This is a genomic window from Lacicoccus kunmingensis DSM 17847 (assembly GCF_059568765.1).
Window position 1 is genome coordinate 1 of the sequence record NZ_JCANUC010000008.1, and the last position, 115,343, is coordinate 115,343.

Genomic DNA, 115,343 nt, shown 5'->3' on the forward strand with positions numbered 1-115,343 from the left:
GTAACCCCTGGTATCATAAGGTTTTAAGCAGTTTCTTTTATCGCCCGGTGGACCGGACGATGATCCCAAATAGCTCTATGTCTTCTCTACACTACAGCATTTTATACTCAGTCCCTTTAACACTAGTAACTGGATTTAAACCCATCAAAAGGTGATAGGATACGTATCATCTGGTATGCTCCCTTCAAAATTTTCACTTTCCTAGGTGTCTACTTTGAAGAGATCTTTTCTATACCACAAAAAAGAAATGTATCAGTCGAGGATCTGCTCAAAGTATTTGAACGGTATGATTCCGGTGAGTCGTTCCCGTCTATCGTAGAGAAACTCCACAAATATGCACATATATTTCACTAATTTATAAAAAAATCGATGTGTAACTCATAAGTCGTGAATTGTTTTATAGTTCGCTTTAATTACTTTCTTTTCTTTTTATGACATCACTTAAATTAACGATGTTATCTTTGTGATGGATCTCTGTTGTTCCTAGATATCCCTTGTCTAATCCTATGAGGTTTTCGATTTCAAAGCTAAATAAACTCAGTCCATATTTCTGAGATAGATGTGAAATCAAATCGTTACTAGTTATATAGTTATTTTCAATTAATAACTCCACTGCCTGCTTCATTCCGATTGGAGCATTTAACTCTTTTATATCGTCTAAAGGCTCTTTTTTTCTCCAACCCTTACTGCTAATAACTCGTTGTAAATAATGATATGAACCCTCGTTAATAACACCTAGTTTATATGCTCTCATTACCATTGCTCCAATAGAAACGTTCCACTTTTTTTTCAAAATTTTATAGTATTCTAAATTAGACGGGTACATTGAAACATCTTTAATAAATTCTTCTTTTGGTAATAAGAACGCGGCTGCAAAATCATTTGCTTCTTGTTCCATCGTTTTAAACTCTTCTTTACTTAAATCGTTTAAATTTATATATGGATCATGTAATATCTTATGACCTAATTCGTGTGCTAAATCAAATTGCCTTCTATAATAAGATTTTTTATTATTACCCAAAATGATAGAATAATATTCTTTTCCATTAACCTCATGATGGGTACCAAAAGCATCAATTAAGTTATTCTCTAGTGTTAATGATGACAGCACAAAACCTTTTTGTTCGAGTAATAATACAATATTTTTAATTGGTTTATTTCCTATGTTCCATTCATTTCTTAATTTTCTACTTAACACATCCATATCTTCCAAATCGTTCTCAGTAAACTCAGGAACATCCAAATGAGGAAAGTCCACATACTCTTCTAGCAATGTTCTTATCGTGGTTAAATATTTTACTCTGTCATATTGCATTTCTCTAGTTTTTTTGCCAACACTTAATAACGAACGGAAATAAGTATTACCGACTTGTATATCTACAGGTTTTTCATAAAAATATTCTCTGGGAAATTTTAATACTTTTGTTAATTTTACCAACGACTCAAAAGAAGGTGTAGACTTACCATTTTCATATTTAGAAATCATTTGTTTGCTTACATTTAGACACTCAGCCAACTCTGTAATTGTATAACCTCGATAAATCCTTCCTTCTTTTAATCTTAATCCATTAAATTCTCTATTCAACACGTTCTGTTCCTCCTTAATATTCAAAGAGGTAATTAACTATCTTTATCCTCTATTTCATTATCTTCTTCGTTTTCTGGTGTTTTTTTGTCAGCTACTTTTGGATCTGTATCTTTCTTTTTTATATTTTCTTTAATTTTTGGTATAACTAATTCTTCTGTCTCATCATCAATATAGTTAAGAATTGCAATGCTTTCATATTCTCCTTCTTCTTTACTAACATGACTAGACCAATCAGTAGATTCTATGATATTAAAATATTTATCATATAACCTAGCTTCGGCTCCTACAATTCTATTTCCACTTTCTTTTGAAACGATAAACACTACTCGTTGGATATCAAAATAACTCTCACCCAGAACTTTTTGTGCTACTTCTAATCTTTTCATTTCATATTCCTCTGTAGTCGTGGGGAATAGTTTCATTTGATAGTTATTTAATTCTTGTGGTATATCATTTTTAGTAATGAGAGCATGGAAATAATGAATACTTTTTTTGCCAAAGTTCTTAACAATATTTTCAATATTTTTTTCTCTTGTAAACACATATAAATCTTCAGTTTCATCATTTAAAACAGCTACAAAATCCCATGCCCCTCGATTTTTTACTAGTACAATCAATCCACTTTGAAGTGCAGTTACACCAACTCTTTTGAAAATTATATCCCACCCACCAAATTTAGCAAAATTCTTAGTAATGAACTCATGTTCTTGAGCAATTTCATTCGTTATGCTTTTAGTTTCACCCGTAAATGCAGTAATCAAATCTTTTATAGCCGGATTTTCAGTACATAGCTTGCCTACCATCCCATAAATACCCCTTCCTTTTATAAAACTATAACTACATATTACAATAAAAAGTCAACCAAAACAACATATATAGTTAAATTAAGTCATGAATGTCTACTATTCAAATTTGATTACTAAGTGCTACCTTTGATGGCATACTCAGGATATAATAAAGCTAAGTTATTATATATTTATAAGTATTTATAAAGTACGCATTGATTAGTACATTACATTTTGTGTAAAGATATAAAGTAGTAAACGAAAGAAGTGATATAGTGAATCTCCCAACAGAATATTTATCACCTGATGACTTTGAGAAATTTGCCAATGAAATTGCGCGTATTAAATTTGGGAAAGAGATACATGACTTTGGAGAAGGACCAGACGATGGTATAGATGGACTTGATGATACGATAAACCCAACTATTGTAATTCAATCTAAAAGACTTAATCAAAGAACAAGACCATCAAATGTATTAAATAAAATTAAAGAAGAGATTTCTAAAATTAACAGAACTAGTGAAAAATATAACTGGCAATCTATATTTCAATATGTGTTTATAACTAGCACTTCCTTGAATCCTAATACCAGGAAAGAAATTAGAGATTTAAATGTAAATTATATTATATCTGAAGACAATATAATTGATGGGGAAGACTTAAAGTACTTATCTACTCAAGAACAGTATATAGATATATTTAAGAATTATGGATTGGTAAAGAAAGACTTAATAGACCAAATCAGATTTAATAATAGGAAGACTATTCACTCTGAATCACATCAGTATATTAAAGACTTTGATTTAACATATTATGCGGAAACATTTAACCTTAAGAGAGCTTATGAGACTCTAGAATCAAATAGAATAGTCTTCTTAATAGGAGAGCCTGGGGTGGGTAAAAGTACTACTTGTAATGTATTGGGAAAATTATTTTCAAACAGAAAAGATGCTCGGTTCAATGTAATAGAGAGAGACATAGGGGAAATACAAAGCATAATAGATTTATATCATAATAATTTCAAAGATAGCGAAGAAAAACTATTGGTTATTTTTGATGACTTTTTAGGTAGAAACACTTTCGATCGTAATGATTCAGAGTTAAATAAGTTAAAAAGATTTTTACCATTAACTGAAACTACTGAGAATATTTATTTAATTTTTAATACAAGAACTCAAATTATTAATAAAGCTACAGCTAGTAATATTGATTTCGAATCGATAATTAATAAAAGATCAGAACAAAAAGTAACTATCAATATGTCGAATTATAGTAATGAAGATAAAGCACTTATTCTTAGAAAACGTTTCGAAGAACACTATAATCGGTTTAACGACAAGGATAAGGCAATTCTTAAGAATAAATATTCAGAGCTACAAATTAGAAGAAAATATAACGATATTATCAATCATAATAATTTTAACCCAAGGTTAGTAGACCATATTATCTCTAATACGTTAACTAGTAATAACGACTATTTAGAAGATTTTGTTAACACACTAAATAGTCCGAGATCATTATATGATGAATTATTTGAAAAACTTACGAATGAAGCAAAATATTTTTTAATCAGTCTTACCATGTTTGATAACCAACCAGTAGATTTATCAGAAAGTAAGAGAGCTTATGATTTCTTGAATTTAGATAGCACTTCAGACATTAATTTCATACTAAAAGAACTTGATGATTCTTGGGTGAAATTTATTATTACAGATGATAATCTCGAAAATAAATATATTGATTTCTCCAATCCATCTGTGCATGATTACATGAATAATAAGATAGAGAATCTCGGCTATATGAGAAAAAAAGTGGTTAATCATACCCTATACTTAAAACAGCTAGTAATGTATCCAGGTGTAGATTTTATATATAAAAAATTAAATAGTAATTACGAGTGTTTCGAAGATTATAAGGAGTTTACTGGAGAAAAATTAATGTCTATTATACTAAAAGATACAATAACTGAAGATGATAAAACTATATTTTCGAACATATTATTGGATTTCAAAGGTTATTTTTATCAATTTGAAGACAAAGAAAAACCAACTGGTAACTGGCTTCGTATTATAAATCAAATAGCTTTACACAGTAATGAGTATTTTAAAAAAACTTTCATTACAGAGTTAGTTTTTGGTAATAATAATGAACTGCTATTATCAAATATACTGAATAATATAGAAAGAGACATTGACGAGATTACTGAATTAATAAATGAATTGATGTATGACATATTTGGAAATTATTTAGAGCAAAACGAGTTAATTGACATGGGAGAAGAACAAACAGGCGTAAATATATTTCAAAGTATATTATCTTACAAAATTGATTTAGTACAATCACAAATAGATAACTTAGAAGACATTGATTTTTATATTGATGATACGTTGGAAAGCCCGGGTTATTTAGAAAATCCTCTTCACATACCGGAGGAAGATATTGATACCATTTCTTATGAGATAGTTGATGAATTAAAAGATGAGATTTATAAAGATATCGATATCTCAGCTTATTTTAGCAAAGTAAGTATAGAATTTGATATACTCGATTTTAGTAATATGGAAAACTATGTATATGACTATATCTTAAATTATCAAGAAAACCATAGAGATGAGTACGAAAATGGATCAACAAAAATAGAAGAAATACATCCAATAAATCAAATTGATGAAATATTAAACAAACCTTTAGAATAAATATTTAGTCTAGAATAATTATTTAATTTTTCTGATAGGATATGGATTATAGATATTTAATCAAATAAGTACAAATAATGAAATACAACCTATAAAGATTTAGCAAGCCGGTCCCCATTATCGAATCCAACAACCTGAATGCAAGGGAATCAATATTTACTCTTCCAACAATAATTTGTACTCTCCCTTACATACTCGATAGAAAAGATGCTGTTCTATGGGAGCGTAAAATATCTTGTGTAAATGAGCAAATAGGAAAAGGGAGCCCTTTTCTTGTAGAATCAAGTCACCACAACAAATCCCAAGAAAAGAGGTCTCCCCTTATGGATCATTTTACATCAGATATTATAACATCAAAAGGAATAAAATATTTACCTCCGGGGATTTCTTTGGGAAACCCTTTAAGTTTATAAAAATCAAATGTTTATGATGCGCGTGCAATTCCATTGACTCCTGATAAATTGAATCGATTACAGCAACTACATAGCAACTCTGCCCTAGTACGGGGAAAATACTATATGAAATGAGTTTTAAATATGCCCGATCATCATCTATTAGTCGATAACCTTACCTCAGTATGGTGGATAGTGCTGATGGCAGCACTCGCACCGATATTTGCACTCATCTCGCGTAAATATGTGCCTGATGTGGTGTGGCTGCTTGCATTCGGAGTCATCATCGGTCCCAACATGCTCGGGCTAGCTGAGCAGACTGAGGCCGTGGCGTTTCTTCGTGAACTCGGTATGGGTTTTCTGTTTTTACTGGCAGGTTTTGAAGTCAGCACCTCCGATATGCGTGCGCGCCAAGGCAAGCATGCCGCCCTCACATGGATAATTTGCGCCGTATTGGGCGTTGGTGCCGGTCTTTTACTTACCGATTTTGATATCCGTGTAGCTATAGTGCTCGCTATCGCTTCCACTTCAACGGCTTTGGGAACATTATTGCCTATTCTGAAGGACTCAGGCGGGATGGATACCCCACTGGGCAGGGCGGCGATGACGCACGGCGCATACGGAGAGCTGCTGCCAATCGTGGCCATGTCATTGTTGCTTTCCGCATTTGCACCGTGGCAGGCCTCCTTGGTCCTGATTTTCTTCGCCATGATTGCTGTTTTCGTAGTCGGCATTCCAATACGATTCATTCGAAGGGTCCCACTGCTTGGAAAAGCTGTTGTATCGGCATCCAATACAACAATGCAAACGACGCTGAGGATGACTGTCTTTGCATTGGTTACTCTAATGTTAGTCACAGCAATATTTGAACTTGATATCGCCTTGGGCGCATTCTCTGCAGGGCTCCTGCTCAACGTTGTATTCCAGACTTTTGATCCGGAGCACGGGGAGGAAATTGCACACAAAGTTGAGATTGTAGGATTTAGCTTCCTGATTCCGATTTTCTTTGTCACCAGCGGAATGGCAATTAACCTCGGTCAGGTACTCGGAGAATGGCAACTTCTGCTGGGATTCGTCGCATTGATTGCGATTGTTCGCGGTTTGGTGGTATTCCTTAGAGAACGTTGGAGCAACACATATTCGGGTATCGAATCATCGAGAGAACAGATTGCTTTAGGCTTATATTCCGCTACCGGACTGCCGATTATCGTAGCGGTAACACAAGTTGCTGCGTCTTCGGAGATCATTGATCAGGTAACAGCTGCTACTATGGTGACCGGCGGGGCAGTGACGGTGCTCATCTTCCCCCTTATCGCAAAACTCATTCTGCCGAAGAGTAGCTGAATATGCATAAAAAGTGGTGAGGGATGTAGTATTTGAGCACGTAGTTCTAGGGATTTTAGACATTGAAAAACACTGAAAAGCGGAGATTGGTATCAATCTCCGCTTTTCTATTTCATTACAATTGTGATTTAATTTATCCCTTACACCCACTACTCGTGATACGCTTCAGCGTCTCACTCTATGATGCAGTTTATTTTCATCTTCTGGTAAACTCTTTTGCAAAACTACTCTTCTGCAGGTTTCAATCTAAATCGATTATAAGTTTGCTTTTTAAATCTGCTAATTGTTCATGTCCTATTAAGTATTTACCAGTTCTTTAAACGAAGCCACAATGAGGACAGGTGACTAAGGGGTCTCTAAAATACTCATAAGCTACTTCCTCGGTCATACTAAAATCTTGAGAGCAATAATCACAATTAAATGTTATATGCTCTGGTAATGTTTCTTCAAAAAAATCTCTCAATTCTAAAATAGGCATATCAAAACCCTCGTGCCGTTTGAGAATCCGGATTAAAAAATTTATATAACTTAACGATCTTGGCATATTTAAAATATCTTCATATAATTTCACACACACCTCCAAACAAAAATCTAACAGAGCAGGCATCTTTTGAAAATAAGATTCCATGAACTCTAACAAATTTTCCTCGTGAGAAAATAGGAAGTTAATATTACCTGGTGTCGTTTTATAGTGTTTGTTCGATGTAACTAGATGAATAGATTGATCCCACATACTCGACATGCTTGATGGAGAAGATTTTTCATATATCAAGTCATAAAGTATCTCTGGATTATAATGACCAGGATCAATATCGTGTTGAGTAGATAATATATTACAAGCTTCTCTTAGTACTTTTAAAATTTCTTCTTTATTGCTTCTTTTCAATTTACTTATATCATAAATAGATGAGTCTTCTCCTTTGAGTAGCTTATAAATTATATCTTCGGGTTTTGTTAATAACCAGCATAGATAGAAAAGGTTATCTTGTAATGGTTTTCTGCTAAGTGAAAATGCAACAACAACTTTCCCTTTTTCAATACATCTAAGAGATTCAAGCATAAAATCTGTTAAATCCACTAGTATCGAGAAAAAGAAATGTGGTTTAAATATTTTTATAACTTCTGCCTTTTTTTGTTTATTTAATAAAAATTCTATGATATCTTCATCTGCTTTTACTTCTTTTAAAAGTTCTCCGTGTAACTGAACTTCCGATAAGTTATATTCATTTGCTTTAAATAATATATCTACTAAAATATCATATTGATAGTACATTAAAATTTGTTTTTTATGATATTCTTTTGGTAGATTTTCATGAATATCAGGTTGAGCCATCTAATCTTTCCTTTCTTTTAAGAAGAGCTATATATTACACAGATTAAATTGTTTTTCATAGCTCCACAGAATAAAATACACTTTTGCATTCTCCAATTTCACAAATTAATGTGGTATCTTTCTCACCGAAATAAGCTACTTCTTATACGATAATTAATTAAAGCATGAGATGTTATAGTTATAGTATAGAGAGTTTTAATAAGATTCATAATGTAAACTGCTAAATACAAAATAAATATATATAATAATTATACTCTGACATACAGGAGAGAAGAATACTATGGAAGTGATATATAATAACGAGAGCCCTTTAATACTGATATGTGAATTCATCAATAAGCATAAATCCATAAACATTTTACATGAACTCATCGACAAACCTGAAAATATAACAATATCTTTTTCAGATAAAAATGCCGTCTCACTTAATACCATCTATTATAATGCCAATGACGTTACTCATGTTTTATGTATTGATGATGATACTCCCACCTTAAAGGACCAACAGAAAGTAGAAGCTGTTCAATTTTTGTGTAATAGATATATTAATTTAATAAAAAAATTTATTTTTAATGAACTCGAAAATAGTGGTAAATTTCTTGATCAAACATTCAAATCATATTCATCCATGCTGATCGGTAGATTCCGTGAACAAATTCTAGAATCCGCAGCCGAAAATTCCAATGATCTATATGAGCCTTTAACAATTGGAGACCAAAATATTACTAAGGAGAAAATCAAGCTTTTCAAAATGGAAAATGTAATGGGTAAGCAAGATAACTCATCAGAAGAAAAAGACTTGCTACATTTAATATGTAAACCATACTTTAAAGAAAAGAATCATACTGATATTGAGGATGATGAAGGGGTTAAAGGGAATAAAAACAGTGATACATTAAAATCATTGACCATCCCAAAGATGTCAGCTATTCAAAGTTTGGAAGATTACAAATGGGACGACCAGATAACTGTAGACAATGATATAAACTACATCGATGCATCCGGATTAAATAATTATTTAGAAAGTTTATTAGACACTCATTTAAAACACCATATTGATAAACTTGGGAGAAAAGGGAAAATTCCCAAACGAAAAATTTATAGTAAGTATGGAGTGACACCTTATCTTATTGGAAGTTCTAACAAATCATCAGAACAGGTTAGACAGTATGATGAAGATATCAAACAAATCGAAGATGAGTTAAATATTTCTCAAGTAATTGTAATTTCATTCTTGATGAATCTCAGATATATGAGTTCGGAAAATAGTTCTAATACTAAAACTAGTCCAGCAGCACGAATACACCAGATTATCACTTCACCTAGTTCAAATATCACTGTCCCACCCGATTTTATAAAGACTCTTCAAGAACTTATTCACACTTATGCCAAGGAAACTTCACTATCTGATGACCCAACTGGTAATAAAGATTCGTCGTCAATAAAATTAATAGAGTCATTTTTGCTTTCACGTTTCGGACTTTCAACATTGAATGAACACAACAATCTTTTAATGTTTATAGATGACCTTCAATACTATGTTAAAGAGTTTATGACACATGGATCTGATTATATTACTTTATTAAATATAGATGCATTAACTTATAAACTAACTTCCGCATACAACGAATGGCTACAGTCAATATGCATAAATGATAAATCAATTGACTATGGAAAACTTTACTATGCTGACATAAAACAACTTCACATTTTATTGAATATCCCGAATCATAAATTAAAACCACTTCAAGACACATTTTTAAATGTATCATATATAAAAGAAAGATTTGATGCTATACATTAACAGAATTTCCCCTACCTTGTACCTCAAGGTAGGGGATTTTTTTACGCTCTAATGAATTAGCATAAGAGTCACATCAAAGAAGAACATCCTTCCAAGCCTTAACTATGAACATTGACAACTGAATAATAAAAGTAAAGAAAGGAATGATAACTTTGAGAAAATTACTACAAGAACATGAAAGTAACGCGTACCGAAGAATGATTGCAAGTGCTTATTCTCAACCACAAGATATATGGTATACCACCGCAGATTTGATATCCCTGATCTCTCATAACTTGGACGGTAATCAGCAGAAATATCTAGGTACCAAGTTTGCATATTATGCGAAGAAGAATTCGCATAAATTTGAAATCATGTTGACAAAAGGCAACAACAAGTATCGAACACGCGGAAAAGATGAATAAAAGTATTGGTCATGCGACTCAAGGGTCGCATGCCAATATTAAATTGATAATGGAGGTTTTTATATGGACCAGCTGAATATTATACAAATTGACAATGCTCATAGCATTTCTGATTTCGATTTTAGAAAAAGTGATTTGATGAGTGGCTACATTATGGATGAACTGATGGAAATGAGTCCAAATATCTTATATACATTTAATACACAAGACTTCCAAGAAAGATACATGGCAGTAGATTATAGTGACGCTGACGATGATCCACACGAGCAAGCGCATAATCTAGATGCATGCTTTCCATTTACAGAAGACTACAAAGAAGATAAGTCATGCTTGTATTTTGGAAATTTCGTACAGGATAAAATTCTTTATACATTTTTCGATTTAATGGATTTAGCTCTTGACCATATTGATCTGTACAACACATTTGTTTTAGTTGATCGGTACTATATACCTTTGAATGAATGGTACCGACACCTGGAAGACCTGGAAAGATTCTTTACCAATACATCGAAACTCTTTAGAGGAGAAACATCTGAAGATCTATTTGGCAGAATTTTTAATGGGAAATCTCTCCAATGGCTTGACACTTTTGCTGAATTAAATCAGTCAGCTAACTTTTATCCAAATCAAGAAGTCTCAAAGTTCGAAGACACTTCCTGTATTTATATCTCTGCTTACAGAGGAGATACTAAGATATCATTGAAAAGCAGACGTTTATCTCAGCTTATAGAAGACCATCCTCATCAAAATAATTTTAAAATATTTTTTGATAACTATTTGTCTTCATCTTCATTTGAAGACGAGATGGTCCAAGAGTTTACTATATTAAAAATAGAAAAAGAAATTGGTAAGGAATTTTTATCCCATGCATTGAAGCCTGGTGTTTTTAAGCTTATGAGAGCTGTCGAAGAAAAAGAAATTACTCACGTTGTGATTGTAGATAAAAATGATTTAGCCGATAAACTCGAGGATCAAAATACTATCCTCGATTACTTATCATCATGTAAAGCTAAAGTTGACATCATGAACGTATGAAAGAATAACTTTTAAAAAATAACGGAGGCACAAAATGCTATTAAAAGAAGACGGATGGTATACAACCGATAAAAACGGCAACCATTATAAAGTTGCACCGCCGATTCAGATTGTTAAAAAGAAAATCAATATGGAAACAAAGGAAAATTTCATCATTATCAATGATGGATATGGAAATGAACATGAAATCACTATGGAAACTTTGAACAGTAAAAATTTCGAGTCTTTAACAAAGTATGGCTTTGCAATCACTCCCGCCAATAAAAATAGTTTATTGAATGAATTAGTGGCACAAACCACTTTTTGTGTTCCAGAATATTTATACAACAGCGTTGGACTGGTTAAAAATTCTAATCAATTATCATTTCACGGTCATGAAATGATTTCTGATAATAAATCGTTAACGGGGAAGTTAGATCCAGAATCCAATTATGACTTAACGCCAAAAGGCACTGTCCAAGAATGGCTTCGAATGTATGAATCTCATGTTAAAGGAACACCGAAGCTAGAACTAGCAGTAACATTAGGTGTATCAGGTATTGTAGTTAGATACCTCGCTCATCAAAGCCTTGATGTCCTTAACCCTATTGTTCATTTTTCAGGTGATTCCAGCACTGGGAAAACTACAGCTGCACAACTAGCTTTATCAATTGCGGGAAACCCTCGTAAAGGTAAAGGTCAATTCAAAAACTGGAATAATACTGACAATGCTTTTTTAGCAACTATCCAAGACAACTTTGGTATTCCAATGTTGTTCGATGAAATTTCGACATACCGTGGTCATAATATCGCACAGTTGATTTATCAATTGGCGGAAGGAAATCCTAGAGGTAGGGCAGGTATTGACGGCAAATTAAGGAAGCAACCAGATGCAGCCACAGTCATTTTCTCAACTGGTGAAACGAATGTTACTGAACACACTACGAACTCCCAGAATACTGGGGTTGGTGTACGTATACTCGAACTGGATGGCGTTGTCACAGAATCTGCTAAACAAGCCACAGCAATCAAAAAATGTATTCTAAAAAACTACGGACATATATTACCGATAGTATCATCAGTGTTACTTAAGAGTGATACTGATGAAGTGGTTGGTATTTTTGAAGACCATCATGAGTATTTTACGGAAACACTTAATGACACTAGCTCAGTCGTTGAAAGAATATCGAATTTTTATGCTGCTATTGTCACCGCCGCAGATATTTTTAACCAAGCAATAATTGAAAAAAAATTGAGTACATCTGACTTGGTAAATCTAGATACTATTAAAAATTTATTGATACAGCATGAAAAGCAGACAGCTGCAAAACGAGATATTGCAGATCAATTTTATGACACACTCATTATGCACTTAATAAAAAATCAACATTTAATCTCTGATCAAAAAGAGGGGTATGCACGTGGACGAGAGACGATTGGTTTTTATGAATATACAGAAACACGTGCCCGTATAAAAGGTAGCTCGGAAGAAGTTAAATACTTCAACATTAAATTACTAAAAAGTGTCTTCGATGATATCATCACAATGCATAATTTTGAAGGACATAAAAAAATACAAACTTCACTCGTGGATAAAGGCTATATTATAAAAAAACTTGACGATCGAATCGCAAGCCAAGAATCCATCCCTACAGATGGAAAGTCGAAACGAGAATCCTTTTATACTATAACGATTCCAGAAGAACACCAAGATTTATTCAATATCGCTGAAACTGTTACTGACAATCCGAATATGAGACTTGTAGATGAAGGGGCACATAAAGATAACCTCACAGAGAATCCTTTCATGAGTATAAAAGAGGATAATGATGACATGGATGCTATTGATGAAGCTCTTTCAGATATAAATTTATAAAAAGAAGAGCTAAGGATCCGCCTTATGTTATGCAAAAATAACCAGCATTATACAAACTAAAATAATAGAAGGAGGAGAAAAGGTCATGATGCACAAAGACATGGATGACTTCATCACTTCATTAGTCAACATTCTCGAATCAGAGATTAAAATTGACGAGGAAGACACAGATTAACTATGATCCAGGAAGGTCTGAATGACCTTCCTTTTAATATACAAAATAAGGTGATGTGAATGAAAAAAGAAGTTATTGCCTACACTAGACAATCATTACACAAACAGGAGCGCGAGTCTTCTACAGTCGCACAAAGAGAGGCGATTGAACAATATAGTCAGCATAAAGGTATAGAAATCAATCAGTATTTCACTGATACTGGGTCGGGAAAAAACATGAACCGAAAAGGCATGAAAGATTTGATAAATAACATCAGATCTAATCAAGTGGAAAAAGTCATCGTTTGGCGAATAGATCGTATTTCAAGGAAGACAGTTGACTTACTGAACTTTTTAAATCTCTGCGAAACGAATGATGTCATCATCGAAAGTGTCAACGACAATATCCTCAGCAGTCATAATGCTATGGATAAGTTTAAAATACAGACTCTAACGATCATAGCAGAATTGCAACGTAACATCATCAGTGAAAATAAACAAAGCGGTCTACGCACCAAGTTCCTACAAGGTCAACCGGTCAGTACGTCTGCACCCTTTGGTTATCGTTACCAGGATGAGCAATTTCATATCGTTCCAGAAGAAGCAGAGACCATCAGAACAGTTTTCAACTTGTATTTAGATGGTCATGGGTACAAGAAAATTTCACAGATGACAAAGCGACGGAACGATTTGATATTTCGCTCGCCACAACAAGTAAGCTATATATTAAAAAATGAAAAATGCACCGGACAATATGTCGGAAAGTATGGACGAATATCAGATATCATACCATCGATTATTTCCCAGGAAACTTTCAAGAAGGCACAAGACATCAGACAGTCCAAGAAAATTCGAACTAAAGCAAAACCGGTGCAAGCCAAGCTTCGTCGAAAAATCAAATGTCCCATTTGTAGTCTCACTATGACAACATTTCATAACCGGAAACAGATAAATTCGACACCATTTTATGTATGCTCCGCCCGTATGAAAGATCAATATGATGATTGTTCGATGCCAGCGATACCAATTAAAAAAATTGAGCACCAAGTCTTACAGTCAATCTTCCAGTTTATTACCTCTAAAGAACAGTTGAAAGAAATACATGCTGAGATTTTAAAGCGTTTAAAGGAAAAGCAGTTGATACAGCGACAACAATCTAATCAACTCCAACAACAACGGGAGAGGCTCATAACCGATCTGGCGAATGGGCGAATCAATATGGACGAATTCAAAACACAGATGGCTACTTTAAATATGAATAATGATGACGATAATGAAACGTTGAACTTAAATGCAGTGACACTAGAAAAAATAATACAGTTAATCAAAACCCAACCAGATGTCAAAGCAGCAATCTGGCCGTTTATAAAGAGTGTCGAAGTGACACGAGATGGGGCACTTGAAGGTGTTTATATCAAAGGTTTTAAGAAGAATATATTAAAATATTCAATGAAGGAGCAGATAATGGATGAACACAGTAACAAACAAGCAGCCGATTAAAGTTGCTATTTATGCACGTGTCTCTACTGAGATGCAATCAAAAGATGGGTTTTCAATCGATGCTCAAGTGGAAACGCTGACCCAACACTGTAAAAAGCTCGGTTACGAAATATATAATGTATATATCGACAAGGGACTCAGTGGCAGTGATATGACAAAACGCCCAAGCTTACAAGCTATGCTAGAAGACAGCAGGCTACAGCGATTTGATAAACTTTACGTCTGGAAACTTTCCCGACTCGCAAGGAATTTACGGGATCTAATTTCAATGGTAGAAACTCTACAGGAACATTCCGTTGATTTTCATAGTTTTTCAGAGCAATTTGAAGTAACCACATCTACAGGCATGTTTATGATGCAGTTGCTGGCGGCAGTGGGAGAGTATGAAAGAAACATCATTATAGACAATGTGAAACTGGGCCAGGAACAGCGCGCCTATGATGGTTATACCAATGGTGCAAGGGTGCTTGGATATGATAAGCCAGAGTCGCCGAGAGAACCTGTTCAGATTAATATCTATGAAGCAGAAATCATACGACAGATATTTGACCTTTATCAAAGTGGCAAAGGATTCCGGGCCATCGCCAATCATCTTAATAAACAAGGATTTAAAACGAAAAAAGAGAAACCATTCAGTATATCAGCCGTTAAATATATTTTAAACAATCCCATTTATGCCGGCAAGGTCCGATTTAATCTGTATTTAGATTACGAAAAAAGAGGCCGAAAAAATAAAAATGAAGACTATATATTAGTTGAAGGCAAACATAAACCCATCATTACCAAAGAACAATGGACATTAGTTCAAAAGCAATTGAAAGAGAGAAGTTATCTACCAAGAGTGCTTGGAAGTGGATCCAACGTAGTTACCGGCCTTTTGAAGTGCCCAAAATGTGGCTCAGCGATGATTGCTGCTAATACCACCAATACTTTAAAAGATGGCACTAAGAAGCGAATCAGATATTACTCATGTCAAAGATTCAGAGCTCAAGGAGCCAGTGTCTGCAGTGCCAATAGTATCCGAGCCGATGATATTGAAGCCGCTGTACAAAAACAAATCTTACTGCTGCTCAATCAACCGCTTGTATTAAAACAAGTCATTAGAGAAGCAAATGAGAGAGCACACCAGCGACAAGTTTCAATCAATAATCAATCACCTCAGCTGGAATCAGATATCGTGGAACTTGGAGCTCAAATCACCAGGCTGCAAGAAGCTTCTAAAGCGGACAACGAATTAAAACTGATTCTCAGTGAACGCGTGGAGCAATTAACAGACGAACTCAATCTTAAAAAAGAGCAGCTAAAAAAAGTGACAAATCAAAAAGTAGATTCCATTGTACCAGATATATATACTGAGAACGATATGGAGAAAGTACTCAAGCGATTAGCGGATTCCTTCAAACAAGAAAACAAAATGCAAATCAAGCAAATGTACTTAGCCATCATTGATAAAATCACCTTCAAAAAAGAAAAAGGGAAACGAAAAATTGACGATTTTACAATATATCTAAAGAAAGATATCGGCACCACTTTACTGGAAAACACAATGGAAGGCGAAGCCCATCAAAATGGGGCTTCGCCTTTATTATATTCAAAAGGTATTATTATAAATAATAAAAATTCAAACTCGTAAACTCGTAAATATTTATGAATATATATAAATAAAAGGCACATATAAATATCCCTATAACTATTCAGTTATATCCTTGAAAAATTGTGAGTTTACGAGTTTATAATTCCAACTCTGAATACCATAGAAATTATTCCTTCTCGCAACATCAGCAATTTCAAATATATATTATTATCTTGATGAATCATAAGAAAGGAGGATAGAAGAAAACAAAAAAACTTTAGCAAAACTCGTAAATATATATGTATATATATTTAATAAAGGGACATTTACACCTTTGAAATATTCAGACGCATCCCTTAAATTTCACGAGTTTGCGAGTTCAAAAAGGAGGAGTAAAAATCATGAAGCAACAATTGAAAGAGTATATGAAGAAGTACTATGATAAGCAGCCTGATCTGTGGTTGTCTGAAGCATTCACACTCTCGTGCGAAGAAACGTTCCATAAGAACGAGCATCAGCAATTATTTGATGGCAAGGAGTTAACGCACGAACTGTACTATTATAGTGCAGATGATGAGCCGATATTCCCCTTTGAAGTCTATGACGAGCAAACGCTCATCGCTTTCGGTTACATGATTGAGGATCAGCAGAACATTTTGTACTTACAGCATAATAACGACATAATTATCAATCAATTATAGTCTCAACTTCACATTCTGAGGTTGAGATTATTTTTATCTAAAAAATAAATGGAGGCATATATATGCAAGAAACATTACGTATACCAATGAATCGGTTATATCAAAAATTTGTGCAAGACGTTGAAGTAAAAAACGATGTCATTAAGAGCCCTGAAGATGGATTAAATATTGTTAAAGACTTAATTGGCAATGCTGATAGAGAAAACTTTGTTGCGCTAAGTTTAAATACTAAAAATAAGGTAATCAGCCTCGACATTTCGCATGTTGGGAGTTTGAATCAATGTACAGTACACCCCAGAGAAATTTTCAAAAATTCAGTGCTATCCAATGCTGCATCTATATTTCTCGCACACAACCATCCCTCGGGCGATACGATGCCTTCTAATGAAGATATTGAGTTCACTAAAAGATTAGTCGATGCAGGAGAAATTTTGGGAATTGAAGTGCTCGACCACATCATCGTCAATCATCAGGAGGAATATTGCTCAATGAAAGAGATCAACATCATTAATTAGGGGAGGATGATTATGAAATGGATGCAGTATACGCAACTCGCAATCATAATTGCGACTGAAATACTAAAATTTGTCGAAGAAAGAGACTCGTTTAAAAGAAAATAATTATCAGGAGGAGCATTTATATGACTCAAATTGTAAAACATACAATCAAAACAGAAGCAGTATTTAGTGAAGATAGGAACCATCGTTTGTTACTGAAAAAAGTGTGGAATTCAAAACAACCCCTCGTTACAGTGATTACTAAATATCCAAACCTGGATGGTGATATAAAAAGTGACCTTACTACCATGCTTATCACAAATAACGTGTATGAACAGTCATTCGGTCAACTTTGCCTCGTCAATCTATTCAGTAATGTCAATATCAATAAAGGTATTGATGAAGTAGAAGATTTAGTTCATGAAGAGACAGATAAGTATATTACTCAAGCAGCAGAAAGCAGCGATACAGTGATTTTAGCTTGGGGATCGACAAATTCTAAAAATTTTACTGAACGTATCAAAGAAGTGAACCAGTTACTTGAAGAATACAAAGACAAATTACGTGTGTTAGTCAATCCTGATTCAAAAGAAATATGTCACCCGTTAAATCCAAAATCCAGAAATTTTTGGATGGTCGAGAAATTAGCAATACGAACCGATGATAAAAATAAAAAGGCAGGAGTGAAATAAAATGGGATTAGATATGTATTTATATGTTGAAGATAAGGACACTAAAGAGGTGAGTGAATTCAGTTATTATAGAAAGTTTAATGCGTTACAGGGTTACTTTGCACAACAGCATGACCTCCAAAACTGTGGCAAAGTACTAATAACAGAATCCATTCGAGAAGAAATATATCAGATATTAAACGAAATCCGATTCAACCGCGAAAAAGGACCGGAGTTGTTACCGACATTTCCAGGTCCATTTTTTGGCACCTATGACTATGATCGTATGTATCATAACTATGTCGATCAGGCAGCGGTAGACTTCTATCATGCACAGTTTATTGACTATGGTAGATATGATCTTTACTTCAGTTCAAACTGGTAAAGTGACGATTTTATAAACAGGTTAGACATTATGTGTCTAACCAGTTCTTATTATCATTTAAAAGCTTATACGACCAACATCTACGAGAATAATGAGATTGTAAAACACTGGAAAAAATAAATCTTAATATAGACATAATATGACTAATGCATCATCTAAAATGAATGTAAAGCAACCAATGGAGGTGAGAAGGTGAATCGTGCGGACCGTATTTTGTCTATCTATCTCCGTCTGATGAAGAGGCAACGTCTAAACAAACATTTGTTAAGTCATGAAATGCAAGTGGATAAACGTACCATCCAAAGAGATATTGATGATATCCGTTCTCATTTTTTTGACTCTGAAGAGTATGGCGGTCAACGGCTCGAAGTCACTTATTCTCATCAGGATAACAGCTATTTTTTAGACGGTGAAGACACCAGACAAAACAATCACACATTTAAAATGCTGCTTTTACTCATACGATCGAGCACACCAGTAATAAATCAGGACATTCATCAACTATTGGAAACAATGATACTGACACAATACGAACAAGACAACAAAGATTTACTGAAAGTCTTAAATTCATTCAATATTAACAAAAGCCCCTTACCGATTGAAAATATCCAACACGTCAACAACGCAATGGAACAGTCGCATTCACTTTATCATCATGATCACCAAACAGAAGTCGATCCTCATGCTTTAGGTCTTCAATTTGGTGACTTCACACCTCAAGTCAGTCAAAAAAATAAAATTTATGATTACAAACTGAATGAACATACTTTCACTTCAACTGACACACCGTCAAAAGATAAAATCCAAACTGTCACCTTTGAAATAGAAAAATCCTTGTGGCAATCGCTTAAAGATACGGTATCTGTAACTTCTGTTGAAACTGTTACTAATCAGTCTGTAGTGGCCACACTTAAAATGAATGTAAATGATGCATTGATACTAAGCTATACCCACGCTCCATTAGTTCGACTGACTGATCCGACACCTGTTAAAGATATGATTACCAATAAATTAATAGCAATGATTGATATATATGTTAACCAATCTATAAATACAAAGGAGCATAAATAAATGAGCATATTTAAGAAAGTTGTTGATGTCCCGGTTGGTGCTGGAAAGAAGGCTTTCAATTTTGTAGATAGGAAGATGGCAGAAAGTAATTTACGATCAGATGCACGCTACCAGTATTATGATCAATTTCCATCCGAGAGTATAGAAAGAAAAAGAAACGAGCTAAGCAATAAATCTGGCTCAACAAAACACAAGGTGTCAATGGATAGTGTGATGAAAAAACGTGGATACAAGTATGATGACCATCTAGAAACATATTATATGTACAGTGAATACAGACTTGAAAAAGAACTCGATAGAGATATTAAATTACAATCGACCGCTAAAAGAAGTTATAGAGAAATTGAAGCGGAATTAAGAGTAAAAACATTTCCAAAAAATAATTCTATCTAGAAAAGAGGATTAATTTAATGAAATTTAATTATTTTAAGGCAGCAGATTTAGAAGATTTCGAGTCGGAAATTAAATATTTAGCATTAGAAAAAAACTATAAATATAACAAATCAGAGGAAACTTTAGATAAAGATAAAATAATAAAGGGACCATCTTCATCTACTGCAAGAACACTTTTAAAAGAATTTAATGACAAAGCCAAAATAATCATCTATTCATTGAGTCATCGTAAAAGTAACTACATCATCGCTGTTGGTATTCCTTTAAATGCTGATGTGATTGGAGTACGGGTGGTTTTTGATAGAAAACCATTTAAGCAAGTAGCCAAAGGATTAATCGGTTTGCCCCTTGTGATATTTACTGGCCCTATAGGTGTCTTAGTTGGCATCACTACTGTTGCTTCTTCTGCAAGAAGAATGTATGCAATTAGAGGCCCTCTAGGAAAATCAATTAGTAACATCATAACAGATGTGCTCGGTGAACCAATACAGCACGATAAATCATGAAGCACAAACAGAGGAGTTATAGGGCAAAAACATGAGCCACTCAGGTAAAAAAGCATAAAGAGATCATGGATGAATTAAGGAAATGGGAACATCAAGTTTAAGATTTGATTTAACTGAAGATACTAGTTGGAATGCTGTTGGTAGATACATCAACAGCATTTCTTTGTTATCTTGGTATATCGATTAATTGAAGTAATTAAATGTAAGTAGAAAAATTTGGTGAAAAATTCACAATTTTATAATCAATCTGCTGTTAAAATTTACTAAATATAGATTATAATATGTATAACAATAATATTTTAAAGGGAGAATGTTATGAAAAAATCCTGGTTTTATTTACTGAGTCTGTCCATCCTCATTTTAACCGCATGTGGCAATGCCGAAAATACTTCAACAGATGAACAGACTGCGGCTGAGGAAGAGTCTAATGAGATGACCGAGTTAGAAGAAGAAAATGAAGAACTGAGAAAACAACTAGAAGAACAAGATGATGAAAGTGAATCAGCTATGGAAGAAACTGATGAAGTAGATGAAGATAATCTTAATAGTGAACCTGAAGAGTCAGATGACACAGAGAATTCGAATAAGACGGATACTCAAGATGATAACTCTAAAGGAAACCAATCTGATTTGGCCTTTGACATTCATTCATCTGAAGTTCAATCTCAACTCATAGGGACGAGCAATACAAGTCCTGATGGTAGTTTTCAACAAGATGCCATTACGGTTGGTATGAGCCAAACTGAGGTGGAAGAATTATATGGACCATATGATTTCTCATTCTACTACCAAGGTTCTGCACCTGCGTTTTATGGAAACTTAGCTGTCGTATACAGTAATCTTGCTCCATACGGAGAAGGTGATGATGGCTCTGAATCCAGTATCGATCCTGATGAGAATACAGTCGAATCTGTATATTACTATGCAGGCATCACAGAAGACTCAATGATTGATGCACTTGGAGAGCCGTATGAGCGGGATGACGGCTCACAATCTATGAATGGCTTGCCTTATTACGTTTATCAAGGAACCGGTGATGACGGTAGATATTACATTACCGGAGCCAGTACTATTAATACTCCTGATGGTGAGACAATCGGTCTGGTCATGCGTGAAATTTTTGATGAAAATCCAAATGATAATATTGATGAGGATAATCAAACAGCAGTCAATGAAGAAGATATACCTGTGACTGAAGCACCGAATCCAGATGTTGAAATTAAAGATGAATATGACTACGAATATCTCTTAGCAGAATATTTGCAACGCTTAGCTGCTCACTACAATATGGTTGAATACGATGATGTATACTACTATATTAAAAGAGGCAGTGTAGCATATGATAAAATCGCAGAAAACAAAGAATCCGGTCACTTTACAGGCCATGAAACAATTGATGTTGAGTTGATTGAAATGACTGATTTAGGTGATGGTACTGTTGAATTGAATGCGGATAGAGTATATTCTCATGATAATTCTGAAGGACAGAGAATTGCGAATGTAAATTATATTGTGAATGCTGAAACACATGAGATCTTAGACTTTGAACCAGTATCAGATGAGGCATATTAAAAGAGTCGAGCTGCTGAAACTCTCAGTAGCTTGATTTTTTTTGGTAATTATCATCTCTAAAGAAACTTAGTTTCTATACTGTGGAATAGAGTGAGTGTGTATAGCTATTATAATGGTGAACATCAAATAGCTTACTGATAATTTATTAATCCTCAGAGAAATAGATACGAGTTTCACTCTCACTAGATACTTTTGAACCATCACTGCCCTCAACTGAAGGCAGTGTAAGATCTACATATTCAATGGTTTCTAAAGTCTCCCCAGGCAATTTAACCCGAAAATCTCCAGTAGTAGTCGTGTCACCATTAATTTCTGTATCTATATTCAAAGGGAAGCCATCTTGCCCAACCTTTATCTCATGACCATTATTGGTTATTACACTAACATCATATATGGGGATTGTCCTTATATCTCTGCCCGTATTTTCAATTTCTAATTCAATCACCATAAAAAGAGAATACTCATCGTTCTCGAAATTGGTAACTGTAGCAATTCCATCAGTAAGATTTATATTAATAGTTTCCATAGTTGTTTCATAACTTTCTTCCATAAGTTTATACTCACCGCTATCTGCCTCGGCCTCTAACTCATTTTGAATGTCTATATTTGATTCGACCTCTGTAGTTCCACAGGCGTTTAAGATAAAAATTAATAATAAAACATGAGTTAATAAATATTTCTGCATTTAACTATCTCTCCTAGGTACTGTTAACTATATTCTACTATATTGGAGATTATGATGAATACTGTTCTCATACAAATTATATTTAGTACAAAAGATGGCAATGAATATCCAAAGAAAGGTATTCGCTTCATTGACTCAAACTATTTAGGTTAGCAGTCATAGCTATATATTAAACGGTTACAAAATCCTCAGAAGTGTATTAGAATTAGGGATAATACATATTTTAGGAGTGACTGCAATGGCAGCATTGGGATTTGAAGAAAAGTTATGGCAATCTGCGGATAAATTAAGGGGCAGTATGGATGCCTCAGATTATAAAAGTGTTGTACTCGGGCTGATATTCTTAAAGTATGTTTCTGACGCCTTTGAAGAGAAGTATGAGGAACTTGGACAGGATGAATATGCCGATCAAGAGGATAAAGATGAGTACACAGCGGAAAATATATTCTGGGTACCGAAAGAAGCCCGTTGGACTTACATAAACGAAAATTCAAAGAAACCGGAAATTGGTCAGATTATCGATAAAGCTATGCTGGCGATTGAAAAAGAAAATGAATCTTTGAAAGGTGTGCTGCCTAAAGATTATGCCCGACCAGGATTGGATAAAGCTAAGCTCGGCGGTATCATCGACATCTTTACTTTCAAAGTGGGCGACAAGGAAAGCAGGAGACAAGATGTATTGGGCCGTGTATATGAGTACTTTATCGCGAAATTTGCAAGTGCTGAAGGTAAAAATGCTGGAGAGTTCTATACGCCATCCTCCATCGTTAAACTGCTTGTTGAGATGGTTGAACCATACGAAGGCCGAATTTATGACCCTTGCTGTGGTTCAGGTGGTATGTTCGTCCAGAGTGAACGATTTGTGGAGCAACATCAAGGGAGCATTGGGGACATTGCCATCTATGGTCAGGAGTACAATCTCACCACATGGAAGTTGGCGAAGATGAACCTTGCCATCCGGGGCATTGATAATGACCTCGGAGAGCAACATGCAGATACTTTCCATAACGATCAGCATAAAGGATTGAAAGCTGATTTTATATTAGCCAATCCACCGTTTAACTCCAATGAGTGGGGGCAAGAGCGTGTACTGGATGATTACCGTTGGAAGTATGGTATTCCACCGGCAGGCAATGCCAACTATGCTTGGATCCAGCATATGGTTTCTAAACTTGCTCCGACAGGTACAGCCGGTTTCGTACTTGCGAACGGTTCCATGTCCACCAGTACGAAAGGTGAGCTTGAAATTCGTAAAAACCTCATCGAAGAAGATTTGGTGGAATGCATAGTAACACTACCTGGTCAGCTATTTTATTCAACCCAAATCCCAGTATGCCTGTGGTTCGTAACTAGAAATAAAGAGAAGAATGGCAAAAGGGCAAGAAATAATGAGATTTTATTTATCGATGGACGAAATCTCGGTCAAATGGTGAACCGTACACTGAAAGAATTATCTGATGGTGACATTTTAAAAATTGCCGATACTTTCAGATCATGGAAAGGGACAGTCGATACAGAGTATCAAGATGAACAAGGTTTCTGTAAGGCTGCGAGTACAGAAGAAGTAAAAGAGAATGAATATATTTTAACACCAGGCAGGTATGTTGGACTCAGTGCAGTCGAAGAAGATGATGAACCATTCGAGCAAAAGATGGAGCGGATCACCGCCGATCTTGGAGAACAATTTGCGAAATCAAAAGAACTTGAAGACCAAATCCGCAAGTCTCTGGAGGGTTTAGGTTATGGAGTTTAAAGAGGTTAAACTTAGTGAAATATGTGAGATTGTGATGGGTCAATCACCAAAATCTGAATTTTATAATGATTCTAAAGGCACACCATTTCTCCAAGGGAATAGAACCTTTGGTCATCTTTATCCAATCATTGATACTTACACAACAAAAGTGACTAAAAGTGCCTCTAAAGGGGATTTACTTATGTCAGTAAGGGCTCCAGTAGGTGAACTTAATCTGGCCCCAGTCGATTTATGTATCGGTCGAGGACTATGTGCGATTAAACCAAGAATTAACAAATATTATGTGTATTATTTGTTAAAAGAAGAGATTGATAATCTTGAGAGTCAATCAACAGGTACAATATTCAGTTCAGTTAATAAAACGACTCTGAATAATTTAAAAGTGAAAATACCAAAGGATACCAGTTTACAAGATAAAATTGGTGATTTTCTTTGGGCGATAGATAATAAAATACAAATTAATAACAATATTACTGCAAACCTCGAAAAATTCTCACAAACACTTTTTAAGCGTTGGTTTATTGATTTTGAATTTCCAGATGAAGATGGAAATCCTTATAAGTTAAGTGGTGGCGAAATGATTTCATCAAAAGTTGGGCAAATACCATCTAACTTTTCTTTGGGGGAACTTGAATCATTAATTGATATATATAATACAAAAAGAAAACCTTTATCGAGGATAGAGAGAGACAAACAAGAAAAAATTTATCCATATTATGGCGCTACTAAAATTATTGATTATGTTGATGATTACAAATTCAACGGTAAATATGTATTAGTCGGTGAAGATGGCACAGTAAAAACAGATAATGGTGCCCCCTTCACTCAATACGTGTATGGCAAGTTTTGGGTGAGCAACCATGCTCATATATTAAAGGGTAAAAATATTTCTGATGAAATTTTATTATTAATTTTAAATAACATAGACATTGATCCCTACATCACTGGCGCTGTACAACCTAAATTAAATAAAAAAAATTTGCTAAATATCGAAACAATAATTGCTCCCATAGAATTATATACAAGATTTAATAAAATAATCGAGCCATATTTTAAAAAAATCATAGAAATTGAAGAAGAGTCCCTATTATTACGTGAACTAAGGGATACTCTATTACCAAAACTCATGTCTGGAGAAATTGAATTACCTGAGGAATTGGAGGTGTAACAATGGCTTTCTTCACAGAAGATGATTTAGAACATCTATCAATGGAATGGTTCACACAAATCGGATATGAAGTGAAAACCGGTAATGAAATCAGTCATTCCAACTTATACGCTGAAAGGGATAATTTCAATGATGTTATTCTCGATCATCGTTTAGAAACTGCCTTACGCAAAAACAATCCAGAACTGAACTCCAATGCTATTGAACAAGCCGTTCATAAAATAACCATCGAACAGTCACCCAGCTTAATTGAAAATAACCTTATTTTTCATGAATATATGACGAATGGGATTGAGGTAGAATACCATAACGACGAGGGTAAGCGGTTCAATGCACTGGTCAAAGTCATTGATTTCGAAGCACCCGAAAATAATGATTTCCTAGCTGTGAACCAACTCGAAGTCGATAAAGGGTCATATAAAAAAATACCTGACATTGTACTGTTCATTAACGGCTTACCAGTTGTTGTCATGGAGCTTAAAAATGCGACGAATGAATCAGTCGGCGTACATGAGGGATATAACCAACTTCAAACTTATAAGAACACTGTGCCACAATTATTTAATCATAATGCGTTTTTGGTAACTTCTGATGGATTTAACACACGAGTCGGGTCACTGACAGCCAATTATGATCGCTTTATGCATTGGCGGTCTAAAGACGGTAAAGTGGAAGCAACCACAGAAATCGCGAGCTTAGAGGTACTGATCTACGGCATGCTGAATAAAGAAACGATACTTGATTTAATTAAACATTTCATCCTGTTTCAAAAGGGCAGTGATGGCAAAGCGGTAAAAATTCTTGCCGCTTACCATCAATACTATGCCGTCAACAAAGCAGTTGAGCGAACTTTAGAAGCCTCGGCAGATAACGGTGATGGCCGGGGCGGTGTGATATGGCACACGCAAGGTTCCGGCAAAAGCCTGACCATGGTTTTTTTCAGTGGTAAGCTAATCAAAACAATGAATAATCCCACACTCGTTGTGCTGACCGATCGCAATGATCTCGACAATCAGCTATTCGGCACCTTTTCTTCCAGTTCTGCATATGGGAGTGGCGGGCTGTTGAGGCAAAGACCTAAACAAGCAGAATCGCGTAAAGAACTCGTCAATCTCTTATCTGTGGAATCCGGCGGTATTATATTTACGACTATGCAGAAGTTCGCACCTGAAGAAGGTAAATTGAGCATGCCCGTACTCACTGATCGCCGCAATGTCATCGTAATGGCAGATGAAGCCCATAGAACGCAGTATGGCTTTAGTGCCAAGTTCGATCAAACAGGTGAAGATGTGAAGTATGGCTATGCAAAATATCTGAGAGATGCTTTACCAAATGCGTCTTTCGTTGGTTTCACAGGCACCCCTGTGGCTTCAACAGATAAAAACACTGTACAAGTCTTTGGTAACTATATCGATGTATACGATATGACCCAGTCGGTGGAAGACGGCTCGACTGTGAAAATCTATTATGAGAGCAGAATCATTCCGCTGAACTTACCGGATGACTTAAGCATTGATGACAGTTATGAGGATATTACTGAAGGCCAGGAAGATGATATCAAAAGCCGCTTAAAATCCAAATGGTCCCGGGTGGAAGCCTTGACTGGCGCACAACAACGACTCGAGATGCTCGCAAAAGATCTCATTGAGCACTTCGACACCAGACAATCCGCCATGCAAGGTAAAGGGATGGTTGTGGCAATGAGTCGTCGAATTGCCGTCAATCTGTACGATGAAATCGTAAAATTAAGACCAGAATGGCATTCAGATGATGATCATAAAGGGTCAATTAAAGTTGTGATGACAGGTCAGTCCAGTGATCCAGAGAATTTCCAACGCCATATCGGTCCAAAATCCCGTCGTGAATTACTGGAAAAGCGGATGAAAGATGAAACTGATGAATTAAAACTGGTCATCGTGAGAGACATGTGGTTGACCGGATTTGATGTCCCTTCACTCCACACCATGTATATCGATAAACCGATGAAAGGGCATAACTTGATGCAAGCCATTGCCCGGGTCAACCGAGTATTCAAAGATAAGCCCGGTGGATTAATTGTTGACTATATTGGCATTGCCGATAGTCTGAAAGAAGCACTCAAAGAATATACTGCAGACGATCGTGAGCAAACCGGGATTGATACTGAAAAAGCTGTAGAGATCATGTTGGCCAAGTTTGAAGTGATTCAGGACATGTTGTATCAACATGATTATTCCGGGTTTGAATCCGAGAGTCAGAGCGTGAGATTCAAAGCCATCAACGATACGATGAACTATATTTTAGGTTTAAGCGAGAAAGACAGGAAGCTTTTCATCAATACGGTTACAGAGCTGACCAAAGCATTTGCGTTATGTGCAACTGAGCCGGATGCTCAGGAACTGAACCAAGAAATTGGATTCTTCAAGGCGGTTAAAGCTGGATTGCTGAAAATCCTGACACCGCCCACGAGTGAGGGTAGAGAGAGAAAGACACCGGCAGAGATTGATGCAGAAATCAATCAACTGGTATCTAAATCTGTCGTCCCGGATGAAGTCATTGATATATATGATTCTTTAGGGTTGGAAAAACCGGACATATCTATAATATCAGATCAATTTCTCGAAGATGTCAAAGCTTTACCTCAAAAAAATGTAGCCATTCGGCTACTTGAACGTTTGCTGAAAGGTCAGGTGAAGTCCTTGATGAGAAAGAACGTAACACAATCGAAGAAGTTCTCTGAAATGTTGGATAACGCCATCAATCAATACAATAAGCGTTCCATTGAGTCATCAAAAGTGTTGGAAGAACTCATTGGAATGGCCAAAGATATTGCGCAGAAACAACAAGAAGGTGAGGAACTGGGTCTCAGTGCAGATGAAGTTGCCTTCTACGATGCCTTAGCCAACCATGAGACCGCGAAAGAAGTCATGGGTGATGAGAAGCTAAAAGCAATTGCCTATGAGCTAACGAAGAAAATCAAAGAGAATATGAGTGTGGATTGGCACAAAAGAGACAGTGCACAGGCGAAGATGAGAGTCACAGTCCGTAGATTACTTAAAGAGTATGGATATCCACCAGATCTTCAAAAGAAAGCAGTGGAAGATGTGGTAGAGCAAGCTGAATTGATGGCGAGTGGGATGTAGTGTACTATATGTTGGAATATACAGCTGTCACTCTTAATTAATATTTTAAAAAAATTATATTAAACCGATTGGTAGGTGAAAATTTGGGAGATATAAAATTATTTTCTCTGCACAATAATGATGTAACTGAATTAACAGGGAAATCAATGACAATAGAAAAAGCATTACAAAAAATGATTGAAAATAATTTAGAGACTTTTCTTGGTATTAAATTCTTAGGAGGCGAGTACCAGACCGGGCGAAAGCATGGAGGAAGAATTGATACACTAGGTATATATGAGAATAATTCACCAGTGATAATCGAATATAAAAGAGCAACGAATGAGAATGTAATCAATCAGGGTTTGTTTTATCTGGAATGGCTATTAGATCATAAAGCTGAATTTCAAGTGTTGGTGATGGAGAAGTACGGCAAAGCTCTCTCTGATGAGATCGATTGGACCAACCCCAGATTAGTTTGTATCGCAGGCGGTTTCACAAAATATGATGAACATGCTGTTCAGTTGATTGATAGGAATATCGAGCTATATAGATATAAATATTACGAAGATAAATATCTATTATTGGACTTGGTAAACGCAACAACAGCTCAAAATAATCAAATGAAGTCTTCATCGTCCCTCTTAAATAAAACAAAAACTGTAAACTATCAAAATTCTTTTGAAGATAATCTCGCAAGAATAGATGAAAATTTAAGCAACATTTACGAAAGTCTTTATGACTATGTGATGGCGCTAGGCGATGAGATACAATTCAAAAAGTTAAAATTCTATGGTGCTTTTAAAAGAATTAAAAATTTTGTATGTGTAGAAGCCTTTCCAAGAAAACAAGCAATTGTTATATATGTGAAGTTGGATACTTCAAAAGTTGAATTCGAAGATGGGTTCAGTAGAGATGTCACAAATGTGGGTCACTATGGCACAGGTAACGTTGAGCTGACTTTAAGAAGTGAAGAAGATTTGGAGAAAGCAAAACCATTTATAAATGAAAGCTTTGAAAATAATTAAGGAGATATAAGATGAAAAAGATTTTAATAGACAAAGATGATTATCGTGAGTTTTTTCAAACTGGTCAAGTAAAATTTTATAAAAAGCATCAAAATACACCATCACATCTCATAACACAAAATAGTTTTTTTCATCTCAATATCCCCAAAATTGATTTAGGGATTTCTTATCATTTTACTCAACATATAGAAGCAATGCGAAAACAAATGACTTTGACAAACAATATGGTCCAAGACATTATGCAACCAATTAGAGACCAAATGGATAGTATTCAATCAATCTTATCTTCTTTACCAAAAATCACTCTTCCTAAATTTGACATTGAAAGTTTAAAAGAGAGCACAGCAGGTTTTCGGTATAAATATCAATTATTTTTTAGTGAGTGTAAAGAAAAAGGGATGTTACCTTCCTTTAAATTTATTGATAGTTACGAAGAACAATTTTCTGAATATGGGTTCATTGAAGATGAGTTTATAATAGAACAATTTGAAAAAGATTTTACTGAAATCAAAACGAGTTTTTCCTCTAATAAACTATTTGAAGAAAAGTATTCATATTTAGAACTCGCCATTCAGGACTATTATGAAGAAAGATATTCACAAAGTATATTTCTATTATTTTCGGCAATGGACTATACAGTCGTATATTCATTGTTAAGAAAAGAAAGAGGTAAAAAATATAACCCACTCAAGAAGTCATTAAAAGAGGGGCTTTCAGATTTAGATAGAGCCTTCATAGATTATGAGTACCATACAGCATTTCAAAGTATTGCTGAAAAGTATTATGATAACGATAACAACATCGAGGATCCCACGTTAGTAAATAGAAATCGTTTGATGCACGGTACAATGGATATTGATAACATAAGTAAAATAGATTGTATTAAACTATTTTATCTAATCGAATCCCTGGTAGATATTAAAATCAAGTAGTGATTATAGAAGACCTATACTTACAGAAGTTCTAGAAGACATTAGAGAATTATACAGAAATACATATTGTTTAATTCATTAAAAACCTCATCAACGATGATACGCTTCATTCCTCAATATCTTATTCACCCTGAATATCTGCTCCATCAGCATGACTTTCATCATCTGATGGGGGTAGGTGAGGGAACCGAAGCTGATTTCCTGATCGCTGCGTCTTCTAACCGCTTCTCCGAGTCCGTTGCTTCCGCCGATAATAAAAACCACATCGCTTTTCCCTGTGTTCATCCATCTCTGATATTCCGTGGCGAATTTTTCACTTGTATACGTCTTACCTTGAATTTCCATCGTTACGACATGTTGATTGTCTTTTATTTTCGACAGTATCCGGTCTGCTTCTTTGTCTTTGATGATTTCAATATCTTTGTCACTGGCATTGTTCGGTTCTTTCTCATCAGTGACTTCAACAAGTTCGATCTTCGCATATTTGTTGATTCTCTTTTTATATTCATCTACTGCCTGCACCCAGTATTTTTCTTTTAACTTTCCCACTGTAATCAAAGTGATTTTCATTTATCTTCATCCTTCTTGTCCTGTCAATTCCCTCATATTTTAACACGTCTCTTATAAAATAAACGCCCCGGATCCGTTTATGAATCCAGGACGTTTATTATCTCTATGCTTTCTTTTTGCCGAAATAGAACAGTCCGGCGCCAATTCCTATGGCGAGCATGACGGCCGAGAATATCAGAAACGGCCATGGCCCCCACATGAAGACGAGCGGGGCAGACAGTGCTGTCACCAGACCGCCGCCGAGGAAAGGTTCAAAGACAAGCTGTTTGTAGCCAAAACCTTCTACAGCGGGTGATTTCATTTCCGGGTCGGCAACCCGCACAAGCATCAGACCTGTGGCGGTTACACCTGTTGACTGGCCGAAGTCACCGACTGCTCTTTCCAACCAATAGTCCGGAAGCATTCTCGGTCCGAAAAAGAAGAAACCGATGACGTTCCATATGATCCCGCCTGCTGCGAGTATGATAAACGGTACGATATATTCGCCGATGACTGAAAGTGAGACGGTCGCAATCGCGCTGATGATCAGGATATCAAGGGAGAAGCCCTGGACACTGGTTATAATCTGTCTGTCGACCAGCTCATCTTTGTCGAACTTACTGACGAAAATCTGAACAATCAGACCACCGATCATCGCAAGTGGGAATAATGGCACATACGTCATGAAGTCGGAGCCGAAAATCGCAGCTTCCAAACGGGTGATGATTTGCAGGATAATATAACCGATGAGAATCGCCAGTCCAACTATCGTAAAGTGAAAACTGAATGGATCAATCGATTCAGCTCTGACAGTCGTTTTTCCGTTATCTTCACGCTCTTCCTTTTCAACGATGCCTGCTTTCTGTAGCTTTGACAGGCCTTTAACATCTGTAATGACCTGGGCATGATTTTTACGCACACCCCAGTTGATGAAAGCAATGCCCACGATGACCCCCGTTAAAATACCGACGGTAGCGAGGCCGACCGCCATATCATATGCCTCCGGGAAACCCAGTTCATCGAATGTGCTCTGCAGACCGGCAGCTGTACCGTGTCCGCCTTCGAATCCGATTTCAATCAATGCACCGATAAATGGAGGCATATCATAGAATGGCACCAGTATGAGCATGGCAAGCAACAGACCGATGACGTACTGGCCCCAGCCGAGTGTCCAGCCGAATGCGAGCTGCGGACCACCGACATCCCATACTTTCTGCAAGTTCGGCAGCACCGTCCCTATAAATAAAGTCGCAAATACAATATTGATCATCAGACCGGGAAGCGTAGACCAGATTTCCGTGATTTCAGGCGTCATAATCCCGTTTCTCCAGAATGAGTCTTCCCCCGTAAAATTTCCGAGTATTCTTCCGAGTACTTCCGGTCCTGCAAGCAGTGCCAGAAAACCGCCGATGACTGATGCAGGCAGGAAGAGATTCTGCATCCAGGTTGAATGCATTCTGATCCATTTCCCGATAAGTAAAAATATTCCCAAGTATAATAGCGCAAATCCGATTTGCTCCGGACTCATAATAACCCACATCTCCTTTTTCACTAATTGGTCTGAATATCATTAACGCATGAATGGACCATATATAATCATTTAAGAGATATTTTATCAGAGGTCATGAAATTTTTCTTGAACGGGCATCTGAGTAATTTCTCTTCTTATGGATGAATATTTTCGACAGCTGGTCTGCAAACAGCAATCCGACCGCGACACCGCCTGCGATGAGTATCACTTCAAACATCGTGTTCAATGACTCATTGTACTCGAACTGGACGAGCAGACTTGTAGCTTCGTAGGCGAGACCGCCGGGCACAAAAGGGATGATTCCCGGCACCATAAATATTGTTGCGGGTTCTTTAAGCATCCTCGCCATCAGGTGGCACATGATGCCGAGGACGAGGCTTCCGAACATTGTTGCATAAATTTCGTGCATGCTGAACACTTCAAGCAGTATGCGGCTGACCATCCATCCGGTGGCACCGACGACGCCCGCATAAAAGAAGAGACGCTTCGGAGCATCGAATAATACCGCAAAGAAAAACGATGCAGTGAAACTGAATATTAAATGTAATAACCATGCCATTGCCATCTCTCCTTATATAATGATCAGCACTGTCGCCACACCGGCACCGATGCCGAAAGAGGTGACGAGTGCTTCCAGCAGTTTGGTGATGGCGGTCAGCATATGACCCCCAAACAGATCCTGAATGGAATTCGTAATCAGCACACCCGGTACGATCGGCATGACCGCTGAAATGATGATGACACTGAGTTCACCGCCGGGCACGAGCATTTGGCCGAAGGCCGCAAGCAGTGCGATGATGAAAGAACCGATAAATTCAGGGATGAACTGGGTTTCGGTTTTTTTAGAAATGAATTCGGTAATAAAGTAACCGATCGCCCCGGCAAGTACCGCAGTCGGTACATCCGTCAGCAGACCGCCCTGAAGATATAGGAAACTTAAGCCCACCATACCGCCGGCGACCGCTTTCGCGTGCAGGGGATGGTCATCAATTTTCTCATCTATATATTTCAGTCTGTCCCATGCTTCTTCCAGCGTGATTTTCTTTGCGACAATGTGACGGGAGACACGATTTGTTTCTGAAATACGGATCAGATTCGTATTTCTCGTCTGTATTCTGTATATGCGCGGATTTGTTCCGTTATGCAGCATGTAGTTGATGACCGTATTCGTCACGAAGCTGTTTGATTCCTTATATCCCAGTGCACTGGATATGTACGTCATCGTATCTTCCACACGGGTGCCCTCAGCACCTGATTCCAGCAGAATCTGAGCAGCCAGCATGACGATATCTTTTATCTGTTCTTCCTTTTGAATGATTTCATCCATATACATCACCCATTATATTTATTACCTCTATTAAAACACAAAAACGAGTGGAAACCCTATTCATTCGGGTTTCCACTCATTATTTATCCACTGTTTATTCATAGTTATCCACAGTTATCAACAGGTTATACACAGTTTTCTGTGAATAAGTCTTTATTCCTTAATTTTACCGTCTTTCATTTCAACGATACGGTCCGCATATACAAGCATATCTTCATCATGCGTCACCATCAGTACTGTGATATTTCTTTCCAATGATAAGTTGCGAATCAATTCCATCACTTCCACTGAACGTCTGGAGTCGAGACTCGCTGTCGGTTCATCCGCAAACAAAAGTTTCGGTTCATGGATGATGGCTCTTGCGATTGCGACACGCTGCTTTTCACCGCCTGAAAGGTTGTCCGGGTCGCTGTCTCTGTGTTTCCACATACCGACCGCTTCCAGTGCATCCTGAATGCGTGCCTTCTTTTCTTTTTTGCTCCACTTTAATTCTGCAGTATCAATCATCAGATTCAGCTGATCCTTCACCGACAGGAACGGCACCAGATGTGCATGCTGGAAGATGAAGCCGAATTCTTTCGCCCGGATTTCTCTCACTTGGTTGCTGCTCATGCCGGTCAGATCCATATCATCGAACTTTATTATGCCGTCACTTGATTTTTGAAGGCCCGCCGCAATTGTCAAAAGCGTACTCTTGCCTGAACCTGAAGTGCCGACAAGTGCGGTGACCTTCCCTTTTTCGAGTTCAAGATCAATACTTTTCAAAATTTGTTCTTCATTTCTGCCGACTTTGAATGACTTTTCCAATTCTTTGATCTGTAATGACGACATATTATGCGCCTCCCTGATTGATTGCTTCCATCGGTTCCACTTTACTGATCTGGAAACCGGATAATGTTGCTCCGATGAATCCGATAATAAAGAACCCTGCAGCCATGATTGCGGAACTCTGAAGTGTCAGCTGATACGGCATGCCTTCTGGCAATACGAGTGTCATCAGCTGGCTCAGTCCAATTGCGATGACGAGTGATATCAAAGTGATGAGTACCATCTGTACCCACATCAGTCTGAGCAGTGTAATGGTCTTTACGCCTACCGCTTTCAATATGCCGTATGTGCCAAGTTTCTGAACGTTGATCATGTAGAAGAAAATTGCAAACAGCATACCGCTGATGACGAACAGAAATGCGATGATCATGTTCAGTGACAGCATTTCAGCTGAATAACTCGGAATCGTATTCAGGAACTGGCCCTGGTTGAAGGCAGCCATCTCATCGATGTCCTCTTCTTCGTCTTCAGTATATGCAAGCTGATAGCCGTCCGACTGATACATGCTCATGAAGTCATCCGGGTGGATGAACGCGACCGAAGAGTGGCTGAACTTCTCCTGTTCGGCAAAGCCTGTCACGGTGAAACGATCATCATATAGTTTCGTGGACAATTCATCTCCTGATGCGATGCCGTCTGCTTTTATCGATTCATCCAAAATGACTTCTCCTTTTTCAACGTCTGGAAAAATATCATTTTCTGTTGCTGCAACGTACGTGATGCCGTGCTTCTGGGCATCACTGTCTTCAAGCTCTCCCATCTGGATGGACATGAACACTGCATCATTATGACTGTTTTCTATTGATTCGCGCTGACTGTCGCTGATCTCTGAAAAGTTATACTGTTCCTCAGCTTCACTTTCCATATAATATGTGCCCTCAGGCATATTTTTTACCAATGATGCATTATCGTAGGACAAGCCGTTCGCAAGTCCTGAAATGATCAATGTCAAAAAACTGATCAGAAATATAATCGACCCGAGTATCAAATATCTCGTCTTGTACTTCATCATTTCTTTCCATGCCATTTTCAATGGTCGCACCGTCCTTTATTTATCAGATTTATACAGTAATGTCTGTACAAAGAATGCTGCAAAGCTGAGCAGCAGAATGACCCCGCCGCCGATATATGCGATCAATGTGACGACGTCCGGCAGTCCGAAGGATGCCACATTATTGATGAACATCCCGATTATCAATCCTGTTGTACCGATGATTGCCGTCCATACGTGGAATTTCGACAGTGCATTATATTTCACATCGAACGCCTGATAAAATACCGACCATGAAAATAAACTGAGCCAGCCCACAACAAGGACATGGGCATGTATCGGTCTGAGTGCGTAGGAGCTCGAGCCGGCCATATGTGCTCCCATGATCGTACCGAGCAATCCGTATATTCCTGCAAAAACTAATAGTAATTTAACTGGTTTATTCATTTAAAAATCCTCCCTGTTTTCATCTGCAATACATACTCTATACTTCGAATATGAACGCAGGATGAACAAGGAGGACTTTTTTTAATTATTTATGATTTTTTGGCAGTTCAACGATGAATGTCGTGCCTGTACCGATTTCTGATTCCGCTCTGACCGTGCCTTCATGCCGCTCGATGATTTCATGGACGATCGACAGCCCCAGGCCGGAACCTTTAACGCTCGATGTTCTGGATGAGTCGACTCTGTAGAAGCGGTCAAATATATGTTTGTTCTCTTCATCGGTCAGCCCGATGCCCGTATCTGAGATTTTTACGGTGACCAGACCGTGGTGTTCAGATAAGGAAATATCAATATTGCCCGCTTCGCTGTTGTATTTTATAGCGTTTGAGATTAGATTGTCCCATACCATGTTGAGCATCGTTTCATCTGCAGCAATGGCCACTTCAGGCAGATCGTAGGAGAGCATCATTTCATTTTCGTTGATTTTCCATTCATATGAATGAATCAGCTGGTCAATCTGTTTATTCAATGGGTATTCTGAAATATTCAAAGCATGCGACTCCTGGTCCAGTGACGACAGCATTAAGAGCTGGTTCGTCATCGTACTGATTCTCGTCACTTCCTGGTCGATGATATTATAGTACTCTTTCTCATCTTCCGGACTCAGATCAGCCATCTTTAATAATTCATTATAACCTTTGATGTTGGACAGGGGAGACTGGATGTCATGAGAAATATTCGAAATAAAATCTTTCCTCATCTCTTCATTCTGTTCAATCTTTTCAGCCATATGCACAAAACTGTTCGACAGCTGGCCGATTTCATCATGTCTGTTCGTATTTAGATCACTGACATTGTAGTCTCCTTTTGCGAGGGTGTCGGTTGCCCGGTTCAGTCTCGTCACCGGGTTCACCAAATATTTGGTGCCGATCAGAACGAGAATGATACTGATGACAATCGTCAGGATGAGCAGCCATCCGAACAAGAGGTGCATTTCATTGAACAACATTGATATGTCGGGTCTCATAAACAGCGCATATACTCCGCTTCCTGTTTCCACAGGCACACCGATGGTGTTTTCCAGCTCATTCGCAAAAAATCCTGTCACAAAAGTCTCTCTCGGAAACTCAAGCATGCCGTGATACACATTGCCGTCCTGCACGCTTTCAACCGTACTGCCGGACAGGGAAGTGTCCCTGAACTCCGCTCCATAGAAAGTGCCTTCTGAATCACTGCCCGCCAAATAGAATTGATAACCTGCATCAGCCACGTTATCCAGATAATCTCCGATGTCCATCTGCGGATTTTTTTCTATGAAGTTTGAAATGTTTTGTGCAATTTCTGTATTTTTGGCATCATTGTCGGGTTTCAGATAATGCTGGTAATAAGTATTGGATATGAAAAATGCAAACAGGAAACTCACAAGCATAATGGCAATAGTCGTGACAGCAAATTTCGAATACAGCGATCTCAGCTTCATGCGTCCCCCGTCTCCAATGTATAACCGACGCCTCTGACAGTCGTAAATTTAATCGCATCGGTCAGATTGTTGAAACGTGTGCGGAGCCGTTTGATGTGAACATCCACTGTCCGGTTGTCCCCTTCAAAGTCGATACCCCAGATGCTGTCTATCAGCTGTTCACGGGTAAACACCTGATCCGGATGGTTTGCAAGCACGTGCAATAATTCAAATTCCTTCAGCGGCAGCTTCAATGTTTTTTCATTGACCGTCACTACATATTTATCTATATCTATATGAACATCCCCGATCTGTATCACCTGTTTGTCCGTATCAATGTTATAACGTCTGAGCAGCGCTTCGATTCTGAATAAAAATTCTTTCGCTTCAAATGGTTTGACTAAATAATCATCAGTACCTGCTTCAAATCCTTTTTCCTTATCATCAATCTGCCCTTTGGCAGTCAATATGATGATCGGGATATCCAATGTTTTACGCATCTCTTTAATCAATGACAACCCGTCCATATAGGGCATCATGATATCCACGACCGCAAGCTGGCATACTTCATTTTCAAGCTTTCTGAGCGCATCCCTGCCGTCTGTCGCACCGATGACCTCATAGCCTGCCTCTTTCAAATTGATTATGATGAATTTCAAGATATTCGGATCATCATCCGCAACTAATATTTTAGTCATATTCCCACTCCATAACTTAAGTATTGATCAGTCGGTTTTCTTCACTACCGATGACTTTAACGCCATCTTTCCGAACCCGGGTACTTTACAATCTAAATCATGACCGTCTTCAGGGTCAACGATTCTTATCCCTTTGACTTTCGTTCCCTGCTTGATGACGTTCGATGCGCCCTTTACTTTCAAATCTTTAACAATCGCCACGTTATCACCGTCATTCAAAACATTGCCGTTCGCATCTTTGACGAGCGCGGCTTCCTGTTCCTCAAGCTCTGAAGCTTTCGTCCATTCATGGGCACACATCGGACAGATTAAAAGCCCGCTGTCCTCATAAGTATATTCTGAATTACAATTAGGACAATTTGGTAATGTTGTCATTTAAAATTTCCTCCAGTATTTATTATAATATTTAAAATAATAACCGTACTTATCCACAATTTTACCAAATTATACACAATAAATACATGTTATCCACAAAGTATATTTTAAAATGTGGATAACTATTCATTCATGTATGGATCGTTTAATAATATGCAGTGTATATGAAAACGGTAAGGGCGGTCTATCATACTGGAATCTCATACATGGTCATGATGTTTATCCATATGCCATCGGTTTTATTTACCAATCACCTGAATATGCACCGGAGCTGGAATTTCAAAAGTTGACGTTCAAAAATATGTCCTGGATAATGAAATTATAGACTATTTCACGGACGGATTAATTTCAATAAACTTCTTAAATAGGTTAGGAGGGTTATTTTGTATAAATCTATCTTACTCGCAGCAGACGGTTCCGATAACAGTTACAGAGCGGCTGAAGAAGCTCTTAATGTCATTGACGAAGTAGGTAAAGTGACTATTTTGAACGTTCTTGATCCCGAGGAATCGAAGCGGGAAATTCTGCACAGCTCAGCTTCTGAAAGTATGTTGTCAAAAAAGAAAGAAAAACTTTCTAAAATTACTGATCTGTATGATGACAGGGGCATGGATTATGAAGTACGGATGGAGCGGGGTGTGGCCAATGAAACGGTCGTGAATATAGCCAATTCCGGGGAGTTTGAAGCCGTTATTCTGGGTACGCGCGGGCTGAACAGCCTTCAGGAGATGGTGATGGGGAGCGTCAGCCATAAAGTGGCTAAACGTTCTGACATCCCGGTGATTATTGTGAAGTAGGCGGGGAAGATCGTGCGTCTGGCGCTATAAGTGACGTGAAATTACTGCGGTCGTAGCGCAGAAGAGCGTCTGGCGCTATAAATTACGTGAAATTACCGCAGTCGTAGCGCAGAAGAGCGTCTGGCGCTATAAGTTGCCTGAAATCACCGCCGTCGTGGCGCAGAAGGGCGTCAAACGCTATAACCTAGCTGAAAACTACAGACTTATAACACGCAACAAAAATTATTCAAAACAAAAATGAGCTGCATCTTAATTAAGAAGCAGCTCATTTTTTGTATAATATTTTCCACAGTTATCCACACGAGTTATCCACAGGTGTGCATAACTTAAATTGTATAAATTTCTGTCGGTGTATCTTTATCGGTGTGGAAAAGCTGAATTTCATTTTTTGTATCGATGTCGTATTGATTCAATACTTGTTCCACACTCATTTTTGCCAGTTCTTTTATATTGTTATCGAGGCTGAGGTGGCTCAGGTAAATACGTTTCGTATTAGATGTGATGACGTCCCGCATCGCATGTGCAGCATCTTCATTCGATACGTGCCCGACATCGGAAAGTATACGCTGTTTCGTCACCCATGGGTATCTGCCCATTCGGAGCATATCCACATCATGATTGCTTTCAAAGATGAAACAGTCACTTTCTTTTATGATGCCTTTCATCTGATCGGATACGTAACCTGTATCCGTAATGACGGAGAGCTTTTTATTGTCTCTCATCAATGTGTAAAACTGCGGGTCGATCGCATCGTGTGATACGTTGAATGATTCGATATCCATGCCGACGAGTTCTTTCGTCTCCATCGGATTGAAGTGGAACCGCTGTTCTGCAGGCACTTCTATATTTTTTCTGTCCAGCTGCTGCCACGTCTGTGCGTTCGCAAAAATCGGAATATCATATCTTTTAGCAATGACTTTCAACCCTTTTATATGGTCTGAATGTTCATGGGTAATCAAGATTGCATCAATATTTTTCAAGGAGGTTCCTATATGGTTCAATCCTTCTTCTATTCTTTTGCACGTAAGCCCTACATCGATGAGCAGGCTGCCTTTTTCTGATTCAATATAAGTACTGTTGCCCGAAGATCCACTGGCCAACACGCTCATTCTCATGCTACTCACTCACTTTCAATTATTTCACCTGAATCTGTTGTTGCATCTGCGTAAATCGTTTTGGATATACCTTGATCCGTGACATGCATTTCCCATTTCGGTCTTAAAATCGCATTATTTTCTTCGGTTAGAATGATGTAGTAACCGAGTCTCGCTTCATTGATTACCGCCGTTGAAGAGATACTTCCACGTTCATACAGTTCTTCAACGATCTCTTTTGGTGATTTCGCCGTCAGACTCAGTGTGTATTCATTTTCTTCCAAGTTCATCAATCTCGTCTGTTCCATGGCATCTGCCTGTCTGCCTTCACCGTGGAAAATGATTCTTGCAGCTTCATGATTGAAGATTGGGAAGTTCTCGAATAACTGGTTAAAAACCACCTGGTCCGATGTGCTCATTACATTATCATACTGGTAATCGTGACCTCTGTAAACATTCCCGTCCATATAGTCCTGAAGCGACTGTTCCGTCATTTCCGGACCGTCTTCTTCAAACTCTTCTGTAATTTTTGTCCCTGATACATTATCCTCGTCCACTTCGGAATCCAGATCATCTTCATCTGAGAAATTCTGGACAGCGCCGGTCAATACATTCATTTCAACAGGTTCATACTCTTCGATATTGCTCATATCGATATCCGTCGTACTCAAAATATCCGGCGATTCCTGGATTTCTTCCACGGATTCCTGACGTTCATTAAAGTATATATAGATGAGTGCAACATTCATCAGAAGGAACACTATGATGTATAAGGATTTCGTCAATTTCCAATCCATTACTCAAGACCCCCTTCGTCGAAACGCATCCATTCTCCGTCATACTTGATATACCATGATGGTGTATACTGCACAACATTTATCTCATTTTGATCTGTAGAAAAGGCCATATTATAGCCGATCGTTATTTTAGTGACATCCTGGAGGTCATAATTTTCATTCAATGCAATTTCATACCTGACACTTTCAAGCGAGGGCAGTGTCTCATCCTCTCCGCCGGGCACCCGTGCAGTCACCCTGATTAAAGGTCTGTTGTATTCATAAACGGCATTCTGGCCGTATTTTACAGACATTGTCGTCGGTATAGTATCACTGAATACAAAATAACCGTTCATCGAAGAACGAAATAAGGAGTTATTTTCATCCGGAAAGTAATCAAACAACACATGTGTCTGATCCAGCCCGATATGTGAGTTCAGAAAATGGAAACTGTTTTGTATCATCTGATGCGGATTGCCGTTGCCGGTCAGGGACTCCCTTAAATTATTGTAGGAGTATGCATATGTTTCACTGTTGTAAGTCGCGATATTCGTATCCCCTTCATAGACATACGTCTCCTCGCTGACTTCCGTTTCAAAATTGTCATTTAAAAACAGCATATTATTTACCGAATCCGGACTGAATACATTATATAAAAAGTTCTCCACCGGCATATCTCCCGGTTCCGTCGGGCCGTATATCGCCGTTTTATTATTGGAAGTCTGCTGGTTGGTAATGACACCTGAATATTCTTCAAACAGATGGTCATGCGCAGACAAGAGTGATTTCAAATATGAACTTTCAAGATTCGTCGTTGCGATCGCAACTCTGTCCAGATCTTCATTAATCAAATAAAAAGTCACGTGCTCATCGACCAGGTCGACGATAATACGGTTATAACTGTAATCCGGATAGTCGCCTTCATAAGTGAAATCCAGCACTTTGAACAATGACTTGGTCGGCATATCAGATGCATAATCGACGATCAGGAATTCTTCCCCGTTGTCTTCATCGATACTCGGCGTCAGTCTGCTTATGCTGTTATAGACATTGATATCCGTGATTTCAGTACCGTCTATATATTCACGTATACCGACGACAGCTTCTTCTTCTATCGTTCCCTGTATATCCGTATCATCGACCCACACGAGCTGATACGCACGCATGATTGAATTGAAGGATACAGGTTCACCCGGACCGATATTCGATGTTCTTTCAATATCTGTATCTATTTCGGAGAATTCCGGCTGATAGCTCCAGACCGTTATCGTCAGCACCGCACTCGTCACTACAAGAAGGAAGAGGGCGACTGATTTGATATTCTCTTTATTCATCCCAATCATCCTCCCCGAGTGTTTCACAAGGCAGGTTGATGAATACTGTCGTTCCTTCTCCTTCTAAGCTGTTTGCCCATATACGGCCGTTATGTGCCTCGACAATTTCTTTGGAGATCGCAAGTCCAAGACCTGTACCTCCTTTTTTACGCGCACGGGCCTTGTCCACACGATAGAAACGTTCGAATATACGGTCGACTTTGTTACCCGGTATACCCATGCCGTTATCCTTGATGCGGATGGTCATGCGGTTATAAAGTGAATTCTGCTTCACATGGAATTCAACACGTTTATTTTCCGTGTTGGAATATTTGATGGCATTTGAAATGACATTATCGAGCACCTGGCTCATCTTATCCATGCCGATTTCGGAGAAAATGGCTGTGTCAGGTATATTTCGAATAAACTCCACTTCGCCTTTATGCGTCATTTCAAAGCGGTCGATGATTCTGTTTAAAAACAGATTGAAGTCGACAATCTCTTTATTTATCTCCTCGGCTGCATTATCCATTCTTGAAAGCTGCAGCAGATCCTCAACCAGACGGATCATGCGGTCTGTTTCATCCCGCGTCACGCTTAGGAAACGCGGCGCCAGTGTCGTATTCTCCCATGCGCCTTCCTGCAGCGCTTCGATATAACTGCGCATCGAAGTGAGCGGCGTACGCAGTTCATGTGATACGTTCGCAACGAACTCGCGGCGTTCGCTGTCAATTTTCTCCTGTTCCGTCACATCATGAAGCACAGCGATATAGCCGTTCATAAATCCTGTATCTTTGAATATCGTCGAGAAATTCACCCGAATGGCAGCTTCGTAGTCAGCATCCGTAAATAGCAGCTGGCTTTCATTGATTTCCTGGATATCCTCCAGAGACATCTCGCCGTCCAGCTGTAATATTTCAAGCATGTTTTTACCGTGAACATTCGTATCTTTCGTAATGTCCAGCATATCAAGCGCCATATCGTTCACAACCGTGATGCGGCCTTTACGGTCTGTTGCGATGACACCTTCGGACATGTTTGTGATGACAGAATCCAGACGTTTTCTCTCACTCTCGGTATTTGCCTGAGCTTCCTGCACACGTTTCGATAAAATATTGAAGGAGCCGGCAAGTTCGCCGATTTCATCGTTGCTGTATATTTTAACCCTCGAAGTATAGTCACCTTCAGACATCTGGAGGGCCTGGTTTCTCATATCCGTAATCGGCTTGGTGATGGTCCGCGCAATAAAGATCCCGAGGATGCTGGTGATGATCAGTGAAATGATCGTCGCTATGATGAAAGTGTTGTTGATCGCTTCCAGCTGCTGATAGACCGTTTCAATATTCGAGGCAACATAAATAGCACCCAGCACCTGTTCTTCATTGACTACCGGGTGATTGAGCAGCCATGTGCGCTGATTATCCTGATTGACGTTAACGAATATCTCTTCATTCCTCGAACCTGTCGTGATGGTTTCCTCGGTTAAAGGCTGATTGATGCGTGAACCGATACTCGGTTCATTTGAAATACGGCTCGTTCCGATCAAAATATTGTCGGTATTCACAAAACGTATCTCTTCAATTTCAGGACGGTTTCCGAACTCACTCAGTAAACTTTGAACTTCCTCATTCATGCCTTCCTGGTCATCGGCATACTCTGTATGTAGTTCTTTAATCCGGGTATCGATCAGATCCACCTGAGTTTCAATATTATCCTGGAAGTTCTCGGTGAGTTCACGTTCAAGCGTGTTTGTAAAATATAAGCCTATAATCTGCATCCCAATGACAATCAGGAGCACATATATAATAACTAATTTAATATGCAAGGATTGCAGATTTCTTAAAAACTGCCTCATATATAAAATGCCCCTTTATTCGTCGTCCTGGATGAAATACCCCACACCACGACGTGTCATTAAATATTCGGGATGAGAAGGATCATCTTCGATCTTCTCCCTTAGGCGCCGTACAGTGACATCCACCGTACGTACATCACCGAAATAGTCATAACCCCATACTGTCTCAAGCAGATGTTCACGTGTCATCACTTGTGATATATGTTTGGTCAAATAGTGAAATAGTTCGAATTCCCTGTGTGTGAGATCTATGCTCTCGCCATTCTTTTTAATCGCATAGGAATCCGGTATGATCGTGATGTTCTTTATTTGTATATTATTATTTTCCGGTTCTTCTTCCTGTTTCGCCTGGGTAGTATTGCGGCGAAGATTCGCTTTTACTCTGGCGATCAGTTCTCTGGTAGAGAATGGTTTCGTTACATAGTCGTCCGCTCCCAGTTCCAGTCCAAGCACCTTATCGATCTCTGAATCTTTGGCTGTGAGCATGATGATAGGCATGTCATGCTTCTTTCTGACTTCACGGCATACTTCCATACCGTCCATTCCCGGAAGCATGATATCCAGCAGCACTATATCCGGCACAACTTCCAGTATGAGTTCCAAAGCGTCGTTGCCATCATAAGCACTGTGAACTTCATAACCTTCTTTTTCCAGGTTAAATTCCAATATATCTGCAATCGGTCGTTCATCATCGACTACTACAATTTTTTTAGCCATTATCTTCCCTCACTTTTCTCGTCAATTCTGTATAAATTTCGTCCATATTTATAATCAAATTATATAATAACCCAAGTTTAATGTATCATTTTTAAGCAAAATTATCCATTATCCTACAGTTTCGACACTACAAAAAAGTCACCAACAAAGATGTTGATGACTTTTAGATGACGGTCCTGACGGGAATTGAACCCGCGATCTCCTGCGTGACAGGCAGGCATGTTAACCGCTACACCACAGGACCATAGTTATATTAAATTAAATAAAAAAGTGACCCGTACGGGACTCGAACCCGTGTTACCGCCGTGAAAGGGCGGTGTCTTAACCGCTTGACCAACGGGCCATGTGGGATATGGCACAAGATATAGTATACCATGAGAGTAATTTTAATTTCAACTCATTTATGAAAATTTTTTGTCCTAAATGGGGTTTTTGATGCAGCAGGGTGGCAGGGGAGGTCTTTATTTGAGAAATTCGTGCCGGGCTGGCTGTTGATATCGGCACGAGAGTCTAAATTAGCAGGTTATGGCAGTCTGAAACCCGTCCCAATCAAAAAAACCGCCGCAACCCGAAAGTTGCAGCGGTTTCATCAATTCAAATTCTATCTATGCCCAGAAGTCTTTTAATAAATTTGTCTGGTTGCGGTCGGGACCGACACTGAAGATTGAGACGTTGACGTCACATAATCTTTCAATTTCACGCAAGTAATTCAGAGCATTTTCAGGCAGTTCATCGAGGTGCTTCACACCTGTGATGTCTTCTTTCCAGCCCGGAAGTTCCTTATAAACCGGTTTTGCACGGTTCAATGCACTTAAAGTTGCCGGATATTCTGTAATTTCCTTACCGTCAATTTCGTAGGCGGTACAGATTTTCACCGTATCCAGTCCGCTCAATACGTCGATTGAGTTCAGGGACAGATCAGTGATGCCGCTCGCTCTTCTTGAATGGCGGACGACAACAGAGTCGAACCAGCCGACACGGCGCGGTCTGCCTGTCGTCGTACCGTATTCACGGCCGATTTCACGGATGTGTTCCCCGTTGTCATCAAACAGCTCGGTAGGGAAGGGGCCGTCACCGACACGGGATGTATATGCCTTACAGACGCCGACCACGTTTTTCACATTTGCAGTACCGACGCCGCAGCCGACAGTCACGTTACCTGCAACCGGGTTGCTGGACGTAACGAACGGGTACGTACCATGATCCACATCGAGCATGACACCCTGTGCACCTTCAAATAAAACCTTTTCGCCATTTTGGAATGCGTCGTCCAAAATTTTTGCAGTATCTGTAACATACGGCGCAAGGCGTTTCGCTGCTTCCATGTATGGAATGTAAATATCATCGAATTCAAAGCCTTCGTGATCATATAATGCCTTGAGCGTTTTATTTTTAATTTTCAAGTTTTCATCCAGACGCTTTTTAAATACTTCTTCATCTATTAAATCAGCCATACGGATGCCGATACGTTGGACTTTATCCACATAACACGGACCAATGCCGCGTTTTGTTGTACCGATCTTGTTTTCACCGCGTTCTTCCTCTTCACATTCGTCCTGAGCAAGATGATACGGCAGAACAACTTGAGCTCTGTTGGATATGCGCAGGTTGTCAACATCTATACCACGCTCGATCAGACCATCCAATTCTTTAATGATGGACAGTGGATCGATTACGACACCGTTACCCACCAGGGACAGTTTATCTTTATAGAAAATTCCTGATGGTACCAGATGCAATTTATAAGTCTCGCCGCCAAACTGAATCGTGTGGCCTGCATTATTTCCACCTGAAAAACGTGCGATGATATTCGCATCTTCCGATAAGAAATCCGTTATTTTACCTTTGCCTTCGTCTCCCCACTGCGTTCCAACTACTACTGTACCAGACATTTAAGAGCCTCCAATTTATTCAATAGAAATACCGTCTACATTTTACCAATATACCAAATAATATGCAACAAAAAATACGAACGTTTTTATATACACTATATAAAAACATTCGTAAATTTAGTTCGGAGGGATGTATCCATCCCCAAAATCTCTATTATCCTGGTCAAAAAAGGTACTATAAGACTTATTGAATATTAAATTAACCGTACCTGTCGGACCGTTACGGTGCTTGGCCAGAATGATTTCAATTTCATCCTGTTCCTTCTGTGCGCCTGCACTTTCTTCCTCGCCGTCGCCCCGGGTATAGTAGTCTTCTCTGTATAGGAATGCGACAATATCCGCATCCTGTTCAATCGAACCCGATTCACGCAGGTCACTCATCATCGGACGCTTGTCCTGACGTGATTCCACACTTCTTGATAACTGTGACAGGGCGATGACCGGGCAGTGCATTTCACGCGCCAATGATTTCAGCATACGTGAAATTTCCGATACTTCCTGCTGACGGTTGTCGCTGCTGCGTGTACCGGAACCTTGAATGAGCTGGAGATAGTCGATGATGACCATATCCAGACCGTGTTCCTGTTTCAGTCTCATACATTTAGAGCGGATATCACTGACACGGATACCCGGGCTGTCATCGATGAATATTTTAGAGTCTGCAAGCTGACCGATTGCGGTCGTGAAATTATCCCAGTCCTGATGTTCAAGGTTACCTTGTCTCAGCTTGGTGGCATCAATCATCCCTTTGGAAGAGATCATTCTTGTGACAAGCTGGTCGGCACCCATCTCCAGTGAGAAAATTGCGACCGTATACTTGTCCTGGGACGTCCCCACGTGACCTGCAATATTCAGTGCAAATGCCGTCTTACCCATGGAAGGGCGGGCTGCAAGAATGATCAGATCGTTGCGGTTGAACCCGGAAGTCATGAAGTCAAGGTCTCTGTAGCCCGTCGGGATACCGGTCGTCATCGATTTCTGGCCGGCTCTTTCCTCGACCTGCTCGTACACTTCATGGACGACGGATTTCATCGACTTGAACCCTTCATTCCGGCGTGCTTCTGAAATGGACATGATTTTGGATTCGGCTTCATTCAAAATATCTTCGATTTCAAATTCTTCGGAAAAACCGTCCGTCGCAATTTCACTTACTGTTTCAATCAGTCTTCTGCGCAGTGAATATTTGGCGACGATATTGCTGTAGAACGTCCAGTTCAAGCTCGTCGGCACAAACTCTGACAGTTCACCCAAATATCTCGGTCCGCCGATAACGTTCAGCTGATCCATCGTGCGCAGCTGATTGGTCAGCGTCACGAGGTCGATATGTGTCCGCTCTTCACTGAGCAGCGCCATCGCATGAAAAATCTGCTGGTGTTCATTACGGTAGAAATCTTCGGGATCCAGTATTTCATAGATCGATATAAAAATTTCGGGATTGACTAAGATCGCACCCAATACCGATTGTTCTGCTTCAACATCATGCGGCATCTGGTTATTGCCATTCATAATCAATCCTTCCCTTCAATATGCATCATTTATTTTTCTGCTACATGAACTTTTATTTCAGCAGTTACTTTCGGATGAAGTTTTGCATTTATCTTATGGTAGCCAAGACTCTTCAAAGGCTGTTCCATATCAAGTTTTCTCTTGTCGATTTTAAGGTCGTGCTGCTTGCTGAAGGCTTCGACCACCTGTTTTGAACTGATTGAGCCGAATAAACGTCCGCCTTCACCGGATTTGGTTTTTATTTCAACTTCTTTGGACTCAAGTTCTTTTTTCAGCAATTGGGCATCGACCAATTCCTGTTCTTTTTCTTCTGCAACCTGTTCGTTGTGCTCTTTCAATTTCTGAAGGTTGCCGGGTGTCGCTTCCTCTGCAAGTCCTTTTTTAATCAAAAAGTTCTGTGCATAACCGGTCGCAACATTTTTAACTTCACCTTTTTTACCCTGATTCTTAACATCATTTAGGAAAATTACTTTCATTATTCTTCACTCCTGTTTTTTAAAGCTTCATCAATTACTTCATTCAAATCTTCATATGCCTCATCGATCGAGCGGTCTTTTATGAGAGTTGCCGCATTTGTCAGATGACCGCCGCCGCCAAGCTGTTCCATAATGATCTGGACGTTTATTTCACCGAATGACCGGGCGGAAATGCCGACCGAATCGTCTTCACGGTAAGCCATGACAAACGACGCTTTGACACCTTCAATCTGCAGCAGCTGATCTGCCGCCTGGGCAACCGTCACCGGATGGTAGCTCATTGTTTCATCCGATTTGACGATTGCTATGCCGTTCTCTGAAATCTCTGCGGATTTGATTAAATCACTGCGTGCGATGAACGTATCGATATCATCCTTCAGGAATGTCTGGGCAAGCACCGGATCAGCACCGTGGCTTCTCAGGAAGCTTGCGGCGTCAAACGTTCTCGATCCTGTACGCAATGTGTAGTTTCTCGTATCAACGATGATCCCTGTCAGCATGACCGTCGCTTCGATACGTGACAATCTCTTCTCGACATTTTGATACTCGATCAGCTCGGCAACAAGCTCACTGGCACTTGATGCATAAGGTTCCATATAGACGAGCAGAGGATTCGAGATGATTTCATCACCGCGTCTGTGGTGGTCGATCACAACTTTACGCGTCGACTTGTTCAGAATGTCTTCATCCAGCACCATGCCCGGACGGTGGGTATCTACAACGACGATGGTCGTCTTCGGATTCATCAGATCCCATGCATCTTCACTTGTCACAAAACGTTCCATCAGCTCTTCACGTTCGGTGATTTCATTCATCACCCTCTGCATCGTATCATCGATATCCTCATCATTTAAAATGATGTGTGCCTGGATGCCGTTCATCGAAGCAAGCCTTGCGACACCAAGTGATGCACCGATTGAGTCCATATCCGGACGTTTATGACCCATGATCAGCACATTGTCGCCTTCGAGCAGAATATCTCTGAGCGCATGTGCAACAACCCGTGCTTTGACCCGTGTCCGTTTTTCCATAGGATCCGTCTTACCGCCGTAAAACCTGGCATTGCCGTTTGCAGCTTTGATTGCCACCTGGTCACCGCCGCGGCCAAGCGCGAGGTCAAGAGATGACTGGGCAAGTTCACCGATTTCGATATATTCGTTGGTCCCTTCACCGATACCGATGCTGAGCGTAATCTGTACGCCGATTTCCTGGGAACGGTCCCGCACTTCATCCAGCAGATTGAACCTTGTATCTTCAATATCATTCAATATTTTCGAGTTTAGGACGATGATGAAACGATCCTGTGAAAAACGTCTGATATAGACGTTATGACGGTTGGCCCAGTCATTGATCGTATTCGTGATCGTGTTGTTCAGCTCACTCTTTAAAGCTTCACTCATGTTTTGTGTGACATCGTCATAGTTATCGAGGAATAAAATTCCGATGACCGGTGTCTTTTCTTCAACACGCTTCTGTAGCTGACGTTCTTTTGTAATATCAAGCAGATGAAGCGCCTTGTGCTCTTCTTCCCAAAAGATACGATAATTTTTATCTTGGTACGTGGACTCGATGACTTTCATATTGTTCGCCTTGAGCGACGTCATGATATTGGAGAACACTTTGTTGATCGGTTCCCCGATACTGTCATCCGTCAATACATTTAAAATCTGCGGATTCATATAATCAATTTCATCTTCATCGTTCAATAAAATCAAGCCTGCAGGAAGCTCATCCACAGCATATTTTCTCGAGCCGGCTATCCCATATACAATTTTTCTTGATCGTTCCTCACTGCTTGTAATTGAACGCATCAGGTACAAAAACAGAGCCAGCATTAAAATGATGCTGAATAATAACACGATAAGGCCTAATCGCACGTGATTGGCCATGACAAAGATATTCAACACTAATACATGGAATGCAGCAATTCCAAACGGGATATAAATTAGTTTTTTATCGATAATGTTGAACATCTGATTCACTTCCTTTTTAGTTTCATCAACAGTCTGAATCTGAATACCATTTCAAGCAGTCCGATTACGAGTGTCAATGGTCTGATGATTGCCAGCGGAATCAATATGATGACTGATAAAACTTTGTTCACCTTTTTTTCCAGAAGGAAGAAATAGGAGAAGCTCAGCCCGTGGAGGAATACTGCCCATTCCACTAAAACATATGAGTTGCTGATAATCGTACCGTATGTGTCTTCAGTTGTAGTAAAGAGCGAAACGATATACAGAATGAAAAATAAATATAATATGAATCGCGGGAACGCCCATTCGCTGAACGACATGTATGACCATGCCGGAAGTTCTTTATTTTGTAATAACAATCTTAACATCAATACAGTATATAGAATAACAAAAAATGAGATGACTGTAATATATGCCGGCAGCTGCGCGAACATCTGGGTAAGCGCTGCACTGAACATTTCAGCATCTACAAATCCGACGTTCAGTCCGCCCATATTTTCAATCTGTTCCATATACCAGCTTCTGAATGTTGAAAATGTTTCAGACAGCGGATTGATGACACCCATGAACACGAGCATGTTCAAACCGCCGACGACACTCAGCATCAATGCAAAAGTACCGTAGAACAGGGTCAACTCCTGTGAGAACCCTTTAGCCAGTGTATGATGAATCACTGCAGTCAGTATATATAGTACCACAACCCATATCCATAGAAGAGGGGAGAGGAACAGCAGTGCAGGAAACATGAAACTGATGAATATCAGCCAGAAATGATAGTTCGATTTATGTTTGATTTTAAGCAGGTAATAGACGACGAGCGGCAGAATAACTGCACCGAGTAAAACGCTCAACGATGTGATTGCGATGAACACAAATATGACCAGTATCGCAAGAAATGTTTGACCCAGTGAAACGTTTTGTTTCAAATAAACACCCTTTCCTTTCCAATACGCAATAAAGCTCCTACGTAAAAATAGGAGCATTTAATATTATTATTATACCTTTTTAAGTACTTCCTGACCACCCATATAGGGCTGTAGAACTGCTGGGATTGTGACAGTTCCGTCACTGTTCTGGTAATTTTCCAAAATCGCAGCCATCGTTCTGCCGACAGCAAGTCCGCTGCCGTTTAAAGTATGGAGCAATTCAGGCTTTGAATCTTTGCTGCGCTTGAATTTAATATTCCCGCGTCTCGCCTGGAAGTCTGTCATGTTTGAAACAGAACTGATCTCCTTGTAGTCACTGTAGCTCGGCAGCCACACTTCAACATCATATGTTTTAGAAGCGCCGAAGCCGATATCTCCTGTACATAAAATCACTGTGCGGTATGGAATTTCGAGCAGATCCAAAATGTTCTCAGCGTGTCCGGTCATCTCATCAAGCGCCGCCCATGAATCCTCCGGACGCTCCATGCGTACCATTTCGACTTTGTTGAACTGGTGCAGACGGATCAGACCTCTTGTATCCCGGCCTGCAGAACCCGCTTCACTTCTGAAACATGCCGTCTGGGCCGTAAATTTGACCGGCAGCATATCATCCGTCAGGGTCTCATCTTTATAATAATTCGTCAGCGTCACTTCAGAAGTCGGGATGGTGTACATGTCCATCCCTTCAATTTTGAACAGGTCCTCTTCGAACTTCGGCAGCTGGCCGGTTGAGTACATCGCCTCCGCACGGACAATCTGCGGCGTCATCATCTCACGGTAGCTGTTTTTATTATGCACATCCAGCATGAAGTTCATCAGCGCGCGCTCAAGACGTGCACCGTCACCCGTCTGATAAACATAGCGTGCGCCGGATACTTTCGCAGCACGTTCAAAATCAGCCAGCTCAAGCGCTTCTAAAATATCCCAATGGCCTTTCGGTTCGAAATCCAACGTCCTGATTTCTCCGGTTCTGCGGACTTCGACGTTTTCAGTATCATCCGCACCTTCAGGGACATCTTCATGGATCAGGTTCGGAATACCGCTCATCTCATCATGGAATTTTTCTTTGACTTCGTTCAGGCGGGCATCAATCTGCTTGATCTCTTCACCGACATCACGCATTTCCTTGATGACATCCTCTGCATCTTCCTTGTTCTTTTTCTTCTGTGCGATTTCACCGGAAACTTTGTTTCTCCGGCTCTTCAGCTCTTCGGTCTGTTTGATCAGATCACGACGTTCCTGATCCAGATTCAAAATCTCATCAATGACCGCCGGATCCATGCCGCGCTTCGTAACTTTTTCCTTCACCAAATCCGTTTCCTGTCTAATCATTTTTATATCCAACATATTCTCAAACCTCCATGTTTTTATTTTTTAGAAAATAAAAAACCACATCCCTTGTTGAAGGGACGTGGTTTTGATTACGCGTTGCCACCCTAAATTAGCGCCGGTTTCCGGCACTATCTCATTTACATAACGACATTTTTACATGCCGGCTACTTTTTATACGAAGGATAGAAATTCACATTATCTGCCGACCATTCACACCGACCATGGTCTCTCTGAAATTAGATGATGCTACTGCTTCCCTCAAAGTAGTGATTATTAAACTGACTTGGTGTCATTTTATAACGCGATTATAAAAAATGCAAGTTTTATGAGGCGGGTGGGAGGGGATGGAGTACCCGGTTGACATGAAATCCTTAACCGGCTGACGGTCGTGCCATAATCAGGATGCAGATGCGAAAAATGACACGACCCCCTCCTATAATCGAGTTTCGTGCCATTTTCATGAGATTTATGACATCAAAAGTCCTGAAGTGCTGCGTTCATGTCACTGATTAATTCTCCAGAGGGCATAACAAGCTATAAAATAAAGATCATATCTCTGCCTAAAACTTCAGTCCCGGTCTCTCATACAGCAGCTTGCCATCCGCAATCACTTTGTATGCGTGGTTGACGCCGTAGTGATAGGGAATGTACTCATGATTCGGCGCATCCCAAATCACGATATTCGCATCATCACCCGCTTCAAGCGTACCACGGTCTGCCGCATCAATCGCATGCGCCGCATTGACAGTCACCGCGTTCCAGATTTCGTTCGGCGTCATCTTCAGCTTCAATGCTGCAATCGCCATAATCATCTGCAGATTATCGGTGACACAACTGCCCGGATTATAGTCGGTGGCCAGACTCACAGCACCGCCGCCCTCAATCATGCCGCGGGCATCGGCAAATTCATTTTTGCCCAAATAAAACGTCGTCCCCGGCAATAATACCGCCACTGTATCCGAATCAGCCAGCTGCTTTTTGCCTTCCTCACTTGCTGCCACCAGATGATCGGCACTGACCGCTTTTTGTTCAATCGCAAGTTCGAGTCCGCCGAGCGGATCGATTTCATCCGCATGAATCTTTACGCGAAAACCTTTCTCACGTGCCGCTTCCATGTATTTCCTGGATTCCTCGACTGAAAATACACCTGTCTCAGTGAAGACATCCGCAAAATCCGCATATTCTTTGGCATCATCCAGCAGCTCGATCATCTCTTCCATAAATTCACCGGACTCACGACCTTTAGGAATCGCATGCGGGCCGAGATAAGTATGACGCATCGTAATCGGAAATTTTTCTTCCAGTGCCTTCGACATTTTCAGCTGTTTCAGTTCATTTTCCTTATCCAGTCCATAGCCGCTCTTACTTTCAACAGTCAAAACACCGTGCTGGATCATCCGTGTAATGTTCACTGACGCTTTTTCAAGCAGCTCGTCAAACGCGGCCTTTCTTGTCTGTTCCACAGTATTTAAAATGCCGCCGCCCTGTTCCAAAATCTTCAAGTAGTCGACTCCCTGGCGCTTCAACGACATTTCATGTTCGCGCGATCCGCCGTGCACCACATGCGTGTGCGGCTCAACGAGGGCAGGGGAGGCAATCTTGCCTTCTGCATCAATCACTTCAGATGCTTCGTACTCATCCGTCTTTTCACCTGCATAGACGACCTTGCCGTCCTTCACAACAATCACAGCATCATCGACAATCTTCAGTTCATCCATCTCTTTGCCTTTTAAAGGCTTATCCGACTTCTTAGGCAATATTAAAGATTTTATATTTTTAATCATCACATCATTCATTATTCATTCTCCTCCAGCATTGGAATATTTACGCCGCGTTCTTTCGCTGTATCAACTGCGATTTCATATCCGGCATCCGCATGACGCGCAACGCCCATGCCCGGATCCGACGTCAGCACACGTTTCAGACGGCGGGCTGCATTTTCAGTCCCGTCAGCAACAACGACCATACCGGCATGCAGTGAATAACCCATACCGACACCGCCGCCGTGATGCACACTGATCCATGAACCGCCGGCTGCGGTATTGACGAGAGCATTTAAAATCGCCCAGTCACCGACTGCGTCACTGCCGTCCTTCATGCTTTCCGTTTCACGGTTCGGGCTCGCAACGGAACCGGAATCCAGATGATCACGTCCGATGACGACCGGCGCTGAAATCTCACCGCTCGCAACGAGTTCATTCAGAGCGATCCCCATCTTCGCGCGCTCACCGTAACCGAGCCAGGCGATACGGGACGGCAGCCCCTGGAATGCAATCTTCTCACTCGCCATATCCAGCCAGCGCAATAACTTTTCGTTCTCGGGAAACAGTTCCCGCATCTTTTTATCGGCCACTTCAATATCCTTCGGATCTCCGCTCAGTGCTGCAAAGCGGAATGGTCCCATCCCTTCACAAAATAAAGGTCTGATATACGCCGGAACGAACCCCGGAAAATCAAAAGCATTTTCTACTCCTTCATCGAAAGCAACCTGGCGGATATTATTACCATAGTCGAAGACGACGGCACCGGCATCTTTAAATTCAAGCATCGCATCCACATGCTTCGCCATTGAAGCAGACGACAGTTTGACGTACTCCACCGGATTCGCTTCGCGCAGTTCAGCAGCAGCCTCCAGTGAATAACCTTCCGGTACATAACCGTTCAGCGGGTCATGGGCGGACGTCTGGTCTGTGACGATATTGATTTTAAGATCACTCTCAAGAATTTCAGGCAGGACTTTCGCCGCATTGCCAAGCAGTCCGATGGATAACGCTTTACCTGCATCCCGTGCCTCTTCAGCCATCTGTTTCGCTTCATCGAGAGAATAAGCCTTTACATCCAGATACTTCGTTTCCAGACGTTTATCTATCCGTGATTCATCCACTTCCACACAGATTGCGACACCTTCGTTCATCGTCACAGCTAATGGCTGAGCGCCGCCCATGCCGCCGAGCCCTGCCGTCAGAGTTATCGTTCCCTTAAGCGACCCGTCATAATTCTGGTTGGCAAGTTCCGCAAACGTTTCATAAGTCCCCTGGACAATTCCCTGTGAGCCGATATAGATCCATGAACCCGCAGTCATCTGGCCGTACATCATCAAGCCTTTTTTATCGAGTTCGTTGAAATGCTCCCAGTTTGCCCACTTCGGTACGAGAACCGAGTTCGATAATAAAACCCTCGGCGCTTCATCATGCGTCTTAAAAACCGCCACCGGCTTGCCCGACTGAATCAGCATTGTTTCATCTTTTTCCAGTTTACGCAGCGTATTTTCAATCGCTTCAAACGATTCCCAGTTACGCGCCGCCTTGCCGATCCCCCCGTATACGACAAGGTCTTCAGGACGTTCTGCCACTTCCGGGTCCAGGTTGTTATACAGCATCCTTAAAGCCGCTTCCTGTTCCCATCCTTTACACTCGATTTCCAAACCTTTTTTTGCAGTTATTTTTCTTGACATAATTACACCCCTTATTTAATTGCACTCAGTGCGAAACTCAAATTTTCAATATCCTTGCTGAAGTTGCGGTCTTTATTAATAAAATCCGCCACCATTCTGTATTCTTCAAATTTCTCCCGTGTTTTCGGCGACAGCTTTTCTTTCCCCTTCAGTTCAACTGCAGTCAGTGCAATCAACAGCTCGACCGCCAGCACATTTCTCATATTGCCGATGATATCCCTCGCATGCCTCGCACCGATGGTCCCCATGGATACATGATCTTCCTGGTTCGCTGAAGACGGTATCGAATCGACGCTCGCAGGGTGGGCGAGGGTTTTATTTTCAGAAACGAGACTTGCAGCAGCATACTGCAGAATCATCGCGCCGGACTGCAGACCTTCTTCCGGGCTTAAAAACGCCGGCAAGTCCCCATTCAATGCCGGATTTACAAGACGCTCGATGCGGCGTTCTGAGATATTGGCAATCTCTGCTGCACCGATTTTAAGCAGATCCATTGCAATCGCAATGGGCTGGCCGTGGAAATTCCCTCCTGAAAATACTTCTTCCTCGCTGAATATGAGCGGATTGTCATTCGCCGCATTCATCTCGATTTCAAGCTTGTCCTTTACATACACCAATGTCTGAAACGAGGCGCCGTGAACCTGCGGAATGCAGCGGATGGAGTAGGCATCCTGCACGCGCACTTCCCCCTGATGCGTAGTGAGTTCAGACCCCTCCAGATACTCAAGCATTTTCCCGGCCACGTAAATCTGTTCTTCATATCCTCTTGAAGCATGGATGTTGGGGTTATATGCATCCGTAATACTGTTAAGCGCCTGGTGGGTGAGGGAAGCTATCCACAGCGACGCTTCCATCAGACTTTCCGCTTCAATATAGTTTAGCACCCCCTGTGCGGTCATCGGCTGCGTGCCATTGATCAGAGCAAGCCCTTCTTTTGCCTGGAGCACGAGCGGTTCAATCCCGAGTGCATCCAGCACTTCGGCTGTCTCTTTCAATTCCCCTTCGTAATAAACTTCTCCTTCTCCCATCAATGTAATCGCAATATGCGACAGCGGGGCGAGGTCCCCCGACGCCCCGAGCGAACCTTGTTCAGGCACTTTCGGTATGATTTTGTAATTGATATATTTCTTCAACTGGTCTGCAAGTTCCGTCGTCACACCGGAATGACCTTTGACCAGCGTATTTAGTCGGAGAATCATCATCACCAGCACCGCATTCTCTGAAAATGGCTTTCCAATGCCGCAGCAGTGGGAACGGATCAGATTCGCCTGCAGATCAATCGTCTTTTCTGTCGAAATCAACACATCGCAAAATAACCCGAAACCAGTCGTAATACCGTAAACCGTCTTGCCTTCTTCGATGATATTTTCAACAATTTTCCGTGATGCTTTCAATTTTTCATAGGCTGCATCCGTGATTTCCACTGTCGATTCACTATTTCCCAGGAAATCTTTTATGGATTCAATGGACAGATTTTCCCCTGTTAATTTTAAAATTGACATGCGTTTTTCCTCCTTTTTCCATTAAAAAAAGACACAGTTACACGAAGTAACAATGTCTCTATTAACTGATATCTATGACAATTATATTTTATATGTGATTGATACCGAGACCGAGTGTCTCGTGTTCCTTGCCTTTGATCGGCGCACCGATCGTTCCGTAAAAACAGACTGCGAGCCATTCACCTTCGCGCTCATCCCCATATGGATTGCCTCTCACTACCGAGAATGACAGCCCGACTGTACGCATAATATCACCGACACTCAACTTGCCCCTGGTCACGCCTTCCGCCGCTTCAACAATCGCATGGTATAGGGCGTGCGTTTCACGGTATGTATCCGGATGGATGAGGTCACCGCGTTTTGCGGCCGTTTCCACTGAAGAAATGACTTTCTTCAAATCCATGGATCCCACTTTACCTGTGACCACTTTATAAGATTCAAACTGCGGACAGATGCCGAGTGCTGTTTCTTTATCTGTCAGAGCAACGAGTGTGGCAAATTTGCCGAACGCATTGTCCTTATTTGATGAATGTTCATTTGCCATTGGTCCGTCTACCTCTTTTATCTTCTGTTAACTAATGTCTACTCTTAATTATAGCGCTTTCATGAAAAGATTTCAATCCACTGTAAAGGGATAAAAAAGAAGAACGATATCAAATACCGTTCTTCTGGAAATACATTTATTATGTGCGTGATTTTTTAATCCAGCCCTGGCTGTATGAGAATAATAGAATCGCAATTGTGATGAGTAATGTAATGACGACGAAAAGCCAGTGTTGACCGCTCGCTATAAACAACGGCCCAAAAGTGATCAACGCGATTTCAACCGGTGCAATCGGCACATAGGCGAGCCCAAAATCATCCAGTGTTTCACTTTCCTGCCTTGGATCGGCCACTCTGATGAGGGCGATGGCCATCGCCACGGCACCTGTAATCCAGCCGAATGTGAATATTCCTTTTTCAAACCAGTTTTCCTGGAAGTAGTAACCGGACAGGAAACGGTAGAATGAATACGCCAGAACGATACCAAAAATCATCAGAATGATGAATGGCACCATATTTTGTGCGACAACGGTCAAGTTGATCGATGCGATACCGAAAGCAACCAGATAATCTGTTGCGCCGCCGCTGATTTTAGAAAATATTTCTTTATCAAGATATTTATCGGCACCGAATGCTTCTATCGCCAGCCTGATGAGCAAAGCAACGATAAAGGCGAGGGAGAATGCAGGAATTGCAACATTCGGCATCAGCTCTTCACCAAGTACGCTTAAGTAATAACCGATGCCTGTCGCAATCACGATAAACATGACATGATAAATTAATGGATCGATGACAATTGATGAAACTTTGCCTTCACCCATTGAATCCCATTCACTGTCGGGTAAAAGGCCGGAGCGTAAACCATGAGGCAGCTGCTTAAAGTCCTGTATATAGTTTGCCTGACCTTTGGCTGCCGCACGTTTGATCAGGACAAGTCCGATACTGATAGCCGTCAGTGCTCCGACGGTCGCTGAAGTCATTGCGATCGAGGTCGCTTCTTCAAAGCCCTGCTGGGCAAACGCATCACCGACTGCCGCTGCTGTACCGTGTCCGCCGACAAAGCCGGCTGCCAGCAGAAGACCGAAACCATTATGTAAATCAGAGAAAAAAGGTGCCAGAAAGACAAGTGCGAATAACAGGCCGAGACCATAGAACAATAACATGATCGTCTGTGAGTATGACCACAATCCGCCGACTTTCCCGATAACTTCCTTCACTTTAAATTTGCCTGTGGAGAATGGCAGCGCCGCAAAAACAAATGCGATCAACAAGCCCGGATAAGAGCCGATCAACTCTGTAAAAGGTAAAATATCAAGCGCATAGGGTCCCAAAATCAACCCTAAAATCCCAGCGATGATACTGGCAGGCATAAACGTCCTTTGAATAAAAACAATTTTCGCCCTCAAGAGAACACCCATAAGCAGCAGCCCTGAGATGATGGAGAAGTCGATTAAAACATCCCAAATAGTAAATTCCATATAAATCCTCCCTTATTTTCCTTATATTAATCAGATAAAACGTATCAAACAAACAGATTTTTTAAAAGTATTGAACCGTACAAATGAGCATATTTTCCCGACCAAATAAATATCAGGACGTTAATGGTTAATTAACGCCCTGAAGTGTTATTTATTCTTCCGGATGATCTTCATCGTCGAGCGGTGCTTCGACTTCATCATTCAACTCGTGATCATCTTCATCGAGTCTTTCTTCCATTTCGCCCTCAATCTGTTTTTCTATCTTTTCATCGTCATCAAGGGTCAGGTCCTCTTCTTCAAGTTCTTCTTTCACTTTGGCGACTGTCGCGACATTCTGCTCATCCGCTAAACGGATCAGACGCACACCCTGTGTATTACGTCCAGTCACAGAAACTTCTTCCATGATCAGTCGGATGATGACACCGTAGTCCGTAACAATCATCAGATCTTCATCGCCGTTGACAGAGCCGATATACACCAGATCACCGATACGGTCATTCAGGTTTGCAGTCTTCACACCCATACCGCCGCGGTTTGCACTGCGGTATTCTGACTCCACAGTCCGTTTGCCGTAACCGTTTGAAGTGACGACCAGTATCTCCTGATCTTCGCTCAGTACATCAAGGCCGATGACTTCATCGTCGCCGCGCAGTCTGATACCGCGGACACCGGCAGCTGTTCTGCCCATATTTCTGATCTGAGTTTCCTCAAAACGGATGAGTGAACCTTTCTGTGTACCCAAAATGATTTCTTTGGAGCCGTCTGTCAATCTGACTGCAAGCAATTCATCATCTTCTTTGAATGTGATCGCAATTTTACCGTTTTTGTTGATACGGTCGAAATTATCCAGCGAAGAACGTTTGACAATCCCTTTTTTCGTTGCAAAGACAAGATGCATACCTTCTGTATCTTTATCCTTCACACCGATGATGGTACTGATTTTTTCATCCTTATCAATTTCGAGCATATTGACGATCGGCATACCTTTCGATTGACGTGACATCTCAGGGATTTCATAACCTTTCAGCCTGTATACACGGCCTTTATTCGTAAAGAACAGAATATAGTCGTGGGTACTCATCGCCACAAGCTGGCTGACGAAATCATCTTCGACGGTATTCATGCCCTGTATGCCGCGGCCGCCGCGGTGCTGTGCACGATATGTCGATGACGGCAGACGTTTGATGTAACTGTTATGACTCAGTGTGACAACAATCTGCTCTTCAGGAATCAGATCTTCATCTTCAATATCAAACATATTGCCGATTGTGATCTCCGTACGTCGCTCATCACCGAAACGGTCTCTGATTTCTATCAGTTCCTCACGGATGATGTCCAGAAGACGTTCTTCACTTGCAAGAATCGCTTTCAATTCTTCGATCGTCTTCATAATTTCTGTATATTCCGATTCAATCTTATCCCGTTCAAGTCCTGTCAGGCGGCGCAGTCTCATATCCAAAATCGCCTGAGCCTGGCGGTCGGACAGTTCGAATTTCGTCATCAGCCCGTTTTTCGCCTCTTCATCATTGGAGGAGCCGCGGATCAATGAAATGATTTCATCAATATGATCTAAAGCAGTGCGCAGACCTTCCAAAATATGCGCACGGTCCTGGGCACGTTTTAGATCGAACTCTGTGCGGCGTCTGACGACCACTTTCTGGTGATCCAGATAGTGGACGAGTGCTTCTTTCAAGCCGAGGGTGACCGGTTCACCATTCACAAGCGCCAGCATATTGACGCCGAATGATGTCTGAAGCGGTGTCTGTTTATAAAGGTTGTTCAAAATGACATTCGCATTTTTGTCTTTACGGATTTCTATGATGATTTTGACGCCTTCTTTTAAGCTCGTTTCATCTCTGAGATCCGTAATGCCTTCAATCTTCTTATCTCTCGCAAGCTCGGCGATTTTCTCGACCAGTCTTGCTTTGTTGACCTGATACGGTATTTCCGACACGACAATGCGTTCTTTGCCGTTTTTCATCATTTCAATTTCACATCTTGCGCGCATCATGACCGAACCGCGGCCGGTTTCATATGCACGGCGGATGCCGCTTTTGCCGACGATGAGCCCTGCAGTAGGGAAGTCCGGTCCCTGCACATGTTCCATCAGTTCTGCCAATGTCACTTCGTCATTTCTTGAAATTTCAAGCACTGCATTAATGATTTCAATCAGATTGTGCGGCGGAATATTTGTAGCCATACCGACAGCGATACCGCTTGTACCGTTGACAAGCAGGTTCGGGAAACGGGCCGGCAGCACAGCAGGTTCTCTCTCGTTGCCGTCGTAATTGTCGATATAGTCAATTGTATCCTTATTGATATCCCGCATCAGTTCAGCGGAAATTTTGCTCATTTTCGCTTCTGTATAACGCATTGCCGCAGCACCGTCGCCGTCCATCGAACCAAAGTTACCCTGACCGTCCACGAGGGGATAGCGGTAACTGAAGTCCTGGGCCATGCGGACCATCGCTTCATAGATTGATGAGTCACCGTGCGGGTGATATTTACCCATTACATCACCGACGATACGCGCTGATTTCTTATAAGGTTTATCAGCGGTCATACCGTTGTCGTACATTCCGTAAAGAATACGGCGGTGTACAGGTTTCATACCGTCTCTGACATCCGGCAGGGCACGAGAAACGATAACACTCATTGCATAATCCAGGAAAGATGTACGCATCGTTTTACTTATATTAATTTCCTGCAGCTTATCTTGGTTATCTGCCATTCATACTGACCTCCATCATTAAATATCCAGGTTTTGAACATATAAAGCATTTTCTTCGATAAAGTTTCTCCTGTGTTCGACAATGTCACCCATCAGCATTTCAAATGTCTGATCGGCCTCCACTGCATCGGTCAGGCGCACCTGCAGCAATGTTCTGAATTCCGGATCCATCGTCGTCTCCCACAGCTGATCTGCGTTCATCTCACCCAGACCTTTATATCTCGATAAAGAAATTTTAGGTGTTTCAGGCAGCGTCGCCTTCAATTCATCGAGTGCCGCATCATCAAACAAATAATATTTTTTCTTCGACTGTTCCACTTTGTAGAGAGGCGGCTGTGCAATATACACATAGCCCGCTTCAATCAGCGGTTTCATAAAACGGTAGAAGAATGTCAACAGAAGTGTCCGTATATGCGCACCGTCCACGTCGGCATCCGTCATGATGACAATCTTATGATAACGCGCTTTCGACAAGTCGAATTCCTCGCCGATTCCGGTACCGAGTGCCGTAATCATCGAACGGACTTCATTGTTGTTCAATATTCTGTCGAGACGTGCTTTTTCAACGTTCAGAATCTTACCGCGGAGCGGCAGGATCGCCTGTGTCGTTGAATTACGGCCGGATTTTGCAGAACCTCCGGCGGAGTCACCCTCGACGATGAAGAGCTCACTTTCTGCCGGATCCTTACTTGAACAGTCTGCGAGTTTACCTGGCAGGCTGGAAACTTCCAGTGCTGATTTTCGGCGCGTCATTTCACGCGCTTTTTTCGCTGCCATGCGCGCATGCTGTGCCGTTACGCCTTTTGCAATGATGATTTTCGCAACAGTCGGATTTTCAAGTAAAAATCTTTCGAATCCTTCTGTGAACAGCTGGTCTGTAATGAGACGCACTTCGGAATTTCCGAATTTCGTTTTCGTCTGACCTTCGAACTGCGGATCCATATGTTTGATGGATACGATGGCAGTGATGCCTTCACGCACATCTTCACCGCTCAGACGCTCTTCGCCGGCCTTGATCATATTATTTTTCGTTGCATAATTGTTGATCACTTTTGTCAGCGCACGCTTGAAACCTTCTTCGTGTGTCCCGCCTTCATAAGTGTGGATATTGTTTGCATAGGAAAGGAGCGTGGAAGAGAAACCTTTGTTGTACTGGATTGCGATTTCCACTTCAACATCTTCTTTTTCCTTATCCATATAAATCACTTCGTCATGCAGCACTTCTTTCGATTCATTAATCTGCTCGACGTATGATTTTATACCGCCTTCATAGTAGTATTCATCACTGATTGTCTCTTCTCCGCGCTCATCAGATAAATTAAGCTGCAGGCCTTTATTCAGGAAAGCGAGTTCTTTTGTACGATGCTGGAATACCTCATATTCGTATTCCGTCGTCTCTGTAAAGATTTCCGGATCCGCCTTGAAACGGATGATTGTCCCAGTCTTATCCGTATCGCCAATGACTTTCAGATCAAAATCAGGCACACCGCGGGTATATGACTGGTGGTGGACTTTGCCGTCCCGGTGAACGTATACTTCAAGCGTTTCACTGAGTGCGTTCACGACCGACGAACCGACACCGTGCAGACCGCCGGAAACTTTATAGCCGCCGCCGCCGAATTTACCGCCGGCGTGCAGTACAGTCAGGATGACTTCAACTGCCGGGCGCCCCATCTTCTCCTGTATATCCACCGGAATACCGCGGCCGTTATCCGTCACTTTAATCCAGTTATCTTCTTCAACTGTAATATTTATAGTATCTGCATAACCGCCGAGCGCCTCATCGATACTGTTGTCGACGATTTCCCACACCAGATGATGCAGACCTCTTGAAGCCGTCGAACCGATGTACATTCCCGGCCGTTTTCTTACCGCTTCAAGACCTTCGAGTACTTGTATCTGACTGGCACCATATTGTTCTATATTATTATCTTCCATGTTCTCACCTTCCATTAAGCTTTAACTTGACCTTGTTCAACAGCAAATGTCTTCATGTCATTCATGATGGCGTGGTTGATATCACTGATTGAAGTGGTTGTAACGAATGTCTGGACACGGTCCCTGATTGATGTGAGCAGATGTGCCTGCCTGTTTTCATCAAGCTCGCTCAATACATCATCAAGGAGCAGCACCGGATATTCTCCGACTTCCTGTCTGATCAATTCAAGTTCAGCAAGTTTCACACTGAGGGCCGTCGTTCTCTGCTGGCCCTGTGAACCGTAAGTCTGCACGTCAAAATCATTAATACTGAAAGTGATATCATCACGATGCGGTCCGATTAATGTCTGCATGCGTTCCATTTCTTTTGCCAGGTTCTCTTCGAATAAAAGTTCGAGTTCTTTTTGCAGCTCTTCCTGGATGCTGCTTTCATATTTTATATTCGGTGCATACTTTATTTTCAGATTTTCACTGCCGTTTGATATGTCATGATGGATTTCCGCTGCGAATTTCTCTATCTTTTCAATAAACTCCGCACGCTTTAAAATCACGATACTCGCGTATTCAGAAAGCTGGACATTCAATACTTCAATCATCATCTTGTCCGGACTGCGCTGTTTCAAGTACTGATTTTTAGTGGCCAGCACCTTTTGATAACTGCTCAGCGCACTCAGGTAGACCTTTGATATCTGTCCACATTCGATATTGATGAACTTTCTTCTGATTTGCGGAGACCCTTTGACGATATTCAAATCTTCCGGCGCAAATAGAACGGTATTCAGATGTCCGATGTACTGACTCAATTTGGAAACTTCCAAGTGATTCACTTTTGCTCTTTTTCCCTTTTTGTTAATACTGATCGATAGGGGGAGGGTACTGTAAGTTGTATTGATGTGACCATTTACAAAAGCTTCTTCTTCGTTGAATCGAATGAGCTCCTTGTCTTTGGAAGTCCGATGACTTTTAGCGAGTGCAAGAAAATAAATGGACTCAAGCAGATTGGTCTTGCCCTGAGCGTTTGCACCGATAAAAATATTGAGCTTTGGATGAAATTCAAGCTCGAGAGAGTCATAATTTCTAAAATTGCCGATACTGATATCTGTTAAAATCATTGTTTGTACTCTATTTTATACTGACCAAATTCATCTGATTTGATCACATCGCCATGCTGCAGCTTTTTACCTCGTCGATCTTCGACTTCGTCGTTTATATAGACGACATTTTCACTTAAAAACCACTTTGCCTGGCCACCGCTTCCAATGATGCCCTCAAGCTTTAAAAATTGGCCCAAAGTGATGATATCGCCGAAAATTTTAGTTTCCATATACACAGCCTCCTAAAACTTCACACTATTATATTATACACTATTTTTCTTTAATTTTCATTTAAAAAGCCAAAAATCGGCCTTTATAGCGTATTTCACCCTAAATAGGGTCAACCTACTGATAATCAAAAAAAGACTGTCCATCGTTTTTATCGTAAAAAATAGAGGACAGTCTGCATTTTATTCAGTTTTTAATGCTTTTAATTGATGATTAATACGTTCTGATCGGCAGGATGAGCTGGACAACTTCATCGGACTCACTGGATTTTAAAGTGAATGGGCGCATCGTGCCGTAAAATTCGATGGTGACATCTTCGTTATTGATGGCTTTCAGTGCATCCATCATATATTTGGAGTTGAAGGAGATCTTCAATCCTTCACCTTCGATTTCACCGGTATTGATGTCTTCGTTCACCGTACCGACTTCAGGCGAGTTGGATGATAACTCAACGCTGTCTGTGTTGACGCTCATACGGATGACGTTATTGCCGCCTTCACGTGCAAGTAAAGATACACGGTCGATCGCATGATAGAACTCAGCATTGTTCACAGTCACTTTCGTTTCATAGTTTTCCGGGAACAATCTTGACGTATCCGGATAGTTTCCTTCAAGCAGTCTTGAAATAAAGCGCATATTGCCATAGCTGAACAGCACCTGGTTCTGTGACAGATGCAGCTCGACTTCTTCATCGGTATCATTGATGATTTTATTCAGTTCTGTAAGTGATTTCCCTGGGATGATCGCGTCACTGTTGTCATTATTGAACTGCTCACCTGTCAGACGGCGGAGTGCGAGTCTGTGTGAGTCGGTTGCAGTAAACGTGATCTCGTCGTTGTCAAACTGCCAGTGCACACCCGTCAGGACTGGTCTTGTTTCTGATAAAGATACTGCAAAGTTCGTCTGGTTGATGACATTTTTTAATACCGAAGCAGAAATTACGAGGCTTTCCTCGTCACTGACGTCCGGTAGTAAAGGATACTGGTCAGGATTATTCCCGCTTAAGTTGAATTCTGATTTTGATGCTGTGATTTTAGTCTGGAATACATCATTCGTTTCCAATTGAACAAAGTCACCTGAAAGCTTTTTGATGATGTCCACAAAGAAGCGTCCTGATAGTACGACTGCGCCTGCTTCATGAATTTCCAAAACTTCTTCGTTATCCACTTCAACAGGTATTGTGATTTCAATAGAAATTTCTGAATCACTGCCGGTTAAAATCATATGGTCATCTTTTACATCAATTTTAATACCGTTCAAAATAGGTAAAGTCGTTCTTGGAGAAATTGCTTTTAAGCAATGATTTAATTGTTCAATGAAATATTGACGATTGATGTTTATTTTCATGATTCATAACTCCTTATATATTAATAAATTATAAAAAGATAGTAATAATAGTAATAAGCACTGTGAATATGTGGATAACTCGATTAAGCACAATGGTCTCTACTTATCCACATGTGTATAAACTGTTAGGCCAAGTGTATCATTTATCCACACTGTACACATTAATTATTTTATCAGATTTGGAGCGATTAATTGAGTTTTTTCTCTATCTCTTCCAGTTCATCTTTGAACAGCGCATCTTCGGTTACGAGTTTGGAGATTTTCTCATGCGCGTGAATGACTGTCGTATGGTCCCGGCCGCCGAAAACCTCTCCGATTTTAGGCAGGGAGTTATCCGTCAGTTCACGGGATAAGTACATGGCGACGTGCCTTGGAAATGCGATTGATTTCGTCCGCTTTTTCGATGCGAATTCTTCAATCTGCACGCCGTAGTACGAAGCAACGATTTCCTGGATGTCCTGAATGGTTATTTTTTTCGGTTTCTTCTGTGAAACGATATCTTTCAGCGCTTCGGCCACCGTATCGGAAGTCATCGGCTGGTTGGACAGCTTGGAATATGCTGCAACCCGTGTCAGTGCCCCTTCAAGTTCACGAATGTTCGTCTGAATGTTGCTTGCAATATAGATCATGGCTTCATTCGGAATCTCAACATTTTCCTCTTCACATTTCTTCCTTAAGATTGCGATTCTCGTTTCCAGGTCCGGCGGCGTGATATCCGTAATCAGGCCCCATTCGAAACGCGAGCGCAGACGATCCTCGAGCGTCGGGATCTCTTTAGGTGTGCGGTCGCTGGAGATGACAATCTGCTTATTGTCTTCATGCAGCGCATTGAACGTATGGAAAAACTCTTCCTGCGTCGATTCCTTACCTGCTAAAAATTGAATATCATCAATCAGCAAAACATCTGCATTGCGGTATTTATTACGGAATTCCTCGGTTTTATTATCACGGATGGAGTTGATGAATTCATTGGTGAATTTTTCACTTGATAAGTAGGTCACTTTAGCATTCGGTTTATGTTCAAGAACATAATGGCCGATCGCATGCATTAAATGAGTTTTCCCGAGACCGACACCGCCGTAAATAAAGAGCGGATTGTAAGCTTTTGCCGGCGCTTCAGCCACTGCGAGTGAAGCGGCATGGCTGAAGCGGTTGCCGCTGCCGATAACAAATGTTTCGAAAGTATTGTTCATATTCAATTGTGCGGGCACGTGCGTCTGCGGGGAAGCATCTTTAACTTCACTCTCGGGTGCAGGCTTTTTATTATCCTGGACCTCATCATGAATCGTAATTTGGATGGCCGGCTGTTCGCCGATGGACTCATATATCTTTTTTTGGATCAGGTCACTGTAATGGTTTTCCAGCCAGTCACGCTGGAATTCGGTTTCTGCTTTGATGACTGCGACTTTATTATCCAGATGGATCATCGTCGTGTCATTGAACCACGTTTTGAAACTGGTAATCGGTATTTCTGATTGGATCGCATCTAAAGTTTTTTGCCAAATATCATTAATCGAACTCATAAATATCCTCTCTCTTCACAAAAATCACATGCTGTGGATAAAGTTAACCACAGCACTGAATAAACTATCCACAAGTTACACACAGTCTGTGGATAACTGCATAGCTAATACTGTTTTTCCACAGAGATACATTCAAATTCTAAAGTATTTAACATTAAAAAACAATGATTGTTACGCAATTCTTTAAAAGTTATACACAGAACTCACAATTATCCACAATTTTTGAATTAACAGCTGTGAATAATCAGGAAAAGAGATGAATTAACATGTGAATAACTTATTTTCGCACAAAAGTTATCCACAGTTTCTTAATAATCCACATTTTTTGCTATAAAAACATTACAAATTTTATTGAAATCAGTTGGTGATTCTGTTATCCTTTAATAGTTGCAATCACAGAGAAGAAAATGAATGTAAGTAATTCAATGGTCTACGGAGGTGTTTAAATATGACAAAACGTACTTACCAACCAAATAAACGTAAACACAGCAAAGTGCACGGATTTCGTAAAAGAATGAGCACACCTAATGGCCGCAAGATTCTAGCGCGCCGTAGAAGAAGAGGAAGAAAAGTACTTTCTGCATAATAATTCGAGATCATCTATGAATAGGTGATCTTTTTTTGTGGTTTAAAGTAGATAATTTTAGATTAGTGTAAATTTTGTTATAATAATATATCATACTGTGAAAGAGCGTAATAATGATGAAAAAGCGATTTAGGATAAAAAAAGAGCAGGATTTCAAGCTTGTTTTCAAAAAAGGAAAATCATATGCCAACAGGCAGTTTGTAGTTTATTTGAGTGACCATCCCGATATTACACATTTAAGGCTGGGCGTCAGTGTATCCAAACGGCTGGGCAACGCAGTGATGCGCAATAAGATCAAACGCCGCATCAGAGCATTTTTTCAGCAGCATAAAGACAGCTTAAAACCGCATGAATATATTGTAATAGCGAGAAACCCGGTCAGCAGCATGGATTATCATCAGATTGAAAAGTCATTATTACACGTGTTAAAAATAGCAAAATGTATAAAATAACGCGGAGGTACTTTAAATGTACAAAAATTACAAAGCAGAAACTGTAGATCAGGCAATTGCACTCGGACTCGAAGAGCTGAAAGTAGCAGAAGAAGATATTAAAATTGATGTTATTGAAGGCGGCTCTAAAGGCTTTTTAGGGCTGGGCAAAAAAGATGCAGAAGTAACGCTCACTGTTATTAATCCGGAATTGAAAAGTTATGACACAATCGATGCATTAATCAACCGCGATCACCCGGGCGAGGAAAAATCGATGGTCGATGAAGTACTTGAAGAAAGAAATGCAGAAGAAGAAACAGAAGAACCAAAAGAAGAAACAGAAGAACCAAAAGAAGAAACAGAGACACATAACGACACTGAAACGATAGATGAAACAAAGACACAGGAAGCGGCACCTGCAGAAGAAGCAGCGGTCACAACAGAAAAACCGGCTGCAGCAAAAGAGCCGGTTGAAGACACAAGTGGGAAGCCGGAAGACGAATTTACATTTGACGCGGCAATTTCCGAAACGGCGGATTATCTCCATAACGTCATTGAAGGTATGAATATTGATAATACTGTCACTTATGAAGTGGATAATAATACGGGACACATCGAACTCGAATCCGGACTTGCCGCCAAACTGATCGGCAAGCGCGGCCAGACTTTGAATGCACTTCAGGAAATCGGCCAGAACTATTTGAATACCATATACAGAAGTTACGGTGTCATCGTACTGGATATAGAAAATTATCGTGAAAAACGCCGTCAGACACTTGAAAATCTGGCGGTAAATATGTCGAAAAAAGCACTAAGGACGGAACAGCCGGTAAAACTTGAGCCGATGCCTTCATTTGAGAGAAAAATCATGCATAATGTGTTAAGTGATTTGGAAAATATCAGTACACATTCTGAAGGGAACGAGCCGAACCGTTATCTCGTCATTGAAAAGAAATAAAGGAGTTATACCATCATGCAATTAGAAACAATTTCCAGTATCTCCACTCCAGTCGGAGAAGGGGCAATTGCCATTGTGCGATTATCCGGTATTGATGCTTTAGAGATTGCAGGTAAGTTATATCGTGGCAAAAAAACGCTCGATGAAGTGGATACCCACACGATTAACTACGGGCATATCATTGATCCGGATACAGATGAAGTAGTAGAAGAAGTGATGGCGGCTGTGATGCGTGCACCGAAGACTTATACACGTGAAGATATTGTAGAAATTAATTGTCATGGTGGAATCAACACTATCAATCGAATTTTGCAATTGACTTTAAAACACGGCGCACGCATGGCAGAGCCGGGGGAATTTACAAAACGCGCATTTTTAAACGGACGCATAGACCTGTCACAGGCAGAAGGCGTCATGGATTTCATCCGTTCGAAAACGGATGAAGCATCCAAAGTCGCAAGCGGCCAGATGCAGGGGCGTCTGAAAGTATATATAGAAAGTTTAAGACAGAGCATCCTGAATATTCTCGCACAGGTCGAGGTCAACATCGATTATCCGGAATATGATGATGTTGAAGAAGCGACGACGGAACTTTTATTGGAAGAAGCAGAAAAAGTAAAAACAGAAATAGAAAAACTACTCAAGTCGAGCCGCCAGGGCCGGATTATGCGGGAAGGTTTAAGCACCGTAATCGTCGGTAAACCGAATGTGGGTAAAAGCTCGCTGCTCAACTACCTGATTCAGGATAATAAAGCGATCGTCACCGAAGTCGCGGGAACGACCCGCGATATTTTAGAGGAATATGTCAACGTCAACGGCATACCTCTGAAACTGGTGGATACTGCCGGCATCCGGGATACGGATGATATCGTTGAGAAGATCGGTGTGGAAAGAAGCCGTCAGGCGCTGACCGAGGCGGAACTGATTTTGTATGTGCTCAGCAATAATGAGCCGCTGACATCAGAAGATATGGAACTTCTGGATTCAGTCAGAGATGAGAACGTTATTGTGATCATCAACAAACTGGATCTCGACAGTGAGCTGGATGTTGCGGAACTTGAAAACCGGTACGATTTCCCGATCGTCAAAACATCGATTAGGGAAGGCAAAGGTGTCGATGATCTGGAAGACAGAATCGCCGAGCTGTTTTTCGGCGGCCAGGTTTCAAGCGCCGACTCGACGTACCTTTCAAACAACCGCCATATCAGCTTATTGGAACAGTCAAACAGTGCAATCAGCGATGCGATCGAATCCGCACATATGGATGTACCGATCGATATCGTACAGATCGATTTAGTGAAAACATGGGAACTGCTCGGTGAAGTCATCGGGGAAGATGTGAGCGAACAGCTCATCGATCAACTGTTCAGCCAGTTCTGTCTAGGAAAATAATAATAGGAGGAAAATTATGAACGCACAAAATTATGATGTTGTTGTCATCGGTGCCGGGCATGCAGGTGTCGAAGCGGGACTTGCTGCAAGCCGTAAAGGGTTGAAAACACTGATGCTGACAATCAATCTGGATAATATCGCATTCATGCCGTGCAACCCGTCAGTCGGCGGCCCCGCCAAAGGTATCGTCGTCCGCGAAGTGGACGCACTAGGCGGTGAAATGGCCAAAGTGACGGATAAAACACATATCCAGATGCGTATGTTGAACACAGGTAAAGGCCCTGCGGTCCGTGCACTTCGTGCACAGTCGGATAAAGTGCTTTACCAGCAGGAAATGAAGAGCATATTGGAACAGGAAGAAAACCTGGATATATTACAGGGCATGGTGGATGAACTGATCATTGAAGATAACGAAGTCAAAGGTGTCAAAACGAATATCGGTGTCGTCTATAATGCGAAATCAGTCATTATAACGACCGGCACATTTTTACGCGGTGAAATCGTACTCGGCCCGCTGAAATATTCAAGCGGCCCGAACCATCAGATGCCGTCGATCGCTTTAGCCGATCAGATCAGAGATCTCGGCTTTGATATCGTCAGATTCAAGACGGGTACACCGCCGCGTGTCAACTCGGATTCCATCGACTATTCAAAAACTGAAATACAGCCGGGTGATGATGTTCCGCGTGCCTTCAGTTACGAAACGACTGATTTTATAATGGATCAGCTGCCTTGCTGGCTGACATATACTTCAAATCACACACATGAAATCATCAATGAAAACCTTCATCTGTCCCCGATGTATTCGGGTATGAAGATGGGTACGGGTCCAAGATACTGCCCGTCAATCGAAGATAAAATTGTACGTTTCAACGATAAGCCGCGCCATCAGATTTTCCTTGAACCGGAAGGACGCGGCACGAAAGAAGTCTATGTACAGGGTCTGTCAACAAGCCTGCCGGAAGATGTCCAGCGTGAAATGCTGTCATCAATACCGGGGCTTGAAAACGCACGTATGATGCGTGCGGGCTATGCGATCGAATATGACGCACTGGATCCGACACAGCTTTGGCCGACACTTGAAACCAAAAAGATCGAGAATTTATTTACCGCTGGCCAGATCAATGGTACGAGCGGTTATGAAGAAGCGGCAGGACAGGGTATCGTCGCAGGAATTAACGCTGCAAATAAAATACTCGGTATGGAGCCGCTGATCTTAAGCCGCGCAGATGCATATATCGGTGTACTGATCGACGACCTGATCACAAAAGGAACGAATGAACCGTACCGACTGCTGACGTCCCGAGCCGAGCACCGCCTGTTGCTCCGACATGACAATGCGGATATGAGACTGACGGATATCGGTTACGAAAACGGCCTGATCTCTGAAGAACGCTATGACAGATTCAACCGGAAGAGAGACAACGTCAATGTTGAAATCGACCGTCTGTCAAAAATACGCATCAAGCCGAATGAACATACTCAAAGCGTCATCAAAGAACGCGGCGGCACACCATTGAAAGATGGTATACTTGCGCTTGATCTTCTCAGACGTCCGGAGATGGACTACATGTCCATTCTTGAAATTCTGGATGAAGAAGTACAGCTTTCCAAGCTTGAATATGAGCAGATTGAAATACAGACGAAATACGATGGCTATATTAAAAAATCATTGATCCAAGTGGATAAGATGAGACGCATGGAGAAAAAGAAAATACCTGAAGACATCGATTACGATGCGATTCATTCACTCGCAACAGAAGCACGCGATAAACTGAAGAAAGTGAAACCTCTGGATATCGCCCAGGCTTCAAGGATTTCAGGTGTTAATCCGGCGGATATCTCAATACTCCTTGTTTATATTGAACAGGGCAATGTGAAAAGAGTAGAAGCATGAACCCACAACAATTCATAGACGCACTTAAAGGACGTGGCATAGAACTGACCGAAGAACAGATCAGCCAGTTCGACAAGTACTACGAGATGCTGATTCACTGGAATGAAAAAATTAACCTGACAGCGGTCACGAACAAAGAAGAAGTTTATTTGAAGCATTTTTATGATTCATTGACACCGTTATTTTATACGGACATTCCTGAAGGGACGCGTCTGTGCGATGTCGGTGCGGGCGCAGGATTTCCGAGTATTCCTATGAAGATTGTCAGACCGGATATTAAAGTGACGATTGTTGATTCGCTGAATAAACGGATCAACTTCCTGAATGAACTGACAGCGGAACTGTCGCTCGGCGATATGCACCTCGTGCATGACCGGGCAGAGAATTTCGGGCGCCACACGGCAAGGCACATGTTTGATATGGTGACAGCGAGGGCTGTTGCCAATTTGAACACTTTACTGGAACTGTGTCTGCCGCTCGTCCGTACAGACGGGAAGTTCATCGTCCTGAAAGGCAAAAGAGGTCTTGAGGAACTTGAAGACAGCACGTTTGCACTCGATCTTCTCGGCGGAAAAATACTGGAAACACATCAGTTCACTTTGCCCGAAGAAGACAGTGAGCGGTATATACTGGAAATTGAAAAAGTGCATAAAACACCAAAGAAATATCCGAGAAAGCCGGGCACACCAAACAAATCACCATTAAAATAAACTGAGAGGACGGTGGAACGTTGAAAAAACCATTTTCAAAATTATTCAATCTGATAGATAAGAGCAGTGAGGCCAAGCCGGATACGGAGAGCCTTCAGAAGCTGCCGCTTGAAAATATTGTTCCCAACCGTTATCAGCCAAGAACCGTGTTCAATCATGAACGGATACGTGAACTTGGTGATTCCATTCAGGAACACGGTCTGCTTCAGCCGATCACCGTCCGTCCGATAGAAGAAGGCATGTATGAAATCATCGCCGGAGAAAGACGTTTCCGGGCGATGAAGCTTTTAAACTTTGAAGAGACTGAAGCGCTGGTGCGTTATTTGACGGACCAGGAAACCGCAGCGGTGGCATTGATAGAAAATATTCAGCGTGAAAATCTGTCCAGCATAGAAGAGGCGCGTGCATACCAGAAGCTGCTTGAAATGGAAGACATCACACAGAAGGATCTTGCTCTGAATCTTGGTAAATCTCAGTCTTTCATTGCGAACAAACTGAGGCTTTTGAAGCTTTCAGACAGCGTCATCGAGGCGCTGGGTTCAGGTGAAATCACCGAAAGGCATGCAAGAAGTTTATTGAGTCTGGAAGATAGTGACCAGGGCGAAGTACTGACGGATATCAAGGATAAAAAACTGACGGTCAAAGATACGGAGCAGCTCGTCAAAAGGTGTTCCGATAAAAGTACCGAGCAGATAAACTTCAACAATGAAGTTTCGTTTGTCGTCAATGATCTGACGAGCCAGGTGGAAAAGCTTAAAGGCAAAGGACATTCGCTCGCTTTTAACAGTACAGATAATGAGGACTATGTCGAAGTATCGATAAAGATCTATAAATAATGCACTCAACTACCGTTGGGTGCTTTCATATTTTGTGTTACTTTTGTCAATCTGATTGATATAATATATTTATGTGATTTTTAAGTAAGGAGCGAATCTTCATGAAGACTTTTGCCATTGCCAACCAAAAAGGCGGCGTAGGAAAAACGACAACCGCAGTGAATTTGAGTGCTTCCTTAACGGAGTACGGGAAAAAGGTGCTGCTGGTCGATATCGATCCGCAGGGGAATGCGACGAGCGGACTCGGAATCGAAAAGAGTGATTTGGAAAAATCGATATATGACATACTGATTGATGATGAAAATATCAATGATGTGGTCCATGAAACATCCAATATGAACCTGGATATCATCCCGGCGAATATTTCACTTGCCGGCGCCGAAATCGAGCTGGTTTCCGCGATGAGCAGGGAACTCAGATTAAAGAAGGCATTTGAGAAATTATCCAAAAGCTATGATTACTGCATTATCGACTGTCCGCCGTCACTCAGCCTGCTGACGATCAATGCATTTACCGCAGCAGACGGCATACTCATCCCCGTGCAGGCTGAATATTATGCACTGGAGGGACTGAGCCAGCTGATCAATACGATCGATCTCGTAAAACGCCATCTGAATACCGGTCTCGTCATTGAAGGTGTGCTGCTTACAATGCTCGATGCCCGCACGAACCTCGGTTCTCAAGTTTCAGAAGAAGTGAGAGCCCATTTCAAAGACCAGGTGTATGATACGGTGATTTTGAGAAACATCCGATTGGGTGAGGCGCCGAGTTACGGTCAGCCGATCACCGTCTACGATCCGAAATCACAGGGGGCCGAAAACTATTCGAAGCTGGCCAAAGAGGTGATTGCACGTGACAAGTAATAAAAAACGTCTCGGCAAAGGTCTGGATGCCTTGTTCAATACAAGTGTCGAAGAAGAATCGGTGACCGACGTCAGTCTGTCGGAAATCCGTAAAAATCCATATCAGCCAAGAGTGGAATTCAATCCTGAGAAACTGGAGGAACTAGCGGACTCCATCGGCACACATGGTGTACTGCAGCCGATCATTTTAAGAAAATCGGTTAAAGGATATGATATCGTTGTCGGAGAAAGACGTTTCCGTGCCTCGAAAATTGCCGGCAGAAAAACGATTCCGGCAATCGTCAAAGAGCTGTCGGACGATGATATGATGGAACTTGCCATCATCGAGAACCTTCAGCGCGAGGATCTGAATCCGCTGGAAGAAGCGATGAGCTACAGGCAGCTGATGGAAAAACGGGAACTGACACAGTCAGAAGTGGCTGAAAGACTCGGTAAGTCAAGACCGTACATCGCAAATATGCTGCGCATACTCAATCTGCCGAATGCAGTTAAAAAACTGATCAATGAAAAGAAATTGTCCGGTGCACACGGGCGCACGCTGCTCAGTCTGAAAGACCCGATTGCACAGGAAGAAGCGGCAAAGAAAGCTGTGTCTGAAAGTATGAGCGTACGTGCACTCGAACAGTATGTGAGAAGTATGCGGTTGCCGAAAAAGAAGGCACCGAAGGAAAAACCGAACTTCCTGCTTAAACATGAAGGTAATTTAAAAGAGAGATTCGGCACAGCCGTAGAAATAAAAAAGACCCGTAATAAAGGGCTGATTTCATTCGAATTTAAAAATGAAGAAGAATTCAACCGATTGATGAAATTATTTGAAGAATCATAGGAGGCTTAAAATTGGGTTTATCGAACTTATTCAATACTGGAAACGACGTGGAAGAAACTTTGGGGCTCATAGAGACCCTTGTTGCTGAACTGAAAGATCCGGATTTATGGATCGGTATAGGAACAGATGTATTATTCGCGGTAGCTTTAATCATTGTAGCGGGAATTATCGTTAAAGTATTGAACCGCATCATTGAAAATTATTTTACGTTCAAATCAAAGGCAAAGTTGAAAGGTAAAAATCCAAAACCGGGCAATGCCAAGCGTAATAAAACACTGATCAATGTACTGCAGAATGCAGTGAGCATCTTCATCTGGTTCGTCGTGTTCGTCATGGTGCTGGAAACATTTGGCGTCCCTGTTGCGACATTACTTGCCGGTGCCGGTGTCGTTGGTCTGGCCATCGGTTTCGGTGCACAAAGCTTAGTCAAAGACATGTTGACCGGGTTCTTTATTTTACTGGAAAACCAGTTTGATACTGGTGATTTTGTACGGATCAATACATCCGGCACGACAGTTGCAGAAGGTGAAGTCCTTTCCATGGGACTGCGTATTTCAAAAATCCAGGGGTATGAAGGCGAATTGTTCATCATCCCGAATGGTACAATCAATGAAGTAATCAACTTTTCCAAATACAATTCAATCTCATTCCTTGATATCAATCTGTCACTGACAGAAGATCTGGACCATGTGGAGGATCTGTTGAACAGTTATGCTGAAACAGCGATGGATGCGGATGATTCACTTGTCGAGAAACCGCAGGTTCTGGGGCTTAACGATATCGTGAACGGTGAAGCAATCATGAGAGTGATGCTGATTACACAACCGATGGAACATTTCGGTGCGACAAGACGCAACAGAAAAGCAATCAAGAATCACCTTGCTGAAAACGGCGTATATATTTCCGTCCCGTCAATGGATATTCAGGATTTTGACGAATCAGTGAGAAAAGGTGAAGAATGATGAAAAAAGAATATGATTTAAATGATATAGTTGAAATGAAAAAACAGCATCCATGCGGCAGCAGTAATTTCCAGATCACCCGCATGGGGGCGGATATTAAAATAAAATGTACCGAATGCGCACGCACAATCATGATGGCGCGACGGGATTTTGAAAAGCGCATGAAGCGCATCGTAAAAAAATCTAATGGTAATTAAAGGAGAAATAACATGGCTTTAACAGCAGGAATTGTTGGCTTACCAAACGTCGGTAAATCCACTTTATTTAATGCAATCACAAAAGCAGGTGCAGTTGCTGCAAACTATCCGTTCGCAACGATTGACCCGAACGTCGGCATCGTTGAAGTGCCTGACGAGCGTCTGAACAAACTGACAGAACTGGTCGAACCTAAAAAGACCATCCCGACAGCGTTCGAGTTCACGGATATCGCGGGTATTGTAAAAGGTGCTTCAAAAGGTGAAGGGCTGGGGAATAAATTCCTTGCAAACATCCGTGAAGTGGATGCAATTACGCAGGTCGTCCGTGCGTTCGATGATGACAACGTAACGCACGTTTCAGGCAATGTGAATCCGATTGAAGATATTGAAGTCATTAATATGGAATTGATTCTGGCAGACCTTGAAAGTGTTGAAAAGCGACTGCCGAGAGTGGAAAAGATGACAAAACAGAAAGATAAGGAAGCGATGGCGGAATATGCCGTTTTGACACGCATCAAAGAAGGACTGGAAGAAGGCCTGCCGGTCCGTGCACTTGAATTTTCAAAAGAAGAGCAGGACGCAGTGAAACACTTCCACATGCTGACTGGAAAACCGATGTTATATGTGGCCAATGTAGCAGAAGATGATTTGATGGATCTGTCTGCGAATGAACATCTGACAGCAATCAAGGAATATGCTGAAAATGAAGGTTCTGAAGTCATTGTCATTTCTGCAAAAGTCGAAGAAGAGATTGCTGCACTTGATGACGATGAAACGGAAATGTTTTTGGAAGAGCTCGGCCTTGAAGAGTCCGGCCTCGATAAACTCATCCGTGCCTCATACAATCTGCTCGGCCTTGCAACATACTTCACTGCAGGCGTACAGGAAGTCCGTGCATGGACGTTTAAAAAAGGTATGACGGCACCTGAATGTGCCGGCATCATCCATACCGATTTCCAAAAAGGATTCATCCGTGCAGAGACGGTTGCCTATGACGATCTTGTCGAAGCGGGCAGCGAACTCAAAGCAAAAGAAGCGGGCAAAGTCCGTCTGGAAGGTAAAGAATATTTTATGAAAGACGGAGACGTCGTTCATTTCAGGTTTAACGTATAGATCAAAGATTAAAGTGTCATCCGATTCGTCGGATGGCACTTTTTTTGTGCAAAATGTTGAAATAGTAACCCTTTGTTGACATTATTTGAACGTTCATTTAAAATATTGAATGAATATTCAAAAGAGGTGAACGCGTTGTCATTTATCCAGGAACAGAGAAAAGAGCAGATCATTAATGCCTGTATCGAAGAACTGGCTGAATCAGGCTATGAAAATATGACTTTTAAAAATATCGCAAAGCGGGCGGAGATCAACCCGAGTCTAGTATCCTATCATTTCAAATCTAAAAATATATTGTTATTCGCACTGCTTGAGCATATTTTTATTCACAAAATTGAACATATTCAACAGTCCCTTTCAGAAGATAAACCAGTTATTGAAAGAATAGAGGAATATATCAATGCATCCCTGAATTACCAAAGAAAATTCAGAAAAGAGAACATCGCGATGATAGAAATCATATTCAACGCGAGGACAGAAGATAACAAAGCATTTTATCTGATGGATGATGATGAGCCTGATGGTGTTTATTTAATATTGAATTCAATCATTGAAGAAGGTATTGAAACACAGCAGTTCAAATCAAATGTCGACGTTAAAATTTTAACAAGAATTATTAACGGCGCGATTGATGAAATGATTTTTGCTCCGGAAAACGATACGGAAAGTGAAAGATATGGCGAAGAACTGTTCAAAATGGTGAAAGATTACTTATGTATAAGGAGGCGGACACAATGAATAGTGAAAAGCTGGGGCTGAATGGTTTTGAGAAAACGCTCATTGTCATCATTCCAATTTTAATGGCGGTCATATTCTATTACCTCCCATCTGTCGTCCATTGGATTGAAATGATCCCTTTTCTGTCTGATAATCAGCTGATCAATTTCATTACAGGTATCGAAAGCAGCTGGCTGAACCGCGGACTTGGAGCAGTCGGGTTTATATCAGGTGTCTTTTTATCGGTCTTTATTTACACAGAGATTTTGAAGATGGAAGTCACTCGCGATTACGTAGTTGTGGATATTTTTGATAAAAAATCTGAAATACAGAAGTCGGATATCCAGTGTGTTTTCAAAGAAGGAAAAAAGCTTGTTATCATCGGTCATGACGGGTTTGAGATTTTAAGACAGGACACAGATTATTCAACTGAGAAACTTCAAAATGCATTCCAAAAATTCCATTATCCGTGGGTCAGTGAAGATCCGTATATCAATGAGTTTTTCAAATGGACTGCCGGTCACGATGAATTAAGTGAGACGGCAAACACGATTCTTTATGAAAGAAGACTGGCCAAAAGGGATGACGATGAAAATAAAGTGAAAGATCTCAGACACGATCTGATGGAACTCGGTGTCATTGTCAAAGATTGCAATAACGCCCAGTTTATCCGGCTGGTCATTCATTAAGTCAGGAGTTTTAATATGTTTGAAGTGAAAACACAGACAATGAAAAGTAAGCGGGCGCTGTCACTGGATCTCGCCCGCGGTTCGATGCTGTTTCTCATTATTTTGTCACACGTACCGTTGATGATGTACTTGAGTGAACCCGGTGTCGTCACTAAAATGGCGCCTGGAAACGCTTTTGAAAGTTTCATAAATATGATGATGGAGTTTTTCGTGGACAACCGTGCCCGGCCGCTGTTTGCAGTGTTGTTCGGCTACGGCATCATTATGATATACAACAAGCAGAGCAGGCGGAGCAGTATTCATGAAGCGAAGCGTCTCATCCTCCGCAGATGCATTTATTTAATTCTGTTCGGCATGATTTTAACCGGTGTTTTCTGGGGTCAGGATATATTGATGGTTTACGGCATTGCAGGAATCATACTTCTGCCTTTTCTCGGCAGGAGCAATAAGACGCTGCTGATCTGGACTGCTGTAACAACCGTCATCTACGCAGTATTTATTTCCCTGTTATGGGGCGGGATTTTATTTGCAATGGAAGGGTACAGCATCCCTGTTGAATTCACCGGTGAAGAAACATACTTCAATACAGTCTGGGCGCGTCTTTTCAGCATTCCATTCGTACCGCTGTTCACCCATCTGATGTTTCCGGTCATTCCGTCCGTGCTGATGGGATTCTGGCTGGGGCAGCTGAATGTTTTAATAAAGCCCGGCGACCATCTGCCGTTTTTGAAAAAGGTGATGGTGATCACACTTTCGATTTCCATCATCGGGGCAGTCCCGCTCGTGCTGATCAACGATGTCATATTCCCGTCGTATTTTAACGCCGGTCTGATATACGGCGTCCATATCATTTCGGGGTTATTTGCCGGCCTTGGTTACGCGGCGTTATTCGGTATTTTAGGCCATAAGATCAATTCATCGAATAAAGTGATTGTCGCCATGGGGGCGATGGGTAAACGCTCTCTGACATTTTTCGTCCTGCATGAAATATTGATTGTATTATTCTTGTCGCCGATCGCATTCGATCTCGGTGCGCATATCAGCATCACCAGCGGCTTCATTTTTGCGGTACTGCTGTGGGCGGTTACGCTGACTGTTGCGTATTTCATGGAGCAGCACGAAAAGCAGGGTCTGCTTGAAATCTGGATGAGAAAACTCACCTATAAAACATGATAAAACTCCAAAATCCTCCGCATAGATGAGGGTTTTGGAGTTTTTTATTGCTGCCGGTGACACGAAACCTGTGAAATTTGGTGTTTCGTGCCACAACATATCTAAAAATACTTAAGTTATAGCGCCGAAGCTTGTTTTACGCCATAACTCGCATGAAATTAGCCATGTTATAGCGTTTGGAAGTGATTTCTGCTATAAGTAGGGTGGAATTACTTAAGTTATAGCGCCAGAGCTTGTTTTTTGCTATAACCAGTTCAAAAAGAAGTGAGTTATAGCACCGCCTCGCAGCCCTTAATTTGAATTCACTTTATTTTACCCTGCTGCATCAAACATACTCCCAAAAGAAATTTTTAAAATAAAAACCGGGAGAAATTTATTGTAATAAGTCCACATTGCTGATATAATAATTGATTGTGAGTAATGAAAATTATTCCTTGTTAATAACGAGTTGTTATTAGCCGTCAAAGACCATAAGGAGGTGCAGAAGATGAGAGCATATGAAATTTTATATGTTATCCGCCCAAACATTGAGGAGGAAGAAAAAACAGCTTTAGTAGAGCGTTTTGATAACCTTTTAACTACAAATGGTGCGGAAATCGTCGAATCAAAAGAGTGGGGTAAACGTCGTTTAGCTTATGAAATCAATGATTTCACAGATGGATATTACCAAATCATCAAAGTTAATGATGATGGCACAGCTACTCAAGAATTCGAGCGTCTTGCTAAGATCAGCAATGATATCATTCGTCATATCATTGTCCGTGATGAGCAGGCAGAAGAAAAAGCAAGCAAATAATTTAGTCAAATAATGACATGGAGTTGATTGCATGATAAACCGTGTTGTATTGGTCGGTCGCTTAACACGTGACCCGGAACTTAGAGTCAGTCAGAACAATATATCTGTTACAACTTTCAACCTGGCAGTCAATCGTCCTTTTACAGGGCAAAATGGTGAACGTGGTGCGGATTTTATAAACTGTGTTACTTTCCGTAAACAGGCGGAAAATGTTAACCAGTATGTACAAAAAGGCAGTCTCGTAGGTATTGATGGCAGAATTCAGACCAGAAACTATGAGAATAAAGATGGCCAGAGAGTTTATGTGACCGAGGTTGTATGTGACAGTGTTCAGTTTTTAGAGCCAAAAGGACAACAAGGTAGTAATCAATCTCAAAATAATTATAACTCAGCAGATAATTATGCAAATGCATACGGTGGAGGCGCTGGAAACCAGTCAACTGGCTCCAGACCTGCCCAATCATCACCAAGACAGGATAAAACTGAGGAGAATCCATTTGCCAATGCAGATGGCCCGGTGGATATCAGTGATGATGACTTACCGTTTTAAGATTTAACCATAATTAATTAAAGTATAGAAATAATTTCGTATTACGTGTGTGAACTGTGTGTGTAATCAAAAAAACGTCCAATGTGTGTGGATGTTTAATATAAAATGTGTGTAAAGCGTCTGTGACTCTGTCACAGGCGCTTCTTTATGTTTTCAATTCCCAGCTGTTTTATGTTAGTGTAACGTTAAATAAAGATGCTTATCATACATGATATGCATTCTGGCTGATCCGTCATTCGAATAAAACATCATCCGAAGATTTAAAGGGGATTGGCAAATCCGGGAGGAGAGTTTCAAATGAAAAGAATGATGTGTAAAGGAAAACTGCACCGTGCAACTGTAACTGAAGCTGATCTTGATTACGTAGGCAGTATTACGATAGATGCGAAATTGATGAAAGAAGCGAATATCCATCCTTACGAGATGGTGCAGATAACAAATCTGAGAAATGCGGCAAGGTGGAAGACTTATGCACTGCCTGCTGAAGCGGAAGGCGGAAAAATCTGTCTGAACGGACCGCCTGCCCATCTGTTTTCAAAAGGCGACCTCGTCATTATTTTAAGCATGGCGGAAATGTCAGAAGAAGAGATTCAGAAGCTGAAACCGAAAGTCGTGTTCATGGATGAGCACAATCAGATTACAAACATCGAAGAGCACGATCTCGCACAGATGATCGCAGACGTTCAAAATGTGGAATAACCGATATAAAATGGCGGCTTGGACAATCTCAGACCGTCATTTTTTAGAAATAAGCAGATTAGAATAAAAATAAAAACCGATTCCATTGTAAAATGCAGTCACTAAATTAAAGGGGTGAGTCATTTTGTCTTATCAAAAGATTGTACCGCACTTGTGGTTTGATACTGAAGCAATGGAAGCCGCTGAATTTTACACCAGCCTGTTCCCGGATGCGAGAATGATAAATTCAAATATTTTTGAACAGACGCCGTCCGGCGATGCGGAGCAGGTCGACTTCGAAGTGATGGATTATCGTTTTATGGGCATCAGTGCAGGACCTTACGTCACAAAAAATCCCTCCATTTCATTTATGGTCATTTTCTCCAAAGATGAACAGGATGAGTTTCAAAACATCTGGGAAGCACTGACGGAGGGAGGCAAAGTTCTGATGCCGTTTCAGAAATACGACTTCAGCGAACTGTACGGCTGGGCAGAGGATAAATACGGGGTGTCCTGGCAACTGTACCGGACGGAAGTACCGGCAGAAGAAATCGACAGCCGGATCATACCCGCCATGATGTTCATCAATGATAATCTCGGCAAAGCGGAAGATGCGATGAACTTCTATATGGACATCTTCAATGATTCAAAAACGGACGGAGTTTATTATTACCCGGGAAATATGGAACCGAATATGACGGATCATATCATGCATGGCCAGTTCGAGCTGGAAAATCAGTGTTTTGCATTGATGGATTCGGCTGAAAAACATGAATTCAACTTCAGCGAGGGGGTGTCGCTCCTCGTCAAATGTGAAGACCAGAAAGAAATCGATTATTACTGGGACAAGCTGTCACATGTGCCGGAATCTGAACAGTGCGGCTGGCTGAAGGACAAATATGGTGTATCGTGGCAGGTCGTACCTAAAGTGATGGATGAGATGGTGGAGGCGGGCACAGCCGAACAGCTGAAACGCGTGACCGCATCCTTTCTGAAGATGGAAAAGTTTGATATTGCCAAATTGGAAGCTGCTTATCATCAATCCTGAGACCAGCTCGATCCAGCGCTTATATCACGTTTTTAAACAGTGATAAAGGGTAACCAATTAATAAATGTCTCGAGAAGGAGTTATGACCCAATATGTTGAAAATAACTGAAAGTGATTATCCAAATGTCATTTATATGGAAGTGGACGGCGGCGTGACTAAAAAAGATACAGATGAAGCCGCTGAATTTATAAGCAGACATTACGGTGAAAGTAGTGAAATCAATGTACTTGCCTACTTTAAAAAGATACAGAATGTCGAAGTCGGCGCCTTGGTGAAAGGTACATTCGTCGATATGTGGTACTGGAACCAGTATGAAAAAATTGCTTTTGTCACCGATGATGAAAGACTGAAAAAAGCAGCTTCTGTGGCAGACTACCTCCCCGGCCTTAACGTCAGAGAGTATGATAAGGCAGAAATGGACGACGCCTGGAGCTGGCTCAGCGAATAAGGCTGAATGACGCCATACCTGGGACAGACAAACATTTGGATGGTTTTATTTTAAAAATGAACTTTTGAAAAGACCCGAGACAATCCGGGTCTTTTTCACTTAGTGATGGTATAGAGCGCCGTACTGTGGTTAAATGAAACTAAGTAAAATACGTATATTAAGGTGAATGCAATGAAACATATTATAGATGGAAAGTGCCTTTGGATAATGTTTGCGGTATTGATACTCGCGTCATGTCACTCCGAACCGGCGGAAGAAACTGAAGAATCGGAAGCACCTGAAGCGACGGAAGCACAGGATGAAATCGAAGAAACCTCTGGGGAAGCTGACGAGGGGGAAGAGTCTGCAGAAGAGACATCTGAATCGGAAGAGATTGAAGAACGTACATATGAGCTTGTAACTGAAGAAGAAATTTTTGATGAGGCTGGTATCGAGGCGCTTGTAAACAGGCAGTACCTGCTGAGCGAAGATTATATACCGCGTGATCTGGTGGCTGTCGAAGTGCCGTTGATATTCCCGGAGCATTTGGAAATCAATCAGCTCCGGGCCCCGGCAGCTGACGCATTGAAGCAGATGTTTGCAACGGCAGAGGAAGCGGGCATTATATTATATGCAAGGTCCGGCTACCGTTCATACGGGACCCAGGAGATACAATACGGGAGTTACGTGGAAACGCACGGTGAGGAAGCGGCGAGCCGTTTCAGTGCACCGCCGGGGGCCAGTGAACATCAGACGGGGCTCGCAATGGATGTGACGAGTGAAAGTGTCGGCTATGAACTGTTGGAATCTTTCGGTGAGACGGCTGAAGGCGAATGGGTAAAAGACAACGCTCACGTTTACGGCTTTATCATCCGCTATCATGAAGGCAAGGAAGATATTACCGGCTACATGTATGAACCGTGGCATTTGAGATATGTCGGCAAAGAGCTGGCGCATGATATAAAAGAAAGTGGTCTGACTTATGAAGAATATATTATGGAGAGTGGGATAGACATTGAAGAGAACTGAGCAGAATAAAAACATTTCAATCTTATTTAAAATACTGGTTCCCATATTATTGCTCATTGTGGTCATCGGGGCGGCATACGGCACTTTCACCTTTTTGAACGATGACGGTGAACCGGGTGAAGAAGTGTCAGTGGATGAAGAATCGGAAAACAGTGAAAATGACGGGGGGACAAACGGCGATGACCCGGAAAGTGACGGCTCGGATGACAGCGGCTCGGAAGCGGACGGCGAAGCGGCATCAGAATCTGAAACGACGGAAATTACAATCTCGACCGTCGGCGATATAATGGCCCATGATGAGCAGTATTGGGGCGCTTACGTAGAAGAGACGGATTCATACGATTTTAAACCGGTCTTTGAACACGTGAAGCCTTATCTGGAAGAGGCGGACCTTGCAATCGGCAACTTTGAAACGACAGTTGCGGGTGAGGACAGGGGCTACACGGGCTATCCGTTGTTCAATACACCGGATGCAATTGTCGAAGGTGTGGAGTATGCAGGGTTTGATTCAATCGTCACTTCCAATAACCACAGCCTGGACATGGGCGCACAGGGCATCGAACGCACAGTCCAGAAGCTTGAGGAAGCGGATATGGATGTTGTGGGTACATATGAGGAAGCACCGGAAGAGCGCCATGTCATTAAAGATGTCAACGGCATCAAAGTGGCGTTGCTCGCGTTTACAGAAAGCATGAACGGCATGGACGAGCCGTATACGGACGAAGAAGTGCATAATATGATTGATGTCATCTCTGAAGAGAATTTGACAGCGGCCATCGATGCAGCGAAAGCGGATGAACCGGACATCATTCTCACATACATGCACTGGGGCCCTGAATATGTAGAGGAGCCGGGTGACAGCCAGAAACATTACGCACAGTTTTTAGCGGATCAGGGCGTGGACCTCATCATCGGTTCCCATCCGCACGTGCTGCAGCGCGGGGAAACCATTGAATCCAGCGACGGTGAACATGAAGCATTCGTCGCTTACTCACTAGGTAACTTCGTTTCCAACCAGCGCCTTGAAACAATCGGAGAGGACTTCCAGCCGAATGAAGACGGCGTCATTATGCACTTCGATATTGAAAAAGATACGGCATCTAATGAAACGACAGTGGCCGACATCAGCTACACGCCGACATGGGTGTACCGCCACAGTGAGACCGGCGAGAGACCGTTTGATTATGAGATACTGCCTGTAGAAGATTTCCAGGGTGACGAAAATCTGCCGGACAGTATATTGGAACGTCTCGACCGCTCGCTTGAACGGACAAATTCAAGGTTGAATTTAGAATAATGAAATCTGAATAAACGGATGATCGATTAACGCTCAGAGTTAATGATTTGTTCGTTTATTCTTTTTAAATCATGAAATTGCAGGTGTAAAGATGAAGAAATGGATTGGCATCATAATTGGCGTGATAGCGGTTCTCGCAGTCACTGTAATAGTATTATTAAACTTTACGAATATTTTCCAGGCAAATGAAGATGAAGCATTGAATGAATATGTTTCAAATTTTGAAGAAGGCAGCTATGAAGAAATCTATGAAAATCTCAGCGCAGAGCATAGAGAAGAATACAGCGCTGAAGATGTGACAGAACGTTATGAAAAGTTTTACGAAGATCTGGGCGTTGAAAAAAGAGAAATCAACAACCTAGAACTGGATGAAGAAAACTCTACAGATGTCCATAAGATCTACGACGGGGAATGGGCAATCGATTCCGCATACGGCGAACTTACCAAAGATATCGAGGTAAGCCTTTTATACAATGAGGAAGAGAATGACTGGCATGTGGAATGGACACCTGACATGATCATTCCGGAGCTTGGCAATCATGTACTGGACTTCAACTTCACTAAAGGTGAGCGCGGTGAAATCCAGGATAAATCCGGAGAACCCCTGGCGTTCAACGGTCATAAGGAAGTGGTCGGCTTTATTGCCGGAGAGGTTGAAGAAGAAGACCTGACGGCTCTGAGCGATACGCTTGAAATCAGTGAGGAATCACTGGAGAGCACTTTCAATCAGGAGTGGATCAGTGAAGGGATGTTTGTTCCCATTAAGGAAACACACCGGTTTTCTGATGAGGACAAAGCCGGTTTTGAAGAGAACAATCTGCAGGTGCAGGAAGAGCCTGCCCGTGAATATACGCTGGATGCGGCAACATTCCATCTGCTCGGCTATGTCGGCGGCGTGAATGCAGAAGAACTTGAAGAATCGGATTATTTAAGCGAGGGCGATGTGACCGGCAAGCGCGGACTCGAACAGTTATACGATGAACGTCTTCAGCCGAAAAGCGGTTATGAAATCGCGATTACGGATGACAGCGGCAATGTCGTCGAGACTTTATTCAATGAAGCGGCCGAAGACGGATCGGATATTGTACTGACGATAGATAAGGAGCTGCAGGAAATCATCTACAGTGAGATGGAAGATGATTCAGGCTCAAGTGTGGCAATGGATCCGGCCAACGGCGATATGCTTGCCACGGTCAGCTATCCGAGCCCGAGCCCGTATGATTTCATGTTCGGCATCAGCCAGAATGATTTGGAAGAACTTCAGGAGGATGATGAAAACCCGCTCATCGGTAAATTCAACCGGACGACTTCACCGGGTTCGACCCAGAAGATTCTTTCTGCATTGGTTGCGCTCAATACCGATGGATTTGACCGTGATGCGACCCGTGAAATTACAGGCAAGAGCTGGCAGCAGGATGATTCATGGGGCGGCTACAGCGTCAACCGCTATCATGTGGAAGACGGCGCGTTCGACCTTGACCGGGCTATCACAAGTTCCGACAATATCTACTTTGCACAGACGATGCTGGAAATTGGGGGCGAACGCTTCACCGAAGGCATGCACGCGCTCGGAATCGGTGCAGAGTATGATACAGACTATCCGATATATACAAGCCAGGTGGCAAACGAGGAACCGATTGAAAATGAAGTACTGCTTGCCGACAGTGCATACGGCCAGGGTGAGCTGCTGATTTCACCGATACAGATCACTTCGATCTATGCAGGTGTCATCAACGGCGGCGATATTTACGTGCCGCATATACTTGCGGATTCTGAAGATGAAATCCAGGTGGAGAACATCGCAGACGAGGATGATCTGGACTACCTTGAAAGTGCAATGAGAAGCGTCGTGACCGATTACCACGCAAGCGATATGGAACGGGACTATGCGTCATTTGCAGGCAAGACAGGCACCAGTGAAAATAAAATGTCACAGGACACACGCGGTTCGGAAACGGGCTGGTTCATCGGTTATGATCAGGATTCAAAAGACATGATTTTAAGTCTTTACGCTGAAGATGTGGAAGATCGCGGCATGAGTGAATATTCAGCACAGAAATTTGCGGATATTCAAGATGAGTACAGAGATGCAGAATAATAAAATAGTAAAAAACGCTTATTCTTTATATATACAGGATAAGCGTTTTTTAAGGTGTAAAACTGCAACCATTCGGTTTACTATCCAATTTTACTATGCTAAGCTTTTTATAATTATCTGAATAATTTCGCTCGACGTTCAAGTGATTTTTAACAAAGAATTCTGACGGGAAGGAGATTTTCAATATGGACGCATTTCCATTATCAGGATGGCTGATTTTAATTTTGCCGCCCATACTTTTTATCGGTTCAGTCGTCATATGGTATATACGGGAACTCAAAATGGAAAAACTGGAAAATGAACTTTTTAAAAAACAAAAAGGAAATGAGGAGGCTTAATCAATGGGTGGTACCGGTATACTAATAATTGTTATCTTGTATCTCGTATTTCTGTTGGGCCTCGGTATGTGGTCTGCCAGATTAAGCAGTAAAGGTTCTTCCGAATATTTTCTTGGCGGAAGGAATCTTGGGCCATGGGTTCTATCCATGAGTGAAAAAGCATCGGAATCCAGTGGTTTTATGACGGTCGGTCTGCCTGGTGAGGCATACTCGACTGGTATGAGTGCAGCATGGAACGCAGTATCCAGTGTGTTCTCCATCTTCAACTGGCTGTTCTTCGCAAAAAGGATACGCCGTTTATCAGAGCTGCAGAATTCAATTACAGTGCCGGATTTCCTGTCCGCACGTTTCAAAGATGATACACATGTCATGAGATGGGTCTCCATCGTTGTCATGACAGTTTTCATGACGGTATATGTTACGGCTCAGTTCGTGGCATTTGGTGTTTTATTTGAAGTCGTACTTGGAGTCAGCTTTTCGACAGGTGTCATCGTCGGCGGTATCGTTACGATCATCTATACGATGATGGGCGGTTTCCTTGCGGTGTCCCTGACTGACTTTATACAAGGTTTACTGATGGCATTTGCATTTTTCGTATTGCCGATTCTCGGTATTATAGAAATTGGCGGCTTCACGGAAATGGGCTACCAGCTGTCAGATATGATGGGCGAGGAATTCCTTGCACCATTCTTCGGCAACTCGGCACTGACAGTGGCGGGCCTGATCGCTATTATCAGTTACTTATTCATCGGAATCGGATTCAACGGTTCCCCGCACGTTCTGGTGCGTTACATGGCACTGAGAAATACGCGTGATGTAAAACGTATTGCACTGATTGGTATCGTCTGGATGATGATTGCATACTACGGTGCCGTTCTTATCGGTATGTCGGGCCTTGCATTATTCCCGGGCATTGAGAATCCGGAACATATTTTCCCGACAATGACCGTTGAACTCTTGCCTTGGTGGCTAGCAGGTGTCATTGTTGCAGCGGCATTGTCTGCAATGATGTCATCAATCGACTCCATGCTGCTGATTGCATCTTCAACGATCGCTGAAGATATGTGGAATAAAATTTTCAATAAAGGCGAGCTCAGAGAGGATAAGACAATTCTTATCTCCCGTATCGCAACGGCTGTACTCGGTGCGTTCGCAATCATCATCGCCCTGAACCCGCTTGACTCGGTCTTCTGGCTGGCAGTCTTCGCATGGGCGGGTCTCGCTACATGTTTCGGACCGCCGATTATCCTTTCAATTTTCTGGAAGGGTGTCACTAAAGTCGGAGCAATCACAGGTATGATTGTCGGACCGGTTGTAACAGTCATCTGGTATTTCTGGCCGCCGGTTGATATTTATGAAGGCGGACCGGCGTTTATTGCGGCATTGGCTGCAATCGTTGTGGTCAGTCTGTTCACAAGACCGCCTGAAGACGATGACTTTGATAAGTTATGGGATGACTTCACCGAGAAGAACGAACTTGGCAGATTTTCATTCCTGCCTTCGGATGAACAAGTCATTGAAAATCTGAAAGCGAGCAACCTGGACAATAAGACTGAAAAAGAAATTATTATGGACCTGATTGACCGTGATTATAAATCGGCGGGTACATTCAGAACGACGGGAACAGCTGAAACGAATGGATAAAAGGATGAAAATAGATGGATAACGTTGAAAACCAACAGGTCTCTATCATCAATACACCAATGGATCTGAGCGATAGGGAACTGGTTGGTTATCCGTACTTGATCGTATTATGTAAAGTGACCATGCCGCGGATATTCATGAAACCGAGAACGGCATGGACGGTCATTACGGTGGACCTTGTAAAAGGTGTGCCGCTCCGTTCAAATATGTTCCCAGAAACGAATGAAATCAATATAGATTCTTCAGCATTGGTGCCCCCGGTACTGACTACGGAAGAAGCCATCAATAAAGCGCGAAAATTGGTAATCAGATGGGTGATGCATAAATTTCATGCATTCAAAAACCCTGAAATAGAAATTGTACAGCAGCAGGAAGTATACAAGGCATTTTTCTTCTCAGAAATAGACGGCAAGGAAATATTGGTCGATTCTGTCAAAGGTCTGACGGGCGAAGATCTATAATCTATATGAAAGCAGGGATACTGTGTTTGATTTCAAATCAAGAAGATCACGGGTCATCGATAAACTTCAAGAACAGGGCGATGCAGTCGCAGTCATTATGAATCCGGACTACGTCTATTATCTGACAGGTTATCACGGCGCTCTTGGTATCGAGTGGGGCCGGCCGAATATCTTCATCCAGACTGTAGACGGCGAATCAGTACTTATTGTTCCTGTAATGGAAGAAGAAATGGCGCACAAACAGACGGATGTCACAACAATCATTCCGTGGACAGACGGCATAGACGGGGAGTGGCGCCCGGATCTGAAAAAGTATCTGGACAAATATAAAAATGACAAAGTTTCCGTCGATTATATGTGGATGCCGCGCGTCGTCTGGGACTTTATCGGAGAAGTGATTCCAAAAGACCGCATATCCGATATCGGGCCGGAAATAGACAGGCTCAGGAGCATTAAAGATCCGCAGGAAATCCAAGTCGCAAGACACGCAGGCGAAGTCGCTGTGGAAATGCTGAAAGGTGCGATGAAAGTCGCAGCATCCGGGGTTTATGAATACGAAGTGGAACTCGCATCAAAAGAAGCGGGTACACGCCACGCAGCAAAGCTGATGGAAGAACACTATCAGCATGTGCAGCCCTTTAACTATCCCGGCATCGGAAATAAACAGATTATGAGCTCAGGAAGCGAAATCACAATGTGCCACCACAGGAGCGGCATGACGAAACTCGTCCATGGCGAGCCACTCTTCATCTGCCACTGCGGTACGGCAGAGTTCAAAAACTTCTTCGTCGGATTCGACCGTACACTTTTCGTCGGCGACATCAACGACGAGGCTGCAAAAATGCTCGATGTGGCCGAAAAGGCACAGAAATCTGCGATAGCCCAGATTAAGCCCGGTGCGTATGCGAAAGACGTATTTGAGGCATATGCCGGAGTCATCGAAGACAATGGCTATCCGATTCCGTTCAGAGCCGGCCGCTCTTTAGGATTCTCATACACTGCCTCCCCGGAACTTGCGAAAAACAGCGAGGCGGTCATTGAAGAAGGCATGGTATTTGCCGTCGACGGAGGTACGGACTCTGACAACTACCGCACCCAGGTCGGCGACAGCATACTTGTCACTAAAGACGGGGTAGAATATTTAACACCGTTTACGAAAGACCATGACAAGCTGATCGTAGGAAAATAAAGCCCTGCTCACATAGAGATGAAATCAGCCGTAAGTGAGCAGGGCATAGACGATACACAATAGCCCCATACACAAAGAGTCACTGGATTTTATTTTCCAGTGACTCTTTTTTAATCTTTTGTATTTTTACGAATGGCTCTGGTTCAGTTTCAGCCTACGCTTCTTCTCTGATTGATCAACCAGCAGATTGGCAGCTGCGTCGCCGGTAACATTCATCGTTGTATATGCCATATCAAGCAGACGGTAAATCGCAGCAATCGGCCCCATCATTTCAATCGGCAGTCCGAGCAGCGTTAAAAATGATGCGCCGAGGACGATACCGCCGCCGGGAATACCGGGGGCAGCCATATTCAATACTGTAGCAATCAGGACAAGATAGATGATCTGGCCGACATCGAGCGGCAAGTTGTAAAAGTCGGAAACGAATACCGCAAGCACACTGAATGATACTGCACCACCGGCCATATTAATGGTGGTACCAAGCGGGACGACAAAATTCGTAATGGATTCAGATGCTTTGAAATCCGTTTTTGAAACGCGCATCGTTGTCGGCAGGGTAACCGCGGAGCTCGTTGTAGATAATGAAACCAGCCATACTTTGTATATACCTTTGATGAATTGTAATGGTGTCCGACCGGTATATAGCCATACAGGTATAAGCATGACAATGATGAAAGCCATAATACATCCGAGATATGCGGTAAATATGTAGAGTCCGAGCGCTGAGAAAATCCCGGTGCCGTATTCAGCAACCGCAAATGCCATCAGTGAAATGATACCGATCGGTGTCGTTTCCATAATAAAGTCCAGTACTTTGAAAATGACTTTTGAAAGACTGTTGATCACATTCTTTACGGGTTCGGCTTCCTTACCGACGATGACAATCGCAATGGAGAAGATGGCGGTGAACAAAATCGTCGCCAGTATATCACCTTCGGATATGGCCATAAATAAGTTGTCGGGAACGATATTCATAAAGAATTCAGCCAATGTCGGTTCTGCAACTTCTCCGTCATACCCGGCAGATTCAACATCGATTCTCTGACCCGGACGGACCAGGTAGGAAATGACCAGACCGATGGCAGCTGTACCGATGAACATCAGCACGAAAACTATAATACTCTTTAAACCGATACGGCCGAGATCCTGTGAGCTGCCGATATTGATGATGCCTGTGGAAACAGCTACAAAAATGACCGGAATAATCATCATTTGGATCAGGTTTAAGTAAATATCTCCGACAAAGCTTGTCTGGATGGAGAATTCGGGGAAAATTATTCCCAGCAGTATACCCAGTCCAAAACCGATGGCAATGCGGGTGAATAGATGATTTTTTCCTGTCAGTAATTTTTTCATTGAAATTTGCTCCTTAAAAGATGATGGCAGCAGGCTGCAGAAGTACCGAAAAACAATTTAAAAAATTATTAAATTTAAAAAAGTGATTAAATTCTAACAATTTAAAACGGACCTGTCAATACATGTTTTAAGCGAGGTGATCAATGGTTTCGTTTTCATTTCATTTAGAATAAAAAAACGCCCCATCCAAAAGGATGGAGCGAAATTCAAGTCTTTCAATTAAAACATTTCTGAAGCGACTTTTTGGTTCAAGAAGTTAAGCAGATAATCCGGGCTGCCTGTCTTCTGGTCTGTACCTGAAAGTTTGAAACCGCCGAATGGGTGGTATCCAACGACAGCTGCAGTACAGCCGCGGTTCAGGTAAAGGTTACCAACATCGAATTTGCGAACTGCCAAGTGCCAGTTTTCACGTGTATTCGTGATGACTGCACCAGTCAGACCGTATTCAGTGTTGTTTGCAACTTTAAGACCTTCTTCGAAATCTTTAACTTTAGTGAAGCCGACAACAGGCCCGAAGATTTCTTCCTGCATGATTACAGCTTCCGGATCAAGGTCTGAGAAGATTGTCGGGTGCACAAAGAATCCAGTGGAATCGTCTGTTTCTCCGCCAAATTCAAGTTTACCTTCTTTTTTGCCTGTTTCGATATATTCTTTAATGTTGTTGAACTGTTTCTGGCTGACAACAGGTCCCATGTCAGTGTTGTCCACTGTGTTACCTACAGTCAGTTCTTTCGCCAGTTCGATTGATCTTGCAAGTACTTCATCATGAACATCTTCGTGAACGACAGCACGTGAACATGCTGAACATTTCTGTCCTGAGAAGCCGAATGCTGAAGTGACGATAGATTCAGCTGCCACATCAAGGTCAGCATCTTTATCAATGACAATTGTATCTTTACCGCCCATTTCAGTGATTGTGCGTTTAAGGAAGTGCTGGCCTTCCTGAACGACTGCCGCTCTTTCCGTGATGCGGAGTCCAACGCCTTTAGAACCTGTAAATGTGATGAAGTGTGTTTTATGGTGGTCTACCATGTAGTCACCGATGTCACGTGATGAACCAGGGACAAAGTTGACCACGCCTGCAGGCAGTCCTGCTTCTTCAAGGACTTCCATCAGTTTATATGCAATCAGAGGTGTATCTCCTGAAGGTTTTAACAGTACTGTATTACCTGCAACAACCGGTGCAAGTGTCGTACCTGCCATGATCGCGAATGGGAAGTTCCACGGCGAGATTGTTACACCGACACCCATCGGCTGATAGAAGTAGCTGTTTGTTTCACCTTCACGGTCAAGTGTCGGTTTACCGTCTGCCAATTCCACCATTGAGCGGGCATAGTATTCAATGAAGTCGATTGCTTCATTTGTATCTCCATCAGCTTCATTCCATGGTTTACCAGCTTCGTACACCATTAATGCTGAGAATTCATGTTTTCTCCGGCGAATGATTGCTGAAACTCTTAAAAGCAGATCTGCACGTTCCTTTGCAGTCCACGCACTCCATGATTCAAATGCTTCTTCAGCAGCTTCGAAAGCCTGCTCGATATGATCTGTTTTAGCTTTTGAAACATGACCAAGAATCTGCTCTTTATCAGCAGGATTGATAACAGTCGTTTTATCGTCTGTCATAATTTCTTTTCCACCGATTACGAGTGGACGGTGAACACCAAAATCTTCTTTCACTTGCTCTAATGCTTGTTTGAATGCCTGCTTGTTTGATTCTTGTGTAAAATCAGTCGCAGCCTCTGCTTTGTAAGGCAATACCATTAAAAATTCCTCCTAAAATAAAATTATTGCGAGAAAGCGCATATGTTTATTCTACCCTAAAAATTTAGGATTATGCAAAAGAAAAGGCTTACATTTCAAAGTGGTAAAAAGTCGCAATATTCGTTAAAATGAAAGGAAATATATAAAGGGGAATCTCAATGGAAAATCGTTTGGAAGTACAGGTATTCAGGGGTGAAACCGTGAGGATGTGTGACGGCATAAAATTATCCGCAGATATTTACAGACCGGAAGAAAAAGGAGAGTTTCCGGAAGAAAAAGGGGAGTTTCCGGGCATCGTCATCCGGACACCATATGGAAAATCGACGGCAGCACATCATGATACCGGGATGTTTTTTGCACAGCACGGCTACATCGTCATGGTGATGGATGTCAGAGGCCGGGGAGACTCTGAGGGTGTGTTCAAAGAGTACAGAAATGAAGGCGCCGACGGCTATGATTCAATCGAATGGCTGGCTGCACAAAATTATTGTACCGGAAATATCGGTACACTCGGCGGCTCATATCTCGGCAGAATCCAGTGGCTCACCGCACTGCATCAGCCGCCGTCCCTGAAAACGATGGTACCGATCGTCACACCGTCCGATCCGTTTGTAGAATGGCCGACAGGTGTGCCCGGACCCCACAGTATCTGCTGGACATATATGACAAGCGGTCGGGTCCAGCAGAATATCAGTCTGGTCGACTGGGAAAGCGTATATGAAACACTGCCGCTGATCGACATGGATAAAGCGTCCGGCAGATATTCCGAACGCTGGCGCGAAGAGGTCAGTCATAACCATCTCGATGACTGGTGGAAAGAATTGTGCTATCAGGATAAATTCGATGATATCGACCTGCCTGTGCTGCATATTTCCGGCTGGTATGACGATGAGCAGATCGGCACCCCGTTGAATTTTCATGGTATGACGCATACACAGAAGGATAAGAAATCCAAAAACCAGCAGCGGCTGCTGATGGGCCCGTGGTCACATCAGGTTAACAGCTCGACGAAAGTCGGGGGAATCGACTTCGGTGAAGATGCATTGATCAATATGAACGATTACCAGCTCAAGTGGTTCGACTTTTATTTGAAAAATAAAAACCATGGGCAGGAGAACGCTGCACCTGTGGACATTTTCGTCATGGGCGATAATGAATGGCGCGAAGAATACGAGTGGCCGCTTAAACGGACGGAGTGGACCAAATATTATTTGAACAGCAGCGGCAGGGCGAATTCAAGGTTCGGCGATGGCACGCTGCAGACGGAAATACCGAAGCAGAGTGAAGCGGACCAGTATGACTATGATCCGTCAGCCCCCGTGCCGTTCATCACGGAACTGGTGTCCCATCAGATCGGCGGACCGGATGATTACTCGGCGATTGAACGACGTGATGATATGCTTGTCTATTCGACGGAGACACTCTCTGAAGATACAGAAGTGACGGGACCGGTGACTGCGGAACTTTATGCATCGACCGATGCGAAGGATACTGATTTCATGGTGAAGCTTCTGGATGTTCATCCCGGCGGATATGTGCAGAGACTGACGGACGGCATGGTTAGAGGCCGTTTTAAAAAGGGTATGGACAAGCCAGAGCTTTTAACACCGGGCGAAATTTATAAATTTGAAATCGACTGCTGGAACACGAGCCATGTATTTAAAAAAGGACATAAAATCAGAGTGGAAGTGGCATCCAGCGCATTTCCAAAATATGACCGTCAGCTGAACACAGGTGACACGTTGGGCGTGACGAGTGAGATGAAAACGGCAAAGCAGACGATTTATCATGATGGGGCGCACCCGTCAAATATCAAATTACCGGTGATTCCAAGATGAATATTGAAGAAAGATACTTAAAAACAGTCATTGAAAAATTTAAAGATATTAAGCAGCTCGGTGACAGGACGATTGAACAGTTGAACGATTCGGAACTGCATTGGTCTATAAATGAAGAATCGAACAGTATTGCCGTCATTATGAAACATTTGAGTGGCAACATGATTTCAAGATGGTCTGATTTTTTAACTTCAGACGGCGAAAAAGAATCGAGGGACAGGGACTCGGAATTCATGGATGCTGCGGAATCCAGAAAAGAAATAATTGATGGTTGGGAACAAGGCTGGGACACGCTCCTCGGTACATTATCAAATCTTGAAAGTGAAAATTTGCTGGAAACCATACGCATCAGAAGTGAAGAACATATTGTCATTGAAGCAATTGAAAGACAAATGTCCCATTATTCCTATCACATAGGACAGATTGTATATATCGGCAAGCAGATTAAAGGCAGCGAATTTAATCCATTAACGATACCGAAAGGAGAATCGGAAAAGTATCTGGCTGAAATGAAAAAGAAGCACGATAAATAACCGGTGGTGATGACCATGGATATCAATGCAGTACTGGAATACTTTAAAACTCATTACAATGATACGACGGTAAAAGAAGCGGCTGACTATTTCGGATATAGTGAGTCGCATTTTTATCGTGTCTTCAAAAAGGAAACGGGTGTCACCCCGCAGGATTATCTCGTGAGCCTGAAAGTGCAGAACAGTGTAGAGCAGCTTTTAAAGACGAATGCCTCCGTCCTCAATATCCAGTTGAAGTCCGGCTATTTAAGCGAGGGGACTTTTACAAACCGCATCAAAAAATCAATGATCTTGTCGCCGAAACAGCTGACGATGCAGCACTATAAGATTTACAGCGATTATAAGCTGTATGAAGATGATGAGCCGCTGGAAGAAGTCAGCGAACAGGCAGACCTTACCGTCCGTCTGACTTCCAGTGAGACATTCGAAGGCATCATATTCATCGGGTTGTTCAAAAAGCCGATACCAAACCAGTCTCCCGTGATCGGTAAAGCGATATTGAAATTCGATAAAGAACGGGACGTTTATTTTAACGATGTGCCTAACGGCGATTATTACTGCCTTGCATGTGTCATTCACAAAACTTACAATCCACTCAAAATCTTTGTCCACAAAGATAATTTGAGAGGCAGAGTGGAAGAGAAGATGACTTTTCCCGGGAAATATAAAAAGACTTTGAATTTGCGGCCGCCGCTGCCTGAAGACCCTCCAATCACTTTGAATCTTCCCCTGTTATTCATCAATATTTTAAAAGAGCAGAGAAATGAATATAGAGCGGATTAGAATAATAAATACAGGACAGGAAACTTTATAATTGATGTGAGTAGAATATCCATCAGCAGAATCTTAAGAATGAATAATGAGAGGAGAGAATCAAATGGTCAAACATTTTCAGTATTTCAATTTCCAGAATGCACTTGAAGCAATCGACTATTATAAGAATAATTTCAATGCTTCTTTAATTTCCATACAGATGATGGATGACACAATGTTCGAGGATACTTCCGAGTTTAAAGATATTCCGGCAGACATAAAAGAAAACTTCGTCATGCATGCCGAGATAGAAATCATGGGACATGGTTTCTACATCAGTGATACATGGAACAGGAAACCCATCAATAATGAAGGTGCAATGATGGCCTTCGTCTTCAACCTCGAAACCGAAAAAGACAGGATGATCTCATTTTATGAACAGGCGGTTGAATCCGGAGTGGATGTGCAGATGCCGCTCGAAGAAACGGAATGGACACCGATGTTTGCATCTTTCAAAGATAAGTACGGCGTCAATTGGATGTTGAGCGGTGAGTAACGATTGAATCTTAAAACAGGCTGCATTTCAGAAATCACACTGATCTGCAGTCTTTCTTTTCATTATTATATGAACATATGCTAATATATAGATGTATAAAGAATCAGGGGTGGATATATGGATTATAGAAAACTGGATTCAGAAACGATAGATACTGTCACTCAAACGTTCAAGGCACTCGGAGACCCGACGAGGATACGTATATTGACTTATCTGTCGGGCGACGAACATTCGGTCGGTGACATTTCAAATACATTGGATATTAAACAGTCAACGGTTTCACATCAATTGAAGACGCTTAAAAATCTGAGGCTGGTTAAATCGCGGAGAGAAGGCACCACAATCTATTATTCCCATGATGATGACCACGTCATGCTGATGCTGGATCAGATGATCAGCCATATCGAACATGATTGATTTTTCGTTTAGGAGGTATTGTTATGAGTCATGATCATTCGCATGATGCGAATAAAAAGACATTGTTCTTTGCGTTTATCATCATTACATTTTTCATGATCATCGAAGCCATCGGAGGTTTCCTGACGAACAGTCTGGCACTTCTGGCGGATGCCGGTCATATGCTGAGTGATGCGATTTCACTCGGTGTTGCGGTGGTTGCCCTGACACTCGGTGAAAGGGTCGCAAACTACAGTAAGACATACGGCTATAAACGGTTTGAAATACTCGCCGCCGTGTTCAACGGCGTCACTTTAATATTGATTTCAGGATTCATATTTTACGAAGCGATCGGCAGGTTCCAAAACCCGCCGGAAGTGGCATCATTCGGCATGCTCGGCATCGCGGCAATCGGTCTCGTTGTCAATATCATCGTCGCATGGATGCTGATGCGGAGCGGCAGTACCCAGGATAACCTGAATATGAGAGCCGCGTTCCTTCACGTATTAGGGGACATGCTCGGTTCCGTCGGCGCCATCATTGCTGCGCTCCTGATGATTTTCTTCAACTGGGGCATTGCCGACCCGCTTGCCAGTGTCATTGTCGCTGTGCTCATCCTGATCAGCGGCTGGCGGGTGACGAAAGACGCGCTGCACGTCCTGATGGAAGGCACACCGGTCAATGTCGACCTCGAAGCCATCGTCCGGAGGATCAAAGCTTTCGATGAAGTGAAAGGTATACATGACCTGCATGCGTGGACAATCACAAGCGGTATGAACGCGCTGTCCGCCCACGTCGTTGTAGACGGGGCTATGACAGTATTAGAAAGTCAGGCACTGCTTCATAAAATCGAACACGAACTGGAAGAGAATGATATCGGGCACGTCACGATTCAGATTGAATGTGAAGACCACAGCCACGGCACGGAAGTCATCTGTGATATGGCTTTCCGGACGGAATCAGATCATCACCACGGCCATGCCCATTAAAAATAAAGGCTTAAATCCTGTTGAGAGGATCTAAGCCTTTTCATTTATCAGTTTCACGATGAAATCGGAAGCGGATGTCAGCTCTTCAGAGGAATAGGGCAGTGCTTTTGTGGAATCCATAAGAAACCGTGACAGTTCATCAGGGCTCATCTCTTCAGATTTCATAAACGCTCTGTATCTGTCTTTCGTATAGCCGTCCAGATCGAAATATGCACGGACTGAATCCATATCGTAGTGATGGGCTGCCTGGAGGACGACAAGCATGGTGAAGTGGTTCAGATAATAGATGGACAACGGGAGATCTCCCATTTCATCCCGGGCGTAATTCGCCAGCAGATAATAGCATTTGACTGCGGTGTATTTGTTTTCATCATTGATATGATCATGGACTTTCTCTTCTAAATAACCTATAGCAATCTGATGGTCGGCCAGATTTTGATGATCCAGATAAAATTCATAGACTTCATGCACATCAAAGCTGCCGTTGAAATGGAAATAGTTTAAAAAGCGGGTCTGACTGTAAAAATTGGACCACCCTTCAGAAAGTTTATAGACATTTTTTAAGGGAACATCCGTGAAATCAATTTCTGTTGCATACTGAAGAATCCTTTTGATGAGTTCGGGTTTATTTCCTGAAACTTTGAATCCGGAATCTTTTAAAATGTATTTCAGTTCAAATGCCCTTAACTTTTGGAGGGTTTCAGGCAGGCTGTCATCCTCATAGATCACACCTGCATCTAAAAGACGCCGCACGAGATCCGCCGGCTGCCGGTCATACTGGAACTGCCAGAAATCATATTTATGTACTTCTTCAGTTGTTCTGTCAGTAATATAGTGCATGAAAAGGACTTCCACCGCACCCAGTTTCAAATTCATCACCTCTTTGAAAACCCATATGTATTATAAATAAAAGCACCGGGAATTTCCCGATGCTTCCAGTATCATTTTTTATAGTCATACTCATTGGAGTCATAATCGTATTCATTTTTTACTGCAGGGTCAGCAGCTTTCTTTATTTGATTGTCATCATTTACTGATCTGTAATCATATTCATGACCATTCTCAGTGTCTTTAAGGGTGATATCATTATCAGCTTCGATATCTTTACTTTTTGAAGCGGGGCCGTAATCAGATGAATAGGCGCCTGACACTTCCGCAGCCCGGTTCTGCGCATCGAGCCTTTCATTCTGCGCAGCTTGTGCTTCCATTGCCTGTGCATCCTGCTGCTGGGTTTCATGATATTCACGAGCTTCTTCCTGTACATATCCATCTTCATCAGCCGCATGATCTTCTTTAAGCAAAAGAATTTCTTTTCTGTCCAGAGCATATTTGAAGTGCTCTTTTTCACTGTCTGTGATATCGAATCCGCCCAGAACTTTGTCTTTCGGATCGTCATCGGAAAACATTGAGACGAATTTGTCCCATGTCGTACCTTCAGAATTTTTAAAGTTCACGCTTCTATATTTCAAATAGGCATCTTCAAGCTTTTGTTTGGATATCACCGTAATTTCATTTTCTTCAAAACCTTCCGTACGCAGCTGTTCAATTCTTTCCATTAAATCCTGTTCCGCAGCAAATTTCTCAAAGCGGCTCATCATCAACCCTCCAGATAATATAATGATCTCATTGTATTATTTTACCCCTTTTAAAACCGCATAAACTTGACTGAAATAAAAAAATCCCCGGTTGGTTTACCAGGGGACGGTTATATAATCTAGCCTTGTCTGATTCCGTATTCATCTTCTTCAGGCTGCATATTGACGACATTATCTTTGACTGTATGATAATAATTTCTTTCTTCTTCTTTTTCCTCTTCTTCTTCTAATATGGCATCCACTTTGGCATGCTGAACTTCTTCTTCCTCAAGTTCAAGTTCTTCATCATAGTCTGTGACGTAAGTGCTCATGTCTATGCGGTGAGTGTCTTCGTCAGTTCTGATCTCATTGACCGGCTTCTCTTTTTTCTGTGCCACTTCCGTAGTGACGGTAATGCCGTCATAATCTTTTGTCACCGTTTCGCGTTCTTTTTCTTTGATCATTTCATCCGACCTCTTTTCTTCATCATCTGAAATACTGCCTGTTTTACTTATTGTATCTTCGGCTGCATCACGGGATTCATCTGTGGAACTGTCAGCACTGTTTTCATGCGCTTCTTCCACTTCTTCAGTGTGTGACAGACCTCTCACGAACAATAAAATACTTCCCTCATCCAAAGCTTTGTCATACTTGACTTTATTATCTCCGGACAGATTGAGCTGGTCCATGACACGCGTGCCTGCGTCATCATCACCGAACTTTGAAGCGAAACGGTCCCACAATGTACCATGAGATTTTTTGAAGTTGACAGACGTGTAGTAAATGATGGAGTGATTGTCCAGCTTGTCATCTGAAACGACTGTAATATCCTCATCTTTTATATCATCGATACGCAGCTGGTCAATACGTCTGAACAACTGCTCTTCATCATTAAACACTTCAAACTGACTCATTTACAGCCCTCCTGATTATGCTTTTAACGTTATTATACAGTATCATTCTTATAAAATAAGGTGTCATGTTTGTATGAAATGTTAACTTTGGGTGAACAAAGTAACTTTTGATAGTCCACTTCAGCTGATATGCTTTTTATTCGCATGATCCGAACCGACACGATTTTTAAAGTATGCGATGTGCCTTTTGCCGAGATGGACGGCCATACCGGCAAGAACGAAGAGCCAGACACCTGCCGCTCCGAATATTGTAATGTAAGGAATAATCATTAAAAATTCCATTTCCAGAACAATGGACAGGTGGATTGTACCTATCGTATACATTGCGACTGGAAAAGCCATGGCCCACATTTCCGGAGTGTAGGAGAGTGGATAGCGGCGCACGATGTGACGCCATATACCGAGAGTGATCAGAAGTGGAATCCACCATGAACCGAGCACCCAGAAAAACAGTGTAAACCCTTTGATGAAGATCTCAAGTTCAACGATGATGCCTGCACCCGTACCGTGAATCAAGAGGACCGATCCTGCGAGTGTCGTAATCGCAAGCGCCCCCATATTGATCCAGTAGGGCGGTTTTAAGGATGTCTCCTCAATATTGACGAACATCAGACGGTAAAATATAAATGCGATGATATTCAGATACAGCATACATCCGAGAAGGAAGTGACACAATGAAATGAACAGGATGATTTCACTGAATATGCCGATACCCGGTGTAATCAGCGTTCCAAGCACAGCAATCGACTGTGTCGAGACGACGACCAGAAGCCATCCGCCGTTTACGGACTCGTCGATTAACGGCTTCACTTTCTTTACGATGATCAGTGTGAAGAAAGTGTACATCAAAATGATCCACAGTAAAAATGCGATGCTCCAGAATAAAAACCCCCATACGATCAATCCTTTAATGACCACCAGCTGGGTACCGAGCACTTCGGTGCCGGCGATCAAAGTGAAGAAACCGGGTCCTTTTCCGTGATCGGATATATCCTGTAAAAATTCATCAGTATTCAATAAAAGTCTGATGATATTCAATGACAGCAGGACAATATATATGAAGATATTCAAGTAAATAAGAAGTTCAGCTGCGATTTCCAGACCCAGATACCAGAATGACAGTGATAATGCACCCGTTGCCATGACCATCGCAAAATAGCCCGGGAACAGATGGCGGGACTGGCGCTTTAAAAATTCCAGCAAAATATCCACTCTTTCTTATGTAATAATATAAAAGACAACCTATTAATAATATAGGAAAAAGTGAATTATTTCAACTTGGGGAATTGGTCATTCATCGTGCTTTTCCAACTGCCGTTCGCGCGTTTCCTGGATCAGCCATTTGCTGTTATTTTCAGCCTCAAGCCGTTTATTGTCCGCTTTGATGCGGTCCAGAACAGTGCGCATCTCTTCGTTTTCAAGCAGGTAGTTCTCCTGCTTCATGCGTTCAAGTTCCAATTCCTTATCGATATGGTCGAGTCTGATCAGTTCCATATCCTTTTTGTGGTTCAAATAATTTTTAATGACACCGGCCATTATGGCTGCCACTATTATGAATACCCATCCCACTTTTGATAACCTCCTTTAAGAAAGCAGGAGGAATCACCAGCCTGTTTTCTTATACAGTCTTTTCATCAGAATTTTCCAACTGGTGTTCGCGTGTTTCCTGAATCAGCCATTTGCTGTCCTTTTCCGCTTCGAGCCGCTTATTGTCCGCTTTGATGCGGTCCAGCACCGACTGCATTTCTTCATTTTCAAGGAGGTAGTTTTCCTGTCTCAGCCGTTCAAGTTCTATCTCCTTATCAATATGATCGAGCTTCATTTTTTCCATTTTCCTGCGGTGCTTCAAATAATCTCCGATGACGCCGGCGAGTATGCCTGCCAGCACGATGAAGAGTATCCACATGATAAAGCCCCCTTATCTTCCTATTTCATTTGACTTAAGACCACCCCGAGAATGACACCGAAAGACATCCCCAGGGCGATGCCCATAGCGATATTGTCCATAAGGATCCCGATGAATACACCGATGATCGGGCCGAATGCAATGCCCAGTGCAAGGCGATTGTTGTCAATATCGTCATTTTCTTCTGTTTCATCTTCAATCGATTCATTTTTTTCATGTTGATTCTCTTTGTAATCAGTCATGACAAATCCTCCTGAAAGAAACAATTTTCACTTTAATCATACCAGAAATACGTCTATAAAAATATAAAAAAAAACCGGCACAAAAGCCCTGAAGCAATAAAAGAACCGGCCTGGACATCTTGATTTTAAGATATCCAGGCCGGTTTTGCCGGTTTGATCAGAGTAAATACTGATCTCCAATTTTCCTCAACTCTCCAGTGACCGGTTTCCTTCTTTGGATAATATATAATCTTTGTAATCTTCAACGTCAATGTGTTTTTTGATTTCCCGCTCCAAACTTCTGATATGATTCAACTTCGCTATGCTGCTCATCGTGCTGACCGGTTTGTATGCTTTCCAATCGTCCAATTCTGAAAATAGTTCGCGTACGTTTTTCATTTGATTCCCACCTTTTTATTTTTTCAAATAAAATAGCTCTTCCTGAATTAAGAAGAGCTTTAACACGACTTCTTATCATCCAGTTATAACAACTGTTGGATTTGGCACATCGCTTTTACAAGCTGTTGCCGGAGTTTCACAGGGCCAAGTCCCTTCACTCACTCTTAATAAGAGAACTATTTTATTTGATTGTATTATACTGCCTGGCTTTAATTATTTCATCTTATTTGCCTATTTGATGATCAGTCATACTGGAACTGGTCGACGTACTGCCTGTACTCCTCGATCCATCCGAACTGCGGCCAGTCGTTGCCGTCCTCATTCTCCTGCGGTTCACCCGGCGTCGAACGGCCGAGGCGGATGTACTCCGCAAGCGATGCGACCATGTCCTCGACAAGATCCGGATGTTCATCTATCAGGTTGTTTTCCTCACGTATGTCCGCCTCGAGGTCATACAGCTCGGCCGGCTTGAAGGAAGGCTGTTCACCGCGCTCCATCTGCTTCTGCGTGACCATCATGCCGCCGCCTTCTTCAACGAGGTCGAGCTTCCATTTCCCGCGGCGTATGGCGAGCCCGCCGTTGGCCGAGGAGTGGACGACATCCTCCCGGACCTCCTCCGCCCGGCCTTCGAATATCGGCGACAGTGAATAGGAATCCTCCGCCGCATCATCCGGCACCTCCGCATCAATCAGTTCGGCGATCGTGCGGTACAGGTCGGATAGGCTGATCAAGTGATTTGAAATTCCACCGGCCTCGATGGCGGGCGGGTAAGAAACGATCGTCGGCTCCCTGTGGCCGCCTTCCCATATATCGCCTTTCGCGCCCTTGAATATATGGTTCGGGTAGTGTCCTTTGGCATGCAGCGCCTCGAAGCCGGCCACGCCCGAAGCCCCGTTGTCGCTCGTGAAGATGAAGATCGTCTCTTCGAATACATCTTTTTCTTTGAGTTTGTCGATGATCTCCCCGACATAATGGTCGAGCTGCAGGATGAAGTCGCCGTACAGGCCGATGCCGGATTTCCCTTTGAATTCCTTATTTGGCAATAAAGGCCCGTGGACGAGGTGGTTTGGATAGTAGAGGAAGAAAGGATTATCACCCTCCGTGAACTTATCGATCGTCTCAAGCGCCTTCTCCTGCATGACGTCCGGCACTTCCTCGTGGACGAAGTCCGGTGCGATGACGCCATTCTGCCATTTCGTCTGATCATCCGGCCCCAGGCGGTCGAGGTTCGACACGCCCGTCGTGCCGTTCGGTTCCGCCGTCACACGGTCGTTCTCGATGTAGACGAACGGCGGCTGGTCGAGTGAGGCCGGTGTGCCGAAGAAATAATCGAACCCGAGTTCATTCGGGCCGAAGGTGATCGGCTTGGAATAGTCGATATCGAGCCCTTCAAAATCGGCTAGCCCCGCCCGGACGTCGAATATGCCGTCACGGCCGTGGCGTTTCTCCATGCGTGGGAAATCCTCAGGGTCCAGCCCGTACTTCTCGAAGTCCGGCTGATCCGTCAGCTGCCAGCCGAGGCCGAGGTGCCATTTCCCAATGGCCGCGGTCTGGTAGCCCGCGTCTTTAAGCATATGCGCAAGCGTCCGGCGGTCCTCCTCGATCAATGGCATCGAGTCACCAGGCAGGACGTAGCTCTTCAGCTTCGAGCGCCAGTTGTAACGCCCGGTGAGCAGCCCGTAGCGGGACGGCGTGCACAAGGCGGAAGTTGCGTGCGTATTCGTAAATATCATCCCGGACTCCGCCAGACCCTCCAGATGCTTCGTCTTCACTTTGGAATTTTCATTGAAACAGGAGACGTCCCCATACCCGAGATCATCCGCGAAAATCAATACAATGTTCGGTTTCTTTTCAGACATGTCTACACTCCTTAAATATTTGATATTTTCTGTTATCATCGATTATAAAGGAACCCGGAAATCTTATGAAGCGGAACCCCTTATAAGAAGTTGAGGAGGAAAAGCATGAAAGAACATAAAAGCTGCTGCGCCCCGTCAAGGGGAACGGGGGAAATCAGGGAGACACAGGAGATTAAAGATAAAGAAAACCGGGATACTGAAGATATGACGTTCATCCCCGGAGGCACTTTCCTTATGGGCTCGGAGGATCAGGATGCGAACAAAGAGGACCATGAAGGCCCGGTAAGGGAGGTCGAAGTCGACGGTTTTTATATCGATAAGTACCAGGTGAGCAACCGGAAATTCAAGGCGTTCATCGATGAGACGGGTTACGTGACCGATGCGGAGCGGTTCGGCTGGTCGTTCGTGTTCCATATGCTGCTTGCGGAAGTCGATGATAGACATGTGAAAGGGCAGCTGCCGAACACCCCGTGGTGGCTCGCGGTGGAAGGTGCTTCATGGAAACACCCGCACGGACCATCCTCTAACATTGAAGATATCCTGGACCACCCGGTCGTCCATGTGTCGTGGAATGATGCGGAAAGCTACGCCAGATGGGCCGGCAAACGGCTGCCGACAGAGGTGGAATGGGAGTATGCCGCACGCGGCGGACTGGAGCAGAAGCGGTTCCCCTGGGGGAATGAACTCGAACCGGATAAGCATATGTGCAACATCTGGCAGGGTGAATTCCCGATGGATAATACACAAGCCGACGGCTACATCGGCACCGCACCAGTCGACGCTTTTGAACCTAACAGCTACGGCCTCTATAACACTTCAGGCAATGTATGGGAGTGGTGCGGCAACTGGTTTGATGACACACGTCAGGCGAAGGGTATATGCGGCGGCTCATACCTCTGCCACCATTCCTACTGTAACCGCTACAGGGTTGCAGCAAGATCGTCCAACACGGTGGACAGCTCGACCGGGAACATGGGATTCAGGACGGTGAAGGGTTAGTAGCGTTCATAATCCTGCTCTGAAACGAGAAAAAGTGAGGACCTTAGCTGGGCCTGCACTTTTTGACGTGGAAGTCAGTTTTTACTGTTGTAGAGATAACCGATCACAGAGCCGAGTCCGGAGCCTGTCACCATGCCGATTATCGTGCTGTCGAACATGCCGCCGAGTGAGATGCCAAAAGCCGTGCCTGCAACGATGCAGATGCCGAGATAGTTGATTTTGTGCTTTGCATTTCCTGTTTCCCTGGTGGCCATTCATATACCTCCCATGGATTTTTACTGCCCGCGCTGTCTGTTCTTTGAATGTGACAATTAACACTTTTAGAGTACCAGATAAACACCGGGAAATAAAATAAAACCATTATGATCTTCAAACGTTCTTCTGGAAGAAAATTCTTAAATTAATCACTTCAAGTTCTTTCTCAAAATATTCATGATTCTTTCTATTGTTAATATTCAAATAATTCTGTAAAAGTTGTTGACTATATATCATATATCATATATGATATGGAATATATTAATGAAAGGGCTTACATATAGTTTCTTCAATATATGTATTAGATCTTAAGTCTGAAAGTGAAGGAGATAAAGAGTATGCAAACGTTCCTTACGAAAAAAGAGGCGATATATAATACTTTGAAACAGAGAATTTATAATGAAGATTATAAATTTGGAGAAAAACTAGTGATTAGTAAGTTAGCTAAAGAATTTGGCAGTAGTGAAATACCCATCAGAGAAGCATTAAACCAGTTGGAGGCTGATAGTTTAATAGATATAAAACCCCATGTAGGCGCTCGTATTAAAACTCTTTCATCAAAAGAAATTAAAAACATCTTTGATGTCAGAACTGAATTAGAGTCTTTAGCAACAAAGCTTGCAGCAGAGCATTTGAAAGCCGAAGATTTTAAAGAACTCAGAGATATAATTGATAACTCGAAAAGTGTATATCTAGACCATGATTATGAGAAATATAGAGCCTTAAATTTTGATTTTCATATGAAAATCTATAAGAGATGTGAGAATGAGTATCTTTTAAACTTAATTAAAGACTTATGGATGAATTCAAGCCGATATCCTATGGTTTTTGATAAAAATGACACTTTTATTGAAGAATCTTTACAAGAACATGAGGATATTTATCAAGCATTAAAAAATAGAGATGGTGAGAAAGCTAAACAAATTACCTCAAAACACAAAACGAGAGCAGCTAAAGAAATCATAAGATTAGCCAAGGAAAAGTACCAAGATGCTTAAATAATATATAGAAGGTGGATGTTATGAAGCTAGTTTCATTTAATAAAGGTGACCAGATTGGTGTTGGTGTGGTACAAGGTAACAATGTAATTGATATAAGTTACGAATATTCTGACATGCTAAGTATTATTGAAGGAAATGAAGAAGCTCTCAATAATATTAAAGAACAGCTCTTGTTAAGAAAGAAGGTATATCCACTTCAAGAAGATGATTTGGTTGCACCTATTCCAGAAGCGAAAAGAAATATAATTTGTGTAGGATGGAATTATTTAAAGCATTTTAATGAAAGAACTCAACAAGATATCCAATTACCAAACCATCCTAATGTATTTACTAAAGCAACTGAAACAATCACCGGTCCCAACTCGGATATTCCTATATCAGATAAAATTACTAAAGAATTTGATTATGAGGCTGAATTAGCCGTGATTATAGGAAAAGGTGGTTCAGATATATCTGAAAAAGATGCATTGGATCATGTCTTTGGTTACACAGTAGCCAATGATATGAGTGCTCGTGATTTGCAACATTCTAGAGGAGGGCAATGGTTTTTAGGGAAGAGCATAAATAATTCTTGTCCAATAGGACCTTGGATCGTAACAAAAGATGAACTTTCTGATCCTCAGAGTCTTGAAATTAAATGTACTGTAAACGGAAATGTTGTCCAATCAAGTAACACGAGTCTAATGATATTTTCTATAAAACAGATTATTTCCGATATATCTTCGATTATGAAATTATTACCTGGCGATATAATTCTCACTGGTACTCCAGAAGGAATAGGAGCTAAACGAAATCCGCCATTATTTCTTTTTCCTGGAGATACGGTGGAAGTTGAGATAGAAGAGATAGGTAAAATTAAAAACAAAGTTGTAAAAACTCAGAAGCTAAAAGAGATAAACATAGTGAATATTTAATAGGTACAGGAGGTAGCAAGATGAAGAATACAAAGAAATATAGTCAATTAAAGGTAGTTAAAGCAGAAGAGTTAGTTGAACAGACTGCTCAAACTGATAATTTACCTAGAAGGACAGGTGTAGATGCTGAGAGTTTATGGATGGGCAAAGTCACTGGAGCTCCTAATAAAGACTCAGGAGCTCATCACCATGGTGAAGCTACAACAGGTGGATATATATTAAGTGGTAACACAAGAATTTTATTTGGAGAAGATTTTAAAGAGTATGTAGATCTCGGGCCAGGTGACTTTTTGGAAGTTCCACCGTACGTACCTCATATTGAAAGAAACTTGAGTGAAAAAGAACCTGTTGTATTTATTACAACCCGTAATCCTTCCAATATAGTAGTGAACCTAGATACAGAAGAAAAAATAGCTGAAGCTTTTAATAGACCTGGGCTTAAACCAATTATGGTAAAAAGAGGGGAAGATTTAGATGAAGAAACGAGTCAAACCGCATACTTAAAAAGACAGACAGGTGTAGATGCTGATAATTTATGGATGGGTAAAGTCATTGGAGTACCAGGGCATGAATCAGGAAAACACCACCATGGAAATACAGAAACTGCAGGGTATATTCTAAAAGGTAAAACAACTATTCTCTATGGTGATGATTACAGCGAGTCTGTGAATCTCAGTCCAGGAGATTTTATATATATCCCACCAAATTTAAAACATATTGAAAAGAATGAACATGAAGAACCTGTTATTTTTATCACTTCCAGAAATCCTAATAACACTGTAGTAAATTTGGATGAATAAAGGTCATTCTATAATCAAAATTCAAAAATAATCAATAAAAATTTAAAGGGGAAAAACTCAATGAAAAAATTTAAAAACTTATATTTACTGTTTTTAGTCGCAAGTGTTATGACAATTTTAGCAGCATGCGGAGGGGAGAATACTTCAGAGGAGTCAGAAGCTTCGGAGACGGAAAGCACAGGAGAAACTAAAACTATACGTACAGGCACTACTTTAGGTCCTGAACACTCTGTATTTTTAGGATTAGAAGAATTTAAGAAACTTGTAGAAGAAAGGTCTGAAGGTTCTATAGTCGTAGAAAATCATCATAGTGCTGCTTTAGGGGATGACCGTACTATGACTGAAGCTCTTCAATTTGGCACTCAAGAAGTGACGACGCCAGCAACTGCCTCATTAGTGGGTTTTGTTCCAGAACTTAGTATTTTCGATTTTCCATTTTTGTTTCCTGACGAGGAGATAGCGCACGAAGTCTTGAATGGGGAAGTTGGTCAAAAGTTACTTGATAAATTAGAAGAACAAGATCTCGTAGGCCTAGGTTACTTAGAAATGGGCTTCCGTAATTTAACAAATGATGTTCGTCCAGTAGAAAATGCAGATGACTGGAAAGGGCTCACAATTCGTGCAATGCCAAATGAAGTTTATGAAGATACTTTTGAAGCGTTAGATGCAAACCCAACACCACTTGCTTTTCCCGAGCTATTTACAGCGATGCAACAAGGTACTGTAGATGCTCAAGAAGGTTTATATTCTGTAGTTTATGATGGTAAATTCCAGCAAGTACAACAATACATTTCGAATACTCAACACACATATAGTCCGTTTATATTTTTAATGAGTAAATCCTTCTATGATGGGTTGACTGAGGAAGAACAAGAAATAGTTCAGACTTCTGCCAAAGAAGCAGCTGAGTTAGTTCGCGAAACTAATCTTGAAAATGATGAAAGAATGCTTGAAGAGTTGATTGCTGATGGAATGGAATATACAGAGGTTACTCCGGAAGCTAGAGAAGAAATGAAAGAAAGAGTACAACCTGTTATTGAAAAATATAGAGAAAAATATGACACAGAATTAGTGGATGAAGTTTATAATGCTGTGGAAGAAGCCCAACAATAATTAAAAATATAAGGAAGGATTTATCATCCTTCCTTTAAAATTTCGTTTTATAGGACTAGGGGTGAAATAATGAAAGTATTGAGGTGGCTAGATAATTACATTGAATTAGTTATATTGGCAGTACTATTTTCTTTAATGGTGATAGTGACGTTTCTACAGGTTATAATGAGATATTTTATGGGCACCTCTCTATCAGGAGCAGAAGAGATTGCTCGCTACAGTTTTATTTGGTTAGTTTATATCGGTACAAGTTATGCATTGAAATATCGAGGTCATATACGAGTTGAAGCTATAACTCTCTTATTTAAAAGAAAAGGTAAATTCTTCTTCGATATAATAGCGAATGTTTTTTTCATCGTATTCGCGCTATACGTTGTATACGTAGGAACAGATTTAGCTGCGGCTCTACTTTCTGGTGGGCAAACTTCTGCTTCTTTACATATACCAATGGGTTTCATTTATATGGCGGCTCCAGTCGGAATGGGATTATCAATTATTAGAATTATCCAAAATATGATAAAAGACTTTAAAAATTTTAAAAATGAAGAAGTTTATTAAAAAGAGCAGGAGAAATCCTTAAAGGGGGAATACGATGGGGACTGCATTAGTTTTACTTGGATCATTTTTTATACTATTAGTTTTAACTGTTCCTATTGGAATAGCACTGGGCTT

General features: G+C 41.6%; 109 protein-coding genes, 2 tRNA genes and 1 riboswitch (1 of these 112 running past the window's edge). Of the genes, 61 read left to right on the forward strand and 50 right to left on the reverse strand.

Annotation, left to right across the window (positions count from 1 at the left end):
• Positions 1 to 409: 409 nt before the first annotated feature.
• Positions 410 to 1,588, reverse strand: a complete 1,179-nt coding sequence (locus BO48_RS09090; RefSeq protein ID WP_496367138.1) for a helix-turn-helix domain-containing protein — start codon at positions 1,586 to 1,588, stop codon at positions 410 to 412.
• Positions 1,589 to 1,620: 32 nt separating this feature from the next.
• Positions 1,621 to 2,391, reverse strand: a complete 771-nt coding sequence (locus BO48_RS09095; RefSeq protein ID WP_496367139.1) for a DUF5986 family protein — start codon at positions 2,389 to 2,391, stop codon at positions 1,621 to 1,623.
• Between the two features lie 257 nt (positions 2,392 to 2,648).
• On the opposite strand from BO48_RS09095, the gene BO48_RS09100 reads away from it, so the two are divergent.
• The gene (locus BO48_RS09100; RefSeq protein ID WP_496367140.1) at positions 2,649 to 5,069 is read left to right on the forward strand and encodes an nSTAND3 domain-containing NTPase; all 2,421 of its coding nucleotides are present in this window, start codon (positions 2,649 to 2,651) and stop codon (positions 5,067 to 5,069) included.
• Positions 5,070 to 5,662: 593 nt separating this feature from the next.
• Positions 5,663 to 6,805, forward strand: coding sequence for a cation:proton antiporter (locus BO48_RS09105; RefSeq protein ID WP_496367141.1), 1,143 nt, complete (start codon positions 5,663 to 5,665; stop codon positions 6,803 to 6,805).
• Positions 6,806 to 7,121: 316 nt separating this feature from the next.
• Here the strand turns inward: BO48_RS09105 and BO48_RS09110 are convergent, their stop codons facing one another.
• Positions 7,122 to 8,138 (reverse strand): hypothetical protein, encoded by a 1,017-nt coding sequence (locus tag BO48_RS09110; RefSeq protein ID WP_496367143.1) that lies wholly within the window; start codon positions 8,136 to 8,138, stop codon positions 7,122 to 7,124.
• Positions 8,139 to 8,418: 280 nt separating this feature from the next.
• Between BO48_RS09110 and BO48_RS09115 the strand changes: the two genes are divergently transcribed.
• The 13 genes from BO48_RS09115 (at position 8,419) to BO48_RS09175 (ending at position 22,258) form a co-directional block, all read left to right on the forward strand.
• Positions 8,419 to 9,942: a hypothetical protein gene (locus BO48_RS09115; RefSeq protein ID WP_496367144.1), complete on the forward strand. Its 1,524-nt coding sequence runs from the start codon at positions 8,419 to 8,421 to the stop codon at positions 9,940 to 9,942.
• Between the two features lie 467 nt (positions 9,943 to 10,409).
• Positions 10,410 to 11,381, forward strand: coding sequence for a hypothetical protein (locus BO48_RS09120; RefSeq protein ID WP_496367145.1), 972 nt, complete (start codon positions 10,410 to 10,412; stop codon positions 11,379 to 11,381).
• A 34-nt stretch (positions 11,382 to 11,415) separates the two neighbouring features.
• The gene (locus tag BO48_RS09125) at positions 11,416 to 13,236 is read left to right on the forward strand and encodes a DUF927 domain-containing protein (RefSeq protein ID WP_496367146.1); all 1,821 of its coding nucleotides are present in this window, start codon (positions 11,416 to 11,418) and stop codon (positions 13,234 to 13,236) included.
• Positions 13,237 to 13,470: 234 nt separating this feature from the next.
• On the forward strand, positions 13,471 to 14,889 hold the full coding sequence (locus BO48_RS09130) for a recombinase family protein (protein WP_496367147.1): 1,419 nt from the start codon (positions 13,471 to 13,473) through the stop codon (positions 14,887 to 14,889).
• The gene (locus tag BO48_RS09135; RefSeq protein WP_496367148.1) at positions 14,858 to 16,522 is read left to right on the forward strand and encodes a recombinase family protein; all 1,665 of its coding nucleotides are present in this window, start codon (positions 14,858 to 14,860) and stop codon (positions 16,520 to 16,522) included. Before BO48_RS09130 ends, BO48_RS09135 begins: the two co-directional genes overlap by 32 nt.
• Positions 16,523 to 16,863: 341 nt before the next feature.
• Positions 16,864 to 17,163, forward strand: a complete 300-nt coding sequence (locus tag BO48_RS09140) for a hypothetical protein (protein ID WP_496367149.1) — start codon at positions 16,864 to 16,866, stop codon at positions 17,161 to 17,163.
• A gap of 62 nt (positions 17,164 to 17,225) precedes the next feature.
• Entirely contained in the window at positions 17,226 to 17,678 is a 453-nt protein-coding gene (locus BO48_RS09145) for a JAB domain-containing protein (protein WP_496367150.1), read from the forward strand.
• 125 nt (positions 17,679 to 17,803) lie between these two features.
• Complete coding sequence (locus BO48_RS09150) at positions 17,804 to 18,352, forward strand: DUF1643 domain-containing protein (protein ID WP_496367151.1); 549 nt, start codon at positions 17,804 to 17,806, stop codon at positions 18,350 to 18,352.
• A gap of 1 nt (position 18,353) precedes the next feature.
• Positions 18,354 to 18,716, forward strand: a complete 363-nt coding sequence (locus BO48_RS09155) for a hypothetical protein (protein ID WP_496367152.1) — start codon at positions 18,354 to 18,356, stop codon at positions 18,714 to 18,716.
• Between the two features lie 192 nt (positions 18,717 to 18,908).
• Positions 18,909 to 19,787 (forward strand): hypothetical protein, encoded by an 879-nt coding sequence (locus tag BO48_RS09160; protein WP_496367153.1) that lies wholly within the window; start codon positions 18,909 to 18,911, stop codon positions 19,785 to 19,787.
• Positions 19,788 to 20,180: a hypothetical protein gene (locus BO48_RS09165; protein ID WP_496367154.1), complete on the forward strand. Its 393-nt coding sequence runs from the start codon at positions 19,788 to 19,790 to the stop codon at positions 20,178 to 20,180.
• 17 nt (positions 20,181 to 20,197) lie between these two features.
• Positions 20,198 to 20,686, forward strand: a complete 489-nt coding sequence (locus BO48_RS09170; RefSeq protein WP_496367155.1) for a hypothetical protein — start codon at positions 20,198 to 20,200, stop codon at positions 20,684 to 20,686.
• A gap of 315 nt (positions 20,687 to 21,001) precedes the next feature.
• Positions 21,002 to 22,258: a hypothetical protein gene (locus BO48_RS09175; RefSeq protein WP_496367156.1), complete on the forward strand. Its 1,257-nt coding sequence runs from the start codon at positions 21,002 to 21,004 to the stop codon at positions 22,256 to 22,258.
• Positions 22,259 to 22,403: 145 nt separating this feature from the next.
• Here BO48_RS09175 and BO48_RS09180 read toward each other — a convergent pair whose 3' ends face one another.
• Complete coding sequence (locus BO48_RS09180) at positions 22,404 to 22,943, reverse strand: hypothetical protein (RefSeq protein WP_496367157.1); 540 nt, start codon at positions 22,941 to 22,943, stop codon at positions 22,404 to 22,406.
• Between the two features lie 238 nt (positions 22,944 to 23,181).
• On the opposite strand from BO48_RS09180, the gene BO48_RS09185 reads away from it, so the two are divergent.
• The 5 genes from BO48_RS09185 to BO48_RS09205 all read left to right on the forward strand — a co-directional run bounded on the left by BO48_RS09185 (position 23,182) and on the right by BO48_RS09205 (position 30,925).
• Positions 23,182 to 24,696 (forward strand): class I SAM-dependent DNA methyltransferase, encoded by a 1,515-nt coding sequence (locus tag BO48_RS09185; protein ID WP_496367158.1) that lies wholly within the window; start codon positions 23,182 to 23,184, stop codon positions 24,694 to 24,696.
• The gene (locus BO48_RS09190; RefSeq protein ID WP_496367159.1) at positions 24,686 to 25,864 is read left to right on the forward strand and encodes a restriction endonuclease subunit S; all 1,179 of its coding nucleotides are present in this window, start codon (positions 24,686 to 24,688) and stop codon (positions 25,862 to 25,864) included. Before BO48_RS09185 ends, BO48_RS09190 begins: the two co-directional genes overlap by 11 nt.
• Before the next feature lie 2 nt (positions 25,865 to 25,866).
• Complete coding sequence (locus BO48_RS09195) at positions 25,867 to 28,986, forward strand: type I restriction endonuclease subunit R (protein WP_496367160.1); 3,120 nt, start codon at positions 25,867 to 25,869, stop codon at positions 28,984 to 28,986.
• A gap of 83 nt (positions 28,987 to 29,069) precedes the next feature.
• On the forward strand, positions 29,070 to 29,993 hold the full coding sequence (locus tag BO48_RS09200; protein WP_496367240.1) for a DUF5655 domain-containing protein: 924 nt from the start codon (positions 29,070 to 29,072) through the stop codon (positions 29,991 to 29,993).
• Positions 29,994 to 30,004: 11 nt separating this feature from the next.
• Positions 30,005 to 30,925 carry a hypothetical protein gene (locus BO48_RS09205; RefSeq protein ID WP_496367161.1) on the forward strand — a complete coding sequence of 307 codons (921 nt, stop codon included), beginning with the start codon at positions 30,005 to 30,007 and terminating at the stop codon, positions 30,923 to 30,925.
• 90 nt (positions 30,926 to 31,015) lie between these two features.
• Here BO48_RS09205 and rlmH read toward each other — a convergent pair whose 3' ends face one another.
• The 10 genes from rlmH to BO48_RS09255 all read right to left on the reverse strand — a co-directional run bounded on the left by rlmH (position 31,016) and on the right by BO48_RS09255 (position 39,130).
• Positions 31,016 to 31,495: a 23S rRNA (pseudouridine(1915)-N(3))-methyltransferase RlmH gene (gene rlmH, locus BO48_RS09210; protein WP_496367162.1), complete on the reverse strand. Its 480-nt coding sequence runs from the start codon at positions 31,493 to 31,495 to the stop codon at positions 31,016 to 31,018.
• Between the two features lie 103 nt (positions 31,496 to 31,598).
• Positions 31,599 to 33,002 carry a sodium/glutamate symporter gene (locus BO48_RS09215; RefSeq protein ID WP_496367163.1) on the reverse strand — a complete coding sequence of 468 codons (1,404 nt, stop codon included), beginning with the start codon at positions 33,000 to 33,002 and terminating at the stop codon, positions 31,599 to 31,601.
• Positions 33,003 to 33,096: 94 nt separating this feature from the next.
• Positions 33,097 to 33,564: a threonine/serine exporter family protein gene (locus tag BO48_RS09220; protein ID WP_496367164.1), complete on the reverse strand. Its 468-nt coding sequence runs from the start codon at positions 33,562 to 33,564 to the stop codon at positions 33,097 to 33,099.
• A gap of 12 nt (positions 33,565 to 33,576) precedes the next feature.
• Positions 33,577 to 34,332 (reverse strand): threonine/serine exporter family protein, encoded by a 756-nt coding sequence (locus tag BO48_RS09225; protein ID WP_496367166.1) that lies wholly within the window; start codon positions 34,330 to 34,332, stop codon positions 33,577 to 33,579.
• A 153-nt stretch (positions 34,333 to 34,485) separates the two neighbouring features.
• Positions 34,486 to 35,163 (reverse strand): ABC transporter ATP-binding protein, encoded by a 678-nt coding sequence (locus tag BO48_RS09230; RefSeq protein WP_496367167.1) that lies wholly within the window; start codon positions 35,161 to 35,163, stop codon positions 34,486 to 34,488.
• 1 nt (position 35,164) lies between these two features.
• Positions 35,165 to 36,187 (reverse strand): FtsX-like permease family protein, encoded by a 1,023-nt coding sequence (locus BO48_RS09235; RefSeq protein WP_496367168.1) that lies wholly within the window; start codon positions 36,185 to 36,187, stop codon positions 35,165 to 35,167.
• 21 nt (positions 36,188 to 36,208) lie between these two features.
• Positions 36,209 to 36,598, reverse strand: coding sequence for a hypothetical protein (locus BO48_RS09240; protein WP_496367169.1), 390 nt, complete (start codon positions 36,596 to 36,598; stop codon positions 36,209 to 36,211).
• A gap of 85 nt (positions 36,599 to 36,683) precedes the next feature.
• Positions 36,684 to 38,078, reverse strand: a complete 1,395-nt coding sequence (locus tag BO48_RS09245; RefSeq protein WP_496367170.1) for a HAMP domain-containing sensor histidine kinase — start codon at positions 38,076 to 38,078, stop codon at positions 36,684 to 36,686.
• Entirely contained in the window at positions 38,075 to 38,755 is a 681-nt protein-coding gene (locus BO48_RS09250) for a response regulator transcription factor (RefSeq protein ID WP_496367171.1), read from the reverse strand. The genes BO48_RS09245 and BO48_RS09250 overlap by 4 nt, the downstream gene beginning before the upstream one ends.
• Before the next feature lie 27 nt (positions 38,756 to 38,782).
• A complete protein-coding gene (locus BO48_RS09255) occupies positions 38,783 to 39,130 on the reverse strand; it encodes a zinc ribbon domain-containing protein YjdM (RefSeq protein WP_496367172.1) in 348 nt (115 codons plus the stop codon).
• Between the two features lie 383 nt (positions 39,131 to 39,513).
• Between BO48_RS09255 and BO48_RS09260 the strand changes: the two genes are divergently transcribed.
• Positions 39,514 to 39,927: a universal stress protein gene (locus BO48_RS09260; RefSeq protein ID WP_496367173.1), complete on the forward strand. Its 414-nt coding sequence runs from the start codon at positions 39,514 to 39,516 to the stop codon at positions 39,925 to 39,927.
• A gap of 326 nt (positions 39,928 to 40,253) precedes the next feature.
• On the opposite strand, the gene BO48_RS09265 is transcribed toward BO48_RS09260, so the two are convergent.
• The 24 genes from BO48_RS09265 to dnaA form a co-directional block, all read right to left on the reverse strand.
• Entirely contained in the window at positions 40,254 to 41,042 is a 789-nt protein-coding gene (locus BO48_RS09265) for an MBL fold metallo-hydrolase (protein ID WP_496367174.1), read from the reverse strand.
• A gap of 5 nt (positions 41,043 to 41,047) precedes the next feature.
• Entirely contained in the window at positions 41,048 to 41,818 is a 771-nt protein-coding gene (yycI, locus tag BO48_RS09270; RefSeq protein ID WP_496367175.1) for a two-component system regulatory protein YycI, read from the reverse strand.
• Positions 41,818 to 43,131, reverse strand: a complete 1,314-nt coding sequence (locus BO48_RS09275; protein WP_496367176.1) for a YycH family regulatory protein — start codon at positions 43,129 to 43,131, stop codon at positions 41,818 to 41,820. Before BO48_RS09275 ends, yycI begins: the two co-directional genes overlap by 1 nt.
• Complete coding sequence (walK, locus tag BO48_RS09280; RefSeq protein ID WP_496367177.1) at positions 43,124 to 44,965, reverse strand: cell wall metabolism sensor histidine kinase WalK; 1,842 nt, start codon at positions 44,963 to 44,965, stop codon at positions 43,124 to 43,126. Before walK ends, BO48_RS09275 begins: the two co-directional genes overlap by 8 nt.
• A gap of 15 nt (positions 44,966 to 44,980) precedes the next feature.
• Positions 44,981 to 45,682 (reverse strand): response regulator YycF, encoded by a 702-nt coding sequence (gene yycF / locus BO48_RS09285; RefSeq protein WP_496367178.1) that lies wholly within the window; start codon positions 45,680 to 45,682, stop codon positions 44,981 to 44,983.
• A gap of 171 nt (positions 45,683 to 45,853) precedes the next feature.
• Positions 45,854 to 45,926: transfer RNA gene (locus BO48_RS09290), tRNA-Asp, on the reverse strand.
• A 27-nt stretch (positions 45,927 to 45,953) separates the two neighbouring features.
• Positions 45,954 to 46,025, reverse strand: a tRNA-Glu gene (locus tag BO48_RS09295).
• Positions 46,026 to 46,287: 262 nt separating this feature from the next.
• The gene (locus BO48_RS09300) at positions 46,288 to 47,574 is read right to left on the reverse strand and encodes an adenylosuccinate synthase (RefSeq protein WP_052255252.1); all 1,287 of its coding nucleotides are present in this window, start codon (positions 47,572 to 47,574) and stop codon (positions 46,288 to 46,290) included.
• 117 nt (positions 47,575 to 47,691) lie between these two features.
• On the reverse strand, positions 47,692 to 49,080 hold the full coding sequence (gene dnaB / locus BO48_RS09305) for a replicative DNA helicase (RefSeq protein WP_052255251.1): 1,389 nt from the start codon (positions 49,078 to 49,080) through the stop codon (positions 47,692 to 47,694).
• Positions 49,081 to 49,109: 29 nt separating this feature from the next.
• Positions 49,110 to 49,556, reverse strand: coding sequence for a 50S ribosomal protein L9 (gene rplI / locus BO48_RS09310; RefSeq protein ID WP_052255250.1), 447 nt, complete (start codon positions 49,554 to 49,556; stop codon positions 49,110 to 49,112).
• On the reverse strand, positions 49,556 to 51,529 hold the full coding sequence (locus tag BO48_RS09315) for a DHH family phosphoesterase (protein ID WP_496367179.1): 1,974 nt from the start codon (positions 51,527 to 51,529) through the stop codon (positions 49,556 to 49,558). The genes rplI and BO48_RS09315 overlap by 1 nt, the downstream gene beginning before the upstream one ends.
• A 5-nt stretch (positions 51,530 to 51,534) precedes the next feature.
• The gene (locus tag BO48_RS09320) at positions 51,535 to 52,455 is read right to left on the reverse strand and encodes a DUF2232 domain-containing protein (protein WP_496367180.1); all 921 of its coding nucleotides are present in this window, start codon (positions 52,453 to 52,455) and stop codon (positions 51,535 to 51,537) included.
• A gap of 69 nt (positions 52,456 to 52,524) precedes the next feature.
• Positions 52,525 to 53,802 carry a serine--tRNA ligase gene (gene serS, locus BO48_RS09325; RefSeq protein ID WP_496367181.1) on the reverse strand — a complete coding sequence of 426 codons (1,278 nt, stop codon included), beginning with the start codon at positions 53,800 to 53,802 and terminating at the stop codon, positions 52,525 to 52,527.
• Positions 53,803 to 54,347: 545 nt separating this feature from the next.
• Entirely contained in the window at positions 54,348 to 55,583 is a 1,236-nt protein-coding gene (hutI, locus tag BO48_RS09330; protein ID WP_496367182.1) for an imidazolonepropionase, read from the reverse strand.
• Positions 55,583 to 57,241 carry a urocanate hydratase gene (hutU, locus tag BO48_RS09335; RefSeq protein WP_496367183.1) on the reverse strand — a complete coding sequence of 553 codons (1,659 nt, stop codon included), beginning with the start codon at positions 57,239 to 57,241 and terminating at the stop codon, positions 55,583 to 55,585. The genes hutI and hutU overlap by 1 nt, the downstream gene beginning before the upstream one ends.
• Before the next feature lie 11 nt (positions 57,242 to 57,252).
• Positions 57,253 to 58,743 (reverse strand): histidine ammonia-lyase, encoded by a 1,491-nt coding sequence (gene hutH / locus BO48_RS09340; protein ID WP_496367184.1) that lies wholly within the window; start codon positions 58,741 to 58,743, stop codon positions 57,253 to 57,255.
• An 88-nt stretch (positions 58,744 to 58,831) separates the two neighbouring features.
• Positions 58,832 to 59,287, reverse strand: coding sequence for a histidine utilization transcription antiterminator HutP (gene hutP / locus BO48_RS09345; RefSeq protein ID WP_052255242.1), 456 nt, complete (start codon positions 59,285 to 59,287; stop codon positions 58,832 to 58,834).
• Between the two features lie 139 nt (positions 59,288 to 59,426).
• A complete protein-coding gene (locus BO48_RS09350) occupies positions 59,427 to 60,764 on the reverse strand; it encodes a sodium/glutamate symporter (RefSeq protein ID WP_496367185.1) in 1,338 nt (445 codons plus the stop codon).
• A gap of 151 nt (positions 60,765 to 60,915) precedes the next feature.
• Positions 60,916 to 63,495: a DNA gyrase subunit A gene (gyrA, locus tag BO48_RS09355; RefSeq protein WP_496367186.1), complete on the reverse strand. Its 2,580-nt coding sequence runs from the start codon at positions 63,493 to 63,495 to the stop codon at positions 60,916 to 60,918.
• A gap of 18 nt (positions 63,496 to 63,513) precedes the next feature.
• Entirely contained in the window at positions 63,514 to 65,433 is a 1,920-nt protein-coding gene (gene gyrB / locus BO48_RS09360) for a DNA topoisomerase (ATP-hydrolyzing) subunit B (RefSeq protein ID WP_496367188.1), read from the reverse strand.
• A gap of 14 nt (positions 65,434 to 65,447) precedes the next feature.
• Positions 65,448 to 66,545, reverse strand: a complete 1,098-nt coding sequence (gene recF, locus BO48_RS09365; protein WP_052255239.1) for a DNA replication/repair protein RecF — start codon at positions 66,543 to 66,545, stop codon at positions 65,448 to 65,450.
• On the reverse strand, positions 66,542 to 66,757 hold the full coding sequence (gene yaaA, locus BO48_RS09370) for a S4 domain-containing protein YaaA (RefSeq protein ID WP_052255238.1): 216 nt from the start codon (positions 66,755 to 66,757) through the stop codon (positions 66,542 to 66,544). Before yaaA ends, recF begins: the two co-directional genes overlap by 4 nt.
• 211 nt (positions 66,758 to 66,968) lie before the next feature.
• A complete protein-coding gene (gene dnaN / locus BO48_RS09375; RefSeq protein WP_496367241.1) occupies positions 66,969 to 68,105 on the reverse strand; it encodes a DNA polymerase III subunit beta in 1,137 nt (378 codons plus the stop codon).
• A gap of 185 nt (positions 68,106 to 68,290) precedes the next feature.
• Entirely contained in the window at positions 68,291 to 69,625 is a 1,335-nt protein-coding gene (gene dnaA, locus BO48_RS09380; RefSeq protein ID WP_496367189.1) for a chromosomal replication initiator protein DnaA, read from the reverse strand.
• 448 nt (positions 69,626 to 70,073) lie between these two features.
• On the opposite strand from dnaA, the gene rpmH reads away from it, so the two are divergent.
• The 27 genes from rpmH (at position 70,074) to BO48_RS09515 (ending at position 94,531) form a co-directional block, all read left to right on the forward strand.
• Entirely contained in the window at positions 70,074 to 70,211 is a 138-nt protein-coding gene (rpmH, locus tag BO48_RS09385) for a 50S ribosomal protein L34 (protein WP_082238368.1), read from the forward strand.
• Positions 70,212 to 70,327: 116 nt separating this feature from the next.
• A complete protein-coding gene (gene rnpA, locus BO48_RS09390) occupies positions 70,328 to 70,663 on the forward strand; it encodes a ribonuclease P protein component (RefSeq protein WP_176754079.1) in 336 nt (111 codons plus the stop codon).
• A 16-nt stretch (positions 70,664 to 70,679) separates the two neighbouring features.
• A complete protein-coding gene (gene jag, locus BO48_RS09395; protein WP_496367190.1) occupies positions 70,680 to 71,600 on the forward strand; it encodes an RNA-binding cell elongation regulator Jag/EloR in 921 nt (306 codons plus the stop codon).
• 15 nt (positions 71,601 to 71,615) lie between these two features.
• Positions 71,616 to 72,992 carry a tRNA uridine-5-carboxymethylaminomethyl(34) synthesis GTPase MnmE gene (gene mnmE / locus BO48_RS09400; protein ID WP_496367191.1) on the forward strand — a complete coding sequence of 459 codons (1,377 nt, stop codon included), beginning with the start codon at positions 71,616 to 71,618 and terminating at the stop codon, positions 72,990 to 72,992.
• Positions 72,993 to 73,008: 16 nt separating this feature from the next.
• Positions 73,009 to 74,889 (forward strand): tRNA uridine-5-carboxymethylaminomethyl(34) synthesis enzyme MnmG, encoded by a 1,881-nt coding sequence (mnmG, locus tag BO48_RS09405; RefSeq protein WP_052255232.1) that lies wholly within the window; start codon positions 73,009 to 73,011, stop codon positions 74,887 to 74,889.
• Positions 74,886 to 75,599: a 16S rRNA (guanine(527)-N(7))-methyltransferase RsmG gene (gene rsmG, locus BO48_RS09410; RefSeq protein ID WP_496367192.1), complete on the forward strand. Its 714-nt coding sequence runs from the start codon at positions 74,886 to 74,888 to the stop codon at positions 75,597 to 75,599. Before mnmG ends, rsmG begins: the two co-directional genes overlap by 4 nt.
• 20 nt (positions 75,600 to 75,619) lie before the next feature.
• Complete coding sequence (locus BO48_RS09415; RefSeq protein ID WP_496367193.1) at positions 75,620 to 76,435, forward strand: ParB/RepB/Spo0J family partition protein; 816 nt, start codon at positions 75,620 to 75,622, stop codon at positions 76,433 to 76,435.
• A 101-nt stretch (positions 76,436 to 76,536) separates the two neighbouring features.
• Positions 76,537 to 77,298, forward strand: a complete 762-nt coding sequence (locus tag BO48_RS09420; RefSeq protein ID WP_052255229.1) for a ParA family protein — start codon at positions 76,537 to 76,539, stop codon at positions 77,296 to 77,298.
• 22 nt (positions 77,299 to 77,320) lie between these two features.
• Positions 77,321 to 78,124: a ParB/RepB/Spo0J family partition protein gene (locus BO48_RS09425; RefSeq protein ID WP_052255783.1), complete on the forward strand. Its 804-nt coding sequence runs from the start codon at positions 77,321 to 77,323 to the stop codon at positions 78,122 to 78,124.
• An 11-nt stretch (positions 78,125 to 78,135) separates the two neighbouring features.
• On the forward strand, positions 78,136 to 79,086 hold the full coding sequence (locus tag BO48_RS09430; protein WP_496367194.1) for a mechanosensitive ion channel family protein: 951 nt from the start codon (positions 78,136 to 78,138) through the stop codon (positions 79,084 to 79,086).
• Positions 79,086 to 79,283 (forward strand): DUF951 domain-containing protein, encoded by a 198-nt coding sequence (locus BO48_RS09435; protein WP_052255227.1) that lies wholly within the window; start codon positions 79,086 to 79,088, stop codon positions 79,281 to 79,283. The genes BO48_RS09430 and BO48_RS09435 overlap by 1 nt, the downstream gene beginning before the upstream one ends.
• 12 nt (positions 79,284 to 79,295) lie before the next feature.
• The gene (ychF, locus tag BO48_RS09440) at positions 79,296 to 80,396 is read left to right on the forward strand and encodes a redox-regulated ATPase YchF (protein ID WP_496367195.1); all 1,101 of its coding nucleotides are present in this window, start codon (positions 79,296 to 79,298) and stop codon (positions 80,394 to 80,396) included.
• Positions 80,397 to 80,468: 72 nt separating this feature from the next.
• On the forward strand, positions 80,469 to 81,134 hold the full coding sequence (locus tag BO48_RS09445; RefSeq protein WP_496367196.1) for a TetR/AcrR family transcriptional regulator: 666 nt from the start codon (positions 80,469 to 80,471) through the stop codon (positions 81,132 to 81,134).
• On the forward strand, positions 81,131 to 81,802 hold the full coding sequence (locus BO48_RS09450; RefSeq protein ID WP_496367197.1) for a YqeB family protein: 672 nt from the start codon (positions 81,131 to 81,133) through the stop codon (positions 81,800 to 81,802). The genes BO48_RS09445 and BO48_RS09450 overlap by 4 nt, the downstream gene beginning before the upstream one ends.
• 15 nt (positions 81,803 to 81,817) lie before the next feature.
• Positions 81,818 to 82,975: a DUF418 domain-containing protein gene (locus BO48_RS09455; protein ID WP_496367198.1), complete on the forward strand. Its 1,158-nt coding sequence runs from the start codon at positions 81,818 to 81,820 to the stop codon at positions 82,973 to 82,975.
• Between the two features lie 487 nt (positions 82,976 to 83,462).
• A complete protein-coding gene (rpsF, locus tag BO48_RS09460) occupies positions 83,463 to 83,771 on the forward strand; it encodes a 30S ribosomal protein S6 (RefSeq protein WP_052255221.1) in 309 nt (102 codons plus the stop codon).
• Between the two features lie 31 nt (positions 83,772 to 83,802).
• On the forward strand, positions 83,803 to 84,321 hold the full coding sequence (gene ssb / locus BO48_RS09465; protein WP_052255220.1) for a single-stranded DNA-binding protein: 519 nt from the start codon (positions 83,803 to 83,805) through the stop codon (positions 84,319 to 84,321).
• A 297-nt stretch (positions 84,322 to 84,618) separates the two neighbouring features.
• Entirely contained in the window at positions 84,619 to 85,020 is a 402-nt protein-coding gene (panD, locus tag BO48_RS09470; RefSeq protein ID WP_496367199.1) for an aspartate 1-decarboxylase, read from the forward strand.
• 124 nt (positions 85,021 to 85,144) lie between these two features.
• Entirely contained in the window at positions 85,145 to 86,047 is a 903-nt protein-coding gene (locus tag BO48_RS09475; protein WP_496367200.1) for a VOC family protein, read from the forward strand.
• Positions 86,048 to 86,139: 92 nt separating this feature from the next.
• Positions 86,140 to 86,496 (forward strand): SpoIIAA family protein, encoded by a 357-nt coding sequence (locus tag BO48_RS09480; protein WP_496367201.1) that lies wholly within the window; start codon positions 86,140 to 86,142, stop codon positions 86,494 to 86,496.
• 171 nt (positions 86,497 to 86,667) lie between these two features.
• On the forward strand, positions 86,668 to 87,504 hold the full coding sequence (locus BO48_RS09485; protein ID WP_496367202.1) for a M15 family metallopeptidase: 837 nt from the start codon (positions 86,668 to 86,670) through the stop codon (positions 87,502 to 87,504).
• On the forward strand, positions 87,491 to 88,801 hold the full coding sequence (locus tag BO48_RS09490; protein WP_496367203.1) for a CapA family protein: 1,311 nt from the start codon (positions 87,491 to 87,493) through the stop codon (positions 88,799 to 88,801). Before BO48_RS09485 ends, BO48_RS09490 begins: the two co-directional genes overlap by 14 nt.
• A 91-nt stretch (positions 88,802 to 88,892) precedes the next feature.
• Positions 88,893 to 90,899 (forward strand): penicillin-binding transpeptidase domain-containing protein, encoded by a 2,007-nt coding sequence (locus tag BO48_RS09495; protein WP_496367204.1) that lies wholly within the window; start codon positions 88,893 to 88,895, stop codon positions 90,897 to 90,899.
• 185 nt (positions 90,900 to 91,084) lie between these two features.
• Positions 91,085 to 91,237: a hypothetical protein gene (locus BO48_RS09500; RefSeq protein WP_496367205.1), complete on the forward strand. Its 153-nt coding sequence runs from the start codon at positions 91,085 to 91,087 to the stop codon at positions 91,235 to 91,237.
• Between the two features lie 3 nt (positions 91,238 to 91,240).
• Complete coding sequence (locus BO48_RS09505) at positions 91,241 to 92,881, forward strand: sodium/proline symporter (RefSeq protein WP_052255214.1); 1,641 nt, start codon at positions 91,241 to 91,243, stop codon at positions 92,879 to 92,881.
• A gap of 14 nt (positions 92,882 to 92,895) precedes the next feature.
• Complete coding sequence (locus tag BO48_RS09510) at positions 92,896 to 93,342, forward strand: hypothetical protein (protein WP_052255213.1); 447 nt, start codon at positions 92,896 to 92,898, stop codon at positions 93,340 to 93,342.
• 22 nt (positions 93,343 to 93,364) lie between these two features.
• Positions 93,365 to 94,531, forward strand: a complete 1,167-nt coding sequence (locus BO48_RS09515; protein ID WP_496367206.1) for a M24 family metallopeptidase — start codon at positions 93,365 to 93,367, stop codon at positions 94,529 to 94,531.
• 126 nt (positions 94,532 to 94,657) lie between these two features.
• Here BO48_RS09515 and BO48_RS09520 read toward each other — a convergent pair whose 3' ends face one another.
• Both BO48_RS09520 and pruA read right to left on the reverse strand, forming a co-directional pair.
• The gene (locus BO48_RS09520; RefSeq protein WP_496367207.1) at positions 94,658 to 95,887 is read right to left on the reverse strand and encodes a dicarboxylate/amino acid:cation symporter; all 1,230 of its coding nucleotides are present in this window, start codon (positions 95,885 to 95,887) and stop codon (positions 94,658 to 94,660) included.
• Positions 95,888 to 96,106: 219 nt separating this feature from the next.
• Complete coding sequence (pruA, locus tag BO48_RS09525) at positions 96,107 to 97,651, reverse strand: L-glutamate gamma-semialdehyde dehydrogenase (protein ID WP_496367208.1); 1,545 nt, start codon at positions 97,649 to 97,651, stop codon at positions 96,107 to 96,109.
• 158 nt (positions 97,652 to 97,809) lie between these two features.
• On the opposite strand from pruA, the gene BO48_RS09530 reads away from it, so the two are divergent.
• From BO48_RS09530 to BO48_RS09555, 6 genes are all read left to right on the forward strand, one after another.
• The gene (locus tag BO48_RS09530; protein ID WP_496367210.1) at positions 97,810 to 99,489 is read left to right on the forward strand and encodes a CocE/NonD family hydrolase; all 1,680 of its coding nucleotides are present in this window, start codon (positions 97,810 to 97,812) and stop codon (positions 99,487 to 99,489) included.
• Positions 99,486 to 100,022, forward strand: coding sequence for a DUF1572 family protein (locus BO48_RS09535; protein ID WP_496367211.1), 537 nt, complete (start codon positions 99,486 to 99,488; stop codon positions 100,020 to 100,022). The genes BO48_RS09530 and BO48_RS09535 overlap by 4 nt, the downstream gene beginning before the upstream one ends.
• 15 nt (positions 100,023 to 100,037) lie before the next feature.
• A complete protein-coding gene (locus BO48_RS09540) occupies positions 100,038 to 100,805 on the forward strand; it encodes a helix-turn-helix transcriptional regulator (RefSeq protein ID WP_496367212.1) in 768 nt (255 codons plus the stop codon).
• Between the two features lie 94 nt (positions 100,806 to 100,899).
• Positions 100,900 to 101,331, forward strand: coding sequence for a VOC family protein (locus tag BO48_RS09545; RefSeq protein WP_496367213.1), 432 nt, complete (start codon positions 100,900 to 100,902; stop codon positions 101,329 to 101,331).
• Between the two features lie 117 nt (positions 101,332 to 101,448).
• Complete coding sequence (locus BO48_RS09550; RefSeq protein ID WP_496367214.1) at positions 101,449 to 101,748, forward strand: ArsR/SmtB family transcription factor; 300 nt, start codon at positions 101,449 to 101,451, stop codon at positions 101,746 to 101,748.
• Positions 101,749 to 101,771: 23 nt separating this feature from the next.
• Positions 101,772 to 102,716, forward strand: a complete 945-nt coding sequence (locus tag BO48_RS09555) for a cation diffusion facilitator family transporter (protein ID WP_496367215.1) — start codon at positions 101,772 to 101,774, stop codon at positions 102,714 to 102,716.
• A gap of 30 nt (positions 102,717 to 102,746) precedes the next feature.
• On the opposite strand, the gene BO48_RS09560 is transcribed toward BO48_RS09555, so the two are convergent.
• The 9 genes from BO48_RS09560 to BO48_RS09600 form a co-directional block, all read right to left on the reverse strand.
• Entirely contained in the window at positions 102,747 to 103,592 is an 846-nt protein-coding gene (locus BO48_RS09560; RefSeq protein WP_496367216.1) for an SAP domain-containing protein, read from the reverse strand.
• Between the two features lie 65 nt (positions 103,593 to 103,657).
• Positions 103,658 to 104,311, reverse strand: coding sequence for a general stress protein (locus BO48_RS09565; RefSeq protein WP_496367217.1), 654 nt, complete (start codon positions 104,309 to 104,311; stop codon positions 103,658 to 103,660).
• A 119-nt stretch (positions 104,312 to 104,430) separates the two neighbouring features.
• Positions 104,431 to 105,204 carry a general stress protein gene (locus BO48_RS09570; protein ID WP_496367219.1) on the reverse strand — a complete coding sequence of 258 codons (774 nt, stop codon included), beginning with the start codon at positions 105,202 to 105,204 and terminating at the stop codon, positions 104,431 to 104,433.
• A 120-nt stretch (positions 105,205 to 105,324) separates the two neighbouring features.
• Complete coding sequence (locus tag BO48_RS09575) at positions 105,325 to 106,416, reverse strand: tellurite resistance/C4-dicarboxylate transporter family protein (protein ID WP_496367221.1); 1,092 nt, start codon at positions 106,414 to 106,416, stop codon at positions 105,325 to 105,327.
• A gap of 78 nt (positions 106,417 to 106,494) precedes the next feature.
• Positions 106,495 to 106,773 carry a hypothetical protein gene (locus BO48_RS09580; RefSeq protein WP_496367223.1) on the reverse strand — a complete coding sequence of 93 codons (279 nt, stop codon included), beginning with the start codon at positions 106,771 to 106,773 and terminating at the stop codon, positions 106,495 to 106,497.
• 49 nt (positions 106,774 to 106,822) lie between these two features.
• A complete protein-coding gene (locus BO48_RS09585; RefSeq protein WP_496367224.1) occupies positions 106,823 to 107,110 on the reverse strand; it encodes a hypothetical protein in 288 nt (95 codons plus the stop codon).
• Between the two features lie 20 nt (positions 107,111 to 107,130).
• A complete protein-coding gene (locus BO48_RS09590) occupies positions 107,131 to 107,352 on the reverse strand; it encodes a glycine zipper domain-containing protein (protein ID WP_496367225.1) in 222 nt (73 codons plus the stop codon).
• 186 nt (positions 107,353 to 107,538) lie between these two features.
• Complete coding sequence (locus BO48_RS09595; RefSeq protein WP_462422039.1) at positions 107,539 to 107,730, reverse strand: hypothetical protein; 192 nt, start codon at positions 107,728 to 107,730, stop codon at positions 107,539 to 107,541.
• Positions 107,731 to 107,799: 69 nt separating this feature from the next.
• A riboswitch (SAM riboswitch) is annotated at positions 107,800 to 107,904 on the reverse strand.
• A 68-nt stretch (positions 107,905 to 107,972) separates the two neighbouring features.
• Positions 107,973 to 109,589: a sulfatase family protein gene (locus tag BO48_RS09600; RefSeq protein ID WP_496367226.1), complete on the reverse strand. Its 1,617-nt coding sequence runs from the start codon at positions 109,587 to 109,589 to the stop codon at positions 107,973 to 107,975.
• A 105-nt stretch (positions 109,590 to 109,694) separates the two neighbouring features.
• Here BO48_RS09600 and BO48_RS09605 point away from each other — a divergent pair, with 105 nt between their 5' ends.
• Positions 109,695 to 110,588 (forward strand): formylglycine-generating enzyme family protein, encoded by an 894-nt coding sequence (locus BO48_RS09605; RefSeq protein ID WP_496367227.1) that lies wholly within the window; start codon positions 109,695 to 109,697, stop codon positions 110,586 to 110,588.
• Positions 110,589 to 110,662: 74 nt separating this feature from the next.
• On the opposite strand, the gene BO48_RS09610 is transcribed toward BO48_RS09605, so the two are convergent.
• The gene (locus BO48_RS09610) at positions 110,663 to 110,842 is read right to left on the reverse strand and encodes a hypothetical protein (RefSeq protein ID WP_496367229.1); all 180 of its coding nucleotides are present in this window, start codon (positions 110,840 to 110,842) and stop codon (positions 110,663 to 110,665) included.
• A gap of 339 nt (positions 110,843 to 111,181) precedes the next feature.
• Here BO48_RS09610 and BO48_RS09615 point away from each other — a divergent pair, with 339 nt between their 5' ends.
• The 6 genes from BO48_RS09615 to BO48_RS09640 form a co-directional block, all read left to right on the forward strand.
• Entirely contained in the window at positions 111,182 to 111,841 is a 660-nt protein-coding gene (locus BO48_RS09615; protein WP_496367230.1) for a GntR family transcriptional regulator, read from the forward strand.
• Between the two features lie 23 nt (positions 111,842 to 111,864).
• On the forward strand, positions 111,865 to 112,758 hold the full coding sequence (locus tag BO48_RS09620) for a fumarylacetoacetate hydrolase family protein (RefSeq protein WP_496367231.1): 894 nt from the start codon (positions 111,865 to 111,867) through the stop codon (positions 112,756 to 112,758).
• 20 nt (positions 112,759 to 112,778) lie between these two features.
• Positions 112,779 to 113,558, forward strand: coding sequence for a cupin domain-containing protein (locus BO48_RS09625; protein WP_496367232.1), 780 nt, complete (start codon positions 112,779 to 112,781; stop codon positions 113,556 to 113,558).
• A gap of 60 nt (positions 113,559 to 113,618) precedes the next feature.
• Positions 113,619 to 114,671, forward strand: coding sequence for a TRAP transporter substrate-binding protein (locus BO48_RS09630; RefSeq protein ID WP_496367233.1), 1,053 nt, complete (start codon positions 113,619 to 113,621; stop codon positions 114,669 to 114,671).
• A gap of 69 nt (positions 114,672 to 114,740) precedes the next feature.
• Complete coding sequence (locus BO48_RS09635) at positions 114,741 to 115,229, forward strand: TRAP transporter small permease (RefSeq protein WP_496367234.1); 489 nt, start codon at positions 114,741 to 114,743, stop codon at positions 115,227 to 115,229.
• A 34-nt stretch (positions 115,230 to 115,263) separates the two neighbouring features.
• Positions 115,264 to 115,343, forward strand: partial view of a TRAP transporter large permease gene (locus tag BO48_RS09640; protein ID WP_496367235.1) — the 5' end (the start) only. It continues 1,195 nt past the right edge of the window; 80 of the gene's 1,275 nt are visible here — the first part of the coding sequence; it begins with the start codon at positions 115,264 to 115,266; the stop codon falls past the right edge of the window.

Coding starts and splice junctions, on each gene's coding strand:
- BO48_RS09615 (WP_496367230.1), top strand. CDS start 111,182: ATGCAAACGTTCCTTACGAAAAAAGAGGCGATATATAATACTTTGAAA.
- BO48_RS09215 (WP_496367163.1), bottom strand. CDS start 33,002: ATGAGTCCGGAGCAAATCGGATTTGCGCTATTATACTTGGGAATATTT.
- dnaA (WP_496367189.1), bottom strand. CDS start 69,625: ATGAGTTCGATTAATGATATTTGGCAAAAAACTTTAGATGCGATCCAA.
- BO48_RS09165 (WP_496367154.1), top strand. CDS start 19,788: ATGAGCATATTTAAGAAAGTTGTTGATGTCCCGGTTGGTGCTGGAAAG.
- rsmG (WP_496367192.1), top strand. CDS start 74,886: ATGAACCCACAACAATTCATAGACGCACTTAAAGGACGTGGCATAGAA.
- BO48_RS09585 (WP_496367224.1), bottom strand. CDS start 107,110: ATGTGGATACTCTTCATCGTGCTGGCAGGCATACTCGCCGGCGTCATC.
- BO48_RS09110 (WP_496367143.1), bottom strand. CDS start 8,138: ATGGCTCAACCTGATATTCATGAAAATCTACCAAAAGAATATCATAAA.
- BO48_RS09605 (WP_496367227.1), top strand. CDS start 109,695: ATGAAAGAACATAAAAGCTGCTGCGCCCCGTCAAGGGGAACGGGGGAA.
- BO48_RS09530 (WP_496367210.1), top strand. CDS start 97,810: ATGGAAAATCGTTTGGAAGTACAGGTATTCAGGGGTGAAACCGTGAGG.
- hutH (WP_496367184.1), bottom strand. CDS start 58,743: ATGTCAATTTTAAAATTAACAGGGGAAAATCTGTCCATTGAATCCATA.
- yycI (WP_496367175.1), bottom strand. CDS start 41,818: ATGGATTGGAAATTGACGAAATCCTTATACATCATAGTGTTCCTTCTG.
- BO48_RS09095 (WP_496367139.1), bottom strand. CDS start 2,391: ATGGTAGGCAAGCTATGTACTGAAAATCCGGCTATAAAAGATTTGATT.
- BO48_RS09620 (WP_496367231.1), top strand. CDS start 111,865: ATGAAGCTAGTTTCATTTAATAAAGGTGACCAGATTGGTGTTGGTGTG.
- BO48_RS09505 (WP_052255214.1), top strand. CDS start 91,241: ATGGGTGGTACCGGTATACTAATAATTGTTATCTTGTATCTCGTATTT.
- BO48_RS09180 (WP_496367157.1), bottom strand. CDS start 22,943: ATGCAGAAATATTTATTAACTCATGTTTTATTATTAATTTTTATCTTA.
- BO48_RS09275 (WP_496367176.1), bottom strand. CDS start 43,131: ATGAATAAAGAGAATATCAAATCAGTCGCCCTCTTCCTTCTTGTAGTG.
- BO48_RS09170 (WP_496367155.1), top strand. CDS start 20,198: ATGAAATTTAATTATTTTAAGGCAGCAGATTTAGAAGATTTCGAGTCG.
- BO48_RS09205 (WP_496367161.1), top strand. CDS start 30,005: ATGAAAAAGATTTTAATAGACAAAGATGATTATCGTGAGTTTTTTCAA.
- BO48_RS09350 (WP_496367185.1), bottom strand. CDS start 60,764: ATGGAATTTACTATTTGGGATGTTTTAATCGACTTCTCCATCATCTCA.
- rpmH (WP_082238368.1), top strand. CDS start 70,074: ATGACAAAACGTACTTACCAACCAAATAAACGTAAACACAGCAAAGTG.
- BO48_RS09115 (WP_496367144.1), top strand. CDS start 8,419: ATGGAAGTGATATATAATAACGAGAGCCCTTTAATACTGATATGTGAA.
- BO48_RS09235 (WP_496367168.1), bottom strand. CDS start 36,187: ATGGCATGGAAAGAAATGATGAAGTACAAGACGAGATATTTGATACTC.
- BO48_RS09265 (WP_496367174.1), bottom strand. CDS start 41,042: ATGAGAATGAGCGTGTTGGCCAGTGGATCTTCGGGCAACAGTACTTAT.
- BO48_RS09570 (WP_496367219.1), bottom strand. CDS start 105,204: ATGAGTCAGTTTGAAGTGTTTAATGATGAAGAGCAGTTGTTCAGACGT.
- BO48_RS09135 (WP_496367148.1), top strand. CDS start 14,858: ATGAACACAGTAACAAACAAGCAGCCGATTAAAGTTGCTATTTATGCA.
- hutU (WP_496367183.1), bottom strand. CDS start 57,241: ATGTCAAGAAAAATAACTGCAAAAAAAGGTTTGGAAATCGAGTGTAAA.
- BO48_RS09610 (WP_496367229.1), bottom strand. CDS start 110,842: ATGGCCACCAGGGAAACAGGAAATGCAAAGCACAAAATCAACTATCTC.
- BO48_RS09545 (WP_496367213.1), top strand. CDS start 100,900: ATGGTCAAACATTTTCAGTATTTCAATTTCCAGAATGCACTTGAAGCA.
- BO48_RS09480 (WP_496367201.1), top strand. CDS start 86,140: ATGTTGAAAATAACTGAAAGTGATTATCCAAATGTCATTTATATGGAA.
- BO48_RS09510 (WP_052255213.1), top strand. CDS start 92,896: ATGGATAACGTTGAAAACCAACAGGTCTCTATCATCAATACACCAATG.
- hutP (WP_052255242.1), bottom strand. CDS start 59,287: ATGGCAAATGAACATTCATCAAATAAGGACAATGCGTTCGGCAAATTT.
- BO48_RS09175 (WP_496367156.1), top strand. CDS start 21,002: ATGAAAAAATCCTGGTTTTATTTACTGAGTCTGTCCATCCTCATTTTA.
- rnpA (WP_176754079.1), top strand. CDS start 70,328: ATGAAAAAGCGATTTAGGATAAAAAAAGAGCAGGATTTCAAGCTTGTT.
- BO48_RS09105 (WP_496367141.1), top strand. CDS start 5,663: ATGGCAGCACTCGCACCGATATTTGCACTCATCTCGCGTAAATATGTG.
- BO48_RS09535 (WP_496367211.1), top strand. CDS start 99,486: ATGAATATTGAAGAAAGATACTTAAAAACAGTCATTGAAAAATTTAAA.
- BO48_RS09245 (WP_496367170.1), bottom strand. CDS start 38,078: ATGAAGCTGAGATCGCTGTATTCGAAATTTGCTGTCACGACTATTGCC.
- BO48_RS09495 (WP_496367204.1), top strand. CDS start 88,893: ATGAAGAAATGGATTGGCATCATAATTGGCGTGATAGCGGTTCTCGCA.
- BO48_RS09600 (WP_496367226.1), bottom strand. CDS start 109,589: ATGTCTGAAAAGAAACCGAACATTGTATTGATTTTCGCGGATGATCTC.
- BO48_RS09565 (WP_496367217.1), bottom strand. CDS start 104,311: ATGAGCCGCTTTGAGAAATTTGCTGCGGAACAGGATTTAATGGAAAGA.
- BO48_RS09420 (WP_052255229.1), top strand. CDS start 76,537: ATGAAGACTTTTGCCATTGCCAACCAAAAAGGCGGCGTAGGAAAAACG.
- BO48_RS09130 (WP_496367147.1), top strand. CDS start 13,471: ATGAAAAAAGAAGTTATTGCCTACACTAGACAATCATTACACAAACAG.
- jag (WP_496367190.1), top strand. CDS start 70,680: ATGTACAAAAATTACAAAGCAGAAACTGTAGATCAGGCAATTGCACTC.
- BO48_RS09120 (WP_496367145.1), top strand. CDS start 10,410: ATGGACCAGCTGAATATTATACAAATTGACAATGCTCATAGCATTTCT.
- mnmE (WP_496367191.1), top strand. CDS start 71,616: ATGCAATTAGAAACAATTTCCAGTATCTCCACTCCAGTCGGAGAAGGG.
- BO48_RS09140 (WP_496367149.1), top strand. CDS start 16,864: ATGAAGCAACAATTGAAAGAGTATATGAAGAAGTACTATGATAAGCAG.
- BO48_RS09540 (WP_496367212.1), top strand. CDS start 100,038: ATGGATATCAATGCAGTACTGGAATACTTTAAAACTCATTACAATGAT.
- BO48_RS09450 (WP_496367197.1), top strand. CDS start 81,131: ATGAATAGTGAAAAGCTGGGGCTGAATGGTTTTGAGAAAACGCTCATT.
- BO48_RS09595 (WP_462422039.1), bottom strand. CDS start 107,730: ATGAAAAACGTACGCGAACTATTTTCAGAATTGGACGATTGGAAAGCA.
- BO48_RS09485 (WP_496367202.1), top strand. CDS start 86,668: ATGAAACATATTATAGATGGAAAGTGCCTTTGGATAATGTTTGCGGTA.
- BO48_RS09190 (WP_496367159.1), top strand. CDS start 24,686: ATGGAGTTTAAAGAGGTTAAACTTAGTGAAATATGTGAGATTGTGATG.
- serS (WP_496367181.1), bottom strand. CDS start 53,802: ATGTTGGATATAAAAATGATTAGACAGGAAACGGATTTGGTGAAGGAA.
- BO48_RS09250 (WP_496367171.1), bottom strand. CDS start 38,755: ATGACTAAAATATTAGTTGCGGATGATGATCCGAATATCTTGAAATTC.
- BO48_RS09455 (WP_496367198.1), top strand. CDS start 81,818: ATGTTTGAAGTGAAAACACAGACAATGAAAAGTAAGCGGGCGCTGTCA.
- ssb (WP_052255220.1), top strand. CDS start 83,803: ATGATAAACCGTGTTGTATTGGTCGGTCGCTTAACACGTGACCCGGAA.
- mnmG (WP_052255232.1), top strand. CDS start 73,009: ATGAACGCACAAAATTATGATGTTGTTGTCATCGGTGCCGGGCATGCA.
- BO48_RS09555 (WP_496367215.1), top strand. CDS start 101,772: ATGAGTCATGATCATTCGCATGATGCGAATAAAAAGACATTGTTCTTT.
- pruA (WP_496367208.1), bottom strand. CDS start 97,651: ATGGTATTGCCTTACAAAGCAGAGGCTGCGACTGATTTTACACAAGAA.
- BO48_RS09520 (WP_496367207.1), bottom strand. CDS start 95,887: ATGAAAAAATTACTGACAGGAAAAAATCATCTATTCACCCGCATTGCC.
- BO48_RS09635 (WP_496367234.1), top strand. CDS start 114,741: ATGAAAGTATTGAGGTGGCTAGATAATTACATTGAATTAGTTATATTG.
- BO48_RS09155 (WP_496367152.1), top strand. CDS start 18,354: ATGGGATTAGATATGTATTTATATGTTGAAGATAAGGACACTAAAGAG.
- gyrB (WP_496367188.1), bottom strand. CDS start 65,433: ATGGAAGATAATAATATAGAACAATATGGTGCCAGTCAGATACAAGTA.
- gyrA (WP_496367186.1), bottom strand. CDS start 63,495: ATGGCAGATAACCAAGATAAGCTGCAGGAAATTAATATAAGTAAAACG.
- BO48_RS09195 (WP_496367160.1), top strand. CDS start 25,867: ATGGCTTTCTTCACAGAAGATGATTTAGAACATCTATCAATGGAATGG.
- BO48_RS09315 (WP_496367179.1), bottom strand. CDS start 51,529: ATGTTCAACATTATCGATAAAAAACTAATTTATATCCCGTTTGGAATT.
- BO48_RS09240 (WP_496367169.1), bottom strand. CDS start 36,598: ATGAATAAACCAGTTAAATTACTATTAGTTTTTGCAGGAATATACGGA.
- BO48_RS09500 (WP_496367205.1), top strand. CDS start 91,085: ATGGACGCATTTCCATTATCAGGATGGCTGATTTTAATTTTGCCGCCC.
- BO48_RS09625 (WP_496367232.1), top strand. CDS start 112,779: ATGAAGAATACAAAGAAATATAGTCAATTAAAGGTAGTTAAAGCAGAA.
- recF (WP_052255239.1), bottom strand. CDS start 66,545: ATGATTTTAACAGATATCAGTATCGGCAATTTTAGAAATTATGACTCT.
- BO48_RS09590 (WP_496367225.1), bottom strand. CDS start 107,352: ATGACTGATTACAAAGAGAATCAACATGAAAAAAATGAATCGATTGAA.
- BO48_RS09630 (WP_496367233.1), top strand. CDS start 113,619: ATGAAAAAATTTAAAAACTTATATTTACTGTTTTTAGTCGCAAGTGTT.
- BO48_RS09145 (WP_496367150.1), top strand. CDS start 17,226: ATGCAAGAAACATTACGTATACCAATGAATCGGTTATATCAAAAATTT.
- BO48_RS09225 (WP_496367166.1), bottom strand. CDS start 34,332: ATGGATGAAATCATTCAAAAGGAAGAACAGATAAAAGATATCGTCATG.
- hutI (WP_496367182.1), bottom strand. CDS start 55,583: ATGAATGATGTGATGATTAAAAATATAAAATCTTTAATATTGCCTAAG.
- rplI (WP_052255250.1), bottom strand. CDS start 49,556: ATGAAAGTAATTTTCCTAAATGATGTTAAGAATCAGGGTAAAAAAGGT.
- BO48_RS09230 (WP_496367167.1), bottom strand. CDS start 35,163: ATGTCGTCATTACAGATCAAAGAATTGGAAAAGTCATTCAAAGTCGGC.
- dnaB (WP_052255251.1), bottom strand. CDS start 49,080: ATGAATGGCAATAACCAGATGCCGCATGATGTTGAAGCAGAACAATCG.
- BO48_RS09300 (WP_052255252.1), bottom strand. CDS start 47,574: ATGTCTGGTACAGTAGTAGTTGGAACGCAGTGGGGAGACGAAGGCAAA.
- walK (WP_496367177.1), bottom strand. CDS start 44,965: ATGAGGCAGTTTTTAAGAAATCTGCAATCCTTGCATATTAAATTAGTT.
- yaaA (WP_052255238.1), bottom strand. CDS start 66,757: ATGGAAACTAAAATTTTCGGCGATATCATCACTTTGGGCCAATTTTTA.
- ychF (WP_496367195.1), top strand. CDS start 79,296: ATGGCTTTAACAGCAGGAATTGTTGGCTTACCAAACGTCGGTAAATCC.
- BO48_RS09435 (WP_052255227.1), top strand. CDS start 79,086: ATGAAAAAAGAATATGATTTAAATGATATAGTTGAAATGAAAAAACAG.
- rpsF (WP_052255221.1), top strand. CDS start 83,463: ATGAGAGCATATGAAATTTTATATGTTATCCGCCCAAACATTGAGGAG.
- yycF (WP_496367178.1), bottom strand. CDS start 45,682: ATGGCTAAAAAAATTGTAGTAGTCGATGATGAACGACCGATTGCAGAT.
- BO48_RS09125 (WP_496367146.1), top strand. CDS start 11,416: ATGCTATTAAAAGAAGACGGATGGTATACAACCGATAAAAACGGCAAC.
- rlmH (WP_496367162.1), bottom strand. CDS start 31,495: ATGAAAATCACTTTGATTACAGTGGGAAAGTTAAAAGAAAAATACTGG.
- BO48_RS09550 (WP_496367214.1), top strand. CDS start 101,449: ATGGATTATAGAAAACTGGATTCAGAAACGATAGATACTGTCACTCAA.
- BO48_RS09560 (WP_496367216.1), bottom strand. CDS start 103,592: ATGAATTTGAAACTGGGTGCGGTGGAAGTCCTTTTCATGCACTATATT.
- BO48_RS09220 (WP_496367164.1), bottom strand. CDS start 33,564: ATGGCATGGTTATTACATTTAATATTCAGTTTCACTGCATCGTTTTTC.
- BO48_RS09185 (WP_496367158.1), top strand. CDS start 23,182: ATGGCAGCATTGGGATTTGAAGAAAAGTTATGGCAATCTGCGGATAAA.
- BO48_RS09150 (WP_496367151.1), top strand. CDS start 17,804: ATGACTCAAATTGTAAAACATACAATCAAAACAGAAGCAGTATTTAGT.
- BO48_RS09255 (WP_496367172.1), bottom strand. CDS start 39,130: ATGACAACATTACCAAATTGTCCTAATTGTAATTCAGAATATACTTAT.
- panD (WP_496367199.1), top strand. CDS start 84,619: ATGAAAAGAATGATGTGTAAAGGAAAACTGCACCGTGCAACTGTAACT.